The sequence below is a fragment of the Bacteroides sp. MSK.18.37 genome (genome assembly GCF_019129155.2).
GTDB lineage: Bacteria > Bacteroidota > Bacteroidia > Bacteroidales > Bacteroidaceae > Bacteroides > Bacteroides ovatus.
The window spans coordinates 6,802,247-6,917,589 of record NZ_JAHOIB020000001.1 but is presented as its reverse complement, the minus strand read 5'-3'; the positions used below and the strand labels follow the sequence as shown (position 1 = coordinate 6,917,589).

At 44.0% G+C, this 115,343-nt stretch carries 73 protein-coding genes and 3 pseudogenes (2 of these 76 running past the window's edge); 31 read left to right on the top strand and 45 right to left on the bottom strand.

All coding sequences use genetic code 11. The features are described from left to right. On the top strand, positions 1 to 1,132 hold the 3' portion of the coding sequence (locus tag KSX81_RS27350; RefSeq protein ID WP_004297376.1) for a hypothetical protein. 86 nt of this gene lie to the left of the window's left edge; the window shows 1,132 of its 1,218 coding nt (coding positions 87-1,218); its start codon lies beyond the left edge, outside the window; its stop codon occupies positions 1,130 to 1,132. 46 nt (positions 1,133 to 1,178) lie between these two features. Then, positions 1,179 to 2,642 (top strand): carboxypeptidase-like regulatory domain-containing protein, encoded by a 1,464-nt coding sequence (locus tag KSX81_RS27345; RefSeq protein ID WP_004297377.1) that lies wholly within the window; start codon positions 1,179 to 1,181, stop codon positions 2,640 to 2,642. A 354-nt stretch (positions 2,643 to 2,996) separates the two neighbouring features. Here the strand turns inward: KSX81_RS27345 and KSX81_RS27340 are convergent, their stop codons facing one another. Next, a complete protein-coding gene (locus KSX81_RS27340) occupies positions 2,997 to 5,213 on the bottom strand; it encodes a patatin-like phospholipase family protein (RefSeq protein WP_004297378.1) in 2,217 nt (738 codons plus the stop codon). A gap of 272 nt (positions 5,214 to 5,485) precedes the next feature. Between KSX81_RS27340 and KSX81_RS27335 the strand changes: the two genes are divergently transcribed. From KSX81_RS27335 to KSX81_RS27290, 10 genes are all read left to right on the top strand, one after another. Beyond that, entirely contained in the window at positions 5,486 to 6,742 is a 1,257-nt protein-coding gene (locus KSX81_RS27335) for an efflux RND transporter periplasmic adaptor subunit (protein ID WP_004297379.1), read from the top strand. Between the two features lie 3 nt (positions 6,743 to 6,745). Further along, entirely contained in the window at positions 6,746 to 9,850 is a 3,105-nt protein-coding gene (locus KSX81_RS27330) for an efflux RND transporter permease subunit (protein WP_004297380.1), read from the top strand. Next, positions 9,850 to 11,229: an efflux transporter outer membrane subunit gene (locus KSX81_RS27325; RefSeq protein WP_004297381.1), complete on the top strand. Its 1,380-nt coding sequence runs from the start codon at positions 9,850 to 9,852 to the stop codon at positions 11,227 to 11,229. The genes KSX81_RS27330 and KSX81_RS27325 overlap by 1 nt, the downstream gene beginning before the upstream one ends. A gap of 206 nt (positions 11,230 to 11,435) precedes the next feature. After that, a complete protein-coding gene (locus tag KSX81_RS27320; RefSeq protein ID WP_004297384.1) occupies positions 11,436 to 13,082 on the top strand; it encodes a diphosphate--fructose-6-phosphate 1-phosphotransferase in 1,647 nt (548 codons plus the stop codon). Positions 13,083 to 13,236: 154 nt separating this feature from the next. Next, positions 13,237 to 14,130, top strand: coding sequence for a glycoside hydrolase family 25 protein (locus KSX81_RS27315; protein ID WP_004297385.1), 894 nt, complete (start codon positions 13,237 to 13,239; stop codon positions 14,128 to 14,130). Between the two features lie 74 nt (positions 14,131 to 14,204). Beyond that, entirely contained in the window at positions 14,205 to 15,548 is a 1,344-nt protein-coding gene (gene lpdA, locus KSX81_RS27310; protein ID WP_004297388.1) for a dihydrolipoyl dehydrogenase, read from the top strand. 19 nt (positions 15,549 to 15,567) lie between these two features. Further along, entirely contained in the window at positions 15,568 to 16,290 is a 723-nt protein-coding gene (locus tag KSX81_RS27305) for a biotin/lipoate A/B protein ligase family protein (RefSeq protein WP_004297389.1), read from the top strand. 108 nt (positions 16,291 to 16,398) lie between these two features. Then, entirely contained in the window at positions 16,399 to 17,712 is a 1,314-nt protein-coding gene (locus KSX81_RS27300) for a dihydrolipoamide acetyltransferase family protein (protein WP_004297390.1), read from the top strand. 37 nt (positions 17,713 to 17,749) lie between these two features. Continuing rightward, positions 17,750 to 19,786 (top strand): thiamine pyrophosphate-dependent enzyme, encoded by a 2,037-nt coding sequence (locus KSX81_RS27295; protein WP_004319330.1) that lies wholly within the window; start codon positions 17,750 to 17,752, stop codon positions 19,784 to 19,786. Between the two features lie 12 nt (positions 19,787 to 19,798). Continuing rightward, entirely contained in the window at positions 19,799 to 20,305 is a 507-nt protein-coding gene (locus KSX81_RS27290; RefSeq protein ID WP_004297392.1) for a flavodoxin, read from the top strand. A gap of 136 nt (positions 20,306 to 20,441) precedes the next feature. Here KSX81_RS27290 and prmA read toward each other — a convergent pair whose 3' ends face one another. Beyond that, positions 20,442 to 21,290, bottom strand: coding sequence for a 50S ribosomal protein L11 methyltransferase (gene prmA, locus KSX81_RS27285; RefSeq protein WP_004297393.1), 849 nt, complete (start codon positions 21,288 to 21,290; stop codon positions 20,442 to 20,444). 152 nt (positions 21,291 to 21,442) lie between these two features. On the opposite strand from prmA, the gene KSX81_RS27280 reads away from it, so the two are divergent. Further along, entirely contained in the window at positions 21,443 to 22,789 is a 1,347-nt protein-coding gene (locus KSX81_RS27280) for a hypothetical protein (protein ID WP_004297394.1), read from the top strand. 25 nt (positions 22,790 to 22,814) lie between these two features. Beyond that, positions 22,815 to 24,410: a hypothetical protein gene (locus KSX81_RS27275; RefSeq protein WP_004319328.1), complete on the top strand. Its 1,596-nt coding sequence runs from the start codon at positions 22,815 to 22,817 to the stop codon at positions 24,408 to 24,410. Between the two features lie 120 nt (positions 24,411 to 24,530). Here the strand turns inward: KSX81_RS27275 and KSX81_RS27270 are convergent, their stop codons facing one another. The 21 genes and pseudogenes from KSX81_RS27270 to KSX81_RS27170 all read right to left on the bottom strand — a co-directional run bounded on the left by KSX81_RS27270 (position 24,531) and on the right by KSX81_RS27170 (position 53,164). Continuing rightward, the gene (locus tag KSX81_RS27270) at positions 24,531 to 25,337 is read right to left on the bottom strand and encodes a fimbrillin family protein (protein ID WP_004297397.1); all 807 of its coding nucleotides are present in this window, start codon (positions 25,335 to 25,337) and stop codon (positions 24,531 to 24,533) included. A 40-nt stretch (positions 25,338 to 25,377) separates the two neighbouring features. Further along, on the bottom strand, positions 25,378 to 25,848 hold the full coding sequence (locus KSX81_RS27265) for a nucleoside deaminase (RefSeq protein ID WP_217725652.1): 471 nt from the start codon (positions 25,846 to 25,848) through the stop codon (positions 25,378 to 25,380). Positions 25,849 to 26,003: 155 nt separating this feature from the next. Next, the gene (locus tag KSX81_RS27260) at positions 26,004 to 26,990 is read right to left on the bottom strand and encodes a Gfo/Idh/MocA family protein (protein ID WP_004297399.1); all 987 of its coding nucleotides are present in this window, start codon (positions 26,988 to 26,990) and stop codon (positions 26,004 to 26,006) included. A 457-nt stretch (positions 26,991 to 27,447) separates the two neighbouring features. Then, positions 27,448 to 28,671: an alginate lyase family protein gene (locus tag KSX81_RS27255; RefSeq protein ID WP_004297401.1), complete on the bottom strand. Its 1,224-nt coding sequence runs from the start codon at positions 28,669 to 28,671 to the stop codon at positions 27,448 to 27,450. Positions 28,672 to 28,712: 41 nt separating this feature from the next. Further along, complete coding sequence (locus tag KSX81_RS27250) at positions 28,713 to 30,137, bottom strand: hypothetical protein (protein WP_004297402.1); 1,425 nt, start codon at positions 30,135 to 30,137, stop codon at positions 28,713 to 28,715. Between the two features lie 15 nt (positions 30,138 to 30,152). After that, positions 30,153 to 31,667 carry an IPT/TIG domain-containing protein gene (locus KSX81_RS27245; protein ID WP_004297403.1) on the bottom strand — a complete coding sequence of 505 codons (1,515 nt, stop codon included), beginning with the start codon at positions 31,665 to 31,667 and terminating at the stop codon, positions 30,153 to 30,155. Between the two features lie 19 nt (positions 31,668 to 31,686). Next, entirely contained in the window at positions 31,687 to 33,168 is a 1,482-nt protein-coding gene (locus KSX81_RS27240) for a RagB/SusD family nutrient uptake outer membrane protein (protein ID WP_004297404.1), read from the bottom strand. Between the two features lie 20 nt (positions 33,169 to 33,188). Then, on the bottom strand, positions 33,189 to 36,305 hold the full coding sequence (locus tag KSX81_RS27235; protein WP_254884184.1) for a SusC/RagA family TonB-linked outer membrane protein: 3,117 nt from the start codon (positions 36,303 to 36,305) through the stop codon (positions 33,189 to 33,191). A gap of 23 nt (positions 36,306 to 36,328) precedes the next feature. After that, positions 36,329 to 37,531: an alginate lyase family protein gene (locus KSX81_RS27230; protein ID WP_004297406.1), complete on the bottom strand. Its 1,203-nt coding sequence runs from the start codon at positions 37,529 to 37,531 to the stop codon at positions 36,329 to 36,331. Between the two features lie 19 nt (positions 37,532 to 37,550). After that, positions 37,551 to 38,720 (bottom strand): annotated as a pseudogene (locus KSX81_RS27225) (alginate lyase family protein). Between the two features lie 34 nt (positions 38,721 to 38,754). Continuing rightward, positions 38,755 to 41,244, bottom strand: a complete 2,490-nt coding sequence (locus KSX81_RS27220; protein ID WP_004297410.1) for a glycoside hydrolase family 2 TIM barrel-domain containing protein — start codon at positions 41,242 to 41,244, stop codon at positions 38,755 to 38,757. A gap of 64 nt (positions 41,245 to 41,308) precedes the next feature. Next, positions 41,309 to 42,568, bottom strand: coding sequence for a glycoside hydrolase family 88 protein (locus KSX81_RS27215; protein ID WP_004297411.1), 1,260 nt, complete (start codon positions 42,566 to 42,568; stop codon positions 41,309 to 41,311). 166 nt (positions 42,569 to 42,734) lie between these two features. Beyond that, on the bottom strand, positions 42,735 to 46,970 hold the full coding sequence (locus KSX81_RS27210; protein WP_004297412.1) for a two-component regulator propeller domain-containing protein: 4,236 nt from the start codon (positions 46,968 to 46,970) through the stop codon (positions 42,735 to 42,737). Continuing rightward, positions 46,957 to 47,796 carry a transporter substrate-binding domain-containing protein gene (locus tag KSX81_RS27205; RefSeq protein ID WP_004297413.1) on the bottom strand — a complete coding sequence of 280 codons (840 nt, stop codon included), beginning with the start codon at positions 47,794 to 47,796 and terminating at the stop codon, positions 46,957 to 46,959. The genes KSX81_RS27210 and KSX81_RS27205 overlap by 14 nt, the downstream gene beginning before the upstream one ends. A gap of 17 nt (positions 47,797 to 47,813) precedes the next feature. Further along, positions 47,814 to 49,865: a putative porin gene (locus KSX81_RS27200; protein WP_004297414.1), complete on the bottom strand. Its 2,052-nt coding sequence runs from the start codon at positions 49,863 to 49,865 to the stop codon at positions 47,814 to 47,816. 120 nt (positions 49,866 to 49,985) lie between these two features. Further along, a complete protein-coding gene (locus KSX81_RS27195) occupies positions 49,986 to 50,528 on the bottom strand; it encodes a 2-oxoacid:acceptor oxidoreductase family protein (RefSeq protein WP_004297415.1) in 543 nt (180 codons plus the stop codon). A gap of 20 nt (positions 50,529 to 50,548) precedes the next feature. After that, positions 50,549 to 51,313 carry a thiamine pyrophosphate-dependent enzyme gene (locus tag KSX81_RS27190; protein ID WP_004297416.1) on the bottom strand — a complete coding sequence of 255 codons (765 nt, stop codon included), beginning with the start codon at positions 51,311 to 51,313 and terminating at the stop codon, positions 50,549 to 50,551. Between the two features lie 12 nt (positions 51,314 to 51,325). Beyond that, positions 51,326 to 51,499: a hypothetical protein gene (locus KSX81_RS27185; RefSeq protein ID WP_004297417.1), complete on the bottom strand. Its 174-nt coding sequence runs from the start codon at positions 51,497 to 51,499 to the stop codon at positions 51,326 to 51,328. A 7-nt stretch (positions 51,500 to 51,506) separates the two neighbouring features. Further along, on the bottom strand, positions 51,507 to 52,589 hold the full coding sequence (locus KSX81_RS27180) for a 3-methyl-2-oxobutanoate dehydrogenase subunit VorB (RefSeq protein ID WP_004297418.1): 1,083 nt from the start codon (positions 52,587 to 52,589) through the stop codon (positions 51,507 to 51,509). Between the two features lie 11 nt (positions 52,590 to 52,600). Beyond that, positions 52,601 to 52,828, bottom strand: coding sequence for a ferredoxin family protein (locus KSX81_RS27175; RefSeq protein ID WP_004297419.1), 228 nt, complete (start codon positions 52,826 to 52,828; stop codon positions 52,601 to 52,603). A gap of 54 nt (positions 52,829 to 52,882) precedes the next feature. Then, a complete protein-coding gene (locus tag KSX81_RS27170) occupies positions 52,883 to 53,164 on the bottom strand; it encodes a tetratricopeptide repeat protein (protein ID WP_004297420.1) in 282 nt (93 codons plus the stop codon). A 256-nt stretch (positions 53,165 to 53,420) separates the two neighbouring features. Here KSX81_RS27170 and KSX81_RS27165 point away from each other — a divergent pair, with 256 nt between their 5' ends. The 6 genes from KSX81_RS27165 (at position 53,421) to KSX81_RS27140 (ending at position 66,621) form a co-directional block, all read left to right on the top strand. Beyond that, a complete protein-coding gene (locus KSX81_RS27165; protein WP_004297421.1) occupies positions 53,421 to 53,969 on the top strand; it encodes an RNA polymerase sigma-70 factor in 549 nt (182 codons plus the stop codon). Positions 53,970 to 54,096: 127 nt separating this feature from the next. Further along, complete coding sequence (locus KSX81_RS27160) at positions 54,097 to 55,074, top strand: FecR family protein (RefSeq protein WP_004297423.1); 978 nt, start codon at positions 54,097 to 54,099, stop codon at positions 55,072 to 55,074. 158 nt (positions 55,075 to 55,232) lie between these two features. Continuing rightward, entirely contained in the window at positions 55,233 to 58,559 is a 3,327-nt protein-coding gene (locus KSX81_RS27155; protein WP_004297424.1) for a TonB-dependent receptor, read from the top strand. A gap of 12 nt (positions 58,560 to 58,571) precedes the next feature. Then, a complete protein-coding gene (locus KSX81_RS27150; RefSeq protein ID WP_195401977.1) occupies positions 58,572 to 60,389 on the top strand; it encodes a RagB/SusD family nutrient uptake outer membrane protein in 1,818 nt (605 codons plus the stop codon). A 31-nt stretch (positions 60,390 to 60,420) separates the two neighbouring features. Next, the gene (locus KSX81_RS27145; protein WP_052587880.1) at positions 60,421 to 62,127 is read left to right on the top strand and encodes a DUF4979 domain-containing protein; all 1,707 of its coding nucleotides are present in this window, start codon (positions 60,421 to 60,423) and stop codon (positions 62,125 to 62,127) included. A gap of 123 nt (positions 62,128 to 62,250) precedes the next feature. After that, positions 62,251 to 66,621, top strand: a complete 4,371-nt coding sequence (locus tag KSX81_RS27140; RefSeq protein ID WP_217725651.1) for a GH92 family glycosyl hydrolase — start codon at positions 62,251 to 62,253, stop codon at positions 66,619 to 66,621. A gap of 63 nt (positions 66,622 to 66,684) precedes the next feature. On the opposite strand, the gene KSX81_RS27135 is transcribed toward KSX81_RS27140, so the two are convergent. The 3 genes from KSX81_RS27135 to KSX81_RS27125 all read right to left on the bottom strand — a co-directional run bounded on the left by KSX81_RS27135 (position 66,685) and on the right by KSX81_RS27125 (position 67,606). Then, positions 66,685 to 66,906: a hypothetical protein gene (locus tag KSX81_RS27135; RefSeq protein WP_004297428.1), complete on the bottom strand. Its 222-nt coding sequence runs from the start codon at positions 66,904 to 66,906 to the stop codon at positions 66,685 to 66,687. 62 nt (positions 66,907 to 66,968) lie between these two features. Further along, positions 66,969 to 67,382, bottom strand: a complete 414-nt coding sequence (locus tag KSX81_RS27130; RefSeq protein ID WP_004297430.1) for a DUF3990 domain-containing protein — start codon at positions 67,380 to 67,382, stop codon at positions 66,969 to 66,971. Next, entirely contained in the window at positions 67,379 to 67,606 is a 228-nt protein-coding gene (locus KSX81_RS27125; RefSeq protein WP_004297431.1) for a DUF3791 domain-containing protein, read from the bottom strand. The genes KSX81_RS27130 and KSX81_RS27125 overlap by 4 nt, the downstream gene beginning before the upstream one ends. Positions 67,607 to 67,776: 170 nt before the next feature. Here KSX81_RS27125 and KSX81_RS27120 point away from each other — a divergent pair. Then, a pseudogene (locus tag KSX81_RS27120) lies at positions 67,777 to 67,950 on the top strand (DapH/DapD/GlmU-related protein); the annotation flags it as partial. Positions 67,951 to 68,341: 391 nt separating this feature from the next. Here the strand turns inward: KSX81_RS27120 and KSX81_RS27115 are convergent. Further along, the gene (locus tag KSX81_RS27115) at positions 68,342 to 68,779 is read right to left on the bottom strand and encodes a DUF6078 family protein (RefSeq protein ID WP_004319314.1); all 438 of its coding nucleotides are present in this window, start codon (positions 68,777 to 68,779) and stop codon (positions 68,342 to 68,344) included. A 152-nt stretch (positions 68,780 to 68,931) separates the two neighbouring features. Here KSX81_RS27115 and KSX81_RS27110 point away from each other — a divergent pair, with 152 nt between their 5' ends. From KSX81_RS27110 to tnpC, 3 genes are all read left to right on the top strand, one after another. Further along, positions 68,932 to 69,336 (top strand): hypothetical protein, encoded by a 405-nt coding sequence (locus KSX81_RS27110; RefSeq protein WP_004319308.1) that lies wholly within the window; start codon positions 68,932 to 68,934, stop codon positions 69,334 to 69,336. Then, a complete protein-coding gene (tnpB, locus tag KSX81_RS27105; RefSeq protein ID WP_004296723.1) occupies positions 69,324 to 69,674 on the top strand; it encodes an IS66 family insertion sequence element accessory protein TnpB in 351 nt (116 codons plus the stop codon). Before KSX81_RS27110 ends, tnpB begins: the two co-directional genes overlap by 13 nt. Positions 69,675 to 69,760: 86 nt before the next feature. After that, complete coding sequence (tnpC, locus tag KSX81_RS27100; RefSeq protein ID WP_004296722.1) at positions 69,761 to 71,326, top strand: IS66 family transposase; 1,566 nt, start codon at positions 69,761 to 69,763, stop codon at positions 71,324 to 71,326. 161 nt (positions 71,327 to 71,487) lie between these two features. Here the strand turns inward: tnpC and KSX81_RS27095 are convergent, their stop codons facing one another. Next, a complete protein-coding gene (locus KSX81_RS27095) occupies positions 71,488 to 73,245 on the bottom strand; it encodes an AAA family ATPase (protein WP_004319306.1) in 1,758 nt (585 codons plus the stop codon). Positions 73,246 to 73,497: 252 nt separating this feature from the next. On the opposite strand from KSX81_RS27095, the gene KSX81_RS27090 reads away from it, so the two are divergent. The 5 genes and pseudogenes from KSX81_RS27090 to KSX81_RS27070 all read left to right on the top strand — a co-directional run bounded on the left by KSX81_RS27090 (position 73,498) and on the right by KSX81_RS27070 (position 81,891). After that, complete coding sequence (locus tag KSX81_RS27090) at positions 73,498 to 73,977, top strand: DUF456 domain-containing protein (protein WP_004297440.1); 480 nt, start codon at positions 73,498 to 73,500, stop codon at positions 73,975 to 73,977. 111 nt (positions 73,978 to 74,088) lie between these two features. After that, positions 74,089 to 75,948: pseudogene (locus KSX81_RS27085) on the top strand (right-handed parallel beta-helix repeat-containing protein). 152 nt (positions 75,949 to 76,100) lie between these two features. Then, positions 76,101 to 78,380, top strand: a complete 2,280-nt coding sequence (locus tag KSX81_RS27080; protein ID WP_004297442.1) for an alpha-xylosidase — start codon at positions 76,101 to 76,103, stop codon at positions 78,378 to 78,380. Between the two features lies 1 nt (position 78,381). Beyond that, positions 78,382 to 80,187, top strand: a complete 1,806-nt coding sequence (locus KSX81_RS27075) for a corrinoid protein (RefSeq protein WP_118418630.1) — start codon at positions 78,382 to 78,384, stop codon at positions 80,185 to 80,187. A gap of 132 nt (positions 80,188 to 80,319) precedes the next feature. After that, entirely contained in the window at positions 80,320 to 81,891 is a 1,572-nt protein-coding gene (locus KSX81_RS27070) for a sodium:solute symporter (protein WP_118418629.1), read from the top strand. An 89-nt stretch (positions 81,892 to 81,980) separates the two neighbouring features. Here KSX81_RS27070 and KSX81_RS27065 read toward each other — a convergent pair whose 3' ends face one another. The 17 genes from KSX81_RS27065 to KSX81_RS26985 form a co-directional block, all read right to left on the bottom strand. Continuing rightward, positions 81,981 to 82,658, bottom strand: coding sequence for a vitamin B12 dependent-methionine synthase activation domain-containing protein (locus KSX81_RS27065; RefSeq protein ID WP_118418628.1), 678 nt, complete (start codon positions 82,656 to 82,658; stop codon positions 81,981 to 81,983). 50 nt (positions 82,659 to 82,708) lie between these two features. Then, positions 82,709 to 83,725, bottom strand: coding sequence for a uroporphyrinogen decarboxylase family protein (locus KSX81_RS27060; RefSeq protein WP_217725687.1), 1,017 nt, complete (start codon positions 83,723 to 83,725; stop codon positions 82,709 to 82,711). Between the two features lie 150 nt (positions 83,726 to 83,875). Further along, complete coding sequence (gene rpiB, locus KSX81_RS27055; RefSeq protein ID WP_004297448.1) at positions 83,876 to 84,310, bottom strand: ribose 5-phosphate isomerase B; 435 nt, start codon at positions 84,308 to 84,310, stop codon at positions 83,876 to 83,878. After that, entirely contained in the window at positions 84,310 to 86,319 is a 2,010-nt protein-coding gene (locus KSX81_RS27050; protein WP_008774882.1) for a transketolase family protein, read from the bottom strand. The genes rpiB and KSX81_RS27050 overlap by 1 nt, the downstream gene beginning before the upstream one ends. Before the next feature lie 142 nt (positions 86,320 to 86,461). Beyond that, positions 86,462 to 88,006 (bottom strand): alpha-N-arabinofuranosidase, encoded by a 1,545-nt coding sequence (locus KSX81_RS27045; protein ID WP_008644038.1) that lies wholly within the window; start codon positions 88,004 to 88,006, stop codon positions 86,462 to 86,464. A gap of 131 nt (positions 88,007 to 88,137) precedes the next feature. Beyond that, positions 88,138 to 90,540: a glycoside hydrolase family 127 protein gene (locus KSX81_RS27040; RefSeq protein ID WP_141409131.1), complete on the bottom strand. Its 2,403-nt coding sequence runs from the start codon at positions 90,538 to 90,540 to the stop codon at positions 88,138 to 88,140. A 141-nt stretch (positions 90,541 to 90,681) separates the two neighbouring features. Next, positions 90,682 to 92,277, bottom strand: coding sequence for a xylulokinase (locus KSX81_RS27035; RefSeq protein ID WP_151926756.1), 1,596 nt, complete (start codon positions 92,275 to 92,277; stop codon positions 90,682 to 90,684). Positions 92,278 to 92,380: 103 nt separating this feature from the next. After that, a complete protein-coding gene (gene araA / locus KSX81_RS27030) occupies positions 92,381 to 93,907 on the bottom strand; it encodes an L-arabinose isomerase (RefSeq protein WP_117514923.1) in 1,527 nt (508 codons plus the stop codon). 45 nt (positions 93,908 to 93,952) lie between these two features. After that, on the bottom strand, positions 93,953 to 94,639 hold the full coding sequence (locus KSX81_RS27025) for an L-ribulose-5-phosphate 4-epimerase (RefSeq protein WP_009041111.1): 687 nt from the start codon (positions 94,637 to 94,639) through the stop codon (positions 93,953 to 93,955). Positions 94,640 to 94,644: 5 nt separating this feature from the next. Next, on the bottom strand, positions 94,645 to 95,322 hold the full coding sequence (locus tag KSX81_RS27020) for an NUDIX hydrolase (RefSeq protein ID WP_008999164.1): 678 nt from the start codon (positions 95,320 to 95,322) through the stop codon (positions 94,645 to 94,647). Positions 95,323 to 95,331: 9 nt separating this feature from the next. Then, entirely contained in the window at positions 95,332 to 97,077 is a 1,746-nt protein-coding gene (locus tag KSX81_RS27015; RefSeq protein ID WP_008999165.1) for a sodium:solute symporter, read from the bottom strand. A 30-nt stretch (positions 97,078 to 97,107) separates the two neighbouring features. Further along, on the bottom strand, positions 97,108 to 98,247 hold the full coding sequence (locus KSX81_RS27010; RefSeq protein ID WP_008999166.1) for an aldose epimerase family protein: 1,140 nt from the start codon (positions 98,245 to 98,247) through the stop codon (positions 97,108 to 97,110). Positions 98,248 to 98,417: 170 nt separating this feature from the next. Beyond that, positions 98,418 to 100,346, bottom strand: a complete 1,929-nt coding sequence (locus KSX81_RS27005) for an arabinan endo-1,5-alpha-L-arabinosidase (RefSeq protein WP_008999167.1) — start codon at positions 100,344 to 100,346, stop codon at positions 98,418 to 98,420. Between the two features lie 34 nt (positions 100,347 to 100,380). After that, the gene (locus tag KSX81_RS27000) at positions 100,381 to 102,162 is read right to left on the bottom strand and encodes a hypothetical protein (protein ID WP_008999168.1); all 1,782 of its coding nucleotides are present in this window, start codon (positions 102,160 to 102,162) and stop codon (positions 100,381 to 100,383) included. 32 nt (positions 102,163 to 102,194) lie between these two features. Continuing rightward, positions 102,195 to 103,946: a RagB/SusD family nutrient uptake outer membrane protein gene (locus tag KSX81_RS26995; protein ID WP_008999169.1), complete on the bottom strand. Its 1,752-nt coding sequence runs from the start codon at positions 103,944 to 103,946 to the stop codon at positions 102,195 to 102,197. Between the two features lie 39 nt (positions 103,947 to 103,985). After that, positions 103,986 to 107,195: a SusC/RagA family TonB-linked outer membrane protein gene (locus KSX81_RS26990; RefSeq protein WP_149939482.1), complete on the bottom strand. Its 3,210-nt coding sequence runs from the start codon at positions 107,193 to 107,195 to the stop codon at positions 103,986 to 103,988. A gap of 300 nt (positions 107,196 to 107,495) precedes the next feature. Then, entirely contained in the window at positions 107,496 to 111,767 is a 4,272-nt protein-coding gene (locus tag KSX81_RS26985) for a two-component regulator propeller domain-containing protein (RefSeq protein WP_128131545.1), read from the bottom strand. Positions 111,768 to 111,916: 149 nt separating this feature from the next. Between KSX81_RS26985 and KSX81_RS26980 the strand changes: the two genes are divergently transcribed. Together KSX81_RS26980 and KSX81_RS26975 are read left to right on the top strand one after the other, a co-directional pair. Then, positions 111,917 to 113,464, top strand: coding sequence for an arabinan endo-1,5-alpha-L-arabinosidase (locus tag KSX81_RS26980; RefSeq protein ID WP_032853552.1), 1,548 nt, complete (start codon positions 111,917 to 111,919; stop codon positions 113,462 to 113,464). Positions 113,465 to 113,490: 26 nt separating this feature from the next. Beyond that, positions 113,491 to 115,343, top strand: the 5' portion of a protein-coding gene (locus KSX81_RS26975; RefSeq protein WP_149939484.1) for an alpha-L-arabinofuranosidase C-terminal domain-containing protein. 130 nt of this gene lie beyond the right edge of the window; 1,853 of the gene's 1,983 nt are visible here — the first part of the coding sequence; its start codon is at positions 113,491 to 113,493; its stop codon lies off the right edge, out of view.

Below are 115,343 nucleotides of genomic sequence, written 5' to 3'. Positions count from 1 at the left end.
GAAAGAATTGGAAATGGAGAATATTTCAGTTGTGGAGAAAAGGGACACGATAACTGCGGCTTTTGAGACCTCTGCCTATAGAGGTATTTATAATGGAATCGGTATTGCTATACGCCATTTGGTTGTTATACCGGAAATACCGACTTTGCAGCTACTTATATTAGATAATGCCCTACCACAATTATGTATAACTATCCCTGCAGATTTGATTCAAAAATGTCAGTCCGGTGAATGTACGTTGGATGAAGTGTATCGTAAGATGGGGATGACTACTTCTACCGGAACTGCTGTGCGTCAGCTGAAAGGTGTAAAACGAAAAGAAAGTTCTTTCGGTAAGGTAGATTTTGTGATATATCCCAACGTGATGTTAGTCAATAATGTAACTTATAAGTTGTATAAGGCGGCACTCGAGTTGCAACCTGCCCTGGAAATGCAATTATGGAAAGGAGCTTCGCTACGGATGCAGGTTTCTTTGCCTATTGTAAGTAATGAAGATGGTAAGTGGAACTGCGTTCGCTTGGGATTCATGGCTTTGCGTCAGGATTTTCGCTTGGCTAACCATTGGAAAGGATACCTCACTGGCGGTAGTTTCTCTAATGACCGTCAGGGACTTGCTGCAGGAATCGGCTATTTTTCAGCAAACGGCAGGTGGACGGTAGAAGGTGGAGGAGGAATTACCGGTTCTTCCCATTTCTATGGCAGTGACTGGAAAATGAGTAAGTGGAAAAGAGTCAATGGACAGATTAGCGTAGGATATTATGTGCCGGAAGTGAATACCTTGGTGAAAGTAGAAGGGGCCCGCTTTATTTATGGAGATTATGGAGTACGCGGAACTCTTTCACGCTATTTCGGCGAATATATTGTAGGTATATATGGTATGTACACAGATGGAGCAACGAATGCAGGGTTTAATTTCTCTATTCCATTACCGGGAAAGAAACGCAGGCGACATCTGCTACGGGTGATGCTTCCCGAATATTTTGCTTTTCAGTATGATATGCGTAGCGGGAATGAATACGCTCATCGTTCATTGGGCGAAAGTTATAGTGTTGAACCTAAGTCGGCAGAGAATTCACACTTCTGGCAGCCGGATTATATTCGATATTATTTGATTAGAACGAGTGAGAAGTGAAACATGATTGATATTTAAACTAGTATTTTTAACAAATTTGAACATTATGAAAAGTGTAAAATGGTTTTATGTGGGTGCCATGGCGATAGCCTTGGGTATGTTAACTTTTGCGACAGTAGCCTGTCACGATGATGATGACGATCCGAAACCGGCAGAAGGGGAAGTTGTTGAAACTCCGAAACCGGTTGTAGAGTATTACATTATGGGGACGGTGACTTCCGGAGGAGCAGCAATGGATGGGGCAAAGGTAAAAGTGGGTAGTAAAAATTACACAACCGACTCGAATGGTAAGTTCTCTGTTACAGAAAGTGCTACAGGTACTTATAGTATTGAAGCGTCTTCTAATGGATATCTTTCACAGAAAACGTCAGTTGTCATTGCAAATAATGCAGAGAATCGTAGTGTGGTAACGGTAGCTCTGGCTTTGACAAAGGAGAGTCCGAAAACTGCTGTGTCAATAGAGGCTACAGGAGAAACTAAAGTAGAGGATAATAGTGAATCGAATCAGGCAATTGAAAAGCCGGGAGAAGTTGCTCCGGAAGAAGTGGTAGAGGATAAACCGCTCGTGAAAGTCGAACTGACAATACCGGAAGATGCAATTGAGGCATCTCAACAACAAGCAGGAATTGTTGAAGATGGTAAAGTCAACATTAGTGTGACAACCTTTGTTCCTGCTCCTGAAGAAGTAACTACTGAAGTAAAGGCAGAGGACGTGAATAGAGATGTACCTAAAAGCATACCTTTAGCTGCTGCTAAATTTGAACCGTCTGGTTTGAAATTTAAGAAGTCTGTTACGATTTCTATTCCTAATCCTATCCCTGGAATAACATTCGCTGATGCTGATATGATACTTACTTATCAGAATCCAAATACAGGAGAATGGGGGGATGCAAAAGATAATAATGGAAATGTAATTAAAAATATATCTTCTACTACAGAAAGTGGAGCTGTCACTGCATATACAGCCGAAGTCGATCACTTCTCTGCTTATGCTATAGAGAATAAAGTATATAGCAAGATTAGTAATGAAACTGTGACAACTAATATTCTAGGACAAGCTAGTCGTGATAATAGCGAGAATGCTAAAGCGGTGGCTGGCATTGAACTGAAATATAAGGAAAAGTCTGGTTGGGACTATGATAAGAATGATGCTGGTCTTGTTGCTGAAGTTAAATCGCAATTAGGAGCTGGTGCTAGTGCTGAAGATACAAAAACGGTGAATGCAATGGTTGCTTTTATGAAAACTCGTATGTTCTCATTAATGGGATCGGTATCTGGCATTACGGAAACTGAACGTGTTTATAACACTGTAAATGTAAACGGATATACTACCATGAGTTATACTTGCTATGCAAAAGTCCGTACTACCACGTTGACGGCTAATGTAAAGTTTAAGGGTACTGCAAAGTCTGTTTCGATTACAGCAACTCGTTATACCGGTACGGACCATCAATATAAAACGGTTACTTATAATCCGACACATAGCGGTGGTAAGGGTGGTAGTATCTAAGATGTTTTATAGTAAGGGGCTTAGATTCATTTGTAGCATTGAATCCCTGCCTTAGTCGATTAGAAAAAAGTACAGAGGTACTTCTTTACCTAATTGGCCCCATGCATCAGATTTTATTTTGATGCACATTTCCCCAAATATCAACTGTCTGTGAAGATCGTTGATATGACTTTGATACCGTTTGTCAAGTTGATGGCAGTATAATAAGTTTTTAATTATTCATTTTAAGATAAAACCCTTTTGAATATGCTCCTTTTCCAATAAACCCTTTGGGGCATGTTCATATAGAGTATAGAAGGAGGAGGTCACTGTGAAGCGGTCTCCTCTTTTGCTTTTCGAAAATACTGTATTACATTAGAAGTAATACCCTAAATTCACAAAGCAACTTCCTTTGTCCGTCTGATTGGAATATCCCAATGATATTTCCAATGGCCCGAAGATACTGTCCATTCCATAGCCTGCACTGATACCGAATAATTGCTTGCCTTTCAATATATCGAAGAAATTACTATCTGTTAGTCCGTAGTTACCCGTCAGTGTAAGATAATGAATGGCTCCCATGCGTTGTCTGAACTTAATAGATGCAATCATAATGGTGTTATCCATCAATTCCAGATTGGTAACCCCGGCAAATGGTAATTGCTGTGGAATATAGAAACCAGGTACGTCACCGCCAATGGCATTTTGCAGCGGGTAGGGAAAATCTCTTCCGATCAGGATACGTCCATAAATGGAAGGAATGATAGAGAAACGGCGGGTTACAGGAATGACGCTTGCCCACGAAGCATTCAGTGCTGAAAATGGAGCGTGTTCGTTGTATTGTGCCATATTATCCGTATAGAGTGAATAGGCGGCTCTGAAGTCACTTCCTTTAGAAGGGAAACGTCCTTTATCATAGGTATTATATTGCACTTGGGCAAAATAACTTAGAAAGTGTTCGGATTCTACTTTCAGGTCGGAAATTTCAGGTTTCTTGAACAAGAAATCTTTGTATTTGTAATATTCAAAACGAAGACCGAGTCCGAAACGGAAATTCTTGTACCATACATCAGAGAAGCCGAATTCGGCCAGATGATATTTGTAAGTTGTATTATAGGCACGGTCGCCTTCCTCGTAAATATTGATATCATTGTATTGGAACATATACGAGAAGTTGAAATTACGCTGTTGCATTGGTTCCAGCGTATAGTCTATGCGGGCAGCATATCGTTTACCCAACCGACCGGTAAGAGCCAGGCGGGAAGGAATACGAGTTTTGAGGTCTGCTGTTGCATTGACCAACAAAGATGCGATCTCTTCCGAATCGAAACGGATGCCCAGGTTGATTCTTCTTTCATATTTTTCCTGTAACAGGAAGTTGAGGTGATAACCTTCAGGTGTCTCTTTCAACGTATAACTGGCACTGGAGTAGGACTGACTGCCACGTAACTGATACAGGGCCTGTTCTATTTGTTGAGTGGAAATATCGCTGTTTTCTTTCAGATTACATTTCTTCATCAACCATTTTTTATCATCCACCTCTACACCGGAAAATGAGATGTCCGTCACATAAACCGTACGCGCATTAGAAAGAGAAGAATAAGGACCATGTTGTTTCGGGGTATAATCTTCGGCTATTCCTATTTTCTTTTTCAAAGCAAGCAATGAACCCCATTGGGCTTTTGCTGCTTCTTCGCCTCTACGCATCAGGGTATCAATGGCGGCTGGAGTAAAACTGGCGGATGAATATCCATCTACATTGACACGGATATAGGTATCTGTGAGATCTACATTTTTTTCATGGTTAGACTGACAGGTGATATCTACAATTTGTCCCAGAATGTCGGGGACGCTATTGAGCTTGTCAGCCTTCTTCAGAGCATTCTGTACGTCTACTCCGATAATAATATCGGCCCCCATGGCTTTCACAACATCTGCCGGATAGTTGTTTACAATGCCACCGTCCACTAATACCATACTGTCTTGCCGTACCGGAGTAAATACACCGGGGATAGCCATACTGGCACGCATGGCAGTAGAGAGTATTCCGTCATGGAATACAATTTGTTCTCCATTAACAACATTGGCTGCTACACAGGCAAAAGGAATGGGAAGTTTATTAAAGTCGATAGAGTCATGATACCCTACGGTAAGGTCTGAAAATAGATTAGCCAGATTCTGTCCTTTCATGATTCCTCCGGTAGCGGCATCTTTGGGAGTTTTGGTGAAAGGAATAGAGACTGTATATTTTTCAGATCGCTCACGATCTGTTAATGACATGGCACTTCTTTTGATACGGTCACTCAATAGGAATGTCCAATCTTGTTTTCGTACCATGCTATCCAATTGTTCCGGAGTATAACCGATGGCATAAAGACCGCCTACGATAGCTCCCATGCTGGTGCCGGCTATATAATCAATAGGAATTCCGGCTTCTTCGATCACTTGCAGTGCTTTGATGTGTGCCATTCCTTTAGCACCGCCGCCGCTTAGAACGACACCTACCTTTTTTCTTTGTTCCTGAGAATGCAAAGAAAAAGGCAATAAGATGCCAATTGATAAAACTAATGTTGAAAAGATTTGTTTTTTCATTAGGACATGGTCTAGTATTGATGTTTAATATAATACAAATGTAGAGCATAATTTGTTTAGTTGTTGAAATGGGAATTAAAAAAAATGTTCCAAAAGTCGGAAATGTGGATAATTTCTACATTTTATCTGGTGGATTCTACATTTCTACATTTCTTAAGGCAAAATATAATAGACTGAATACCAGTAAATAATAGGTGTAATGAATTTTGGCATACTAATTGCAAGAAAGAGTATAGAACAAACATAAGTTAAATTAAATAATAAGATTCGATATGAGATTATTCTTTTCGAAACATGAGTTGAAACTGAGGAGAAAGAGAACCATTGCTGCTATTATATGTGTGGTACTTGTGTTGGGTGTGTATTGGATACTGACCCGACCTCAGAAGGCTGCGCCGGAAATGCCGACAGTCATTGTAGAACCGGTAGTGAAAGATGATGTAGAGATATACGGGGAGTATGTAGGGCGTATTCGTGCCCAACAGTTCGTCGAAGTCCGTGCCCGGGTGGAAGGCTATCTGGAAAATATGCTTTTTGCCGAAGGTACATATGTCAATAAGAATCAGGTTTTGTTTGTCATTAATCAGGACCAGTATCGTGCCAAAGCTGATAAGGCCAGAGCGCAGTTGAAAAAAGACGAAGCGCAGGCTTTGAAGGCGGAGCGTGATTTAAAACGTATCCGTCCGTTGTTTGAGCAGAATGCTGCAAGCCAGTTGGATTTGGATAATGCGGAAGCTGCTTATGAAAGTGCTGAGGCAACGGTAGCCATGAGTGAGGCGGATTTGGCACAGGCTGAATTGGAGCTGGGCTACACCATTGTCCGTTCGCCTTTGTCGGGACACATTAGTGAAAGAAATGTGGATTTGGGTACGTTAGTGGGACCCGGGGGAAAATCATTGCTTGCTACTATTGTGAAGAGTGATACGGTGTTGGTTGATTTTAGTATGACGGCACTCGATTATCTGAAGAGTAAAGAAAGAAATATTAATTTGGGACAGCAGGATTCTACCCGTTCCTGGCAGCCCAATATTACCATAACATTGGCAGATAACACAGTCTATCCATTCAAAGGATACGTGGATTTTGCCGAACCCCAGGTGGATCCTCAAACCGGCACTTTCTCTGTACGTGCAGAAATGCCTAATCCGAAACAAGTATTGTTGCCGGGACAGTTTACAAAGGTGAAATTGTTGCTGGATGTTCGTGAAGGAGCACTCGTTGTTCCAATGAAAGCCGTTACCATCGAAAAGGGTGGAGCATATATTTATACCATGCGCAGGGATAATGCAGTAGAGAAACGTTTTATCGAATTAGGACCGGAAGTCGGGAATAATGTGGTGGTAGAAAGAGGATTGGCAGAAGGAGAAATGGTAGTTGTAGAAGGGTTCCATAAGTTGACTCCGGGTATGAAAGTACGGGTGAGCCAACCGGATGCAGAAGCCCAGGATAGTATAACTGCGACAAAAAATGAAGTGGCCGGGGCGAAAGAAAATGTTACCGGAACGAAGGATAACGCGAAAGGAGAATAAACGATGAAAGTTACTTTTTTTATAGATAGGCCGGTCTTTTCGGCTGTAATCTCCATCGTGATTGTGATTGTCGGTATTATTGGTCTGACGATGCTTCCGGTGGATCAATACCCGCAGATTACTCCTCCGGTGGTGAAGATTAGTGCTTCTTATCCGGGTGCGAGTGCACTTACTGTATCACAGGCAGTAGCTACCCCGATTGAGCAGGAAATCAATGGTACTCCGGGGATGCTTTATATGGAATCAAATAGTTCTAACTCCGGAGGTTTTTCGGCAACAGTTACTTTTGATGTATCTGCTGATCCGGATTTGGCAGCTGTTGAGATTCAGAATCGTGTGAAACTGGCAGAATCCCGTTTGCCGGCGGAAGTGATTCAGAATGGTATTTCGGTAGAAAAACAGGCTCCCAGTCAGTTGATGACGCTTTGTTTGACTTCTACCGACCCAAAGTTCGATGAGATTTACTTGAGTAACTTTGCTACCATCAATGTGCTCGATGTGATTCGCCGTATTCCCGGAGTGGGACGTGTATCCAATATCGGTAGCCGTTATTATGCCATGCAGATATGGGCGCAGCCGGATAAGCTGGCAAACTTCGGACTGACCGTACAGGATTTGCAGAATGCATTGAAAGATCAGAATCGTGAATCAGCAGCGGGTGTGCTGGGACAACAGCCTGTACAAGGATTGGATATCACGATTCCTATCACGACACAGGGACGTCTTTCCACTGTAGGACAATTTGAAGATATCGTAGTACGTGCCAATGCGAATGGTTCTATCATTCGATTGAAAGATGTGGCACGTGTATCGCTGGAAGCTTCTTCGTATAATACAGAGAGTGGTATCAACGGTGAAAATGCTGCCGTGCTTGGTATTTATATGTTACCGGGTGCTAATGCGATGGAAGTGGCCGAGAGAGTAAAAGAGGCAATGGATGAGATTAGTAAGAACTTTCCGGAGGGATTGAGCTATGAGATTCCGTTCGATATGACGACTTATATTTCCGAATCTATCCATGAAGTATATAAGACGTTGTTTGAAGCGTTGGTATTGGTGGTTCTGGTAGTTTATTTATCCTTGCAGAGCTGGCGTGCAACGTTGATTCCGGTAGTGGCGGTGCCTATTTCATTGATCGGTACTTTCGGATTCATGTTGATTTTCGGTTTCTCATTGAATATCCTGACATTGCTCGGATTGATCCTTGCGATCGGTATTGTGGTGGATGATGCGATTGTGGTGGTGGAAGGTGTGGAACATATCATGGAAACGGAGCACCTAAGTCCTTATGAAGCTACGAAAAAAGCGATGAACGGACTTGCCAGTGCTTTGATTGCCACTTCGCTGGTATTGGCGGCTGTGTTCGTCCCGGTTAGCTTTTTAAGTGGGATTACAGGACAGTTGTATCGCCAGTTTACGGTGACAATTGTAGTATCCGTGCTTATTTCTACGGTCGTGGCTCTGACATTGAGTCCGGTGATGTGTTCGCTGATTCTGAAACCGGATAGCGGGAAGAAAAAGAATATCGTTTTCCGGAAGATTAATGAATGGCTGGGTATCGGTAGTAATAAGTATGTAGCTGCCGTAACTCGTACAATTAAGCATCCTCGTCGAGTTTTGAGTGCTTTTGGTATGGTGTTGATTGCTATCATGTTGATTCATCGCATTATTCCGACCAGTTTCTTACCTGTGGAAGATCAGGGATATTTCAAGATTGAATTGGAACTGCCGGAAGGGGCTACTCTGGAACGTACCCGTATCGTGACAGAGCGTGCCATTGCTTATCTGGAAAAGAACCCGTACATTGAGTATATACAGAATGTAACGGGAAGTAGTCCTCGTGTCGGAAGTAACCAGGGACGTGCAGAACTGACGGTGATCCTGAAACCTTGGGAGGAACGGAAGAGTACCACTATTGAGAAGATCATGCATACGGTAGAGAAACATCTTGAGGAATATCCGGAATGTAAAGTCTATCTGTCCACTCCTCCGGTTATTCCGGGGCTCGGTAGTTCGGGAGGTTTTGAGATGCAGCTGGAAGCTCGTGGAGAAGCCACTTTTGATAATTTGGTAGACGCGACAGATACATTAATGTACTACGCATCCAAACGCAAAGAGTTGGCGGGCTTGTCATCTTCTTTGCAGTCGGAAATCCCACAACTCTATTTTGATGTGGATCGAGACAAAGTGAAGATGCTGGGTGTACCTTTGGCTGATGTGTTTTCTACCATGAAGGCTTATACCGGTTCGGTTTATGTGAACGACTTTAATATGTTCAACCGTATATATAAGGTTTATATTCAGGCAGAAGCTCCTTATCGCGAACACAAAGACAATATTAATTTGTTTTTTGTGAAAGCCTCCAATGGAGCGATGGTACCATTGACTTCTCTGGGAAATGCATCATATACCACAGGACCGGGAAGTATCAAACGTTTCAATATGTTTACTACGGCCGTTATTCGTGGAGCAGCTGCGCAAGGATATAGTTCCGGACAGGCGATGGAGATCATGGAACAGATTGCCCGCGATCATCTTCCCGATAATATCGGACTGGAATGGAGCGGCCTTTCCTATCAGGAGAAGCAGGCGGGAGGTCAGACGGGTATGGTGATGGCACTGGTATTCTTGTTCGTTTTCCTCTTCCTTGCTGCACAATACGAAAGTTGGACAGTGCCTATTGCTGTGTTGCTTTCTTTACCTGTGGCTGCTTTGGGAGCCTATTTGGGAGTATGGGTTTGCGGATTGGAAAACGATGTCTATTTCCAGATTGGCTTGGTTATGTTGGTCGGACTTGCCGCTAAGAATGCAATTTTGATTGTAGAGTTCGCAAAGGTGCAGGTAGATAAAGGTGAAGACTTGGTGCAATCGGCCATATACGCAGCCAAATTGCGTTTCCGTCCGATTCTGATGACCTCTCTTGCCTTTGTGCTCGGTATGCTTCCGATGGTACTGGCAAGTGGTCCGGGTTCGGCAAGCCGGCAGGCAATCGGTACAGGTGTATTTTTCGGAATGATATTTGCCATCGTATTTGGTATCATTCTTGTGCCGTTCTTCTTTGTGATGGTGTATAAAACAAAGTCGAAAATCTTAAAACATAAGAAATAATGAAACGAAAGAAACTATATATTGCTATCCTGTTACTTGCCGGAGTACTGACTTCCTGCAAGGTAGGGAAAAGCTATGTCCGTCCTGATCTTCATTTACCCGACAGCTTGGAAAGATCACAGGATTCGGTTAGCTTCGGTGACCAGGACTGGAGGGATATTTATACAGATGCTACATTGAGAAGTCTGATAGAGCGTGCATTGGATCATAATAAAGATATGCTGATTGCTGCTGCCCGTGTGAAAGAAATGGCTGCGCAGAAACGAATTTCTACGGCTGCATTGCTTCCGGATATTAAAGGAAAAGTGACAGGGGAACGCGAACTCGAGAATCATGGAGGAGATGCTTTCAAGAGATCGGATACCTTTGAAGCACAATTCCTCGTTTCGTGGGAAGTCGATCTTTGGGGAAATCTGCGTTGGGCGCGTTCGGCCAGCATTGCCGAGTATCTGCAATCTATTGAAGCACAACGTGCATTGCAGATGACGATTGTGGCTGAAGTGGCACAGGCTTACTATGAACTGGTAGCTTTGGATACAGAGCTTGATATTGTCAAACAGACATTGAAAGCCCGTGAAGAAGGGGTGCGCCTGGCGCGTATCCGGTTTGCCGGTGGATTGACTTCCGAGACTTCCTATCGACAGGCACAAGTGGAGTTGGCACGTACGGCCACTTTGGTTCCTGACTTGGAACGTAAAATCTCCCTGAAAGAGAACGATATTGCTTATCTTGCGGGTGAATATCCTAATAAGATAGCCCGTTCCCGTTTGCTTCAGGAGTTTAATTCTCCGGAAACACTTCCTGTAGGGTTGCCGTCTACTTTGTTGGAACGCCGTCCCGACATTCGTCAGGCAGAGCAGAAATTGATTGCTGCCAATGCAAAAGTAGGAGTGGCCTATACGAATATGTTCCCGCGTCTTGCCCTGACAGGTGGTTTCGGTAGTGAAAGTACTTCTTTGTCGGAACTCTTGAAATCTCCCTATGCAGTTATGGAAGGAGCTTTATTAACTCCTATCTTTGGTTGGGGAAAGAACCGTGCGGCATTGAAAGCGAAAAAGGCTGCTTATGAGGCTGAAGTACATAGTTATGAGAAATCCGTACTGGAAGCTTTCAAGGAAACACGTAATGCGATTGTCAACTTCAACAAGATTAAGGAAGTGTACGAACTTCGTGCCAATCTGGAACGTTCGGCCAAGAGCTACATGGACTTGGCACAATTGCAGTACATCAATGGAGTCATCAACTATCTGGATGTGTTGGATGCCCAACGTGGATACTTTGATGCCCAAATCGGATTGAGTAATGCCATTCGTGACGAGTTGATTGCGGTGGTTCAACTTTATAAGGCTCTTGGCGGAGGCTGGGAGCAGAATCCCTAGAATTATATTATAAATTAGCTCGCTGAAGAAAACGTAAAGGCTATCTCCTACGTCGGGAGATAGCCTTAATTTTTCTTTCTTCTTTCTTTTGTCTTAAAAACAACAGAAGAAGAATTTTTATAATTCGGAAAAAAATGCGAAATTTGCAACGCTTTTCAAGTTTGACAAGAAACTTACTAACACCTTTAAATAAAAAATTAAAGAAAATGACTAAAAGTGCATTGCAAATCGCAAGGGCTGCTTACCAGCCCAAACTTCCGAAAGCATTGGCATCAGGAGCTGTTAAGGCTGTAGCAGGTGCTGCTACTCAATCTGTAGCCGATCAGGAAGCTATCAAAGCATTATTCCCGAACACGTATGGAATGCCGTTGATTACATTCGAAGCTGGTGAAGCTGTTGCTCTTCCTGCTATGAATGTAGGTGTAATTCTTTCCGGTGGTCAGGCTCCGGGCGGACACAATGTAATCTCCGGTTTGTTCGATGGTATCAAGAAATTGAACCCGGAAAACAAATTATATGGTTTTATTCTGGGTCCTGGTGGTCTGGTAGATCACAACTATATGGAGCTGACTGCTGATATCATCGACGAATACCGTAACACAGGTGGTTTCGATATCATCGGTTCCGGACGTACGAAGCTGGAAGCTGAAAGCCAGTTTGAAAAAGGACTTGAAATCATCAAACAACTGGGCATCAAGGCACTGGTTATTATTGGTGGGGACGACTCTAATACAAATGCTTGTGTATTGGCTGAATACTATGCTGCTAAGAAGTATGGTGTACAGGTAATCGGTTGCCCGAAAACAATCGACGGTGACTTGAAGAACGATATGATTGAAACTTCTTTCGGTTTCGATACAGCTTGTAAGACTTATGCTGAAGTAATCGGTAACATCCAACGTGACTGTAACTCTGCACGTAAATACTGGCACTTCATCAAATTGATGGGTCGTTCGGCTTCTCACATCGCACTGGAATGTGCTTTGCAAGTACAGCCTAACGTATGTATCATTTCAGAAGAAGTGGAAGCAAAAGATATGTCTTTGGACGATGTAGTAACATCTATCGCTAAAGTGGTAGCAGACCGTGCAGCACAAGGACACAACTTCGGTACAGTTTTGATTCCGGAAGGATTGGTAGAGTTCATTCCTGCCATGAAACGTCTGATTGCTGAATTGAATGACTTCCTGGCTGCTAATGCTGAAGAATTCGGTCAGATTAAGAAATCTCACCAACGTGATTATATCATCCGCAAACTTTCTCCGGAAAACTCTGCTATTTATGCTAGTCTGCCGGAAGGTGTTGCCCGTCAGTTGACTTTGGATCGTGACCCGCACGGAAACGTTCAGGTATCATTGATCGAAACTGAAAAACTGTTGTCTGAAATGGTAGCTACTAAGTTGGCTGCATGGAAAGAAGAAGGCAAGTATGTTGGTAAATTTGCTGCTCAACACCACTTCTTCGGTTATGAAGGACGTTGTGCTGCTCCGTCAAATTTTGACGCTGACTATTGCTACTCTTTGGGTTACACAGCTTCTATGTTGATTGCTAACGGTAAGACTGGTTATATGTCTTCTGTACGTAACACAACAGCTCCTGCTGCTGAATGGATTGCTGGTGGTGTGCCTATTACCATGATGATGAACATGGAACGTCGTCACGGTGAAATGAAGCCGGTTATCCAGAAAGCATTGGTAAAACTGGATGGTGCTCCTTTCAAAGCATTTGCTGCACAACGCGAACGTTGGGCTATCGAAACGGATTATGTATATCCGGGTCCGATCCAATACTTCGGTCCTACAGAAGTTTGCGACCAGGCAACTAAGACTTTGCAACTGGAACAAGCTAAATAAATACATTTCAAAGTAGTTGTTAATACAACAGCTGCAATGAAGGGTTCTTTCAGGCACGGATTACGCGGATTAATACGGTTTTTAGTTATTTCTTATAACCCTGTATTCCGTGTAATCCGTGCCTATCTCTAAAAACATTGATCGTTTAAAGTAAATGCCACAACGCAACAACCCGATGTCTGCCGTACAGAAGAAAAGAACTGTTTCCACCACTAAAAGAAAGGGAACGACCTCTTCTTCCAAGACTTCCCGTACTTCAAAAAAGGAACAGGTGAAGCATCGAACTGTGATGCCTACCTGGCTTCGTAATATTCTGGCAGTGATGATTGTCGGTTGTTTCTCCGTCGCTTTCTATTATTTCTTTATCCGCCCTTATGCTTATCGATGGAAACCTTGCCATGGCTTAAAGGAATATGGTGTCTGCATCCCTGACGGATATGATATTCATGGTATTGACATTTCTCACTATCAGGGAAAGATTGACTGGAAGAAGCTGTTGCAGAATAAGGAGACGGCTACTCCTTTACATTTCGTCTTTATGAAGGCCACAGAAGGAGGAGATCATAACGATACCACATTTGAGGCAAATTTTGCCAATGCCCGTAATCATGGATTTATCCGTGGCGCTTATCATTTTTATATTCCGAGCACGGATGCTTTGAAACAGGCGGACTTCTTTATTCGCACGGTAAAACTTGTTTCCGGTGATTTACCTCCCGTACTTGATGTGGAAGTGACCGGGCGGAAGGAAAAAAAGGAATTACAGCAAGGCATCAAACGCTGGCTGGACCGGGTGGAATCTCATTATGGAGTGAAGCCTATTCTATACACTTCTTATAAATTTAAAACCCGTTACCTGGACGACTCTATCTTCAATGCATACCCTTATTGGATTGCCCATTATTATGTGGACTCTGTGCGGTATCAGGGGAAATGGCACTTTTGGCAACATACGGATGTAGGAAGTGTTCCCGGCATTAAAGAAGACGTAGATTTGAATGTGTTTAATGGCTCGTTAGAGGAACTTAAAAAGTTGACAATTAAGTAACGGGTATTTCTTTTCCCTACAACTTATCTCTTCTCATATTTGTTATAATCGTATTATTACTAAAAAATACGATTATGAACTTTGATATAGCTATTATTGGTGGTGGTCCGGCCGGGTACACAGCTGCCGAACGGGCAGGGGCCAACGGATTAAAAACTGTTCTTTTTGAGAAAAAGGCAATGGGGGGAGTATGTCTCAATGAGGGGTGTATTCCTACTAAAACTTTGTTATATTCTGCTAAAATACTGGATAGCATCAAGAGTGCTTCCAAATACGGCGTTTCTGCCGAATCTCCTTCGTTCGATTTATCCAAGATTATGAGCCGTAAAGATAAAACAGTAAAAATGTTGACGGGCGGTGTGAAGATGACTGTGAGTTCTTACGGAGTGACTATTATAGAAAAGGAAGCTCTGATAGAAGGAGAGAAAGAGGGGAAAATACAAATCACTTGTGACGGAGAAACCTATTCCGTGAAATATTTGCTGGTATGTACCGGCTCTGATACAGTGATTCCTCCTATACCGGGACTGTCAGAAATCAGTTATTGGACTTCCAAGGAGGCCTTGGAGATAAAGGAACTCCCTAAGACACTGGTCATTATTGGTGGCGGGGTGATCGGGATGGAGTTTGCTTCTTTCTTCAACAGTATGGGCGTGAAAGTACATGTTGTAGAAATGATGCCGGAGATTCTGGGAGCGATGGATAAGGAAACCAGTGGTATGCTTCGTGCCGAATATGCCAAACGGGGAGTCACTTTCTATTTGAATACGAAAGTGGTGGAAGTAAATCCTCATGGAGTTGTGATAGAAAAAGAAGGCAAGATGTCTGCTATTGAAGCGGAGAAGATCTTGCTTAGTGTAGGACGTAAGGCAAATCTATCCAAGGTGGGACTGGACAAGCTGAATATAGAACTGCATCGGAATGGAGTGAAAGTAGACGAACATCTGTTGACTTCGCATCCTCGTGTATATGCGTGTGGTGATATTACAGGCTACTCTTTATTGGCGCATACTGCTATCCGTGAAGCGGAAGTCGCCATCAATCATATTTTAGGAGTGGAAGACCGGATGAATTACGATTGTGTTCCGGGAGTCGTTTATACCAACCCTGAAGTGGCGGGAGTGGGAAAGACGGAAGAAGAACTGGTAAAATCAGGAATTCCTTACCGTATTTCGAAATTACCGATGGCTTATTCCGGACGCTTCGTTGCGGAGAATGAACAGGGAAACGGGCTCTGTAAGCTGATTCAGGATGAAGATGGGAAGATTATCGGTTGTCACATGTTGGGAAATCCGGCATCAGAACTTATTGTGATAGCAGGTATTGCTATTCAGAGAGGGTACACGGTGGAGGAATTCCAGAAGACTGTGTTTCCACATCCTACGGTTGGAGAGATCTATCACGAAATTATGTTTTAACTCTTATTCCGCTTGATCTATGATTCGATGTATCTATAGTCCGTTTACTGATATTTACTTTCACTTGGCAGCAGAAGAGTATCTGTTGAAGCAGGGAAATGAAGATATTTTCATGCTTTGGCAGGATACTCCTTCTGTGGTAATAGGTAAGCATCAGCGGTTGCGGTCGGAAGTCGATAAGAAATGGGCGGAACAGGAACGAGTACATATTGCCCGTCGTTTTTCGGGTGGGGGAGCGGTGTACCATGATTTGGGCAATATCAATCTGACTTTTATAGAAACGGCTCCCCGATTGCCGGAATTTGTTACGTACTTGCAACGGACATTGGATTTCCTGAACTCTATAGGCCTGATGGCAAAAGGAGGCGAACGACTGGGGATTTATCTGAATGGATTGAAAATATCAGGGAGTGCGCAATGCGTACATAAGAATCGGGTGTTGTATCATTGCACTTTATTGTATGATACGGATCTGACAGCATTGCATAAAGCTTTGAATCCGGAACTGATGGTTGATGATGAAACTTTATCGTCAGTATATGCCGTTCCTTCCGTTCGGAGTGAGGTAACCAATATTCGGAGTTATTTACCGGAGGGAACTGTAACTGATTTTAAAGAGAAGGCTTTTCAGTATTTCAGTAAGTCCCAATCTGTCAGTGCTTTTACCGGGAAGGAAATAGAGGCTGTTAATCAGCTCCGGGAAGGGAAATATATTCAGAAAGAGTGGATATATAGTCGTTGATGTCCGGGCTGGCTTTGTCAGCATCCGGTTAAAATTTACTTAACTTAAAACTTTCTATTTCAGCCCGTTGTTGTAATATATCAAGGTTGAATAATAAATTTACTGTCTATGTCAAAATTCGAAATAAAAATGCCTAAGTTGGGCGAGAGTATAACCGAAGGGACAATCGTCTCTTGGTCTGTAAAGGTAGGTGATATGATTCAGGAAGACGATGTGCTTTTTGAAGTGAATACTGCCAAAGTAAGTGCGGAGATCCCTTCTCCCGTAGCGGGAAAAGTGGTGGAGATTTTATATAAGGAGGGCGATACGGTTGCTGTAGGAACAGTAGTCGCTATAATTGATTTGGATGGAGAAGAATCTTCAGGAACGGAGCCGATAAATGTTTCTGAAACATCACCATCGTTAGCGGAAACTGCTAGGAACGAATCAGCGAATACTGCATCGAAACCTGTTGTTGTAGAGGAAGAACGTTGGTACTCTCCTGTTGTGATTCAGTTGGCGCGGGAAGCTAAAATTCCGAAAGAAGAGCTGGATGCTATACAAGGAACTGGTTATGAAGGGCGATTGAGTAAGAAAGATATAAAAGATTATATTGAAAAGAAGAAAAGAGGAGGTAGTGTTGAACCGAAGCCGGCATCTGTTGTTGCTGCTCCGGCCGCAAGCAAACCATCAGTTGCTGTTTCTTCTGAACAGGCAAGTCCGAAGGTTGCTCCTGTAGCAATGCCTGGAGTCGAAGTAAAAGAGATGGATCGTGTCCGCCGGATTATTGCCGACCACATGGTTATGTCTAAGAAAGTATCTCCTCACGTGACCAATGTAGTAGAAGTAGACGTTACCAAATTGGTACGTTGGCGTGAAAAGAATAAAGACGCTTTCTTCCGTCGCGAAGGAGTGAAACTGACTTATATGCCTGTGATAACGGAAGCCGTGGCAAAAGCATTGGCTGCCTATCCACAGGTGAATGTATCGGTAGATGGATACAATATTCTTTTCAAAAAGCATATTAATGTCGGTATTGCCGTCTCTTTGAATGATGGAAATCTGATTGTTCCTGTGGTGCATGATGCCGATCATCTGAATCTGAACGGGTTGGCTGTTGCCATCGATTCTTTGGCCTTGAAAGCAAGGGATAACAAATTAATGCCGGAAGATATTGATGGGGGTACATTTACGATAACCAATTTTGGTACATTCAAGAGCCTGTTCGGTACGCCAATCATTAATCAGCCGCAAGTTGCTATCTTGGGAGTAGGGTATATTGAGAAGAAACCTGCTGTTGTAGAAACTCCGGAGGGTGATACGATTGCAATCCGGCATAAAATGTACTTGTCTTTGTCTTACGATCATCGGGTAGTAGACGGAATGTTGGGAGGTAACTTCCTGCATTTTATAGCCGACTATCTCGAAAATTGGAAAGGCTGATAACTGATTGTTTCATTCATTAAGAACTTCATTACTCATGAAAAAGAAATATGATATAAAGACTACAGATGTAGAAACCCTGAAAAAGTGGTATCATCTGATGACATTGGGGCGTGCCTTGGACGAAAAGGCACCGTCTTACCTGTTGCAATCTTTGGGTTGGTCTTATCATGCTCCCTATGCAGGGCATGATGGTATTCAACTTGCTGTCGGTCAGGTATTCACTCTCGGTGAAGATTTCCTGTTTCCATACTACCGGGATATGTTAACCGTGCTTTCCGCCGGAATGACCGCTGAAGAAGTTATCCTGAACGGTATTTCCAAAGCAACGGACCCAGGTAGCGGAGGACGTCACATGTCGAACCATTTCGCCAAACCGGAATGGCACATTGAAAACATCTCCTCTGCTACTGGTACACACGACCTTCACGCAGCAGGTGTGGCCAGAGCAATGGTATATTATGGACATAAAGGCGTAGCTATTACTTCTCACGGAGAGTCGGCTACTTCCGAAGGATTCGTTTATGAAGCTATCAATGGTGCCAGCCTCGAACGTCTTCCTGTGATTTTTGTAATACAAGATAATGGGTATGGTATTTCCGTACCCAAATCGGAACAGACTGCCAACCGTAAAGTAGCCGAGAACTTCTCGGGCTTCAAGAACCTGAAAATTATCTATTGTAACGGAAAGGATGTATTCGATTCGATGAATGCTATGACCGAAGCGCGAGAATATGCTATCAGTACCCGTAATCCGGTTATTGTGCAGGCGAATTGTGTCCGGATCGGTTCGCACTCCAATTCAGATAAGCACACCTTGTATCGGGATGAGAATGAATTGGAATATGTGAAAGATGCTGATCCCTTGATGAAGTTCCGCCGGATGCTGCTGCGTTATAAACGTCTGACCGAGGAAGAACTGCAACAAATAGAAACTGATGCAAAGAAAGAATTGTCTGCTGCCAACCGGAAGGCTTTGGCTGCTCCCGATCCCGATCCTAAAAGCATTTATGATTTTGTAATGCCCGAACCTTATCAGCCACAGAAATATAAAGATGGTACACATGAGGCGGAAGGGGAGAAGACTTTTCTAGTCAATGCCATTAATGAAACATTGAAAGCTGAATTCCGCTATAATCCCGATACCTTTATTTGGGGACAGGATGTGGCAAACAGGGAAAAAGGAGGCGTGTTTAATGTAACCAAAGGTATGCAGCAGGAATTCGGCGAAGCCCGTGTATTCAGTGCACCGATTGCGGAAGATTATATTGTAGGCACCGCCAATGGAATGAGTCGCTTTGATCCTAAAATTCATGTGGTGATTGAGGGAGCGGAGTTTGCCGATTATTTCTGGCCTGCCGTAGAACAATATGTGGAGTGTACACATGAGTACTGGCGTAGCAATGGGAAATTCGCTCCGAATATAACTCTGCGTCTGGCTTCCGGTGGCTATATCGGTGGAGGCTTGTATCATTCTCAAAACCTGGAGGGAGCTTTGACCACTTTACCGGGGGCACGTATTGTCTGCCCATCTTTTGCGGATGATGCTGCCGGATTACTTCGTACCAGTATGCGATCCAAAGGCTTCACGCTGTTCCTCGAACCGAAAGCATTGTATAATTCGGTAGAAGCAGCGGCAGTAGTGCCGGAAGATTTTGAAGTACCTTTCGGAAAAGCACGTATTCGTCGTGAGGGATCAGATTTAAGCATTATTACCTATGGCAATACCACCCATTTCTGTCTGCACGCAGCAGAACGATTGGAAAAAGAAGGTGGCTGGAAAGTGGAAGTCATTGATATTCGCTCCTTGATTCCGTTGGATAAAGAGGCGATATTCGAATCGGTCAAGAAAACGAGCAAGGCATTGGTGGTTCATGAAGATAAAGTATTCTCCGGTTTTGGTGCGGAGCTTGCTGCTATGATTAGTGGAGAGATGTTCCGCTATCTCGATGGACCGGTGCAGCGTGTCGGTTCTACTTTTACTCCTGTCGGTTTTAATCCGATTTTGGAAAAGGAAATTCTGCCGGATGAGGCCAAGATATACGAGGCTGCCCGGAGATTATTGGAATATTAAATAGTGTGGATTATGAAAAAGATAGGTTTATTTTATGCTACCAAAGCCGAAAGAACGAGTTGGGTGGCAGAGAAAATACAGAAAGAGTTTGGTGAAGACAAGATAGAAGTGGTGCCTATCGAGCAGGCTTGGCAAAATGATTTTGCTGCTTATGACTGCTTCATTGTGGGTGCTTCCACTTGGTTTGACGGGGAACTTCCTACTTATTGGGACGAACTGTTGCCGGAGCTCCGGACAATGAAATTAAAAGGTAAGAAGGTGGCTATCTTCGGTTTGGGAGATCAGATACGCTATCCAGAGAATTTTGCAGATGGAATCGGTCTGCTGGCAGAAGTCTTTGAAGGGGATGGGGCTACTTTGGTCGGTTTTACTTCTTCCGAAGGTTACACTTTCGAACGTTCAAAAGGCTTGCGTGGCGAGCAGTGGTGCGGGTTGGTTGTCGATTTGGATAATCAGTCCGAGCAGGCGGAAAAGAAAATCAAAGCATGGTGCCAACAGGTAAAGAAAGAGTTTGCGTAACAGTTTTGTTTCTCTTTATAAGATAGTGACGCTATCCGATACAAATAGTGACGGTATATGCTATGGATAGCGTCACTATCCCGCACGTATACCGTCACTATTTTTTCTGTATCAATCAGGAGTCTTCCGCCGACTCTTATCCTTTATAAACAAACTTCACCTCTGCCCAGCGATTCTTCTCTTTATAATGAACGAAAGTCAATCCGTTCTTTTCCGCTTCTTCGCGGATGGCGGCAATATCGTCTACATAAAATCCACTCATATAGAGTTCGGAATCCGTATGCATGCAGGCAACATATTGCTTCATATCATTCAGTAATATATTCCGGTTGATGTTGGCGATGATAACGTCGAAAGGTCCTTTTCCTGTAAGCGACGAGGCATCTCCTTGTGAAACGGCAATATCGTCTACGTGGTTCAATTCGATATTTTCGATGGAGTTTCGTACACACCATTCATCAATGTCGATGGCTGTACAGGGGCGTGCGCCCCGCATACGTGCGAGGATGGCAAGAATCGAAGTTCCGCAGCCCATATCGAGCAGAGATTTATCTTTCAGTTCACTGTCCAACAATTCTTCAATAATGAGGCTGGTAGTCTCGTGATGTCCTGTTCCGAAGGCCATTTGAGGATTGATGACAATGTCATATTCCGCTTTGGGAACATCTTGGTGGAAAGTGCTGTGAATCACACATCGGTTTCCGATAATGATGGGTTGAAAGAAATTCTTTTCCCATTCTTCATTCCAGTCCTTATCTTCTGCTTCGGTGTATGTATAAGTAATATCCGTATCGGGTAGGGGGAACTCGGTGATGGCAATCTTGATGGCGTTTTCATCACAGATTGTCTGTTGGATATATGCGGTCAGTCCGCCTTCACACTCAACAAAACTTTCAAACCCGACTTCACCCAGTACGGCAGCTAGTACGTCAGTGACGATTTCTGTGCAAGGGTGGGTGCGGAATGTGAACTCAAAATACTTCATAGTTGTTTTTAATTCTGGTGAATAATGGACAAAGATAGTTAGAAATAGGGATTTCCCTATTATCCTTTGGGGAAAATCTCCCTCGGACGAAAAATCTCTTCCTTATCTTTGTAACATGAATAAGTTTAAGTAATTACATAAACCGAGATGATATGAAAAAGATTGTTTATTTCTTGCTATTTGCCTTGTGCCTCCCGATAGGCTTGATGGCACAAAGCGTTGATGACGACCTTTACTTCATTCCTTCAAAAGACAAACAGGAGAAGAAAGAAACTCCGGTTAAGAAGGAAACGAAGAAACAGGTGACCAACATCTATACTTCACCGGGTACTACAGTAGTGGTTCAGGACCGTAAGGGAAGAACACGGGATGTGGATGAATATAACCGCCGTTACGATGCACGTGATAATGAATTCGTAATGGATAATGATACCTTATATATAAAAGAAAAATCTAATCCGGATTTGGACGGAGAATGGGTGACAGGCGAATTCAATGGTACGGAAGACGACTATGAATACGCTGAACGTATCATCCGTTTCCGCAATCCGCGTTTTGCTATCAGCATCAGCAGCCCGTTGTATTGGGATGTAGTTTACGGTCCGAATTCATGGGACTGGAACGTATATACCGACGGTATGTATGCTTATGCGTTCCCGACATTCAGTAATCCACTTTGGTGGGATTGGCGTTATGGCTCTTACGGCTGGGGATGGAACTATGGCTGGGGATGGAATCGTCCTTACTACGCTTGGGGATATTCTCCGGGTTATTGGGGCGGCTGGTATGGCGGCTACTGGGGTGGCTGGTATGGCGGCGGTTATTGGGGACATCACCACCACTGGCACGGTGGTCCTAGCTGGGGCTGGGGCGGAGGTGGAAGACCTTATTATGCCGGACGTAGTGTGATAAATGGAAATAACCGTTCCTATTATTCAGGTTCGAGAAATTATAATTCTACTTCTTATAGAAGAGGAACAGGTTCATCAACTACACGGCCTACTAATTCTTCAGTTGGACAAAGTGTTCGTCGTTCCGGTACCACTACAGGTGCAAATAGCAGAGTAGTAGGAACACGTGATTATACTCGTAGCAGTAGTAATGGTTCTGTTCGTTCGGGAAGTTCATATTCTCGTAGGAATACGGAAACATACACACGCCCAAGCAGTACACGTAGTTCCGGTACTAGCACACGTAATTCTGGTTCTTCCTATACTAGAAGTAACAGTTCAACGGGAAATTCCAGAACAAGTACTAGTCGCAGTAGCGGTAGTAGCTACTCACGCGGAAGTTCAACTTCTACATCACGAAGCTATACACCTGATAGATCATCATCCCGCTCTTCCAATTCAGGTAGCTATTCAAGAAGTAGTGGAAGTAGCTACTCATCAGGTAGCAGTGGTAGTTATTCTCGCAGTTCTGGTAGCAGTGGCAGTTCTTCACGTAGTAGTGGCGGTGGTGGCTCTTCACGTAGTTCTGGCGGTAGCTATAGAAGATAATTTATAATTTCAAAAGAGATTGATTATGAAAAGTAATAGAATATTAGCGATTTGTATTCTTTTGATAGGTGTAGGATTTCTAAATGCTCAAACAACTATCTATGATGCAAACCGATGGATGGGAAGTGATTTAAATGGAACTGCTCGTTTTGTAGGTATGGGTGGTGCTATGGGAGCCTTGGGTGGAGATATTACTACTATGGGAACCAATCCTGCCGGTATCGGAATTTATCGCAGCAATGATTTTATGGTGTCATTTGGTTTTGATAATACAGGAACAAAAGCTAATGGAGCGAGTCTTGACAAGTTTCATGGTTCATTCGATAATGCCGGATTTGTGTTCTCTACAAAAATAGGGAATACAACAGCGTTGAGATTTGCCAACTTTGGTTTCAATTATCGCAAAATGAAGTCATTCAATAGAAGTATGCTGATGAGTGGAGTATTCAATACCTCTCAAACAGTGCAGATGGCAAATATGGTGAACTTTGATTCATACGGAGGTTTTGATCCATTTACAGAAGCAGCTTTGAGGAGCGATGATGCTTTCCAAAATCCGGAATTGCCTTGGTTGGGTATTATGGGATATAATGCTCATTTAGTGAATCCTGTTTACGGGGAAGTTGATCCTGATAATCCAGATGCAGAACCTCCTTTTGAGGGATATGAACCCTATTTTCGAGCAGGAGATGCTGTGAGTCAGTCTTATCGTTCGAAAGAAAGTGGAGGTATTCATTCTTTTGATTTGAATGGTGCATTGAATTTTTATGATCGTTTTTATGTTGGAGCTACGTTAGGACTTTATAGTGTGAACTATGATAGAACCAGCGAATATAATGAAGACTTTACAGATAAGGATGGAAATGGCCATGGAGGATATACCTTAGGAAATGACTTTTGGGTAGATGGTAGTGGGGTTGATTTTAAACTAGGTTTTATTCTTCGTCCTTTTGAGTCATCCTCATTCCGTATTGGTGCAGCTGTACATACTCCGACTTTTTTTAGTTTGAAGGAGCGGAATACTGCTTATCTTCGTTTCGACTTGAGTGAAGAGTTAAATGATATTACTAGACCTTATGATGCTCGTGGAAATGATACTGAAGGAGAATATGAATATAAATTAGTTACTCCGTGGAAATTCAATGCAAGTATGGGATATACTATCGGTTCTTCCGTCGCATTGGGAGTTGAGTATGAATATTCAGACCGTACTAAAGCTAAAATGAAAGATCCGGACGGATATGAATTAGGTCAGACGGAAGACATTAAAGCGATGATGAAGCCTGTTCATACACTTCGTGTTGGAGCTGAATTTAAGCTAGCACCGGAATTTTCATTCCGTTTGGGATATAATCATATAACTGCTCCTTTGAAATCAGACGCTTTTAAGTATCTTCCTGTAAACTCAATGCGTACTGATACGGAGTTCTCTAATCCGGGTGCTACTAATAATTATACATTCGGTTGTGGTTATCGTGGTGAAAGTTTCTATGTGGATATGGCATATTTGTATAACACTTATAAAGAAACATTCTATGCTTTTGATAGTTTAGAATTACCAGGAACAAAGGTAACCAATAATAATCATAAGGTGGTTCTTACCGTAGGTATGCGCTTCTAATCTAATAAAGAGACAGTTTTCAATTTCAATAATAACTTTTGTGTGTAAAAAATCCCTGGAATGCTGAGTGTCTACAGCGGTTCCGGGGATTTTTATTAGTATCACTTTTATTCTTTTGTTTTATCTGCGTAACGGAGTCCGTTCATCAATAATTCCGCGGCCTCCGTAAAGTCTCATCGTAACAGGACTTCCGGCTTCTATGGTAATATCCTGATCTGCGATGATAGGTTCTTCCTTATCGTCTACAATTACAGAACCAATCTTCTCACCAGCCTTGATTATCTGTGGAATCAAGTTAGTCAGGATACCTTCGGAAATTTTCCGGATACTGATATATTCCGGGGTTGCATTCTTGTCAGCTTCGATTTTACCGTTGAAAAGATCCTGCACACCTTTGTTCTTCAAGAAAAGTTTAACGATTGCTTTACCTTCGTACGGGTTGCCTTTTTCATCAAGTAGAATAACGGGCGCAGTCATTCGCTTGAATGTAAGGGCTACATTGCTAGAACCTTTGCTGGCTTGGGCTGTGCCAAACAAATATTCTAAACCGCCTTTGATGTCACGGTAGCGACTAAAGAGGGATCTAGTCGTTACATCACCGGACAATTCGGGATAATGAGCATAGAAAGTTACAGCTTCCGAATCTGTAGCTGTCTCGCTCCAATTTTGGTTATCTACTCCCAAAGTAAAAGGCTGATATTCCTGCTCGGAAACGGACATTGAAATGACGTCTCCAGCTGAAAAACTACTTTTTAAAGGGAGTGACAGGTTACTGCTGCTACGAGTAACAGCGTCAGTGATACTTTCATTGTCGACAGTAGTAAGAAAGTTGATACCTTCTTTACTGGGATCTTGCAGTTCTTCTTGCTGTTGACAACTGAACAGGCATACTGATGCCATAACAAATAAAAGGCTTTTTCTTTTCATTTGAGGGGTAATTAATAGGTTAATAATAGTGAGAGGTTTTTTAATATTCTACTCTGTCTTCTTTGGCCGCCCAGGCTTTGAAGGCAGTAAGGGCTTCATTATGCAATAAGATTTCGGAAGGAAGCTTTCTGTCTTCAGGCTTCAGTTCCAGTTCGTCATAGATAAAAGAGTCGTCGAAGCCAATATTCTTGGCATCGGTCTTATTGTTTCCATAGTACATTTTATCCAATCGCGCCCAGTAAATCGCACCGAGACACATGGGACAAGGTTCGCAGGAAGTATAGATTTCGTATCCGCTAAGATTAAAAGTACCGAGTTTGGCAGCTGCGGCACGTATCGCATTCACTTCGGCATGAGCAGTTGGGTCACAAGATGCCGTAACACGATTTACTCCTGTTGCAACTATTTCCCCCTCTTTCGTGGCAATCACAGCACCGAAAGGGCCTCCACCATTTTCAACATTTTCTTTGGAGAGCTCGATTGCTTTCCGCATTAAGTCTTCTCTAGTCATGGCACAAAAAATATATTGTTAGTTTCATTTTCCCTTTGCTTCTTTTTACAAAGATAGAAAAAACTAACAATATACAATGGAATATTCCTATTAATTTTTTAACAGTATCAGTAAACTTCGCAAGAAAATGATACTTTTTTTTGCTTTTTTTCGGGTTATAGTTTACCTAATATCTTGTCCATTACCCAGTTAGTGAGCGTTGCACTTTCTCCGTCGCAGGAGCAAACGGACTTACCTAACAAGTGATCGACCACTGCCTGAATAAGAGGTTGTTGCACATGTTCCGGGTTACCGATACAGATTTCTTCCCGTCCTTTTTCGGTATGTAAGCCGATAGGCTCATAAGTAAAGACAGAGAAACAAATCATTCCCTTGTCACCGATAATTTCAATACGGTCTTCGCGGGCAGAGTCATGGGCTACGAAACACCAGGAACCGCTACCAACCAATCCGCTATCAAATTGGAAACAGGCGCTTAATGTATCTTCAGCAGGATAAAGTCCACCTCGATTGCTCTTATAACCGCTTGCTTCGAGGATACAACCGAACATATCCTGCAACAAATCAATTTGATGCGGAGCAAGGTCGTAGAAGTAGCCACCTCCGGCAATGTCAGCCTGCACACGCCAGGGAAGGTTGTCACGATTGTAATCCAGATCGCGTGGCGGCTGGGCAAAACGAATTTGCACATTGATAATATTACCGATAGTACCGTTCTCTACCAGTTCCTTTACTTTCTGGAAATAGGGGAGATAACGGCGATAGTAAGCAACGAAACAGGGAACTCCCGTTTCATTGGATATGCGGTTGATGCGCGTACATTCTTCGTACGTCACAGCCATTGGTTTCTCAATATAGGCAGGTTTGCCTGCTTTCATGGACATAATGGCATACGTAGCATGTGAGGAAGGAGGAGTGGCAATGTAGATGGCATTTACTTCCGGATCATCGATCAGTTCTTGTGCATCGTCATACCATTTTTTGATTCCTCTCTCTTTGGCATACGCTTTCGCTTTCGCACCGTCACGACTCATCACGGCTACGACTTCCGAATGTTCTACTTTCTGGAAAGCGGGACCGCTTTTGGTCTTGGTTACTTCTCCACAACCAATGAAGCCCCATTTGATAATCTTTTCACTCATAATATATACCTATTGTGTCTGCTTTAACAAACCCCAAAGATAAAGCTATTTTTTGTCAAGAGCAACTTTATTGATTATTAACTTGGCAGAGACAGTGGGAAAACAGACATTACGTTTTATTTCAATAGAGGCTCTGTTTTACCTGAACAGACGGTCTGTTAGGAGAGAACAGAGCCTCTAAAAGATGGCAACGCACACTCTAATTCCGGTAAGAAGCAAGGTGAAGATCGCTATGCACCGGGTTAAAGGAGAATGAACACCGGGCAAAATTGAAAGGAAAGCCGGGGTGGGGGAACTTTCCTCTCTATGAATATGATTTTTTCTTTGATATATAAAAAGAAAGAGGTTGTGCCAACGTTTTGACACAACCTCTTTACGTGCAGTTTAATTGAAACTACTTTATCATTAACTCTGTAAAGATACGACATTCGGAATCGAAAGTCAAGTCTTTGAGAGTTTATTTACTTTCCTCTTTCAGGAAAAGAAGATTAAAAAGATCTTTCGGATTGCTTTTCCGGAACTGCTGATATGCCTTTAAATAATCGGTACGAGTGGAATCTAGCAGATACAGTCGATACAGGTCTTTACATAATTCCTGTTGTTTACCGTTCCATTCGCTGATTTGCTTGTAAGGCCATTCTTTGACTCCTTTGCCGAGATATGGCTTCAGAAAATCGGCAGCTTTGTAAATGCTTCGTCCGTCAGCAGAACTGACAGAAAGAACAGGTACATGGGCTTTTTCTCCCATAGTCGCAATATCTATCAGATGTTGCAGATTAAATTCTGAATATCCGAAAGCCAATGTCCGGCGTAATTCTTCGGGCTGTTTGCCGTCCGGTTCAATCTGTTTGAATACCCGCTTCTTGGGAACTTCCCGAAGTATCCGTTCGGCTACTTTATGATTGCCTGTATAGAGTGCAAATGCAATGGCTTGTGCATCATAAGCAGTACTATGATTGTTGGGGCGGCTGGCTTCTTCTTTTCCTTGTTCACTAGTCAGAATCCAGTCCAGTAATTGCCCGAACCATTTTTTTAGCTGCTCTGAATCTTTCGAGGTGAACGAACGGGATTTTTCAAGAAGCTGAACGGCATCCAGCATTTCCACTAACGAATAAGTATCTATCACACCATAGCAACGGCCAAGATCATTATTATGTCCGGGCGCAACCTGCGCATATTTCAGATGTGGGTTCATGCAGGTTTTCTTATCCAGAAACCAGACACGAATCTGTTTGGTTGCTTTCAGTGCATACTGTTCTTTGCCACTGAAATACCACGCAAGTGCGAGTGTCGTGACATTATTTGCCATCTCTCCCAAGCGGTTACGGTCCAGTTTATCCAGTTCCGGATTGGATACACCATCGCGGCTGATATAAGGTTTACCGTCCGGCTTGGTCGGGTCCGGCCAGAAATAGCGTGCCTGGCTCAAGTAGTCGTGTTTGTCTCCGCTTGGTGGCGTTTTATCTTTCATCATAACAGAAAGATAGTGGGCGTTCAAAGCCTTGTCTGCCTGCTTTAGTAAGTTCAGATAAGTGGCGTTGTATGCGGGTTGATTGAGAGACTTTTTCACTTGTTCCAGATGTTCCGCATTCCAGATGCTCTGGGCGCAAACAGTCATTGCAACAATGCTGAAAGCCAGTGACAAACGGATTCTCTTGGAGTAGTTCGCTCGTAGATTCATGGGATAATATAACTTTTTGGGTACTCGTTTTATTGTATTGTCTATTTCTCGTAATATACATTCATAATGATGGTGTTCAGTTTTCTGTCTGTTTGAATATTCAGCTGTTTCACCCAAATCAATCCGAATTTCTCCTTATGATAGAAGTAATACACTTCTCCTGCTGCAACAGTCGGAGTATTTGTTTTGATATCAGACGCTTTCACATCTCCGATGTCATCCCGGATATTGGTGATTTCACCGTTTGTCACTTTGGTAATCAGTGCGTCATCTGTGACTTTCTTGAATGGAGTTGTCTGTGTGGATTCTTTCCAGATGGCATAATCATTCAGATTCAAAGCTGTACCATTGCAAAACTGACTGTTCAGAAGATTGGTTCCGATATTGGCCGGGTTCAACAGACGCGCTGTGGGTGCACCGCTAGTATTATCCATTGCGAAAGTAACCCATTCTTTATGTTCGACTACATCGCATGGAGTCATCGTCCGTCCATTCGTAACATCAAAGAAAGCATTCTCCGTTCCATGACTTCCCAGTTCGATATCCTCCCAAAGGACGTATGGCAGGGTAGGTGTCGGTTTCACAGTTACGCTTCCCGATACGGCTAGTTCCTGATTATCTCCCAACACGTTGTCATACACTAATACTACGTTGTCGATTACTAAATTTTCGGTAATGTCTTCGGGAGCATTGAAAGAAAGGCTGGTAGCGGTAGCTGTAAACTCGTAAGATTGACCGTTTACGATTAGTTTCTTGATAATATTCAGGTTGGTTCCGGCCAGCGTAATAATGGCTCCTGTGCCCACTTCTCCTTCCAGAACAGTGGTGACAGTAGGAATAACCGGTGGCACGATTACTTCAAAATCATTAGATACATTCACGGTATTGGTGGTATACGTAACGCTCAACTGGACTTTTTTAGTTACATCGAAAGTTGAGGGTACGGTTACCATAAGTGAAGTATGCGAACGGTCCGGATTGGGATCGAAAGATACCACTTGATCTCCGAAGTTTACCTTAGTAATCAGGTGCATATTCTTTCCTGTAAGTGTGATCTTATCTCCGATAGTAGCAGAACTTACATCAGTGGTGACACCCGGCACTACCACTTCGAATGCATCACTCAAAGTCAGTTTGTGTACCGAATTGTAAGTGGCAACGACAGAGATATGCTGTGTCACTTCAAAATTATCGGGCACCGCCACTATCAGCGTGGTTTGTGAACGGTTGGATGGCTCGGTGGTGATGTTGACCACCTGATTGTCAAAAGCCACTTTAGAGATCAGATGCATATTCTGCCCGGTAAAGGTAACCTCGTCACCGATTGCTACGGAATAATCCGTAGCCAGTGGATTGACAGACGTTTCCGGAATTATAATTTCATTGTCACGGGTACATCCGTACAACAAACCTATCAGACAGAACAAGACTGCCGATAATGCGGTAAATTTATATTGTCTTTTCATTGTCTTTCGTCTTTTTTAGTAACGTTGATAATACAGGTCGAAAGTAATCGTTGCATTGGCATCATTCGTCGCCTTAACAGCGTCAAAATCTACATTGACAGAACGGATAATCATGATACCGAATTTATTCTTCTTCAGATTCTTGAACACAACGACACTGCCTGCCTTGTATATATTCGATGCTTCTTTATCCTCTGCTTCCGTTTTCTGACGGCTGCGTACCGAGTTGGAACCTTCCGCATCCATATCAATATTGAATAATGCTTTGGTAATCTCGTCGGTAGGAGATATTTCTTCGATGTTTCCTTCTTTAATGTTTCTAATCAGTTCGCCATATCCTTTGCTTTCCTGAAGTACAAGAAGTTTGGTGACAGTAGAAGTAAACTCACCAAAGTTTTCGTTGACTTCGGCTTCGGTAGAAGAACTTTTCAATGGAGGCAATGGAGTACCGTTACACCAGTAGTTTCTCAAATTAGCTTTTATGTTCTGCGGACCGTTCAATGCAAAGTCATTATTACTGTTGTGTACCGCTGCAAAATCAATCAGGGCACGGGAATCCACATCTTTCAGGATACAAGTGGTGGAAACCTGTCCGGTAGTTCCGTTAATCATATTACCGAAATCTTCATTGCGGTGTGCGCCCATCTTCAGATTCGGATAGCTGAATACTCTCGGAATAAATACATAACAGTCATTCCGTAGTGTCAGACTGCCTGTTCCCTCATAATATTTGGCCAGAACATCCACAGTAGCACTCTCCGGCAATTCCGGAACACGGAATACAATGCTGTTGGCAGTCTTCTCAACGAAGTTAGTCACTTTCACTTCATCCCCGAAATGGATGCTTTCAATCAAATTCAGGAAAGTTCCGTTGAGGGTAATCAGACTTCCCTCGGTCACCCGTTCTGCCATTGCGTCAATGGTCGGAATATCTTTGATGATCTCAAAAGCAGGACCCTCCGGTTGAGTGAACTGCTCTCCTGTAGAGTCAAGATAATAGAGGGAGATAGGAGCGGCATCCGTGATGACGAAAGGAATGGTTGCTACAATTTCTCTTTCGGACTGATAGGAGATAGAAGCCTCTTTATCACCGAAACAAACTTTGGACACGATGTCCAGATTCTCACCCTGTATTTCAATCTGATCTCCCACGTGCGCTCCGGCAGGAACATTCTTCACTTGGGGAACCGGATATACAATCGTAAATGACTGCTCGCTTTCCGTCTTTTTTTCTTTCGTACTAAGAACGATTTTCCCGTTTCCGGCATTGGCGGGAACTACAATAACAATCTCCTGTTGAGAGAGCTTATAGCGTATCGTAGCTTCTACGCCACCAATCGTTGCCTTTTGTATATCGCGCAGGAATTCTCCTTTGATAGTGATTTCCTGTCCGAACTTACCGCTTGTCGGGGTGAACTCTATAATTTGAGGATCACCCTGCTCGATGACATCAGTCGATTCTTTTTCGTTGCAGCCTGCCAGCGCAGTGAGAACGAAGAAGATGAATAGGTTATAGAATTTATTTTTCATGATTCAGTGTCGTTTAGTATTAATAGTTAGGGTTCTGTGTGATGACGCCCGGATTATTGTCGATTACGCTTTGTGGAATCGGAAGTATCAACTGATAATCCTTTAACTTGTTGATCTGTTGGGTGTAGCCTGCATAGAAATCCCATTCGGTTTCCTGAATATGCTTGTTGATTACCTCTATGGCCTTGCCCCAACGCAAGAGGTCGAACCAGCGTTGATTTTCGAAAGCCAGTTCCAGACGACGTTCTTTCTCAAGATAGGTGCGGAATACGTTACGGGTAGTCACTGCATCACTCTCGATTTTGCTTAGTCCGGCACGTTCACGTACCAGATTCAGGTATTTCAACCCGGCAGAGGGACCGTCTACTTCGTTCAATACTTCCGCATACATCAGTAGTACATCTGCATAACGAATGACAGGCCAGTCATTTTCAGCATCGTATCGTATGGATACTTCCGAAAGGAATTTCTTTACATAAGCCACTTGTGCTTCCACGTCTTTACTCTTATCATAATAACTGTCTGCCATGCTGACGTCCTTTCTCAAATCCTCTTTGCTGTAAGCGGCGGATATTTCTTTCGTAGGATAATTCTTACCGTCACCGCTACCCGTGATTACGTTCGCGCCACTGTTTTGCGGTGCAAATGTATTGGCAAACGGAGAACCGATTCCCAGACTACCACTTTTATAGCGTACAGTGAAGATAATATCATCGTTCATCTCTTTGGTTGTATCAAACACGTCGGCATATTTGACATTCAGTGTCTCGCCTTTGGCAGTCACTACATCGCTTAATAACGGTTTGGCATCTTCATACCGTCCGAGGGTAAGATACACTTTAGCCAGTAGAGATTTGGCTGCCAGTACTGTGGCACGTCCCAGATCATTAGAGCTGTATGTGATGTCCTGTAAATCCGTAACGGAACGTTTCAGATCGTCGATGATTTGCGCATAAGTGGCCTGCACCGAACTGCGGTCTTTCTTTAGTGATTCTGCGATACTGATCTCTTCTGTCACCAGAAAGGTAGGGCCGAAGAGACGTACCAGATTGAAATAATGATAGGCACGGATAAAGAGAGCTTCACCCTCGAATTGTGCACGTTTCTTTTCGTTCTCCACTACGGCCAGCACTTCGGGTTTCAGTATTGAGTTGCAGTTATTGATATTCTGATAGGTAGCTTCCCAGTAGGTGCGGATATTCGGGTTGCTGGCGTCCATTGTTCCAAGGTCCAGTGCCAGCAGTTGCATGAATGCGTCGTTGCTGGAACGGGTGCCGTTCATGCGAGTGTTGTCCGAGCGAAGTTCCGTCAACGCCCATTCTATATTCAGTGGAGCGTGTATGCCTCCGTAACAACCGATGACGGCTGTGTTCACTTCCGCTTCATTTTGGTAGAAGTTGATATCGGCTATGTAAGAGTCCGGCGTGATGTTCAGGTCGCAGGAGGCGAGTCCCAACGCACAGGTTGAGAGAATACCGATGAATGTATGTTTTAGTTTCATTGTTATTTGTCTTTAAGGAGTTAGAAATTAAGTTCGAATCCGAAAGTGACTGTCGATTGCAGGGGGAACCCACCTGACTGGTAACCGTTGATAAGAGGAGAACTGTAAGAACCACTCGTCTTACGTGCTTCCGGATTAATACCACGGTAGTCCTTGGACCAGATATAGAACAGGTTCTGTCCTGAAGCATAAAGACGGAGTGAACTGATACCGATCTTCTTCAACTGCTTCTTATTGAACTTATAGCCTAAAGTCACATTGCGCAATGCTACATACGAGCCGTCTTCAATCAGGTAATCCGTAAATTCCCGGGCGACACCGCCATTTGCTGCGAAAGAGGGAGTTTTTCCGTCGCCCGGATAGTCTGCACTGATCCAGCGGTTTTTCACGTAGTTGCGGTTGAACTTCTTGGTTTCGGTAAAGTAACCGTCACCGTTGAATACATCCAGTCCGTGAACTCCCTGAATCATAACGTAGAGGTCGAAGCCTTTCCAGGTCAGTGTATTGGTGAATCCCCATGTTGCTGTCGGGAATGGGTTGCCGATTTCTGTACGGTCTTTGTCATTAATCACTCCGTCGTCGTTGATATCTACAATCCGGAGACTGCCTGGTACGGCACTGGCCAAGTGGGGAACAGCGTCCACTTCTTCCTGACTTTTGTAAATACCGTCTGTCTTGTAGCCGAAGAAAGAAATGGCTCTCTTGCCTACCTGTGCCAGATATGTTTCGTTACGTTCACCCGTAGAGATCAGTCGTTCTTCTCCCGAAAGTTCCAGTAACTTGTTGAAGTTGGAAGAGATATTGAATGAGCTTTCCCATTCAAAATTCTTGGTGCGGATATTATGGGTATTCAGTTCCACCTCAATACCACTGTTGCGGATACGTCCGATATTATTCCAGTAATTATTGAATCCGGTGAAAGAAAGAACCGGCTGTTTGAATAATAACTGTTTGGTGATGGAGTAGTATCCGTCCACTGTCAGGTTGATACGGTTGTTCAGGATGCTCAAGTCGAATCCGGCATTGTATTCGTAAGTCTGTTCCCAAGTGATGCGGTTGTTACCTTTGGTTTCGCTGGTCTTGGCGAGTCCGGAGATCAGATTGCCATTTCCCTCTCCCAATGCGTAATTGTTGGGATAGAGCAGGTCATAGTATGAATTGGCAGGAATGCTGTTATTACCTGTCACACCGAAACTGGCACGGACTTTCAGCAGGTTCAGCCAACCGAATTGTTTCAGGAAAGATTCTTCCGAAGCACGCCATCCCACAGATACCGAGGGGAAGTAACCCCATTGATGACCGTCGGCAAACAGAGAACTTCCATCTGTACGGATGCTGGCAGAAAGCAGGTATTTCTCATCATAACTGTATGTGGCACGTGCCAATAGGGACATCATTGCCGTACGGTATTTCTGGGTATAAGTTCCGTCGAGGTCGAAAGAAGTTGCAGCGTTCAGCGTATGGATATAGTCGGTGGGGAAGCCCAGTCCGACGATACCGGCAGTTCTTTCAGAAGTAGTCTGCGCTGTATAGCCGGCCAGTACGGAGTAGTCATGCTTCCCTGTCTTTCCGGTATAGTTTAACGTGTTCTCGCTCAATAAGTCGATATACAGACGGTTGGTATAAGTACCCATAGCTGATTCTTCATCTTTCTTGGCAGCATAATCACGATATTGATTGTTCTGGCGATACTTGATAAAGAAACCGTTGGAAGTGGTGAATACCAGTCCTTTCATCAGTTGGACATTGAAAGAGGCATTTGCCTGCAGGTTGTAGTCCTCGCGGAAACGTTCTTCCGTATCCATCAGTGAACGCGGATTGTTATTGCTCGAACCGAAAGGACTGCTGGACGGGGTGAAAGTTGTTCCGTCCTCACGGGTATAGGTAACATTGCTGAAGTCACTGCCTCGTGCATACGAACCGATAGGTTTGCCGGTCAGCGCAGAAGTGGCAGCAGTATGGCGTACAGGCATGAAAGAGGGCGTACGATAGAAATCCATGAAGTTGGTGGCAGGAGTTTCTGTCTTGGTGTACGACGGTGCCAGATTCAAACTGAAGTCTACCCGTTTGGATAGTTTTGCATTGATGCGTGAACGCAGGTTCAGGCGGGTATAGTTGCTGTTGAGCATGATACCGTCTTCCTGTGCATAGTTGCCCGAAATATAATAAGTGATGTCATTCTTGCCACCTGATACGGAGAGCTGCACCTGGTGAATCTGCGGACTGCTGTTCAATCCTTCTTTCTGCCAGTCGGTGTAGTTATCAATGAGACCGAAAGCCTCCTCTGTCTGTGACATTGTTTTATTTTTCAATACCGATTCGTATCCGATCATGCTGCAATAATCTTGTGAACTCATGATGGGATGTAACTTATAAGCCCATTTCAAACCGGTGGAAGCTTTCACGCTGTATTTCGGTTTACTGGCTTTTCCTGTCTTGGTAGTAACCAGGATAACGCCATTGGCTGCACGTGAACCGTAGATGGCTGCCGAAGCGGCATCTTTCAATACTTCGATGGAAGAAATATCCGCCATATCGAGTGTGGAAAGACCGTCCGGTGTGGGATAACCGTCGATGACGATCAGCGGAGAACTGTCGGCACTGATAGAACCCATACCACGCACACGGATTTGCGGGGCGGCTCCCGCTTCGGAAGTAGAGTTCTGTATATTGACACCGGCAATTTTACCTTGTAATAACTGGTCTACCTGGGTCACGGGAATATCTGTCAGGTTGTTGATATCCATCTTGGACACAGATCCCGTCAGGTGAGACTTTTTCTGCACACCATAACCTACGACTACCACTTCATCTAGTGTCTTTGTATCTTCCAGCAGGTGAATATCCAATTTGTTTTTACCGTTGATGGCAACTTCCTGTGGGGTGTATCCGATGTATGAAACCACCAGGATAGACTTGGAAGAGGGGACACTCAACGTAAACTGACCGTCCATGTTGGTGATTGTACCTGCGGTACCACCTTTTACTTTCACATTCGCTCCGGGGATTCCACCCTGACTGTCGGTCACTGTTCCGGTGACGGTAAACGACTGTGCATAAGTGACGGTAACGCACGGAACACAGAATAACAGCATCCATGCCATTACCAAAGAGTAATGAATAAATTTGTTCCTCATCTGATTAGTATTTTAAGTGTTTCTTATTCTAAACTATAGATTAAATGAATTCTTTTGTTAGCGGGTGTCTCGCGGAATTGAGCGCCGATGGCTTCATATCCGGCTTTCGGATCAAAGAACGATGCACGGCGAAGAATCCAGCAGGCTTCTTCCTGTTTCTTGTCCCATTCCTTGATTTGTTGGTAAGGCCATTCGCTCTGTGGTTTGCCGATATATGGAATCAGAAATTTCAGTGCTGCCGTGATGGAACGTCCGTCCTGGCTGGTAGCGTTGTAAATATCTTGTCCCAGCGTGGAGGCGATTGAACACATATCGAGCATGTGTCCCAGATTGAAGATCGTATATCCCAGGGCAGTAGTGCGTGCAAGTTCCAACGGTTGTTTGCCGTCTGGTTCTATCTGTGCGAACAAACGCTTTTCGGGAAACTCCTGAATGGTTTTCATGGCAAGGTCTTGATTGCCTGTATATAGAGCATAAGCTGTCAGTTGCACGTCATAAGCCAGACCGTGATTGTTCTTTGCTCTCTGTTCTTCGGCAGCTACGGGACTGGTCTGCATCCATTCCACTAGTTGCGTGAACCATTCTTTCATCCCTTTCTTTACTTTGGGAGTAAATGCTTTCGAGTTCTCCATTAATGTCATGGCGTCAATCATTTCCGTGAACGAGTAAATATCGATCATACCTGCACCACGTCCCATGCCTTTATTCTTTCCGGGAATGGTTTGTCCGTAAGTGAGGTGCGGATTCATCTTCGTCTTGGCGTCCAGAAACCAGACATTCAGGAAGTCTACGGCTTTTTGCGCATATTTCTCATCACCGGAGAAGTAATAGGCAAGTCCCAGTGTGGTGACTGCTTTCGACATATCTCCCAGTTTGTTGCGGTCGAGCTTATCCAATTCCGGATTTCTTTGTCCGTCTTTACGGATATAGGGCAAACCGTCCGGTTTGGATGGATCCGGCCACCAGTAAGGGCCCATGCTCATATAATCGTGTTTGTCTCCGCTATCTGCTGTCATTGTTTTGTCCATTACGGACGGCGGAGTCATCTTCAAAGCCTTGTCGGCATCTCTTAAAAGAGTTTTGACGGCAGGGGCATATAGAGGTGAATCGGCTTTTTCTTTTACTTTGGCTAATTTTTCCGCAGCATAGATGCGGGTGTTGGCTACCTGTGCGTTCAGTGTGAAAGCATAGGCGAACAATAATGTGCATACTAATAAGTTTTTCATATTCTATTGATTTTATAGTTTATTGAATCCATAATAACGGGTGACGGATGGGAAGATTACGTACCACCTCTTCGTTGGTGGGGAAATGTTCCAGTTGCATCCATGTGTTGAAAAATTCTTTATTGAAATGATGTAATGTGCCGAATAACAGGAACGGTTGCGCCACCGGCCATTCTTCCCAAAACATAATGTCGGGTTGTCTCTTCCAGCTACTTTTGTCTTTTACGTATGGATAAAGCTAGGCGATACCCTTATCGATGTTTTTGCCGTCCGGTGTAGTGTAATTCCATATATCTTCTTCTCCAGTAGTGAGCAGTTGGCAGATAGTGGCCATTGCGTCAAGGTTGAAAAGAGAATAACCGTAGGGCTTGGTGCGTTCCAGTTCTAAAGGGAAACTGCCGTCTGCAGCCATTTGATTGGGTAAAAGTACTGTTTTATAACGTTCCGTGCAAAAACGAATCATTTCCCGGTTGTCCGTGAACAAGGCAAAGGCAGCGGCTTGCATGACCCAGCAGGTGCCATGATTGTTTTTCGCTTCCATTTCTTTGATTCCGTAACGGTGCGTGGACATCCAGGTTAGATAATCGGAGAACCATTGTTTGATAGTCCCCAGTTCTTCCTTGTCAATCATCCTTTTCGCTTCCATAAGGCGGAGCGACTGCACCACTTCGATCAGGTGAATCGTATCGATGATTCCTATCCCTCGTCCTGTTACTACTCCCTTGATGGCCTGTGCATACAGCAGATTGGGATTCATCTGTGTGTCCGGGTTGACAAACCATGCCCGGATATGTTGCATGGCTGCATCGGAATATACTTGTTTACCCGTAAGTATCCAGGCGGAAGTAAGGTCGCCTACCAGTTGGCTCATGCGAATCATGGCCTGCCGATGTGCTGTGAAATTCTCCGGATTGGTTTCTCCGTCCCGGCGGATATAAGGACCGTCGGGAGCTTCCGGATTCGGCCACCAGTAATCACCCTCCGAATAGAAGTCATGAATACCTCCGGCACTTCTTGTCGCACGGGTAGCGGTCACAGTGACCGGTTCCTCATGAAGTGCGGCATCTGCCCGTTGTATCGTTTCTTTTTCTAAAAGGTGACGAATCTGTTCGGCTGTGTCTTCTCCGGCAACTGCCGTAGCAGTGCCAAAGAATATAATGAAACCTATTGAAATTATTGTCTTTCTCATGGTGCTTTTCTCCTTTCTTATTCAGCTTTCACTTCTATTCGGCTTTCACTTCGATGAAAGCAGTTTGAATGCCCGGTGATTTTACAGCTACCTGGCATGTGCCGTTCAAGTCAATGCGAATTGCAGCTCTGCCATTATAAGCCTGTACTCTCCGGGAGCCGGTGGATGTTCCTAAGTTCTGAATCAGTTTTCCGTCTCCCGCAGCTTCAAATGAGATTACATTTGCCGCGTCCAGGCAGGGGATCCCTTTGTTGTCTGTCAGCTGGGCTTCCACCCATACGATAGAACCTTTATCGGGGTATGTCTTCAACTTCAGCTGTTTCGGATTGCTCCATTCTTCTGTCTGGTAGTTGAAACTTATTTCATCCGTAATGGCTGCTTTCATGTTACCTTTACCGAGTCCTTTCACTGCAACCGCTTTTATGTTATTTTCTCCTGCTTTCAGTATGCAGTTCCAGTGAAGTCCCGCTGCCGGAAAATCCTGGCTGTTGCGTTGCTTGACTCCCTGACTGACGCCGTTCACGAACAGCTCTACTGCTGCACAGTTGGAATATACCAGAATCTCTTTTTCTTCGTTCACTTTGCCCCATCGGGTCCGCCAGTTATGACCGTAAATATGAATCATAGGCTGTTTAGTCCAGTAAGACTGGAAGACGTAGTAGGCTTCTTTTTTAGTAAGATCCCGTTCTACCACTCCTTTCTGATTGACGTATGGCACCGGATTATCGGGGCGGAGAGGGGTGGAGAAATCTTTGAATACCCAAAAGGCGGTTCCTGTCAGCCAAGGCATTGTTTCTTGCTCTTTCAGGTGCCAGTCGAATAGTTTTACGATATACGTTTCCGACCAGTCTCCATCTCTGGAAGCACGGGGATCTCCGCCTTGCAGGGCGAAGTCGCCTGCCCGTTCGTCGGCACTGTTTCCACCCATAATTGCTTGTAGCGGGTTGAAAGGATATTCGGAATGACGTCCGGCATGTGAGTCACCTCCCCATTCTACATGCAGGAAATGTTTCACCCGTTTCATCTCTTTCTCCGAAATACTCTTGTAGTCTGTAAATTGTCCGCGATACCAGCCTGCCCAAATGGAGGGAGAATAGACATCTACAATATCATTGCAGAAATCACATCTGCGGATGGAAGTCATACGTGACGGATCGAGTTGGTGTGACAAGTCATTCAACTCTTTCATGAAAGCGCGGATGGCCGATTGCTCGAATGTTGAAAAATCATTGGGCCAGTCATTTTCATTTCCCAATCCCCAAAGGATGACGGAGGGATGATTGCGATGCTGGGTAATCATGTTGGTCAGCATCCGGCGCGCTTGTGCCTGATATTTCTCTCCTCCCAGTCCACCTCTGCACCAGGGTATTTCTTCCCATACCAAAATGCCTAACTGATCGCATAAACGGAGGATGATGTCCGATTGTTGGTAATGTCCCAAACGGATAAAGTTGACTCCCATCTCTTTAATCAGTTTCATTTCCGCTTCCATTTGTTCTTCTGTCATAGCGGCGCCTACTCCGGCATGGTCTTCATGCCGATGGGTTCCTCTTAACAGCAGACGTTCTCCATTCAACTGGAAAGGTCCGTTTTCAATGAATTCAAAGTGACGGAATCCGATGGATTCTGTAATAGTCTGTTTACTTTGAGGAGTAGTCAATGTCAGTTCGCAGGTATAGAGTTGAGGCTGGTCGGGACTCCACAGAATCGGATTCTTAATCGTTGTCTCGAACAGGGGATTTGTTCCCAACGGAAGAACCGTCGTTGTCTGTTCCCATACCTTTTCTCCATTAGGCGCCTTTAATAAAAGGTGAATGCTTGCCTGGCGAATATCATTCGGGTTATGGAATGTTCCTTGTATCTTTAGAGAAGCGTTTTTCATATCTTTCTCTACAGGGGTATTTATCTGTATATTGCTGAAAGACACTTCGGGCTGGTAAATCAGATTCACGTAGCGATAAAGGCCGCCGTATAAGTTGAAATCTGACAGGTCGGACGGAATCATCTCCGTATCTCTGGTATTATCGCAACGAACGGACAATGGAATTCTGCCATTGAAGCGTTTAGCGCAATCCGGGTTGGCAAGGGCTTGTTGAACGGCTTCGGTGATATCGACACTCCAACCGTCGTAGCCTCCTGTGTGACTGGCTACTTTATACGTATAGACATACACTTCCGTTTTTTGTCCTGCTCCCTCAAACTCCAGTATGACGCGTCCATTGAGATATGGATTCTTGATAGAAAGCTGCGTGCGATACCATCCTGCGCCCTGATAATAATTGATATCCGGGTCTACTGCATCTTCTGCATTGAAACAGTGGGGTAGGGTAACCTGTTGCCAGATAGGCACTGCTTCGGAAGAACCGGGAGCGGCGGGACGTACTGCTTCCCAAATGCTTCCAAGGTCACCTTTCAGGTATTCCCATGAGTCTGTCAGCCGGATTCTTTGTTGAGTCGGAATCGTGGCATTCAACGGGAGTATCAGCAGAATGAACAGGATGAATATAGAAGATAATCTTTTCATAATTAGTAATGTACTAATAAGGATAAATAGTAAAGTGATGTTATCGTGAGAGTTGCCGGAAGATTTAGAAAAGACTTTCTTCCTTTTCTAATTTTGCTTTGCGGAGCAAGGCTTCCAGGAAATAATAGTCGGCGTATGAAAGCGGGACATCTATTTCGCTGTCGTGTGGTTTGGAACCTGTGCTGTGCAGCAACAAGAATCCTTTATCTCCGTTTAGTTGCGCACGATAGCTATGCGTCAGATTCTGGAGAATCTTATCGGCTTCCTGCTTGTATTGTTCTTTCTTTTCTGGAACGTATGTGCTTAGTTCATAAAGGGCGGATGCCATACAGGATGCAGCGGATGCATCACGGGGTTCGTTTGGTATTCCGGGTGCGTTAAAGTCCCAATAAGGAATCAGGTCTGCCGGCAGGGTCGGATTGTTGAAGATGTATTTCTCCACTTTCTCCGCCTGTTGCAGGAATTCGGGTCTGCCGGTTTCACGATAGCACATGGTGTATCCGTATAAGGCCCATGCTTGTCCGCGTGCCCATGCTGATTCGTCGGAATATCCTTGATGCGTCATTTTGCTGCGTACCGTTCCGTTAATGGTATCGTATTCTACTACATGATAACAGCTGTTGTCTTCACGGAAGTGATTCTTCATGGTAGTGAGTGCATGGTTGACTGCTATATTATAATAGGTGGAGTCGTTCGTTTCGCGGAATGCCCAGAACAGAAGTTCAAGATTCAGCATATTATCGATGATAACGGGGAATTGCCATTTGTCTGCATGGTGGTCCCAGGAACGGATACAGCCGATTACCGGTTTGTAACGGGTAATCAGGGTGCGTGCGGATTGCAACAGAATATCTTTATAAGTGGAATCTCCGGTCAGACGATAACCGTTTCCATAGCTGCAATACATCTTGAAGCCCATGTCGTGTGTCTTTCCGTTATTTTTTTCGCGTTCCAGAATTTCTGTATGTTTCTGCGCCTGCTCTTTCCAATATGGATTGTGCGTGTACTCATATAGATACCAAAGCTCACCGGGGAAGAATCCACTGGTCCAGTCTTTAGAAACAACCAGTTCCAGTGAACCGTCCGGTTTGATACTGCGGGGATTGGTTAATTCCCCCCAGCCCTTACTTTCTCTCTTTTCTCTACTCTCTTGTGATTCATTGGCACGTGCCTCGTCTATTTGAGTCAGTGCGTATTTTAATTGCTGTTCGGCAAATGCGAAGTTAGAAGCAACGATATCTTGCTCTTTAGAGTGATTACAACTGGTAAGTGTGATAATTCCAAGTCCGAAGACTAACAAGTAGTTTTTAATCTTTGTTTCCATATGATTATATTAAGTAGAACAACATTGCAAATGTATGGAAACAGAGTAGAATCGGTTTGTCTAATGATGCCAGATGTTTGCATTTTCATCCCAAACAAATAAAAAAATCCGCACTGTAAGCCTTGTTGGGACATTTTTTATTGTTTGGGACGATTTTGTAAATCGGCTATTCCCGGATGGTATCAATATCTGTATGGCCTGAATATGACTTTTGATATTCCGATGGAGAAACACCGTAAGCTGATTTGAAACATTTCGTGAAGTAGGCGAGAGTACTGAATCCCGTGGCCGTTGCAATTTCGGTAATGTTCATTTCTGTTTGCTTCAGCATTTGTGTAGCTATCTCCAAACGTTTATGACGGATAAGGTCATTCAACGGCAGGTCGGTGATAGCTTTCAGTTTCCGGTAAAGATTGCTCCGGCTGAATCCCATCTCTTCACAGATTTTGTCTACTTTCAAATCGGGGTCGGTGAGATACTTTTCAATGATTTTAAATAGTTTCTGCATGAATTTCTCATCGGCGGAGGTCGTTTCCACTTCAATTCCCATGGATTGCAGGGAGAAGTTTTTGCTATATACGGATTTTAGCTTTTCCCGCTGTGCCAGAAGATTGTAGATACGTACCAGCAGAACATCAATATTAAATGGTTTAACCACATAATCGTCTGCTCCCGACAAGAATCCCTCTTTGACGTGCATCACCATCGTGCGGGCAGTGAGTAGAATAACGGGAATGTGTCCCGTCTGCAGATTGTTCTTGATAAGTGCGCAAAGTTCCAGTCCGTCGATACCGGGCATCATAATGTCCGTCACTACCAGGTCGGGAAATTCTTTCAGGACAATTTCAAAAGCATCCGAACCGTTGTCGGCTTCCAATACGTTGTAATATTGTTCCAGGTGTCCTTTTACGTAACTTCGTATCTCTTCATTGTCTTCTACTAATAGAACCGTTTTGCCGGGTAGGGATGGAGTGGTTCCGGAAATGGTGTTTTCGGAATCAATGGTTCCGGACATACCCTTTTCTACTTGTTCATTGTTTTTTCCCGAGAGAACGGCAGTATTCGCCACCTCTTCTTCTGTCATGGTGTGGTTCGGTAATAGGATAGTGAATACGCTTCCCTTGGGAGTATTGGCTGTGACTCCAATTTCTCCGTGATGCAGATGAACGACAGATTGAGTCAGGCTTAATCCGATACCTGTGCCATTCATATTCTCGCTACCTGTCGTGTGACCGACCTGGTAGAAAGGAGTGAAGATTTGGGTACGTTCATCTTCTGGAATTCCTTTTCCCGTATCTGCTACCTGAATCACTAAATAACTTCCCTGATGGGTGGTGATAAGCGGAGAATGTTCCGATAGCCAGTCGCTATGTTCCTGGCGGAGAGTGTCTATATCTGTAATCAGCAGTAAACGCAGCGTGATTGTATCTCCCGGTACTGTGAATTTAAAAGCATTCGACAATAAATTGAAAACGGCTTTTTCGAGTAAGCCCTGATCGAAGCAGGCTGTCACCTCGCCTTGAGGAGCCTGATATTCGAAACGAATCTGTTTGCTTTCGGCAATCTGCCTGAATGTGTAGAATATTTCGAGCAGGAAAGCATTCAGGTCGCTTTGAGACAGTTGGAGGGTGAGATTACCACTCTGGTTCTTCTGTAAATCCATCAATTGATTGACGAGAAGTAATAATCGGCGGGCATTTTTCAGAATCATGTCCAGTTGTGTTCTGATAAACTGGGGAACTTCTGCCCGTTTCATCAACTCTTCCAGCGGGCTGATAATAAGTGTCAGCGGAGTACGTAGCTCATGCGAGAAGTTGGTGAACAGGTGTAGCTTTGTCTGATGGAATTCTTCCATGCGTTGTTTCTCCATTTGCTTCATGCGCAGGTCTAGTTCCAGTTTATGCTTACTGTACATATAATAGCCGATAGTAAACATGATTCCCAATGCGGATAGGACATAAAGGATATAGGCCAGCGGCGTTCCCCACCACGGAGAACGAATGATGATTTCCATTTTCTTTCCGGTTTCATTCCATACGCCGTCATTGTTGGATGCTATGACCTGGAATGTATATTTTCCTGGAGCGATGTTGGTATAGAATGCTTCTTTACGACTACCTACGTAATTCCAGTCTTCGTCGTGACCGGAGAGTTTATAGGCATATTGGTTCTGTTCGTGCAGAATATAGTTCAAGGCACTGTACGCAATGGAAAAATTATTCTGATTGTAGGCAAGAACCAATGTTTGCGTATCGTCCGGGGCACTATCCAGCAAATGAGTATCATCATTCGGTGTGATTACCTTATTGTTTACGGTCAGTTGGGTAAGTACTACCGGTGGCATGGTATTATTCTTTAGAAGAGAGCCGGGAGTAAAAGAAAGGAAACCATTACTTCCACTAAAGTAGACCTCACCGTGGGGCAGACTAATGACTCCCTGCGGTGTAAACTCCAACGTTTCGGAACCGACAAAACAGTCATAACTGCGTATCTGCCCGGTCTTGGTATTAAGTTCGGCTATTTCCTTATCGACACTAATCCATAAGTTGTTGTTGTGCTCCACCATGGCATATACCTCATTATTGGGTAGTCCCTCTTTCTTGCCAATATGTTTGACGACACCTGTTCCTTGTTTATACAGGTATATTCCTCCTCCGAAAGTGCTGAACCAGATTTCTCCGTTCGCTTTGCGCACCATGGAAGTGATGTAGTTATTTTCGAGTTTCTGATTGGGATTTGTCTCTGACATGTTGCAACGGAGCACCGTTCCCTTTTGCATATCATATTCGTAAAGTCCGAACGAGCGGGTTCCTATCAGAAAGGTGTGAGCATTCAGTGCCAGGAAGCTCCGTAGGCTGGTGAAGTTGACGAATTCCTTTTTCTCTTTGCCATACGGGAACTGATTGGTGATTTTTCCGTCCGGAGACAGTTTAACCAGTCCTTTGTCGGCTGTCGTCCCTATCCATAGATTATTCTCTGCATCTTTATAAAAAGTATAGATGGCAAAGTTTTTTTCCCGGCCGAATGAATATACTAATGTGAATTTTTTGGAAGGAATATGGAATTTATAGACTCCTCCGGTACTTGTGCCACACCAGATATAGTCTCCGTCCAGTAAAAGGGATTTGATGATGTTCTTGTTGAACAATCCTTTGGATGTCTGCTCAATCAGGAAGTTGGTATATTCCTTGGTGATAGGATTGAACTGCATCAGTCCTCCTCCCTCTGTTGCAATCCACAATGAAGTGGAATCATACACCATTGTACCAAAGATATTATATAACTTCTGGTTGTTATTTTCTACCGGATGGTAGAAGATGAACCGGTTATTGAGCGGGTTATAGTAGTTCACACCACCGGAATAAGTACCTACCCAGAGCGTTTTCTCCCGGTCGATGTAGATACTGCGGACGGAAAAATGACTTAGACTGTTCTGATTAGCATCGAACCGGTTGTACTTGGATATATCATCGTTTCTTAAATCCAGAATACTAAGTCCGTCGAACGTCCCGATAATCAATTTCTGGTCCTGCTCGGTGATGCAACGGATATAGTCATTTGTCAGTCCGCTGTTTTTCTGATTGTAGATAGATAAGTCTTTGGTCTTCGGGTTCCATTTATTCAGTCCCCTGGTTTCTGTTCCTATCCATACCTGATGTTGGGAGTCTTCGAAAATACAACTGATTGCATCGTCCGACAGGGCAGGCTGTGTGCTTTTATTGAGTTGCTGAATCAACTCCATTTCAGGTGTACAGATAAATAATCCGTGACGATGAGTACCAATATAAAGCCGTTTTTCTGCATCAATATAAAGCTGCATGATTGCTTCATTCTCCGGGACATGGTCGGAATATTTCTTCTTGAATTCCCCGGAACGAGGTTGCCATATACATAACCCTGTTCGGGTACCAACCCATAGATTACCGGACTGGTCAAATTGAAGAACGGCAATGTTGTTTCCTGGCATGTTTGGATAATCGTCCGTCTGATATTTGGTAATCTGATTGGTTTTGAGATTGATATAGTTAAGCCCGTTATTAGTACCTACCCACAATCCCTCGTTTGCATCGTCCGGCAACAGGCAAGTGATATGATTGTCCGACAATGAATGAGGATCATCGTTATCATGCTTATATATAGTAAATTTCTCTCCGTCGTATTTGTTTAATCCATTGCGGGTTGCAAACCAGATATAACCTTTGGAGTCTTGTGCAATGGCAAGGACTGATAGTTGCGACAAGCCATTCTTGAGATTGATATTCGAGAAATTGAATATTCCGCTTTCTGTGGCATAAGCCCGTGGAAAGCAGATAGACAGGAAAATCAAGAAAGCAATAAAAGAAAATGAACGTGTATGGAATAGAAGTTTTAGTGTAATAGAAATAAGGTTATTCTTTATCATAGTATTTCTTATAAATCTTTTGGTATTCCTTTTCCTTTTGGAATTTATCCAGCCATGTATTCAAACTATCGAGTAAGGCGGGGGATTGTTTACTGACTGCCCATGAGTAGAACTGCGTGAAGCTGATAGCTGTATTAATATCTATTTGCGGCAACGAATCTGCTGCTGCCAGTGCAATGCTTTCGTCGCAAACGGCATAGTCGATGTCTCCATGCGCTACCATTGATATCAATTGTTCGGAACCGTATTTATCAATCTCCTTGATGTAGATAGTATCTCCGATCTCATTGCCTAGATTCTGAATACGCAAAATAGAGGGGGAGCCTTTTACGACATGAAGTGTTCGCTGGGCTAAATCCAGTTGGGTGCGGATATAGAGTGAATCATTCTCTCCAATTTCTTTGCGTTGCACCAGCACTTGCTTGTTGAGGAAAATGGGAGAGGTGAGAAGCAGAGAGTCTTTTAACTTGCTGGTGGCTAATATGCCATAAGCAATCACGTCATAACGTCCCTCGCTTAATCCTTCCAACCGCTCTTCGAAACTCATAATAGGTGTTATTTCGGTTTTGAGTCCTTTGTCCCGGGCGAATGCCTGTATCAGTTCGTAATGAAAACCGGAAACGGTGTCACTGTCTACATAAAAACTGATGGAATTATATTCGGTAGCTACACGTATGATACCCTCCTTGGCAATGGCAGCATAATCACGCGGATGTCCCGCAGGTTTTTCTTGCTTACCGCATTGACGGAAAGAGAAGATAAATGCCAATACAATAATCACTGGCACTAAATATCTGAACAGTCTCAATTTGGGGCGTGATACCATAAGTCGTATAGTTTTTGTTAATCATAGAAATTCCATGAAAGACCGAATTTCAGCACACGTGGGTTGATGGGGTAGTGAGGAGACAGAAAGTAATTCGGACTGCTCATGCCCTGGTTCACGTGATACATCATTACATAGAAACGTGTACGCTTTAAATGTAAGTTTGCATATACATTCACAATCGGATAACCTCCTATCTGTACCTGATCGTCTGTCGGTTGCAGGTGGAAATTCTGAATGGCCGGCATATAGGCAGGTGCATTGTATTTGCTGAAATAACGCACGTCGGCTCCCAATTGCACACTAAGTACTTTCTTCGCCAGTTTGAACTGCATATAGAAGTTATGATATAGCGAGAGATCAGGTAAAGGAAGTACAATCTGGTCACTGGATTTCTGCCAGGTCACCTCATTGTCCAGATGGAAGATTCCTAGCTTGAAGTCCTGATTAAGGCTAGCAGATAATACCTGTATACTTCCGCTGTTCTGTTCCGGTTTTGCTTCCTGGTTGAAGTAAGTATAGTTCTTGATATTTTCAACTCCTGCTTTCAGACGTGTTCTCCAACGTGCAATGCTCAATTCCCCTTCAATACGGGTACGGAATTCCTTGTCCATATCGTCGTCCCACATGAAATGCTTGGAATGATAATGGCGCATATAGAAAGGAGCAAGTTTATTGCTGACTTCACCACGGGCTATAAGACTGACGGTGTCTTTCCACAACGGGAAGTTCAGGTCAATATCTCCTTTTACATTGAATTGTCCGATTGCTTTTCCTGCCAATCCCACTTCACCGATAGCGTGGTAATGAAGCACATTCCCTTCACGTTTGGATAATTCGCCTCCAACAAATATTTCATTTTCGTTGTATTTATCAGGCAACGGATTTCCTTCCATATTCATCAGTGTATACTTGCTGATTTTATAGGAAGCAAATGCAGTCAATCCGGCTTTGGCATATTTATTGAATCCCTCAAGTAACGCAATACCTATGGTGTTTTTGATTCCGACGTAGGTGGTACTGTCTCTGACATTAGGATTATCCGTATCAAAGTAAGTATTCTGATAATAATTTTTTTCACGCATGTCGTCATTAGAATTAAAGCTATGCCGTGCCCGTTCCACTTGGATGGTGTGTATAAAACTGGTAACGGGGACAAACTCCTGTTTGACGGGAGTGGTGTCATTTTCAGCCTGTGGTATGTCACGACTGAATCCGAGATTATATCGTTGGGTCAGGAAGACATAAAAGTCATGGTTGCGGTTGGTCGTTGCACTTAGTACGGTAGGAATATTGGTTGATTCATATTCTCTTTGACCTTGCGCCATTTCTTCCGGTGCAGTGATATAGCGGTCGTCCTCAATACCTCCGTTTTCATTTGTTTTCAGGTAATTATTGCTGTATATAGCCTGCATCTGATATTTGTCGCCGATATAGCTACCGAAAACTGCTGCATTAAAGTACGCCGTATTCTGATTATTGTAATATCCTCGTCCGTATAGGTAGTCTACATTAAATCCGAAAGCCAGTTTCTTGTTTACATTGACAGAGAAGTAAGATTTGAAACGCTCTTCCCCATTCACTTTATTACCGGCTTTGTGATACGTCAGATTCGTATAAGGTACGTTACTGTTAGTGAAATTAAATTCCGTAGGACGAATGAAGAAACTGGAGAAAGGCTCCATGAAAATAGTCGGCTCTGGGTCACGGCGGTCAAAGAAGATGCGTGACATACGGGGAGAACCCATATTGGCCAGATAATTATAATGTCCGGTAAGTCCTTCAGTCAGGTTTGAATTCTGGAAATGATGAAAGGCTGTATCTGCCGGGATGATAGTCCGGTCGCCCAACTGGTTCTTGATACGCCACATATACAACTTTGGAGGCAAGCCCTGTACTTCGACATTTGCACTATCCAATCTGTCCGGAATCATGGCAGGGTCTACCTGATTTCCGTATTGGTCGTATCCGTTTTCGTCTACTCTCTGGCGACCATTATCGAACTGTGCGTGAACAGTCGTCAAACCTATAACGGAAAGTAATATATATAATAGTAAGATTCGTCTCATAATTGGAGGCAAAGATACTTACTTTAATTGAGAATTGAGAATTGAGAATTGAAAAATATGTTGCATCCTTTACTTGGCGAGCAATTATTTCTTAATTCTCAATTCTCAATTTTTAATTTATTAAACCTCACGGATTAACTCCATCCCTTTCTTGATAGCTTCCTCGTTCATAGGAATCAAGTGATGGTGACGTTCCGGCAGGGTTTTCTTAAGTCCTTTGATAACATTCTCCAACGTTACGATGGGGCGAAGCTTCAATAATCCGCCAAGTACGATCATGTTGAATGCTTTGGCATTATTCATTTCGTTGGCTGCATCCATTGCGTCGATACGATATACCTTAATATCCTTACGGGTAGGAGGGTTGATAATTCCGTAACCGTCATAAATCAGGATACCGCCGGGTTTCACTTTGCTTTCAAACTTTTCGAGTGAAGGCTGATTCAGAATGATGGCAGCGTCGTATTTACTAAGAATCGGTGAGGATATTTTGTCATCACTTACAATAACTGTAACGTTGGCTGTTCCACCTCGTTGTTCGGGGCCATAAGCGGGCATCCAGGTCACTTCTTTGCCTTCCATCAAACCGGAATATGCCAGAATCTTACCCATAGACAATACGCCTTGTCCACCGAATCCTGCTATAATTATTTCTTCTTTCATTGTTCTGTTGACTTTTAGCGTTATTCTTTATCTTTTAAATCACCCAGTGGATAGAATGGGAACATGTGTTCTTCCATCCATTTGTTCGCCTTCTCCGGAGTCATCTTCCAGCCTGAACTACAAGTGGAAACGATTTCTACCAAATTGGAACCTTTACCGTTCATGGAGTTCTCAAAAGCCTTGCGGATTGCCTTCTTAGCCTTGCGGATAGCCGGTACGGATTGTACGGACTGACGGGTTACGTAAGCAGTTCCTTCCAGTTGGGCTGCGATTTCAGTAATCTTCAATGGGTAACCGTGAAGTTCAACGTCACGTCCGTAAGGACAAGTCGAACTCTTCATGCCTACTAGTGTAGTCGGAGCCATCTGGCCGCCTGTCATACCATAGATCGCATTATTGATAAAGATAATCGTGATATTCTCACCACGGTTCAAAGCGTGGATTGTTTCGGCTGTACCGATACAAGCCAAGTCACCGTCGCCCTGATAAGTGAAAACAAGGCGGTCCGGCCACAGGCGTTTCACAGCAGTCGCCACAGCAGGAGCACGTCCGTGTGCTGCTTCCTGCCAGTCAATATCGAGATAGTTGTAGGCAAACACTGCACATCCCACCGGAGAGATTCCCACAGTTTTATCTTCCATACCCATTTCCTCAATGACTTCGGCAATGAGTTTGTGTACCACACCGTGACTGCAACCCGGGCAGTAGTGCATGGCGTTATCGTTCATCAGAGTCGGTTTTTTGTAAACCAGATTCTCGGGTTTGATTATTTCTTCTTTAGTCATAACTTCATCTCCTTATCTGTTGGTGAACCGTATAAAAAACTCCATCAGCTTGACAAAGATTGCCGCGCCGCATACGTAGATAAACATTTTGAAATCATCTTTTGCTACAAAGTAGGTGATGATGGCTGCAACAGCCAATATCATAAATAGGATGTTCAGTACGTTTCTTATTTTATCGGGATTCATTGTTTCGTTATTTGATTATTTTTTCTTTCAAGGCAGTTACAATTTCATCCGGATCGGGAACGATGCCACCTAGACGTCCGAAATGTTCTACCTTTACTTTACCGTTAACAGCGAGACGGACATCTTCAATCATCTGTCCGGCATTTAGTTCCGTAACGAGCATACCTTTTACTTTATCAGCGTATGCAGCAATCGCTTTGGTTGGGAACGGCCACAGTGTAATCGGGCGAAGGATACCTACTTTAATTCCTTTTTCACGGGCTAGTTCCATTGCTTTCTGGCCAATGCGTGCCATTGAACCGAAAGCGATAATCAAATACTCTGCATCTTCGCAGTTGATCTCTTCGAAGCGTACTTCATTTTCTTCAATTTCACGATATTTAGCTTGAAAACGGAGGTTGTTGATTTCCATGGCTTCCGGTTTCAATTCGAGGGAAGTGATAATATTCGGTTTGCGGTCTTTTGCTTTTCCGGTAGCAGCCCATGGACATTGTTCAATTACTTCTGCTTCCGTGCGGCGTGGCTTTTGTGCAGGAAGAACAACCTTTTCCATCATCTGACCGATCACACCGTCGGCAAGGATAATAGCCGGATTACGGTATTTGAAGGCCAGTTCGAATCCTAATGCTACGAAATCCGCCATTTCTTGTACGGATGCCGGAGCGAGGGCAATCAGTTTGTAGTCTCCATGACCACCACCTTTTACTGTCTGGAAGTAGTCAGCCTGGCTGGGTTGGATAGTTCCCAATCCGGGACCGCCACGCATTACATTCACAATCAGACAAGGAAGTTCGGCACCGGCCAAATAAGAGATTCCCTCTTGTTTCAAGCTCACGCCCGGACTTGAAGAGGAGGTCATTACCTTCTTTCCGCTACCTGCACCTCCATATACCATATTGATAGCTGCCACTTCACTTTCCGCCTGGAGTACTACCATGCCGGTTGTTTCCCACGGTTTCAGTTCGGCAAGCGTTTCCAACACTTCCGATTGGGGAGTAATAGGATAACCGAAGTAACCGTCGGCACCGCAACGGATAGCTGCGTGGGCGATGGCTTCGTTTCCTTTCATTAATACAACTTCTTCTGCCATATTCTTTTCTTTTATTCTACTTTTACTTTATACACTGAAATACATCCGTCCGGACAAACCGTTGCACACGAGCTGCATCCGTTACAGGTATCTTCCTTCACTTGCCAGGCATAGTTATAGCCTTTCATGTTTACCTCTTTATTGAGGGCGATTACATCGAGCGGACACGCCACTACACACAGGTTGCATCCTTTGCAACGCTCCGTGTCGACTACGATTGCTCCTTTGATTTTTGCCATAATCTTTATTTTATTACGTTATCTTTGAGTACGGTTATTGATTATACATCTCTTTTATTGATTGAACATATCCTTGTGGTAGAAGTTGAGGATATCTATTACCATCTTCCTGGCCTGAACGGCAGGACTGTCCGGATTGATCTCGATGGCATACTGGTAGTTGTCCAGTGCCTGCTTCCAATCTCCTTTCTTTCGGTAGGCATTTCCCCGTAAATAGTAAAGAGTATCTTTCTCTTTTTCGACAGAACTGTCCTGGAGAAGCTGGTCCAATTGCTTAATCGCTGTGTCCACATCCCCCTGATTGATAAGCTCTTTTAGGTTGTCTATTTGCTCCATTTCTTTTCGTCTTTCGGGATTCTGAAACGCAAAGATAGTTTTTATTTATGTAAACAGGGCAAATGAGGACGGAAATTTGCAACGTTTTGAGTTTATTGCATATTCTATGAATATATAGTCAGGGGAAAAGAAAAACGATTCTCATCTTTTTTTGTTTATAACAAGAATATATCTATTTTTGTCGCCAACAATAAGATGAATCCTATTTTCTCTGATAATGGATTATTAATAGACTTTGGCCTTGTAGAATACTAAAATGAAAGATGAACATGTGAATGATATAAATAATTATCAGAAACTGTATATGCAATATGCACCTATGTTGTTGCGTTTTGCCGGAAAGTTTATTTCTCCTTTCTTTGCGGAAGATATTGTCCATGATGTATTTCTTAAAATATGGGACAAACAAGTGTTTCTGTTATCAGAATCAGAGGTTAAAAATATATTGTTTGTTGCTGTCCGAAATGCTTGTATAGATCATTTGCGTCGTATTAGTTTGGAACAGGAATTTGCCGATAAGCGTGCTATCCAGCTCAAATTAGATGAGTTGAGTTTTTATGACGGTGCTGATGAATTGTTTATGAGGAAAGACTTAATGGCACATGTGATGGCAAAAATAAATGAACTGCCCGAAAAGAGACGTGAAATCTTCCTGTTATCTTATATGGAAGGGCTTAAAGCGGCGGAAATTGCCGAGAGATTAAACTTATCCACCCGGACAGTGGAAAACCAATTATACAGAACCTTACTTTTCTTACGGAAAGAGCTTCAGACTGCTTTCGTTTATTTATTCATGTTCGTTTAGTGCTGATTTATTTCTATTCCTCACAGTCTCGGAAAATAAAATTCAAAAAAAATAAAGAAGTCGGTGAGTAATTCCTGCTGATTGCTCGTTACATATATAAAAACAGGAAAATAGTATCTATTTATATATGGAAAGCATGACTTCAGATTTAATAATAGGATTTTTGAAAGGCTCGTTGAATGAGAAAGAGATCAATCAGTTTTATGATTGGGTGAATGAAACGCCTGAAAATAAACAGATCTTTTTTGAGGCAAAGATGGTCTATGACGCTTGCTTGTCTAAAGGAAGTAATATTGATATGGATAAGAGCTGGCAGCGGTTACTGGAAAAGAAACAGAAACAGGCGCCGAGGAAAATATACACTCTCTTCCGAAAAGTTCAGGCTTATGCAGCGGTGGCGGTGATAGCTGTTGCTTTTACTTCCGTTCTCTTTTGGTGGTTGGGTGATACTTCTTCCGTACCTGTTGCCCGATATGTTGGTGGCGATGGAATCGTAGCCGATAAAGTTGTTTTGCCCGACGGCACAGAAATCAGCATGGGTAGTCAGACTAATTTCCGCTATGATCCGCAATATGGAAAAGATAAGCGTGTTGTTTATCTGGAAGGAGAAGCCTTCTTTAATGTAGCCAAGCAGAAAGACAAGCCTTTTATCGTAGTTGTGAACGGGCAGGAAATAGAAGCTTTAGGGACGAAATTTAATGTTGACGCTTATCCGTCTGATTCCGTGGTAACCACCACATTATTGGAAGGTTCCATTCGTTTGGTTAGTGAGAGGGTCAGTTCTTCAACCGTTTTAACTCCGAATCAACAATATATATATCACAAAAACAAAGGTACTTATAAAGTGGCTCAAGTAGATGCGGCTCTTTACACCTCATGGATTTCCGGTTATTACTATTTCCATGAAGAGAATTTAGAGGGTATATTAGCCCGATTGGGAAATATATACGGTGTCAGTTTCCGGATACAGTCTGATAAGTTGAAAGAACGCCGATTTACCGGAACTTTCTATCGGGGGCAAAGCATCAAAGACATTTTGGACATAATTAATATTTCAATCCCTATTCGATACAGTATTAATAATCGGCAAGTGACAATTAATTGAGCCGTATAATCTAATAAAACATTATTATGAACAGTAGTTAGCCTTAAAAAAAGAGAAGAAGATTTTGGCGAATCCTCTTCTCTCCGAGAGATGCATGCATCTCCTAAATTAAACTTCCTTCGAACGGAATAGTATTTAATCTTAAAACTTACAAATGTATGAATAAACAGCCTATTGTCTATGGGTTTGCCCTAAAAAGAAGCATAAAAAATACAAAAATAACCTTTGCTGTTTTGTTGTTATTTATTCTGCAGGGCATAGTTGGTAACGTGTATGCGCAGGAAAAGAAAATATCGATATCAGTAAAAAATGAGAAACTCGAGACTGTGTTACGAATGGTAGAAAAGCAGACCAACTATTTGTTTTTCTATGATTCGGACGAAATCAACAAGCAACAACGAATCACAATTAATCAAACGAACAGTTCCTTGAAAGATGTCCTGGATGCGGTTGCTAGTAAGACCAACTTGTCATATACCATTAAAGGACGTCATATCATTTTGGCTAAAAAGCCTAACGTCTCTTCTGCAAACAAAGACGGACGCGCAAGCGGTTCGGAGAAGAAGATAACAGGTATCGTGAAAGATGAAGCAGACCTTCCTGTGGTGGGTGCTAATGTGATTGTTCCCCAAACAAAAAAGGGAGTGATAACGGATATGAACGGTAATTTTTCTTTGGAAGTAGTAGCAGGCGATGAAGTTGAAATCTCTTATCTTGGTTACACGACACAAAAAATAAAAATATCCGCTCAAAGCTTTCTGAATGTTGTATTGCGTGAAGATGCGAAGTCATTGAACGAAGTAGTGGTGGTAGGTTACGGCTCTGTGAAGAAGTCCGACCTGACTGGTTCTGTCGCTTCTGTCTCCAATACAACTCTGCTTAGAGGTGGAAAAACGAACTCTGCAGGTGCGTTGCAAGGAGAGTTGTCCGGTGTGACCATCACACGTTCGAATAACAAACCGGGTGGAGGGTATGATATAAAGATTCGTGGTATCAACTCTATCACTGCCTCTTCGTCTCCTTTGATTGTCATTGACGGAGTTCCCGGCGGTAATCTGGATTTTGTCAATCCGGACGATATTGAAAAGATTGACGTCCTGAAGGATGCTTCGGCAACAGCTATTTATGGTTCCAGTGGTGCAAACGGTGTAATCATTGTAACGACCAAAAGAGGACAGACTGGTAAGCCGAAAATTTCCTATAACGGTTATGTTGGTGTGAGATCTTATACAAACTTGCCCGACATGATGTCCGGTGACGAATATGTGCAGTTGGCAAGAGAGGCTACCCGTGGCGGATCGCCCAACTATATTTATAAGAGAGACGAGCAAATTTTTACCGACCCGTCCGAATTGCAGGCAGTGAAAGAAGGTAAGTATTTCGATTGGTTGGATGCTGTGTCCAGTCCTGCCTTTATGACAAACCATAGCTTGTCGGCGATTGGTGGCACGGAAGCTGTGAAATACGGTTTCTCTGGCGGCTATTATTTCGAAGATGGTATGATTCAGCCGCAAGAATATACACGCTACAACTTGCGTTCGGTAATAGATATCACTATTAATAAGCATGTTTCTTTCGGAGGAAGTATGTATGCGGTTCACAGTATTCGTGAAAAAGGTAACTGGGACTTGTTGCGTGATGTGTTCCGTATGCGTCCTACTCAACATCCCAATAGCCTGGTGACAGGTGAGGAGATATGGAAATATTCCGGCAATAATCTTTTCAATCCGTTGGTTACTTCCAAAAATCAGCGCTCGCAAGTGAAGAGCCTCAACCTGCAAAGCAATATTTATCTTAAAATAACACCTATTGAAAATTTAGAGCTTACTTCTTCATTTTCTCCCTACTTTACACAGACTTCCATGGGGGATTATATCGGAGTGTGGACAAAGGCACAGCAGGGAACTGCCAAAGGTGCTAAGGCGAATGCGACAAAAGATAATTCATTGAGTTGGATTTGGGATAACATTGTAAACTATACTTGGAAGAAGTCCGTTCATTCTATTACTGCGACCGGAGTGTTCTCCGCTCAAAAATATCAGTACGACAGATTGTATGGTGCAAGCAAAGATTTGTCTTTCAATTCACTTTGGTATAACCTGAATGGGGGAGCTATCGAGAGCTTGAGCTCCAATTTCAGCCAGTGGACGATGATGTCTTATGTAGGTAGAATCAACTATGGGCTGATGGATAGATATTTGCTTACGGCTAGCTTACGTTATGATGGTTCTTCACGTTTGTCCGAAGGAAATAAATGGGCGCTTTTCCCTTCCGCAGCTATTGCGTGGAGAATCACTGAAGAAGACTTTGCCAAGAATCTGGATTGGTTGTCTAACCTGAAACTGCGTTTCAGTTATGGTCAGGCGGGTAATACCAACTCTGTGTCCCCTTATGCATCCGAAGGTACCATTTCGGGGTCTGTATATTATCCGTTCGGAACGTCTACTTCCGTGGGAAATCTTCCTGCCAACATTGCCAATCCGATGCTGACTTGGGAGCGTACTTCAGAATATAACGTAGGTCTTGATTTCGGTTTCTTAAACCAACGAATTTCGGGTAACATTGAGTACTACAATCGTACTACCAATGACCTGTTGATGAAACGTAATATTCCTGTTCATTTGGGTTATTCGTCGGTTACTTCGAATGTAGGTTCCGTAAGAAACAGCGGATTTGAGTTGCAGTTGAATACCGCGAATATCATGACCAAGAACTTTGCCTGGAATACGACCATCAACCTGGCTTACAACAAAAACGAAATCGTAAGTCTGGCTGACGAAGAAGATCTTAGCAATTATTCCATTCATCTGCAAGGCATGAGAGGACGCTATTCTGACAAGCGTTTTATTGGTAAACCGGTAGATACGAACTGGACTCAAAATACAATTGGCGTATGGCAGTTGGGAGAAGAAGAAGAGGCTGCAAAATATGGTTGTGTACCGGGAAACTTCAAGATTAAAGACTATAACAATGACGGCAAGCTGACGGACGATGACTATATCATTGACGGCAAGAGAACACCGGACTGGACAGGAGGTATGACAAATATGTTCAAAATCTATGATTTCGACTTTTCATTCCACATGTATTTCCAGGCGGGAGCCACACAGTACGACCGTTTCTTTGAGAACTTCGCATTAGAATGGAACAGCCAGAACTTCAACAATCTGCGGACTAATTATTGGACGCCGGAGAATCCTTCGAATACCATGGGACGTCCCTCACAAATGGGTTCCAGAGGTAATATCGCCTATGAAAGAACAGACTTCCTGAAAGTTTCCTATATCACGTTGGGATATACTTTAAACAAGAGACTGATGTCAAAATGGGGACTGGATAACGCCCGCATCTATGTGACTGTACAGAATCCTTTCATTCTTACGAAGTTCAGAGGTCTTGATCCCGAACAGCCTGATCTTACTAACATTGGAGATACGGACGGTATGACTATGAATGCTTTACTTGGTGTTAATATTTCATTTTAAAAAAACAGATCTATGATAAACAAAAGATATTTGAAGTATACGCTTCTGTTATTTACTTTTGGAATGACTGCTTGTTCTGATTTTCTGGACGAAGTGAACCATTCCAGCCAGTCAGCGGACAAATACTATCAGACAAAGGGTGGATATGAGAGTCTGATTGTAGGTTGCTACTCAAACTTGAAAAATATCTATAATACGACTACTTATCAGATATTTACACAACAAGGTACGGATGTCTTCACACAGAATTATCCGACGGAAGTAGCGGCAATGAATCAGTATACCACTACTTATCAGTCAAATAACGGTACGATTTATGCGATGTGGAGTTCTTATTTCAATGCGTTGAACAATGTAAATGCTGCTATCGATCGTTCGAAGAGTGTCATTTTGAAGACAGACGACCCTGATGGAATAGAACCCAGTGCGTTGACGCAACTTGTGGCTGAAGCCAAAGCGTTGAGAGCCTGGTATTTGTTTGAGATTGTGAGGAACTGGGGACAGGGACCGTTGAAAATCAACGAGTCTAAAGAGCCGAGCTATACTGTCGAGTATTCGAATGGCGCCGCTTTCTACCAGCAGATTTTTACAGATTTGGAAGAAGCCATTCGTGTTCTTCCCTGGCGTCAAACGGGTTCCAACTACGGACGCATGTCCAAAGCTGCTGCGAAACATATCCGTGCGTTGGCTTATCTGACACGTGGTTATGAAGAGTATGCCGATCCGAAGGATTTTGAAAACGCATTCAAGGATGCGGAAGATGTGTATCTTAATTCCGGACATAAGCTGTTGGACGACTATGCGATGGTTCATCGTCAGTCGAATGAGATAAACGATGAAATTATTTTCCCTATCGGTTTTGCTGACGGAGCTAACTACAACACCAATATCTGGAATCAGTGGTATATGATGCCTTATGCTATTGGCGGATGGCTGGGATTGGGCAAAGACAGTTATTATGGTAATGCGAGTATGCATGTGGAGGCGATTCCTACTAAATTTGCTTATATGATGTATGACTGGCAGAAAGACAGACGTCCTTCTGTGACCTTTATGAGTCCTTTGAATGGTAATGCGAGCAGTTCCACAGACGGAAAGGATGCAGGCAAGAACTGGTTCCAGTGTACTACTCCTGTAGATGGAGTGTTCGCCAAAGGCGATAAGATTATCTATTTCCCGGTACCTACCGATCCTGAATATAAGTATTGGGCTGAAACGGACAAGAATGGAGTAAGATACAAAGTGTTCAACTATCCGATGGGAGATGACACAAATTGGGCGAATGATGATTACTACAAACGCGCTTATCAGACAACGAACTCAACTTCTCGTACCTGTCTTCCTATCTGGAAATTCAAAGATGGAAACGCGGAGTATAGGGAAGACGAATCCGGTTCGGGAACGCGTGATATCTATCTCTTCCGTTTGGCGGAAACTTGTCTGATTGCGGCGGAAGCGGCAGTGATGAATAACAACGATCAGGCTAATGCCGAAAAATATATTAACTACGTTGTTTCCCGTGCAGAAAAACATTCTCCGCAGGGTGGGCTTTCTCGTTATTCCAATGTCACGATAGATAATATTTTGGACGAAAGAGCCAAAGAACTCCTTGGTGAAGGATCACGCTGGAACGACTTGCAACGCACCGGCAAACTGGCTGAACGTGTATTGAAGTACAACTGGGATGTATCCAACATCTATGGTGGGACAATCAAGACTACCTTGACGCAAGAGTCGTTTGAGAATAAGTTTAAATTGCGTCCGATTCCTTTGCAGTGGCTGAACTCTTTGTCCAATGGTCACGAATTGGGTAACAATCCGGGTTGGTAATCGAATTTTGAACCTTTAAAATGATATTCATATGAAAATGAAATATATACTACCGATATTATGCTTGTTGTTTACGTTTGTTTCGTGTCAGGAAGATAATACGCCTCCGCCGCCCAATCCGAACCCCAACTATACGGAAGTGGGACCTTCTATGGAGTTTGTTCATCCCGGTATTCTACACACGACAGCTTCCATTACCCGAATGCAGAACTTTGTGAATGGGAATGTTTCTCCAGCGGTGGACTGTTACAGACTGTTGCAGCAGAATTCTTTGGCCTCTGCTTCATATATAATTCAAGGTCCTTTCACAACTATTGCTCGTTTTAATCCAGATATGACTCCTCATCCTACCAAAACTAAGAGCGAGGAGGATCACAAAGCTGCCTATCTGAATGCTCTTATGTGGAATATCACCAAAAATGAAGCGCATGCTCAAAAGTCGATTGAGATATTGAATGCTTATGCCGGCACATTGCGTGAGATAGACATGAGTGATAATGACGCTCCCTTGTGCGCTGCTTTGCAGGGATTTCTTCTTGCCAATGCCGCTGAACTGATGAGACATACTTATCCTTCGGTATCAGATACGGATGTCAAATCTTGGGAGAATATGTTCCGTAACGTATTTATTCCGGTATTGAGAAACTTCTTTGCCAAATCTCCTTATGCAAACGGCAACTGGGGAACCGCTGCTATCAAGGCCTTTATGGCGTTCGGTATCTTTTTGGATGACGAAAGTTTCTATAACGAAGCGGTGACGTTTTTCTATGAGGGGCACGACAACGGAAGTTTGACGAACTATATTATGGAGAGCGGACAGTGTCAGGAAAGCGGACGTGACCAAAACCACACGATGCTGGGGATAGGACATCTGGCAGAAGCCTGCGAAATTGCTTATAATCAGGGTAACGAAACGCTTTGGAGCGCATCGGAAAACAGACTTATGAAAGGGTATGAATATACAGCTAAGTATAATCTCGGGTACGATGTGCCTTTTGAACCTTTCACGGATGTGACAGGAGTGAGATGGAATAATATCTCTGATGACGATAGAGGAAAATTCCGACCGGTATTTGAGATTGCTTACAATCATTACGTAACTCGCAAAGGTCTGGAAATGCCGTATACGCAACAGGTTATCTCAAGAATCTCTCCGGAAGGGGACGCAATGTGGTGTGACCATCCGGGATATGGGACACTACTGTTCCGTACGGAATCGGGTATGCCGCCGAGCGAAGGAGCTATTGATGCGAAAGGAACCGAATGGAAGGTCGCTACGGCCAATGCAACGACTGCAGCAGACGGAGATAATTTGGTGGTGACACCTGCTTTGCAAAGCAATGGAAAATATAGAGGTGATATAGAAAGAAAGTCAACCTTCCACGTAGGTAATTATCCTATTGTAGCGGTAGTTATAGAAGGTCTTCCAGCGAAGAAAGCGATAACATTTGACTCTCCCGAATATGGATCTTTAATAAATGATAAAGGTAACCAGCACGGACATGGCACTTATTCTACCGTTGAGAAGGAGTATGGTACTGTTTATTACTGGGATTTGGTGACGGGAGCAAGTTACACGTTAGGTAAGCCGATACCTACGGATCAATCATTCAATATGTCTCTCAAGTTGAAGATTGCTGATCTTGAATATCCGGACGGCGTATCGCCTTATACCGTTAAATGGATGAAATCCTTTAGAAACGAAGCGGAACTGATTAAATATTTGGAAGAAAACTAATCACCTTCCAATTATAAGGTAAAAAAATAGGTAAAAAGAGGATAAAGGGAGGGTGTGTCTTGAGTTACTGTAGACTTTCGATACACCCTCTTGTTATTATATACACCATTAAAATATAGGTAAATGATAAAGAAAAGAATACTCTCTTTGTGGATAAGTTTATGCGTTATCTGTATAGCCGGTGCCCAAGAAAAAGAACTGGCTTACTGTAATCGGCAAATACATAAAACATTGAAAGCAATAGGAACTTCTTCGAAACTTCCGAGAGCTATTGAAGCCGGCAAGTCATCGTGGAATATGGTGAGTCCCCACGACTGGACAAGCGGATTTTTTCCGGGAGTCCTGTGGTATGATTACGAATACAGCCATGAACCGGAGATAAAGGAAAAAGCTGTTCATTTTACAAAATTGCTGGAGTCTCTGTCGAGTAAAGTTACCAGTCACGATATGGGATTTCAAATGTTTTGTAGCTACGGTCATGCCTATCGCCTTACGAAAGAGAACTATTACAAAGATATCCTGCTGAAAAGTGCGGACGAACTGGCAAAACTTTACAACCCCCGTGTAGGCACCCTCTTATCATGGCCTTGGAAAGTGAAAGAAAGCAATTGGCCTCATAACACGATTATCGACAACATGATGAATCTGGAACTTCTTTTCTGGGCTGCCAAGCATGGAGGAGGGAAGAGGCTCTATGATATCGCTTTGTCTCATGCTCGTGTGACGAAAGCTAACCATTTCCGTACAGACGGTTCTTGCTATCATGTAGCTGTCTACGATACTATTACAGGAAAACTCATCAAAGGAATCACTCATCAAGGATATAACGACGCCTCGATGTGGGCGCGCGGACAGGCGTGGGCTGTCTACGGATATACGATGGTCTATCGTGAAACACGTGACAAAGAATATCTTCGCTTTGCCGAAAAAGTGGCAGATCTCTACATCCGTCGTCTGCCTGCCGACTTGATTCCTTATTGGGACTTCGATGCTCCCGATATCCCAACCGCTCCCAGAGATGCTTCGGCAGCAGCGGTTGTCGCTTCAGCTTTGTTGGAACTGTCGACGCTGGAAGACGATAAGGAGCGGGCAGATAAATATTATAAATTGGCGGAGAAGATGCTCCGCAACCTTTCTACGAAGAAGTATCAAAGCCGTGATAAGAATCCTGCTCTTCTGCTGCACTCTACCGGACACTATCCAGCCGACGATGAGATAGATGCCTCTATTATCTATGCTGATTATTATTACATTGAAGCGCTCATGAGATGGAAGAAGATACGTGCCGGACAATCTTTGTCCGAAGCGAACAAGTTCATGCATCCGGGTATTCTCCATACGAAGGAGAGTTTGGAGAGGATGAAATATTACGTAGATCATCGGATAGAGCCGGCTTACAGTTCTTACCGTTTGCTCGAAGCTGATTCTTGTGCCTTGTCCACTTATCAGATGCAAGGTCCTTTTGAGGTGATAGCCCGCTTGGGAGTGAACAAACACACCAAACGCCCTAGCGAAGACGATCATAAGGCGGCTTATCTCAACGCCTTGATGTGGACCCTCACCGGAGATGAAGCTCACGCCCGCAAGTCGATAGAGATATTGAATGCTTACAGCACCACGCTGAAACTGATAGGTCCGAACGACAATGACGACCCACTGTGCGCCTCTCTACAAGGCAGTATGTTGGCGAACGCGGCAGAACTAATTAAACATACTTATTCCAAAGTCACTCCGGCGGAGATTGCCGGCTGGGAGAAGATGTTGCGAACGGTATTCATTCCTGTATTGGACACCTTCTTCAAGGCGAAACCATATACAAACGGCAACTGGGGGGCTGCTGCTACCAAAGCATATATGGCCTTTGGTATTTTCCTGGAAGATGAGGCTCTCTACAATCAGGCAGTTCACTTCTATTACAACGGGCACGACAACGGAACGATTAAAAATTATATCGGCGAGAACGGACAGTGTCAGGAGAGCGGTCGCGACCAAGACCACGTAATGTTCGGCTTGGGTAATTTGGCAGAAGCCTGCGAAACCGCTTACAACCAGGGGGATGAGAAGATGTACGCCGCTCTTGATAACCGTCTGTTGACCGGTTACGAATATACAGCGAAATATAACTTGGGAGAATCCGTTCCCTTTACTACGTGGACTGATATTTCGGGCCGATATTGCAACTGGCAAATAATTTCGGACAAATTACGGGGAGTGTTTCGACCTATCTATGAGATCGTATACAATCATTACGTCACCCGCAAGGGATTGGATATGCCCTATACTCGCCGGGTTCTCTCCAAGATGTCAGTAGAGGGCGCTTCCAAATGGTGTGATGGCCCCGGCTATGGAACATTATTCTTCCGGACCGACATGGATGATGATTATATTCGATATGCTGATCCATTCGTTGGTACTTCCGACAACGGACATACCTTTCCCGGAGCCTGCGTACCTTTCGGTTTCATTCAAGCAAGCCCCGAAACGGGTAATGACGAATGGAAGTATTGTAGCGGATATAACTTTGCGGATGATTCCCTTATCGGTTTCGCCCAAACGCATTTGAGTGGGACGGGGTGTCCCGATCTGGGAGACGTTCTTCTATTGCCTTTCAGTGGGGAAGTGAAAGACGGAGTCTATAGAAGCAAGTTTGATAAAAAATCCGAAAAGGCGTCTCCCGGATACTATGCCGTCCGGCTGACGGATGCTGCTGTTGACGTGGAATTGACCTCCACGCAGCGTACCTCTTTTCATCGTTACGTTTATCATTCCACTGCTCCTGCCCACTTACTGGTAGACCTCCAGAACGGGATCGTTTGGGATAAAGAACGGCTGAAAACACATGTCTTGTCTGCTGAAATGGATATGCCCGACAATCATACCATCACAGGTCATCAAGTGGTAGAAAATTGGGTAAAGCGACAATACTATTATGTGATCTCTTTTGACAAACCGTATGTTGTACGTGAAGTGCTTTCATCGGCAGGAGGGGAGAAGGCGAAACGACTTATTCTTGATTTCGACCTTGCTGAAGGTGATACGTTGCAAGTGAAAATAGCGCTCTCTTCCGTTTGCCTGGAAGGCGCGAAAGCGGCGTTAGCGAAAGAGAATCCGGGATGGGACTTCGACAAGATTCGTATGGAGGCCTGCCGGCAATGGAACAATTTGTTTGATCGGGTAAAGCTGACTGGTAGTGACGAACAGAAGAAGAATTTCTATACTTCGCTCTATCACCTGTTTATCCAGCCCAACGACATGGCGGACACGGACGGACGTTATCGGGGTGCTGACGATAAAGTGTATACCTCGAAGACGGGCTCTTATTATTCCACGCTTTCTCTTTGGGACACCTATCGTGCAACTCATCCCTTGTACACCATTCTCTCCCCGGAGCGGGTGGACGGAATGATACAGAGTATGCTCGAACACTATCGCACGATGGGGTATCTTCCTATCTGGGCATTGTGGGGAAAAGAGGCACATTGCATGATAGGCAATCATGCTATCCCTGTCATCGTGGACGCCTATCTGAAAGGATTCCGAGGATTTGACGTGGAAGAGGCGTATGCCGCTATTCGTGGAAGTTCTACCGTAAGCCATCAACATTCGGACTGGGAGGTTTATGATCGTTATGGATATTATCCTTTCGACATCATCCCCAAAGAGTCGGTTTCCCGTACATTGGAGTCCACCTATGATGATTATTGTGTAGCCCGCATGGCGAAATCTTTAGGAAAAGAGAAAGATTATGCTTATTTCTCCCGCCGGGCTTCCTACTATAAGAATCTGTTGGATCCCTCAACGACTATGATGCGGGGAAAGGATTCGAAAGGAAAATGGCGTACACCTTTTAATACATTCTTATTGTCTCATGCCGCTACTTCCGGCGGAGATTATACAGAAGGAAATGCCTGGCAATATACTTGGCACGTGCAACACGACGTGGAAGGATTAATCGATTTATTCGGGGGCAAAGAGAAGTTCGCTAACAAACTGGATTCTTTATTCTTTTTAGAATCATCCGCGGAAAATACAGGGTTTACGCAAGACGTGACCGGACTTATCGGACAATATGCACATGGCAATGAACCTAGTCATCATGTAGCTTATTTGTATAACTATGCCGGACAACCTTATAAAACCCAACAACTCATTCGTGAAATTTTTGACCGTTTTTACCTCCCCAAACCGGATGGATTATGCGGAAATGATGATTGCGGACAAATGTCAGCATGGTATATATTCTCTGCAATGGGATTCTATCCGGTAAATCCGATTGGGGGAGAATATATATTGGGAGCACCACAGGTGGAAGAAGTTACTATTTCATTACCGAATGATAAAACGTTCACGATGCAAGCAAAAGGATTGTCGCATGAGAATAAGTATGTGAAGTCGGTAACGTGGAATGGCAAACCCGTTGAGAATTTCAGGATACATCATTCGGAAATTATGAAGGGAGGGGAGTTGGTATTTGTAATGACCGATAAATATTGAGTGTTTTCGATTAGCTCTCATGCACACATATCGGCTGTCTGTATTATGGGGGAGTATTTGATTTTAATCAATAGTCCCCTTTTCTATTTCCTGTTTTAAAAAACTGTAGACATATATGGCTCCTTGATAATATAAGCCGGAACGTTCGTCTTCTAATTTTGCGAAAGTTTCAGAAGAATACAGTACATCCATAGATTTTTGCAAATCCCATCCGTAGTCGCTCATAAGCATTTCTATCAGTTCTTTTCCTAAAGATTCAACTAAAAATTGTTTTTCCTTATTCATAACTTTTTAGTAAATTAATTGCAGCGGGAGTTCCAAAGAAATATTGTATAGTAGGGCGGATATTATGATAATTCATTCACTAATTGTGATATGTTTATATATCCCTGAATAAATCGTCTTAATTGGAGACCTACAGTATCATCAGCAATGGGACCTATTACAATATCATAATCATGGGCTTGAATATTGGTATTATTGTTTCTATTTAATAGAATAAATTCAGCCCATTCTATGGTATATCCGCCAAACTGTTTGATTTTAATATCACTTTTACCATTTAGAATAGATTCATCAAACATAAACTTAGAAACAACAGGAACCCCTTTTCCTTGTCTGAATGTCGTTAAACTTGCCATCTTTTCGGCTTGTTTAATATCTTCACTCAGATAAAACCCTTTTCCGAAGTCTTTGCCTTTTCTTCCTTTATCAATATCTATTTGGGATATTTCTATATTTGAACCGTGGTAAAGAATCATGCTAAAGCTCCTCCATTTCGTTGACAGATTTTCGTTAAATCATCCACAGCTTCCTCTATGGAGAATGTATGTTCGATATCATAGAATTCTTCTAAGAAATCCAAGCCGGAAAAACGCTTCAGGTATTTGTATGCCTGACTGTTACTTAAGGAATATTTTTCAGCGAAAGCTCCTATACATCCCACAAAATATTCAATTCTGTTAGATAGTTCTCTGTTACTCATAATTCTTTCATTATAGGTGATGAATAAATTTGTTAGCCTTATATGAGGCTTTATTCAATCCTTAAAGACAAAGAAACAAATTAATGAGAGAACTTGCAAGTGTAGTAGATAAATTTTAACTATAACACTAAAAATAATCACTTGACCTCTACGACCGTATGATTCCTTTTGTGATTGAGGACAATGTTTGGATTGGCATAAATTCGACCATACTTCCAGGTGTAAGGATTGGCTATGGAGCGATAGTGGGAGCCGGTAGCGTGGTAACTAAAGATGTTCCGGCGATGACAATCGTAGCCGGCAATCCGGCACGAATCATCAAAAAGATAGAAACAAGCGAATAATATAATGGCTGTTTCCTGATGAGATAGGAATTATACCTGAAGAAACTGTAATTAATAAAGGTGCGTTCTAACTCTAATGAAGGTAAGGTAGTTGAAATAAATATCTTATCTTTTTCTCTTCAAATTCCTCTCACCTCTTCAACATCTTCTGCATCGCTTTGTTCATCGGTGATAGCGGGTGAAGGCCTAAGCTTCACCTGCCTTTTCATCAGGGTTTCTTTTGTTTTCAACTAGTTCCATTTTTTGTTTCATACTTTGAAACGAATGGTTTCCCATAGTGAAACAGTTTGTTTCTCGGTGAGAAACGAATCGTTTCACCGTATGAAACTTTTAGTTTCTAGCGCTGGAAACAAAAAGTTTCAGCAGGCTGGAAACTAGTTAGAACGCAGCTTTACCAATTATACTCATCCGTGTAACTGTCAAAGACTGGTTCTTCGGTGATACCTTTCCGGCGAAAAAGTTGGCGGATATAGTTTTGGTCCGCGGGGCTTAGGAAGCGTTCTTCGCGATAAAAGCGATAGTAAAGAGTTTTTCCGAAATGCCCGATCAGTTGTTGCTTGATGTTTGTTCCGTCCTTATAAGGTACGTTGTCCAGCAGGTGGCTGATACCCCATGCCACATGTATCTTTTCTGCGTTTTGGAAGTGAGGACAGTCAATGCCGGTGGCCGGAATACACATTGGGTTTACGATGCTGATGTAGGACGTGTCAGCGGTAGTGAGAAGTGCAGCCACCCGACGCAGGCAGTTACAAGCTTTCGGACATTGCTCGTTGTAGCAGCGGGCGTAGTTGAAAGGGACTGTTTTGTTTTTTAATTTATTGTCGTTCATTTTATATTGTATATTACATACATGATTGACAAAGGTAGTGCTTTTATTGTGGAAAGGTACAATTTGAAAAAGAAAAGTAAGCGTCTCCGCGATTCTATCTTGTCGCCCTTTTTTCATTCTTATATTTTTGCTATGTATAAAAATGAAGCATTATGGATTTAGCAGAAAATCGATTTGGAAAAACTTGGAAACATTTCCTTGAAGCATTGAAAGTAGACTACAATTGTTCTTTAGCCGATGTTTGCCGCGATCAGCATACCACTTTTGGTGGTATGAGTTCCTGGATGTCCAGACGGGGCTATAGCGTTAAACAAGCCAAGGCAGATGTGGTCCGTGATTATTATGGCGGCGTTGAACCCTCCCAACCGACAACTTCCTCTCCTTCATTCACTCAAATAGCACCCGCCATGTTGTCGGAAGAAGAGTTTAGTCTTGCCGGGATCACAATCACCTTTAACAGTGGAACCACCATTTCGGTCAAACGGGCCACACCCGGTGGTGTTATTAAAATGTTGCGCGATTACGAAAGAACGGAGGGAGATCCATGTATTCTCTAACATCAGCCAATCGATACTATCTGTACCAGGGCTTTGTTCGTATGAACCTTGGCATTGACGGTTTATTCAAAATTATACGATCGGAAATGAAGGACTTGTCTCCCGTTTCCGGAGATATCTTTTTATTCTTTGGTAAAAACCGACAAAGTGTAAAAATACTGCGTTGGGATGGCGATGGCTTTCTTCTGTACTACAAGCGCCTCGAAGGTGGAAGTTTTGAGTTACCGACATTTAACCCCAATACAGGTAATTACGAGATTTCTTATCAGGTTTTGTCTTTTATCTTAAATGGAGTGTCATTAAAGTCTGTACGGTTGAGAAAGCGTTTTAGGATCTAATTCAACATTCTGATTATTAGATATTTGCGCTAAAGATATCATCCGGTTTATTTGGCCAATTCGTTGATTTTTTATATCTTTATGCCATGAAAAAGGATGAGATCATAGAGTTATTGAAGGAACAAATCAAGGGATTACGAGATGACAACAACAGACTCTTGGACCAAATAGATGCTTTGATAAAGGAGGTTTCTTCCCTTAAAGAGGCACTCCTTCAAAAAGGCGAATCTCTTAGCAAGCAACAGCGCCTTACTAAGGGACTCGCCAAACTTGTATCCAACACATCCGAACAGCAACAGGCTCCCCAATCTGCCATATCCGAAGAGGAGCGACAGAAGATAGAAGCGGAAAAAGCAGATAAGCGTAAAGCAAGAAAGAACAATGGGGCCAAACGTGACATGCATTATGAGATGGAGGAAGAAGAACATGTCGTTTATCCCGATGATCCCGATTTTGACATCAATAAGGCCCGGTTGTTTACCACTGTTCCCAGAATATGCGTCCGCTATGAATGTGTACCCATGCGCTTCATCAAGCATGTCTACAAGATACACACCTATACGCAAGAAGGTCGCCTGTTTGAGGGAAAAACACCGGCTTCGGCCTTCTTGAATTCCAGCTATGACGGTTCATTTATTGCCGGATTGATGGAATTACGTTATATACAATCGCTACCTGTTGAAAGAATCATCAACTACTTCGAGAGTCATGGCTTTACGCTGAAGAAACCTACGGCTCATAAGTTGATAGAGAAAGCCTCAAACCTCTTCGAAAATCTTTATAAGTGCATCCGGCAGACAGCTTTGAGTGATCCTTATAAGGCAGCCGATGAAACCTATTACAAAATACTCGTCCCAGAAAAGAACAGCAAGGGAAAAGGAGTCAGGAAGGGATACCTTTGGGTGGTTGTCGGCATAAACACCAGGATGATATACTTGCTCTATGATGACGGCTCCCGGTCTGAAAGAGTTATTCTTAACGAATTAGGCAGTTGCAAAGGTATCATACAAAGCGATGGTTACTCACCTTACCGGAAGCTCGAAAGCGATGCTTATCCCAATATCACACGCATCCCGTGCTTGCAACATATAAAACGGAAATTTATAGATTGCGGTGAGAAGGAGCCGGATGCAAAAAGAATCGTGGAGCTGATAAACGCACTTTATCAAAACGAGCATAAGCATAAAGTTGGGGTTGAGGGATGGACGGTAGAACAGAATCTTATGCATCGAAAAAAGTATGCGCCGGACATACTCGGAGAAATAAAAGATGTGCTTGATGAAATAGAAGAACGGGGGGATTTATTACCTAAGAGCGAACTGCAGGAAGCCATTACCTATCTTCGCAATGAGTGGAATGCAGTGGTGGACATCTTTAATTATGGTGACACTTATCTGGACAACAATATGGTTGAACGGATGAACCGGTACATATCCTTATCTAGAAAAAACTCATTGTTCTTCGGCAGCCATAAGGGGGCCGAACGAGGCGCCATACTCTATACGATAGCACTCACTTGTAGGATGCATAAAGTGAATCTATTTGAGTATCTCACGGATGTGATAAACAGAACAGCCGAATGGCAACCGAACACACCAATTGAAAAATACAGGGAACTGCTTCCTGACAGATGGGAAAAGGCTAATGACTAAAAAGGGATCATTAGCCTTTTTATTTTAATACACTATATAGAATCGCGGAGACGCTTACAAAGAAAAAACGTGAAAGGATGGGTGAAGGGAACACCCTTCACCTATAAACTGCTTATAGATAGGATAATACAAGGAAAAGTGAAGGGTGAAGAGATTGTTCATTATAACTCTTCGCATACCCGCATTTCCATACCTTTATATACCACTACAATCTTGTGTAGTTGCGTGGAGCCAATAGCTTGTTTCACCGTGTCCGTGTCGGCATAGCGGTTGGCCTGGGCGATGGCTTCCTGACGCAATTCCTCCACACGGTTTTCAGAATCGCGATATTTGGCGTACTTCAACTCAACGATGTAGCTGTGCTTCATGTCAGAATATATGTCCAACATGGGACAGAGGAAAATATCGACGTAACCCGCTTGTGTATCTTGCTCGGAGATAGGACGGTAGAAGCGGTTTTGCGCAGTCATGGCCAAGGTGAAGCCGTGAACGAAGAATTCGCCCTTTTGCTTGTCACGCTGGGATGCATAACGTTTCAGGCAGTCGGCAATGTAACTGAAATAGGCTTGCCAATTGCCATCATAGGCGAGCTGACTTGAAAGTTCGCTCTTTTCGTAGCTGCTGAAATTTAAGTCTGCGTCGTTGTAGGTATTCAGCAAATAAGTGTAGAGCTGCTCTTGAACCACCAGGTTCGGAATGGTCAGTTTGGTCTTGCCTTTATCTATTCCGCTAATGGTTAACATTCCGAAATAGTAGAGCAGGCTTATAAAATTGTCCGGATTGGTGATGTTGAGGGCAGGGAAACCCTTCTTCAGTTCACCGGTGATATAACCTTGACTCACTAAAGTTTGAATGACGGAAGCATCGTGTGCAAACTCCTTATCCTTTCGAATGAGCATACGCAGCTTTTCATAGTCGATACGTATATTATCTTCTATCATTTCTCGTGGCGCTTTGCCGTTATCTATGTAATTCTTCACGAAGTAGAGCACCATGTTGGAGTTGTACATGGTAGTTTCACCGTAACAATCCTGCGCGAAGCAATAATTGTCGTACCATGGTTTCATTATTTCTATCAATTCGTCAACAGTATGGCGGAAAGGACTGTTCGTTGAATAGTAAGTCAGCATTTCGCGCACTTCTTCTTCGGTGAACCCCATCATTTGGTTAAATTGAGGGGTAAGTGAGTAGTTTGTGCCGATGTTGAAGCCACTCGTCAGGTCATCCATCGTTACGGGGCTTACGCCGGTGATGAAACAACGCTCTATGCTGGAATAAGTTCCTGCCTTCACCTTATTGAAGAAAGCACGCAGATAACCTTCGCCATGCGTTTCATCAGTGTAGCGGTGCAAACTTTCCGCATCGGAAAGGATGGCGTTGGTGAAGTGGTCGTATTCGTCGATGAAGAGATACATTTTCTGTCCGGCACGTTCGCACTCCGAAACCAAATAGTCCAGTTGGTTGACAGCCCCGTCCTTTTCGTCCAATCGTTCTCTGATACCTTGTGGCAGGAGGTCAGAATAGACTTCACAGAAGAAGTCGAAGCGGATTTGGCAATGTGCATCCAGTCCTTTTCGATAATCGTTCAGTTCGCCGGTGATACCTGAAAAGTTGAGGTAAAGCACCAGATAGCTGTTGCGGTTTGCTGTGGGATGCTTCCCAATGTAGAGGTCGCCGAATAAGTCGTTGAACTTATCGCGGGTACGCACATCGTAGTAGTGTTGCAGTACGTTCAGCGTGAGGCTTTTGCCGAAGCGGCGGGGACGGATGAAGAAAAAGAACCGGTCTGCCTGCTCTATCATAGGAATGAAGCGGGTTTTGTCTACATAATAATAGTCTTCGCGGCGGATGACTGCGAAGTTCATCATACCGTAAGGCAAACGCTTTCTGTTGGGTACTATATATTCCATTGGATCCATCTTCTGTCCTCCTGCTGATTTCTTATTTAACAACTTGCTTCTTTAGCGTTAACGACACAAAGATAGTAAAAGTTCTTGTTGGGTACGAGGCATCCTCAAAAAAGTATTGGAAAAACTCATTCACACAAAGAACTACAGCCCTGACAAAGCTATTCTGAAACAGCAGTGAAGTGGCGGAAATAATTCTCGAGGTTAGCTTGTATATATTGAAAGATACTGTATTTTTGTGCAGAACTAAAAAAAGAACAGACTATGTTGGACATTATTTTGATTGTAATTAGTGCCCTTTGTATGATAGCCGGGTTAGCAGGTTGTATTCTGCCGTTTCTTCCCGGTCCGCCTATTGCTTATGTGGGGTTGATCATTCTGCACTTCACGGATAAGGTACAATATTCTACGACACAATTAATCGTATGGTTATTGATTGTAGCTGTTTTGCAGGTATTGGATTATTTCACTCCGATGCTGGGAAGTAAATATAGTGGCGGTAGTAAATGGGGGAATTGGGGATGTATCATAGGAACTCTTGTCGGTCTTCTTTTCTTGCCTTGGGGGATTATTCTCGGTCCGTTTCTAGGAGCGGTGATTGGTGAACTATTAGGAAATAAAGAGTTCTCGCAGGCACTCAAATCAGGTGTGGGCTCTTTACTCGGATTTATATTCGGAACTTTACTGAAGTTCGTTGTCTGCGGTTATTTTTGCTATCAATTTATCATAGGTCTTATTCGGTAACCTATTTGATGTTGTAAAACATTCGTAAGAATAACCTATCTATTGCCTTTACATAGAGTACTAAATCGATGTGTGTTCGTCTTTATTGAAGTAGCACATTGAGGTAGTACCATGAAAAAGACTTTTACTTATCTTTCTTTTATCATTTTCTTGGGGTGGTTTCCCTCGCTTTTTGCGGGAGAAATTTATGTATCCCTGCAGGGGAATGATAAGAATCCCGGGACAAAGGAAGCCCCGTTTAATACATTAAACCGGGCAATCAAGCAGGCTCGTGAATGGCGTAGACTAAATTGGCCGGAAGTAGCCGGAGGAATTTATATTCGTTTGGAAGAGGGTGTTTATGCCCAGCGCAATTCTCTGTTTCTTCGTCCGGAAGATAGTGGGACACCCGATTCTCCAACAGTGATTTGTGCAGTAGATGGGGCTCATCCTGTGATTAGTGGTGGAGTTGCTGTTACGGGGTGGAAGCGTGGATGTAATCATCCGGCAGTTCCTGAAAAGCTAAAGCAGAAGATATGGTCGGCAGAGGCTCCCCTAATAGGAAATAGAAGAGTAGAAACCCGGCAAATGTGGGTGAACGGTCATAAAGTTCAAAGAGCTGCGCAATTTCCTGACGGAGGATTGGAACGAATGATTGACTTCAATCCGGAAGAGCAGACAATTACGATCCCCGTTTCTCAAAGTGTAAATCCGGAAAGACTTCAAAATGCCGGTCAACTGGAAATGATTGTCCATCAACGCTGGGCAATTGCTATTTTGCGTGTGAAAAGTATAGACGCGAAAGACGGACAGGCTGTAGTTCGCTTCCATGAACCTGAAAGTCACCTAGAGTTTGCGCATCCCTGGCCGCAACCCGTCATCGGAGGAGAGAAAGGAAATTCTTCCTTTTGCCTGACCAATGCACTGGAATTGCTGGACCAACCCGGTGAATGGTTTCAGGAATATCCTTCCGGCACGATTTACTATTATCCGCAGGCAGGCGAAAATATGGAAACAGCTGAAGTGATTATCCCTGCCTTGGAAACTTTAGTGACCATAGACGGTACATTGTCCCGTCCGGTAAAGCATATACAATTTAACGGAATTACTTTTGCGCATACCTCCTGGATGCGTCCTTCTTTTCAGGGACACGTCACCTTGCAAGGGGGATTTCCTTTATTGGATGCCTATAAACTACAAGAACCGGGGCTTCCGGAAAAAGCGGAACTGGAGAACCAAGCCTAGATCACCCGTCCCGAAACAGCGATACGTGTAAGAGGTGCCGAGCATATTGATTTCAAGCATTGCACCTTCCGTCATTTATCGTCCACCGGACTGGATTATGAATGGGCCGTTACAGCATCGAGCGTCGAAGATTGTCAATTTACGGATATTGGAGGAACGGCTTTACTGGTCGGTGCATTTCCGGACGGAGGATTTGAGACGCACATTCCTTTTATTCCTGCTGACGTACGGGAATTATGTTCCCATATTACTATCAGAAACAATTTCATCAGTAATGTGACTAATGAAGACTGGGGATGTGTAGGTATCGGCGCCGGATATGTCAGAAACATGGATATTTCTCATAATGAAGTCTGCCATCTGAACTATTCAGGGATTTGTGTAGGCTGGGGATGGACATCGCTGGAGAGCGGAATGTGCAACAACCGGATAGAAGCAAACTATGTACATCACTTTGCCCGTCGGCTATACGATGCAGGCGGTCTGTATACTCTTTCCAACCAGCCGGGTTCCGTCATGCGAAATAATCGGATCGAACATTTAATCGAAGCCCCCTACGCTACGAATGACCGTGCTTTTTATATCTATCTGGATGAAGCTACGGACGGATATACAATGGAAAACAACTGGTGTCCCGCTGAACGTTTTGATTCGAACCGCCCCGGGAAAAAGAACGTGTGGAAGAATAACGGGCCTCAAGTGGCGGACAGTATTAAATACAAAGCCGGAAGAATAAAGCAAGATTGAAACAAATCAATGGATTAACATAGTCATCAATGTACTAGTATAGCAATCAATAAACTAATGTAATAATCATTAGAGCTAAACTAGTATGGTAATCATTCAAACTAATCTGATAATTATAGTAATCAATAAACGATATTTAATCAATAAAATAGATGAAACCAACGAACTATCACTTATTTGATTTCCTTGATTTCGATACCGAGTTATCAAGGAATGAGTCGCTTTGGAAAGCATACAAGCCAACGGCTGTTTATGAAAAGGAAGGAGATATTTACGTAACAGTTCCCTTTCAGAAGCAAAAGCTGGCTAACGATATGATGGCGGATACCGATGTTCCCCAGGAGGAATATACGTTAATCATCCGTCAGTATAACATCGGTATCACCCGCCTGTTTCTTGGCTTCGGTGATTATGTACTGACAGATGAGTCGGAAATGCTGCAATTCAGTGACCGGATTCAGAAAGTGCCCCTGTTTATAAAAGAACAAAAAGGAAAATGGATTCTTTCGACGGAGGACGGAACGAAGCGTGCCGTTATCAATGTGGAAGAGCCTCTATTAGACCGATGGAGCGAATTGCTTCCCGACCCTCAAGAAACGCTTGATATCACTTTATACCCTGACGGAAAGCGTGAAATCCGCTTGTCAGCCTACGACCATTTTTCGCCTCCCCGCTACGATGCGTTACCTGTTGCTTTTTGCAAACGCGACGGTCGGAAAGAACGTGCAACGCTTTCTTTTGAATGTAAGCCCGATGAATGTTTTGCCGGAACCGGAGAACGTTTCTTTAAAATGGACTTAAGCGGACAGACTTTCTTCCTGAAAAACCAGGACGGGCAAGGAGTCAATAACCGGCGTACTTATAAGAATATCCCCTTCTATCTATCTAGCCGCATGTATGGAACATTCTACCATACATGTGCTCATAGCAAGCTCTCGCTGGCCGGACATTCCACCCGTTCCGTACAGTTTCTAAGCGACCAGGCATTGCTGGATGTATTTGTAATAGGCGGTGATACGATGGAAGATATTCTTCGCGGTTATCGTGACCTGACCGGCTATCCGTCTATGCCTCCTCTTTGGAGTTTTGGCGTTTGGATGAGCCGTATGACTTATTTCAGTGCCGATGAAGTAGACGAAATATGCGACCGTATGCGTGCCGAACACTATCCCTGTGATGTAATTCATCTGGATACGGGCTGGTTCCGTACCGATTGGCTCTGCGAATGGAAATTCAATGAAGAACGGTTCCCCGATCCGAAAGGATTCATCGGGCGGTTGAAAAAGAACGGCTATCGTGTCTCTTTATGGCAACTTCCATACGTTGCGGAAAATGCAGAGCAGATTGATGAAGCCAGAGCCAATGATTATATAGCCCCATTGACCAAACAACAAGCGACCGATGGTTCCAACTTCTCCGCCCTGGATTATGCCGGAACAATCGACTTTACTTATCCGAAAGCAACCGAATGGTACAAAGGACTATTGAAACAACTCCTGAATATGGGAGTAACCTGTATCAAAACCGATTTCGGTGAAAACATTCACATGGACGCCCTCTATAAAGGTATGAAGCCGGAATTGTTGAACAACCTGTATGCCCTGCTTTATCAAAAGGCTGCTTACGAAATTACGAAAGAAGTGACAGGTGACGGCATTGTCTGGGCACGTTCCGCATGGGCGGGATGCCAGCGTTATCCTTTGCATTGGGGAGGCGATTCCTGTAGTTCTTGGGATGGAATGGCAGGTTCTCTGAAAGGTGGTCTGCATTTCGGTCTGTCGGGATTTGCTTTTTGGAGCCATGATGTTCCCGGCTTCCATACATTGCCCAATTTTATGAACTCGGTAGTAGCAGATGATGTGTACATGCGTTGGACTCAATTCGGCGTATTCACATCGCATATCCGTTATCACGGAACCAATAAGCGTGAACCCTGGCACTATCCGGCCATAGCTCCGTTGGTGAAAAAGTGGTGGAAATTGCGTTATTCGCTCATTCCATACATCATAGAACAAAGTAAACTAGCCATAGAAAGCGGCTATCCGCTCTTGCAGGCACTCATTCTGCATCATCCGGAAGATAAACTTTGTTGGCATGTGGATGATGAATACTATTTCGGCAATGATTTCCTGGTAGCTCCGGTGATGAACAGCGAGAACCGTCGGGATATCTATCTTCCCGAAGGAAAATGGGTGAACTTCTTTACGGGAGAACGTCTGGAAGGAGCATGCTGGCTGAAAGACGTATACGTTCCATTGGAAGAAATGCCCGTATATGTGCGTGCAAATGCCGTGATACCCATCTATCCGGAAGACGTGGACTGTACGGATGAAATGGATTTAAGCAAGAGCATGGCTTTACGCATAGATAATGATTATAAAGGATTTTGGACTATGATAGATTGTGGTAGAAAATTAATTAATTTAGTATAGTATGAAAACATGGAAGAGTAATTTAGAAGAAACAAAACAACGTTATATAAATTGGTGGAACCATAAAGGAATCATTCTCAATATGTGGGAGCACTTCCAGGAAGGAGTGCAACCACATGCAGAGATAACACCTCCCGCACTGGCAAAAGATTTGTCGCAAAAGTGGTTCGACCCTCAATGGAGAGCTGAATATCTGGACTGGTACGTAGCGCACAGCAGCCTGAAAGCGGATATTCTTCCGGTTGCGAATACCCAACTGGGTCCCGGTTCTCTAGCTGCCATTTTAGGCGGAGTGTTTGAAGGCGGGGAAGACACCATTTGGATTCATCCCCACCCGGATTTCACCAATGAAATAGTCTTTAACCCCGAACACCCGAACTGGATTCTTCATAAAGAACTCCTGAAAGCCTGCAAAGCGAAAGCCAACGGACACTACTTTGTCGGTATGCCCGACCTGATGGAAGGACTGGATGTCCTAGCCGCACTGAAAGGAACGGATAGGGTATTATTGGACACAGTGATGCAGCCCGAAATCTTGGAACAACAGATGCAGCAAATCAACGACATCTACTTCAAAGTATTTGATGAACTATACGACATCATCCGTGAAGGCGACGAGATGGCATTCTGTTATTTCTCGTCCTGGGCTCCCGGAAAGATGAGTAAACTGCAAAGTGATATTTCGACCATGATTAGTCAGGATGATTATCGCCGGTTTGTGCAACCTTTTATTCGTGAACAATGTCAGAAGATTGATTATACCCTTTATCATCTGGATGGAGTGGGAGCTATGCATCACCTGCCTGCCTTGCTTGAAATTGAAGAATTGAATGCGATTCAATGGACTCCCGGAGTGGGCGAACCACAAGGAGGATCTCCCAAATGGTACGATCTGTATAAGAAGATTCTGGCATGCGGAAAGAGCGTAATGGCTTGCTGGGTGACATTAGACGAACTAAAACCTCTATTGGATCATATCGGTGCGGACGGTGTACACTTGGAAATGGATTTTCATAACGAAAAGGAAGTGGAACAGGCCATGCGGATTGTTGAAGAATATACCGGTTCTTCTACTTCTGTAAATACCAATGAACATCAACAGGATGCCGACTTGGCAGCTACCGGACAGGAACGTATTTGTATACGGGAAGAACAACATCGGGAAGAGGATAAACTGCAACCTCTGTATGAAGCCATTGTTGCCGGGAAACTGGAACCTGCGGTTGAAGTCACCCGGCAAGCCATTGCGGAAGGAGTAGCTCCCCAAATGATTATCAATAATTATATGATTAAAGCAATGGGCGAAGTGGGACAACGTTTCCAGGATGGAAAAGCTTTTGTTCCTCAACTGTTGATGGCAGGACGTGCCATGAAAGGGGCTTTGGAACTACTGAAACCTTTATTGGCAGGAAGTGCTTCCACTACAATCGGTAAGATTGTCATCGGTACAGTGAAGGGAGATCTCCATGATATTGGTAAAAACCTGGTGGCTTCCATGCTGGAGGGGTGCGGCTTTGAAGTCATAAATATTGGTATTGATGTGACTTGTGACAAGTTTGTGGAAGCTGTGAAGGAAAACCATGCTGACATCTTGTGCATGAGCGCATTGCTGACTACTACCATGACGTATATGAAAGAGGTTATCCAGGCATTGGAAGAGGCCGGTATTCGTAATCAAGTGAAAGTGATGATTGGCGGAGCACTCGTCAGTCAGGGGTTTGCTGACGAAATCGGTGCGGACGGATATAGTGATAATGCGAATACAGCCGTAGCAGTTGCCAAAGAACTGATTGGAAATAAAAAATAGAATAAAAAGGCACGGATTACACGGATCAACACGGCTCTTAATTACATAGCCTATTAAAACCGTGAAATCCATGTAATCTTTGCCTAAAGAAAATTAGATTTAAACTTACGTTACTTATTTAATACTTGAATTATGCATGTGAAATTCTTAGAGACATTAGATTGGAGTATTCTGATTGCCTACTTCCTGATTTTGATAGCTATTGGTATATGGGCAAGTTCTAAACGAAAAAAGGGGAGTAGTCTTTTCCTTGCGGAGAATTCGCTGAAGTGGTATCATATCGGCTTTTCCATGTGGGGGACGAATGTGGGACCTTCCATGTTGATAGCTTCCGCAAGTGCCGGATTTACTACTGGTATTGTTTCGGGGAATTATGCCTGGTATGCATTTGTCTTTATATGTCTGCTTGCTTTTGTCTTTGCTCCCCGATATTTGGGTAGTCGCATCACGACATTGCCCGAATTTATGGGAAAACGTTTCGGACAATCTACCCGTAACATCCTTGCTTGGTATACCATTATTACCATTCTTATTTCATGGCTTGCATTGACTTTATTTGCCGGTGGAGTCCTGATCCGTCAGGTCTTCGATATTCCTATGTGGCAATCGGCATTGCTGTTACTTGTCATCTCCGCTTTCTTCACGATGCTTGGCGGACTGAAAGCTGTGGCCTACACGAATGTATATCAAATGATACTGTTGATTGTAGTATCAGCCACACTGGCTATCATGGGAATCTATAAAGTGGGCGGTGTAGGCGCACTGGTGGACGCCGTTCCGGCGGATTACTGGAATCTTTTCCATCCAAATGATGACCCGGCTTTTCCTTGGCTACCTATTATCCTGGGTTATCCTATTATGGGAGTTTGGTTTTGGTGTACGGATCAGTCGATGGTGCAACCGGTTCTTGCTGCCAGGAATCTGAAAGAAGGACAGATGGGAACCAACTTTACCGGATGGTTGAAAATATTAGATGTACCTCTTTACATTCTTCCCGGCATTATCTGCCTCGCTTTATTCCCACAATTGGAGAATCCCGATGAGGCTTATATGACAATGGTGACTCATCTGTTCCCGACAGGAATGGTCGGCTTGGTATTGGCTGTATTGACAGCAGCATTGGTAAGTACTGTCGGCTCTGCATTGAATGCATTAAGTACGGTATTCACGATGGATATCTATGTGAAGAAAATCCGACCGCAGGCCAAGCAGAAAGAGATTATCAGGGTGGGACAAGTGGTTACGGTAGTCGGTGCACTGATTTCTGTGATAATAACCATAGCGATCGACAGCATCAAAGGACTGAATCTATTTAATGTTTTCCAGTCTGTACTGGGATTTATAGCTCCTCCGATGGCAGCTGTATTTCTCTTTGGCGTGTTCTGGAAACGCACCACTACTCTGGCAGCTAATATGGCTCTAACATTGGGAACAGTGTTCAGTATCGGAGTAGGAATCTTGTATTTATGGGTATTTCCGGCCGAACAATATAATGCGTGGCCTCATTTTATGCTGCTTTCCTTCTACTTATTCGTTATCATCGGAATAGGCATGATAGTAGTCAGCCTGTGGGATAAGTCTCCGCAATTGGGCATCTTGAATATGGAAAAGATAGAGGACAAACCTGCACGAATTGTTCTTATCCTATGGGGATTACTTATTGTGACTATGATCGGGCTTTACATCTTCTTCAATGGCCACTAGTTTTTATTCACCACAGAGGACGCAGAGGACACAGAGATTATTATCTAATAATAAAAGACTCTGTGTCCTCTGCGTCCTCTGTGGTGAAACTATTTTCTGCGAAAACAATTTTCGTACGTACACAGCCCGCAAGTATATTCCAGCTTACGGACATGAGAACCCACTCCAATAATACCACTTACAGATTTGATGGGAATCATCAGACTGGAATCAGTCAACTGAATACCACAAGGCGAAGCAACCGGAAATAAGGAGAATAGTTTTTGTTGTTCCGATACGTGCCATCCGCAATAACCGGGGCTGTACCTATTAGTGTGTTTCCAACCTCTTTTTTCGATAAATACAGCCAACTCCTCTTCCATGCAATCAGCAGCCTTTTCTGCAATGATGCTCCCCAATGAATCTGCTATATATATTTTCACCATGTCATCCTCTTGCTGGAGGAGATGTTGGAACTCCTCAAATTCAACTCCGGCAGTTGCGGTAAAAAAGGCAAAAGCTTCCGAACCCCGTAATTGGCGGGTAATGGTTTTACCGATTGAGAGAACCGTATCTTTTACTGTCAATGTTGCTTTTTCGGTGTCGAGCAGTCCATCGGCGATGAAAAAGAAAAAACGGGGACGAAGAAGGGGAGTGATACGGTCAAGTAACGTATTTATTTCTTCTATAACCATTCCATCCGGCATAGAATCTTTATATCCCATCGCCTCGTAGATATCGGACGATGGGATTTGCAGTTTCTGGTAAGTAAGTTCCTGTTCAACCATTGGTGGATGCATTGAAATATATAGGTTGTTGTAATCCTGCGGACACAGAATTAAACTTGTGTTTTATTGAATTCTTCCAATGCAGTATAAAATGCATCTATATTAGTAGAAGACGTATGTGGCGGAATATCACAACCACTTGACAATACGAAATTAGGATATGCACGGGTAGTCTCCAATAGTTGCAAAGTCGCTTCCTTCATAGTCTCCGGGCCTGCCATCTTGAAAAGGCTCACCGGGTCCAGATTTCCCATTGCCAGTGCATCGGTCGGAACCTCTTTCAACGCTTCCTCCATCTTAATTTTATTCCCGAAGTGGTAAGCGGCTGCACCGGTATAAACCATCGCTTGCGTGCAATTCCCTGTGTTTCCGCAATTATGAAGCACTACGGCAAAGTGCTCATCCTGTACCTTCTCTATTATTTCTTTCACAAATAAAGAAGAATATTGCAGGCAATCTTCGTTGGATAACAGTCCTGCAGCAGGTTCAGCCATGATTACACCGTTCACACCGGTTGCTTTCAATGCCATGCAATAGCGGGTGATGAAGTCACTGCATTTTCTTAATAACGTATTGGCTGCATCGGGATTAATATAAATCAGCATCATGATTTCCGACATATCATACAAACGTCCGGCCAGCGAATAAGGACCGATGCAACCGGCAAAAACCGGGCGGTCTGTAATATTTCTGGCTGTCAGCATATTCGCTTTAAGATATTCCGGGATTCTTCCTTTGTTTAATGCCGGAATCTCCAGTTTCTCAATAGCTGCCTCGTCTGCCAGTAAACGACCGGATACACTGGGCACCTCATTTTCCGGAAAGATAATCTCTGCCCCGAAAGCTTCCGCTTCTACCGTCAGATCCATGATGACGGTTGCGGCCGCCGCCGGGTACTTGCCACAAAGAGCCTTGATTGCCTCATAATGAACCTGCCCGTTTGTCACTGCATCATGCACCGTTTTCCCGATAAACTCGATACCCGGATGTGTCATGATCGGAATTGCAATCGTTTCCTTACGTTGGATCGTTTGGCTGATCCATTCTTTCATATTCAGTCTACCCATAATTTTAGTTTTTAATATCGTCTTGTAATAAAGACGAAGTTACCCCTCTTTTGTAATCTCGTATATGATAAAATCTGATACCGGTATAAAAATAAAGCTGCTCTTCTTTCTGAAGGGCAGCTTTACACCTATTTGATTTATCTTCGAGCTTTATTTTACCGGAATCTTATCAATACGATTCTGATGACGGCCACCGTCAAATTTGGTAGAGAAGAACTCTGTCAAAATCATGTCCGCTTCTTCAGTGCTGATGAAGCGTCCCGGCATAACCAGTACATTAGCGTCATTGTGCTGACGAGCTAGGTGTGCGATTTCTGCATTCCAGCAGAGAGCAGCACGAACCCCTTGGTGCTTGTTCAGCGTCATATTGATTCCGTTTCCACTGCCGCAGATAGCGATACCGGGATAACATTCTCCCGATTCCACTGCAAGAGCCAGCGGATGAGCATAATCCGGATAGTCTACGCTTGCGGTAGAGTTAGTTCCGAAATCCTTGTAAGCCCAGCCTTTTGCTTCCAGCCAGCCGCGAACATATTCTTTCAGTTCAAAACCGGCATGGTCGCATGCTAATCCGATTGTTTTCATTAGAGCATTGCTTTTACTTGGTTATATACGTTCTCGGCAGTAAATCCAAGTTTCTCATCCAATACTTTATAAGGAGCAGAGAAACCGAAAGATTCCAATCCCCAAACTTTACCGTGGCAACCTACCAGACCTTGAAGAGTGACAGGCAGGCCGGCAGTCATACCGAAAATCTTCGCATCTGCCGGAAGGATAGCTTCCTGATATTCTTTCGGTTGGTTGCGGAACAGACCTTCAGACGGAGCAGATACAATGCGTACCTTCACGCCATCTTTGCGAAGCAACTCTGTGCCGGCTACCAATGTAGACACTTCAGAACCTGAAGCTACCAGGATAACATCCGGATTTTCGTCGGAACCTGCTACGATATAAGCACCCTTAGCTGCTTGTTCGTAATCTGTTCCTGCCGGTAAGTTGGCAATATTTTGGCGAGAGAAGATCAATCCTGTCGGAGTAGACATATTTTCCATAGCAAGTTTCCAAGCAATGGTTGTCTCTTCTGCATCAGCCGGACGAAGTACCAACATAGAGTTGTGTCCCTTATGGTTTTTCAGTTTTTCCATCAGGCGGATTTGAGCTTCCTGTTCTACCGGTTCGTGAGTAGGACCGTCTTCACCTACGCGGAATGCGTCGTGTGTCCAGATGAATTTCACCGGTTGTTCCATCAAAGCAGCCATACGTACGGCAGGTTTCATGTAATCGGAGAATACGAAGAATGTACCGCAAGCAGCGATCACACCACCGTGGAGAGACATACCGATACAGATACAAGCCATTGACAATTCAGATACACCTGCTTGGAAGAATGCTCCGCTGAAATCACCTTTCTTGAAAGAATGAGTCTTTTTCAGGAAACCGTCAGTCTTGTCAGAGTTAGAAAGGTCGGCCGAAGCAACGATCATGTTTTCTACCTGTGTAGCAAGTGCGCCCAATACGGTTGCAGATGCAGCACGAGTAGCGCTACCTGCTTTCTGTTCGATAGCAGCCCAGTCCACTTTCGGAGCTTTGCCCGAGAAGAAGAGTTCCAGTTTTGCAGCCAGTTCCGGGTTTGCTTTCGCCCATGCAGCTTTCTTTGCATACTTTTCAGCAACGATCTTCTTCAGTTCTTCTGCACGTTTTGCATACAGTTCGGCTACTTCCGGGAATATAACAAACGGGTTAGTAGGATCACCACCCAGATTCTTGATTGTATTTACATAAGCGTCGCCACCGAGAGGAGCACCGTGTGTAGCGCAGTTAGCTTCATAGCTGCTGCCGTCTGCCTTGCGTGCACCTTTACCCATTACGGTTTTACCGATAATCAGTGTCGGACGTTCTTTTTCAGCTTGTGCTTCTTTGATTGCCGCACGGATTTCGTCAGGATCATTACCGTTGATACTAAGTACGTTCCATCCCCATGCTTCATATTTCATGGCAGTGTCTTCAACGGTTACGTCTTTCGTTTCTGTAGAAAGCTGAATATCGTTGGAGTCATAGAACATAATCAGGTTGTCCAGTCCCAGTGCACCGGCAATACGTCCGGAACCTTGAGAGATTTCTTCCTGAATACCACCGTCAGAGATGTAAGCGTAAATGGTCTGATTCATCACCTCGTCGAAACGGGCTTTCAAGAATTTGGCAGCGATAGCAGCACCTACTGCAAAAGTGTGTCCTTGTCCCAGCGGACCGGAAGTATTTTCGATGCCACGCATGATGTCCACTTCAGGGTGTCCCGGAGTAGGGCTTCCCCATTGGCGGAATTCTTTCAGCTCGTCCAGTGTGAATTTTCCTGTCAATGCCAACGTAGAATAAAGCATCGGAGACATGTGGCCCGGGTCGAGGAAGAAGCGGTCACGTCCTTCCCAACGGGGATTTTCAGGATCGTATACTAGAAACTCAGAGAAGAGTACATTTACAAAATCAGCACCACCCATGGCGCCACCCGGGTGACCGGAATTGGCTTTCTCAACCATTGAAGCAGCAAGAATACGGATGTTATCCGCTGCACGATTCATAAGTTTGTTATCGTTCATATCATTAAAATTTAATTGATTTCTGTCAGATTGTTCGCAAAGATAACTCTTTATGTGGATTTAACAATCCAAAAGAGCTATCTTTTTTATCGACAATTTTACGGTCTTCTTGTTTGTGATACAATAAGTAATTGCTCTAAAATTACTGTAACTCTAAAGTAACAATGGACTTAGCAGGAAGTTTTACCTTCATTGTACCTTTATTGATTTTTACCTCTTTGAAAGGTGCCGGTTTTACAATATTAGGTTTTTCAAAAGAATTGTAATCGGTCAGTTTGGAAGCGGTCAGAATCTCTCCGACAGCTTTCTTGGCTTTCGTATCACCCAGATTGATGGTGATTTCCTGCGCTTCATCAGCATCTACATTGGAAAGAGAAATATGGATCACCCCATCTTTATTTTTGGAAGCTGTGGCGCTCACCATCGGTACAGTGCGGTTATCACGTACACTTATCTTTTCGCAAGTCAGGTCGATAGGAAGATAAGTGGCATCCTGATGTACTTTATACATCTTGAAGACATAATAAGTAGGAGTGAGCACCATTTCTTTGTCTTTTGTCAGAATCATCGATTGAAGTACGTTGACAATCTGTGCGATATTTGCCATCTTCAAGCGGTCTGTATATTTGTGGAATACATCAAGACTTAAAGAAGCCACGAAAGCATCACGCAACGTGTTTTGCTGATACAGATGTCCTTTGATGGTTCCCGGTTCTTCATCCCACCAGGTTCCCCATTCGTCCAGTAAGAGGGCGATTTTCTTGTCCTTGTCATATTTGTCCATGATGGTACAATGTTTCTTGAGTACATCTTCCACTTCCAGACATTTGCCCATCGTCCAGTAATAATCATCCTTGTTGAATTGAGTGGCTGATCCTTTGCTGCCACTCCATCCGGTTACGGTATAATAGTGCAGAGAAAGACCGTCCATCCGGTGTCCTACACGATTCATCAATACATCTGTCCATTTGTAATCATAGTCACTTGCGCCACTGGCAATCTTGAACAGACGGTTGCCGTCATAATTACGGCAATAAGTAGAATAACGACGATATAAGTCTGCGTAATATTCCGGACGCATGCTGCCACCGCACCCCCAGCTTTCATTTCCTACGCCGAGATATTTCAATTTCCATGCTTTGTCGCGACCATTCTTACGGCGAAGGTTAGCCATAGGCGAGTCTCCGTCAGAAGTCATATATTCCACCCATTTAGCAAGCTCTTCCACTGTGCCGCTACCTACATTTCCACTCACGTATGGTTCGCAACCCAGCATTTCACAAAGATTCAAAAACTCGTGTGTTCCGAAACTGTTATCTTCAATGGTACCGCCCCAGTTGTTGTTCACCATCTTCGGACGGTTCTCTTTCGGACCAATGCCGTCCATCCAGTGGTATTCATCGGCAAAGCATCCGCCCGGCCAGCGAAGAACGGGAACGGACAAGTCTTTCAGTGCATTGAATACATCTGTGCGGTATCCCTTGATATTAGGAATATCCGAGTTTTCGCCTACCCAAAGACCACCGTAGATACATGAACCCAGGTGTTCGGCAAACTGGCCGTAAATTTCCTTCGGTATGATTTCTTTGCCTTGATCGGCATGTACGGTTATGGTAGCACTCTTTTGTGCAGAAAGAGATACGGATGCTGCCAGAAAAGCCGTGCTGACTAATAGTTTTGCTTTCATAAATGGTATTTGTTTAATGATTATTTTTTACCACAGATTACGTAGATTATCACAGATTGATTTTATTCTGATTACTATCATGTTATAACCCATAAATAATCTGTGTTAATCCGTGTAATCTGTGGTGACTTCTATTTTAGTAAACGAACTTCATAAACGGCAGAGGTCCATTCCGTCCCGTCAGGGATAAAACGTATCGGACAACTACCCGTATTCAGTTTTTGAGGCAGAACATAAGAAAGAGTAATGAAACCGTCTTTATCTGCTTCACTGATAGTCGGATGAACAGCCAACTTTTCGTTATTCAAAAGAATAGCCACTTTATTGCGGTCATCTTTCCGTACCGTAATCAGGAGGCGGCTTGCTTCCTCTTTTACCTTCAATTGATAGCCGAACCAACCTTTAGCACGTCGGAAATGTCGGTCTTTATTCGTCCCCGTTTCTGCCTGTTCATACTGGATGCCATGGTCAGACTCCGGCTGCTGTTCGCCGGGGAAGATCAGGTCAATGGTTTGATTAGCCAATTCTGTTGCTTTTCGTTCAGCCGTTGCCATCTCTTCCTGAATCGCTTTAAACTGCTCTTCGCTTGCCTGCCGGAAATAAACGGCATAACGGGAATTGTGCAGGCGGAAGAACGGAACGAGTTCCAATGCCTTGTCTTGTGCAGGATAAACCTCTCCGTTATAGCTGAAAGTAATCCGGCTATTCTGTTCTTTCTGAAGAGATTTGCAGATTGAATCAGGATTTCCTATCAGCATCGGAACTTCTTGTAAAGGAATTTGTTTGCCATGAGCGATATGGCCGCCACGACTGTCATCGGCATATAAACCATCAAGATATTCAGTGCCTGTGGAAGCTGCAAGAACGATTGGACCATATAAGAAAGCATAATAATCTTTCTTGTCGGGAATCTGTTCCACGCTGACTTTCATAGGCAAGTGGAAAGTAATGACATCCCCTTTTTTCCATTTGCGGGAGAGAGGAAGATACTGGTTACCTTTTGCCATAACGAACATTTTTCTTTTTCCATTGATGCTGACGCTATATCCTTTGGATTGGTTCGCCCATTCCGGAATACGTATCATTAAAGTACGTTTTTTCTTAGGCGCTTCATCTATTCGCAAAGTTACCTTGTCGTCATCAGGGAAACGGGTTTCCTGTGTCAAAATAATGCCTTGCTCTTTCCAGGTCAGTTGTGAAGGAATGAAGAGATTGACATAAAGTGTGTCTTTCCGATACGCATAGATAAATTCACCGTATTTGGTATGATTCTCCAAGCCTGAACCTACACAGCACCACATGGATGTTTCCGGTTGTGAGTATACACGATAGTGTCCTGGACGCATAGGAGTGAAGTAGACAAATCCACCTTTATCCGGCTCTTGTGACGCTAAGATATGATTGTAAAGCGCACGTTCGTAATAGTTTACGTAGTTTGGATCAGGTTCGTTTGTTTGATTCGGATTGTGAGAATTCTGATAAAGCATTTTGGTAAGACGGAGCATGTTGTAAGTATTACAGGTCTCCGGTCCTTGAACGTCGTTCAGCATGGACGTGAAGTTATCCGACGGATGGAAATGTTCGCGGACGCTATTTCCTCCGATGCAGACGGAACGGTGATTGACTACCGTGTTCCAGAAAAAACGGGCGGCATGATCCCATTCTGCAGCATGATTCCAATTTTTGTCGTCTTGTGAAAGTTCGGCTATTCGCTTGTAGCCGATCACTTTCGGAATCTGTGTGTTGGCGTGCATCCCCGTCAATTTGTCTTCCTCTTTGATAAGCGGGTCTAAGATAAGCTTGTGAGAGAAACGGCGTGCCAGTTCCAGATACTTCTTGTCGCCTGTGATTTCGGCCACGTCAGCGAACGTTTCGTTTAATCCGCCATGTTCGCTACGAAGCATATCCTGCATTTGTTCGTCACTCAAGCCGGAAGTGATATCGATCATCCAGTCTGTAAAAGCGATAAGCATTTGGCGTGCAAGGTCGCTTCCTGCATAGATATATGCATCCCGCAATCCGGCGTAAGTCTTATGTATATTGTATAAAGGTACCCATTTGCCGTTAAGGTCGAAACCTCCGGCACGGATCTTTCCTGCTTTTATATCTTTCCAAAGTTGAAGGCTTCCCGGAGTTCCTCCGATGAATCCTGTGCCGACAGTTTGCTGTGCCCGATTCAACTCATTCAGCATGTAGTTGAGGCGATTATAGACTGCGGTATCTCCGGTGGCGGCATACATCATGGAAAGTGCGGATAAATAATGTCCGCCGATATGTCCGTCCAATCCGGTATTTTCCCAATTGGTGTAGCTGGGGGCTTTAGGCTGTAACCCTGCTTCGCGGAGAAAAGGAGCGAGCAGATGGTCGGGGTCTAATGCAAGTATGTAATGTAGATCAGTCTGTTGAGCTTGCAGAAACGGACTATCCAATAGTTTCACATTTTGTAAAGGGAAGTAAGACACCTGTGGAGCGTTTTGAGCTTTGGCCAGTGAGGTGGACAGGACAAGTGCAAGTATGAACGAGGTGGTTTTCATGATAATAGTCTCCCCATCTCCCTCTCCAAAAGAGGAGAGGGGTGGAGATAATTAATGTTAATACTTAGTTAGAATTGGCTCTTGATAAACAGCGATTTATCGGCAATCTCTGATGAACAACAATGGATTGCCGACTGTCAATTATTTAAATTTGACTGCTGCCTCTTCGATAGGCAATCCTGCCTTGTAATTTTCGATGTATGCATTGAAGCCGGCTACATCTTCGGGCGTAGGTGATACCTCGATACCCGCGTCACCGACAAATACGCTTTCATCCAGAAAATCGGCAAGAGATTGTTTCTTTTCATTGTTCACGAGGTAAGAACCTAACAGGGCAATACCCCAGGCACCACCTTCACCGGCTGTTTCCATCACGGAAATAGGCGAGTTGATGGCTGCAGCAAGTATTCTTTGGCCTACTCCCTTTGTTCTGAATAATCCTCCGTGACCAGTAATTCTGTCCACTTTGATTTTTTCTTCGTTGAACAGGATGTCGTTACCAATCTTGAGTACTCCTACCGAAGCATACAAGTGAGTCCGCATAAAGTTTGCCAGGTTGAACTTGTCATTTGCCGAACGTACAAACAAAGGTCTTCCGTCAGCAAGTCCTGTTACAGGCTCGCCTGAAATATAATTGTATGAAAGCAAACCTCCACAATCAGTATCACCAGTGAGCGCAATATTGTAGAGTTTACTATAGATTTCATCCATATCTACAGGTATGCCCAGAAGCTCCTGGTATTCCTTGAACAAGTTAACCCATGCGTTGAGATCAGAAGTGCAGTTGTTGCAATGCACCATGGCTACCAGACTTCCGTCAGGAGTTGTCACCATGTCAATCATTTCGTATGGCTTCGACAGTTCTTTCTCCAATACAATCATTGAGAATGAAGAGGTACCTGCGGATACATTTCCGGTACGTTGTTTGACTGCGTTAGTCGCAACCATTCCGGTACCAGCGTCTCCTTCCGGCGGACAAACCGGTATTCCTGCCTTCAAATGACCCGATGCATCGAGCTTTTTACTTCCTTCCGGAGTGAGGACACCTGCATTTTCACCTGCCGATAATACTTTAGGCAGAATATCCTGTAGCTTCCAGCTATATTCTTTCGAAGCAATCAGCTTGTCGAACTTAGCCACCATTTCAGCAGAATAGTTGTTAGTAGTTGGATCTATAGGAAGCATACCTGATGCATCGCCTATTCCCAACACCTTTTCGCCTGTGATCTGCCAATGCACGTAACCTGCCAGAGTGGTCAGAAAGTCGATTTCATTAACGTGTGCTTCGTTGTCTAAAATAGCCTGATACAAGTGGGAAATGCTCCAACGCAGAGGGATATTATAGACAAATAGTTCGGATAAAGCAGCCGCTGCGCGACCTGTATTAGTGTTTCTCCAAGTGCGGAAAGGCACGAGGATTTCTTCTTTTTTGTTGAATGGCATATAACCATGCATCATAGCGCTGACACCGATGGCAGCCAGAGTCTCGATCTCTATGCCGTATGCATTCTTTACGTTAGTACGAAGATCGGCATAGCAATCTTGCAGCCCTGACCAGATGGCTTCAATGCTATACGTCCAAAGTCCGTCAACTAACTGGTTTTCCCAAGTGTGGCTACCTTGAGCAATAGGCTTGTTTTCCTGGTCGATCAAGACAGCTTTTATTCGTGTAGAACCGAGTTCTATACCAAGAATTGCTTTACCTGCCTCGATGGTTGATTTTGCATCTAATTTCATGTTGAAATCAATATTTTAAGGTATAACGATCATTATAAAAAAAATCAAGTTTCGCAAAAACTTAACGAAATAATTAAGCCATGCGAAACTTGAATAATTGTTTTTAGCAAAGTGCTTTATTCAACATGTAATAAACTTCGTTCATGCGCAGTTCTTTCTTGAAGCAGCTGATTGTAGTATCCTTGTTGATATGTACCATTTCGATACCTGCGATTTCAGCATAATCTTCCCAATATTCTGCTGTCAGGTCGTAAGAGAAGCAAGAGTGGTGAGTTCCACCAGCCAGAATCCATGCACCTGCACCTACTTCAAGGTTTGGCATCGGAATCCAGAGAGCAGAAGCAACCGGCAACTTAGGCAGCGGTTTCGGCTCGATACATTCTACGTCGTTCACGATCAGACGGAAGCGGTTACCCATATCTACAACAGTAGCAGTACAGCCTGTACCTACTTTTGAAGTGAAGACCAGACGTGCAGTCTGACTCTTGCGGATACCTATACCGAGGAAGTGTACTTCCAGGCGAGGTTTGTTGGCTGCGATAAGCGGACAGATTTCCAACATGTGTGACTGAAGGATAGAGCTGTTTGCACCATCGAAGTTCAGTGTGTAATCTTCCAGGAATGAACAGCCTTTAGGAAGACCCTGATTCATTACCCATACAGTGCGGTACAGAGCAGCCGATTTCCAGTCACCTTCAGCACCGAATCCATAACCTTCCGCCATCAGACGTTGTGAAGCAAGACCCGGGATTTGATCGAAACCATTGTATTCAATGTCGCCCAAATCGTCGAAGTTGGTAGTAAATCCTTTGGCACCTTTTGCTTTCAGGATAGCACGTATAGCCAGTTCAGCCTTGGCAGCATTCCATACTTTCTGGTAAGCTTCAGTTGATTTATCTTCCAGAGAAGCATCGTGATCGTATTCCTTGAAGTAAGTAGCTACCAATGCATCTACCTCTTCATTTTTGATATCCTTGTGATATTCCATCAATTCGCTTACCGGACAGTAATCTACGTGGTAACCCATACGTTGTTCAGCTTCCACTTTATCACCATCGGTTACAGCTACGTTGTTCATCTGGTCGCCGAAACGGATAATCAGCATATCCTGTGAATCTGCCCAACCGGCACAAACACGCATCCAAACGGCAATCTTATGCAAAGTCTCTTCCTCTTTCCAGTAACCTACCACTACTTTACGACGGATACGCATACGGGTACAGATATGTCCGAATTCGCGGTCACCGTGAGCAGACTGGTTCAGGTTCATGAAATCCATGTCCATTGTATCCCAAGGAATTTCCTTGTTGAATTGAGTATGCAGGTGCAACAAAGGCTTCTTCAACTGTTGCAAGCCGTGAATCCACATTTTAGCAGGAGAGAACGTATGCATCCAAGTGATAACACCGACACACTTTTCGTCATTATTGGCTGCTTTGAAAACAGCTTCCACTTCTTTAGAAGAATTAGCTGTTCCTTTGTATACCACCTTTACAGGGAGTTTACCGGATTCGTTCAATCCGTTAACCATTTCATTAGAGTGTGCGTCTACTGCGATTACTGCGTCACCTCCGTACAAAAGCTGTGCTCCTGTTACGAACCATACTTCATATTGATCAAATGCGTTCATAATGTTATTGCTTTAATTGTTATTGTTCTAATTTTTAATCTTTAATTATTTCTGTCCGTAATAAGCATTCGGACCATGCTTGCGGCTGAAATGTTTTTCTATCAGCAGCGGATTCATTGTTAAATTGGGATTCACCGCATAAGCGATACTTGCCATTTTAGCCACCTGTTCCATAACCACAGCATTGTGTACGGCATCATACGCGTCTTTTCCCCAAGAGAAAGGACCATGATTTTTCACCAATACTCCCGGTGTATGTACAGGGTTCAAGCCTTCAAAACGTTTCACTATCACATTACCGGTTTCCAGCTCGTAAGCACCTTTCACTTCCGCTTCTGTCATATCCGCTGTGCAGGGAATGGCATCATGGAAATAATCTGCATGAGTGGTTCCGATATTCGGAATGTCACATCCGGCTTGTGCCCAGGCTGTTGCATAGGTAGAGTGCGTATGTACCACTCCTCCGATCTCCGGAAATGCTTTGTAAAGTATTACGTGAGTAGGAGTATCCGAGGATGGCTTCAGCCGTCCTTCAACGACCTTGCCATCCAGATCCACTACTACCATATCTTCGGCTTTCATATCATCATAACTTACACCACTGGGTTTGATTACTACCAATCCGCTTTCACGGTCGATGGCAGAAACATTTCCCCAGGTAAAGATGACTAATCCATGCTTTACCAATTCGAGATTGGCATGAAATACTTTTTCTTTTAGTTCTTCCAGCATAATGATTATAATTTAAATTTCGGGTCCTTGCGGTAAGCCTTGCTATTGAACTTATACAAGGCAGCACCACGTTTCGAACCCAGTTTGTCAATTTTATCAGTCTTTTCTATATAATCCATTTCGGCCACTCTTTTACGGAAGTTCCGTTTATCCATCGGTTCGTCGTAAATAGCTTCATATAGACTTTGCAGTTGAGACAACGTAAAGAGTTTCGGAAGCAGATTGAATCCGATAGGTTCCACGGATGCTTTTTGCTTCATCAGTTCCCGTGCTTTTTCCACCATTTCAGGATGGTCGAAGATAAGTGGGGGAAGTTCGTTCATATTCACCCAGTAAGCGTTGTGCTTCTGAACAAGTTTCCGGTCGTATTCATTAATATTGATTAATGCATAGTAAGCTATGGAGATTACCCGTTCACCCGGATCACGTTCGACAGCTCCAAAAGCTCCTACCTGCTCCATATAAACGTTTTCCAGTCCGGTAAGCTCATGCAATACACGTTTGGCGGCATCGTCCACACTTTCATCTTTCTGCACGAATCCTCCCATCAGTGACCATTCACCCATTGCCGGCTCAAAGTTTCTCTTCAACAGGAGCAGGCTGATTTCCCCTTCGGAGAAACCAAAGATTATACAGTCGATGCCGACATAGAAAGTTGGATTGGTACTATAATACTTATTCATATCAGGGTATTACCAGAAGTATATATAAAATAATGCACAAAGAACTACTACACCGATAGAGGTGATAACATCCCACTTGTTCCAGCTTTGCTTGATGAGTGTCTTATAGTCATCAGTAAAGGTGATAGCTTCTATCTGCTTGGCAGTAGGTGCAGGAGTGAAGAATGAAACAACAACCATCAGTACGATCAGGAATACGAGCAGCCATATTTCGAAGATCAGCCAGTTTGTCTGCCAGAACCAGGCAGTACATTCCCAGTACCATCCAGACATCACATCTTTACCTGTATTCGTGAGGATATTGGTCAGCAAACGTACCATACCGATTATAAAACCTACTATCATAGCTGTTTCACCTGCCTTAGGCGTAATCTTCTTGGAGAATATACCGAGGGCGAATACAGCCACCATCGCAGGAGCAAGCAATGACTGGATGCCTTGCAGATAATCATAAAGACTACCCAAACTCTGCATGATAGGTATCCATACAATACCCAGAATTACTACAACAATAGTAGCGATACGACCTACCAACACATAAGTTGCTTCGCTCTTGTCCTTGAACATCGGTTTGTAGAAGTCTTCAGTAAACAAGGTAGCGCAAGAGTTGAAGAATGCTGCCAATGAAGCCACCAATGCCGAAATAAAGCCAATAGTAACAATACCTTTTACACCGGCAGGCAATACGAACTTAACCATTGAACCAAAAGCTGTATCAGGATTATCCAGTACGAAACCGCTTTCCGGACGTGCCGACAATGCAGCAGCTATCATACCCGGTATCAAGAACATGAACACAGGCAAAATCTTGAAATAACCGGCAGCGATAGTACCTCTACGTGCACGTCTCATAACCTCTTCGCTGGATTCACCTTTACGTTGTCCAAGCACACGTTGAACGATATGCTGGTCAGTACACCAGTACCAGAATCCGATAATGGATGCTCCGATAAATACCCAGAAACCTGGATAGTCATCATACATCGGGTCGCCTGTCTCAAAGTGGAACATGTGGTTTGTGCCGTGAGCAACTCCGTCTGTTCCTATATTAAGTGTTTTGGCATACTCTATCATGTGAGTCCAACCGTCGCTGATACTACCGGCTCCAAGTGCCGACAATCCTAAGAAAAGTACAAGGAACGAACCGATAATAAGTATCGGAGTCTGGATAGCAGACAATGTCATAACTCCTTTCATACCACCCAGAACCGTGAAGATTCCCGTAAGAACGATCAGGCCGATAGCACCAAACCAGAATGGCAATCCGAGAAGACTTTCCATGAAGATACCTCCGGTAAATGCTGTTACGCTGACTTTGGTTAATACGTATGCTATGAGGGTAATGATAGATAACCATGAACCTGTAGCAGGAGTATATCTATATTTCAGGAAGTCGGGCATCGTGATGATTTTTCCTAACTTCACGTTCATCAGCTGATAGAACGGTACGAAAAGCCAACCTAAAATAAGGATCATCCATCCCTGCATTTCCCAGTGTGCCATACCTACTCCAGATTTAGCTCCTGTGCCGGCAAGTCCTACAAGGTGTTCCGAACCGATATTGGCAGCGAAGATAGCTGCACCGATGATATACCAGGGTTCCCCTTTACCAAACAAATAATCTTCACTGTTAGCGCCTTGTTGCAAACGCTTGTCTTTCTGTATCGAACGCCATACCGCCCATGTGACTGCTAAAATACCGACTACGATGATTACCCAGTCGATCCATATAAACTCGTGTGAATTCCAGTTCATCTTATTCTGCTTTTGTTTTTTGATATTAAATTATTTCTCTATACCGAATTTGAAAATACATTCACTGTTGTAAGTCTGTCCCGGTTCCAGAACTACAGACGGCCAGTCTGCCTTGTTAGGACTGTCAGGATAGTGTTGTGTCTCCAGACAAACAGAAGCACGCTGGTTATAAACGAACCCTTTTTTGCCGGTTACCGTTCCATCGAGGAAGTTACCGGTATAAACCTGTATACCCGGTTCGTTGGTATATACTTCCAGAGTAATGCCGCTTTCGGGTGAAGTGAGTTTGGCTGCCACTTGGGAAAGATCTCCCTTAGTGTTCAATACCCAGTTATGGTCATATCCGTTTCCATTCTTTAATTGAACGAAATCGTAGTTATTGATTTCCTTACCTACAGCTTTCGGAGTAGTAAAGTCCATCGGAGTGTCTTTAACCGGAGCAATTTCGCCTGTAGTCATAAAGGTGCTGTCTACCGGAGTATAGTAGTCTGCATTCACATACATGATATGGTCGGTTGAAATTTTAGACGGATCACCGGAAAGATTGAAATAAGAGTGGTTGGTCATGTTGATGATCGTCTTTTTATCAGTAGTTGCGCTATATTTGATGTCGATAGCGTTGTCATCAGTCAGTTTGTAAGTCACTTTAGCTGTTACATTGCCCGGGAAATTAGCATCTCCATCCGGTGAAATACGAGTCAGCTCCAGTGTTGTCGGATCAATAAGGTTGGCTTCATAAACCTGGTATTGCCAGCCTTTCGGACCTCCGTGCAGGCAGTGTCCGTAATTGTTTTGTGGCAACTGGATCGTATCGCCATCCAATACAAAACGTCCCTGGTTGATACGGTTTGCATAGCGTCCGATAGAAGCGCCAAAGTCGCTCGGTACATTAATATAATCAGCAATGCTGTCAAAACCTAAAACTACATCCTGCATCTGACCGTTTTTGTCGGGTACCATGATAGACACGATACGTCCTCCGAAGTTAGTGATGCATACTTCCATGCCTGCCTTATTCTTTAACGTGTAAAGAGCTGTTTGGGCATTATTCACTTCTGTTTGAAATTTTACCGGGTCAAGACCGGACAAAGTCAGCTCGGAAGCCGGCTTGTTATTGCACGCAGCCAGCATCAGCGCGGCAATTCCTGCAAGTAGAAAATGTTTTTTCATGGTTTTATTTTTAATGTAAATGAGATGCTTATCTTATTTTGGGTGTAAAAGTAACACTTTAGTTTGGTGTATCAAATACACTCTTATATGTTATGCAGCATAAAAGAGAAAAAACTGCTTCCGGATATCAAGATTCCGGAAGCAGTTTCAATAAGCATATCAATGAGCGTTTATTGAACCTTCTTTCCCCAATAAGTCTTTTTATTTCCTTGTGCGGCGTAAACGATGGTATGAGTTCTGGGAGTAGCTTCCCAATCCACTTCTCTTTGTAGATAAAGCACTACTCCGGCACTAGTCGTAATCGTCTGTGAAGCCGCATCGAATGTCCACGATGCATCCTTCCAACTGCCGGAACTAATCTTATGCGTACCGGCATCAAAAGTCAGTGTTTCAGATGTCCTTTGAGTACTAGTGGAGGAAGTCAGAGACAGATGTTCCCAATTACCGGCAATTTCTTCTTCCGTGATAGGCACTTGTGGCACGGCTCCATATCTCTCCGGCATCACCAAAGGCCAGCCGTTGGCATCCCAGCGGATACTGCGAACGTGTCCCATCATGATAGCGTTGGAGTATTCATTCCCCCCGACATTCGCAGGGAAACGTCCCTGTGAAGTATAAAACCAGTTGCCCTCTCCATCTTCGAAAATACCGCAGTGGGAGATACCTACCCATCCATAGCTATTGTTAAACAGATAAGGTGCTGTCAGTATCGGATAGAGTTCTCCGCTTCCCATAGCAGGGGTACCGTCCATATCAACATACGGACCGTCGATGTTGACAGAGCGGCAGACGCGGGTGTTATATTCTACTGCTAGTGTACCATAAGCGAGGAACAGGTAATAATAACCATTGCGGTAAATTACTTCCGGACCTTCCGAAGCTTGCCAACGGCTATTGCCGCGGGTAGCGATAATTTTACCATAACCGGAGTTGTTTTCACCCGTGATGTCCCACGGATTGCCTAGGGTGTGGAGCGGCATACCATCTTCGGGATTCAGTTGCAGGGCAGCAATGCCACTGTGCCATGAGCCGTAGATCATCCAGTGTTCTCCGTTCTCAGTAATAATATAGGTTGGGTCAATAGCATTGATCTTGAAATAACCGTTCCAGTCGCTGGTGCTTACGCGTCCATAGTCCGTTTTGCCTTTATCGCTGGCAGAGCAGACAACAAACCCCTTATCTTCCCAGATATTGCTTGCCGGGTCGGCTGTTTCCATCAGTCCGATGAAAGCACGTTCGGTCCATGAACCGTCGAAGTTTCCGTTATTATCCACTTCCGGTTTGCCCGTTTTGATATAGTTAGTAATCACGATGGAGTAGTACATACGGTATTTGCCAGTGGCAACTTTGCGGGCAACCGGTGCCCAATAACCATAAGAAGGGCTATCGATAGGCTCCAGTCCCATTTCTGCACGGTAGGCGTTCAGCTTCTCTTTAATCCAAGTAGGAGGGGTTTCGGTCATGGTTGCTCCGAGGTATTCCCAGTTGACTAGGTCGCGTGAGCGCCGTGCATGGAAATGTCCGTTACCGGAGTGCGCATTTCCGTAAGAAGCATCTGTCTGATACATATAATAGTATCCGTCATCAGCTTTCATCACTGTGGGGTCGTGTACGTTTGCCAAGTTCCATTTACTGCGTTGATTCCAAGCGGCTATGCCTATGTAGTTGTCTTCATAGGCGGGTGCCACATAGTTTTTGAGCTGTTCGTCAAGGCTTTGGCTTCCTGTGGTTGCTGTGAGCACATCCGAGTAGGTATAACGGCTGTTACCGTAGACGTAAGAGCGGATATAGTAAGAGGTATTGCCCGTCAAGCCGGAAATCGTGGCGCTGAAATTTTCATCGGCATCCACTATGTTATCTTTGATAGTTGGGTTCTGGGCATTGATACTGTAGCAAAAGCCTTTCTTGACTACCTGATTGATATTGCCGGTGACCGATGAAGTGACAGTCAGCGAAGTGCCTGTGACTGTAGTTACTTCGGGAGTAACTATGACTATATCGCTGTTTCTATTGTATTCGATATTGTCCAGTCCATCGGAGCAAGCAGCAAAAGCAAAGACCGTCAGCAGGGATATTAAGAAAAATGTTAGTTTTTTCATTTGATATGGATGATAAAGAAATTAATAGTTATTCTTATTCATTGAAGACAAGATGAGCCTTCTCGACAGATAATGTAAAACACAGGTCATTGGGATCTATGGTATTGATGCCCAAATAATACTGGGTAGAGGTTTTGCCTTTAGTACCCACCATCACTGCTTGGATGTCAGCGGTGCTATTGCCGCAATTAGTTACGTAGACCGTGACTTTGGCTCCATTCATACCGGAAAGCCAAGTGCCCCAGTCGCCTTGTGTTCCGCCATTAACGCAGGCGGCATATCCATTGCCCAATCCGAAGTTGTCGGCGCGAACAAATGCGTATTCGTCAGTAGTTATGCTTTTATGGAGAAACACAAGGAAGTTATTCCAGTTGGCAGCCAAATCACTATAGTTGGTGAAGGTGATATACTTTGTCTTGCCCACAGGTACGTTGAATATGTCTGAAGAGGCTCCGTGGAAGCTCGTTGAGTTGTCTTCGGCTCCTACCATGCTAGTTGTGTTTCTCACTTCAGAAGCTATAGACTTGGAGACGTTAACCTCTACCGTTGCGGTGATTCCTTCTTCAGCAGTAATGGTAACGATCTGCGAACCGGTCTTCACCGGAACGGCAGAGAAGATGAGTCTCGCGTTGTCAATGATTCTTGTACTTTGGTCGGTGTAAGTTGCTGTAACCACCATACCTGTCGGGTCGAAGGCCATCGTCCGGTTCGCCAAACTCTCGGTAGCTGCCGAGGTGTAATAATAGTATTGTGTGTGCGAGGGTGGGGTAGTCACCTCGATGGATGCAATCTGTTCCACTACTTCAAAGGTAGTATTAGCCATAATCGGTTTATCACAATTCTCACCCTTTAAGGTCTTGTTGTAGATGACCACAAGAGTTTTCACACCAGGTTGCTCCATATCAGGGATGGCAGAGATAGAGAGTTCGGCAGCCGGTACAGTTTTGGTCACTCCCTCTTCAAAGGTAACGATGGCCGATACATCGATCATGGCCTCTTCGAGCGGAGTACCTACGTTGACTTGATCAGGTACGTCCTGCAGTACCATCGATACCGGATTCTTGTCTAGAGCAGATGTAAGGCCACCTATAGGGACGATGTTGGTTTGCAAGAAATCGATGTAAGAACCTTCGGGAACTAAGAAGCAGCGGATATTGGTGTTGTTCGCATCTGCATTCAGATTTCCTTCCTTGTATGGTTGCTTGTAAATCTTGGTGGCTACACCGTTGGTCATCTTTATGGTAAAAGCATTTTCATTGGTACGGTCAACGGTGAGTGTCACCTTGCCGCCCAAGCTCTGTACGTTAGGGTCTGCATTGCTGGCATCAGGAGATAGGAGCAATGTGCTTGTGGTGTACTTAAAATAGAGCTTGCCCCATTGCGAGTTGTAGGCTATAGAATCGCTTGTGGCATCAAAACGGATAGCTCCGTATTCAGTGTATCCTGTACCTCCACGATCCACATCGTTGGTGACTACAAGGGCATAGTTCTTGAAATACGTGTTATCGGTCGGGTTGATATGGAGATTGAACACCGCATTCCACTTCTCGCCATCAGGTACCACATAATACTTGGAGAAAGTAGACCACCAACCGGAGGTGAAATCCGTATTTCCGATGGTGTACACATCTTCCTGCATGCCCTCAAGCACTTCATCTTCCGGTTGTTTCTTCGAATCTTCAATTTCCTGTATCTTATCGGAAATCCAGTCGGGGGCGTTTACGTCATAAAGTTTGCCATCCGTGCAGCCTGTCAGTGTCAGTAATCCAAAGGTTACGGAACAGCAAGCGTATGCTATCTTTTTTAGTAATCTCATTGTCTTAAATTTTAATAGGTCTCTAAGTTTATTTACTTGCTTAAATTTACAACCGGACGCACTTTACATCCGCTTTCCCGGAAGTAAGTGGAATTATCTGTACTATAGTTGGCGGAGTTGCCTTTCAGATTGGGGTTGTTGTTCATCAACTGCTGCACAATGGGCAGGAATTCGTGTCCCGATATGTAGGTATCGAAAGTGCTCTTCAGTTCAGGATCGTTTGTTACATCGCTGTAGTTCACAGGATTCTTTACTCCCACTGTAGAGCGGCGTACCGTACCGTGTTCCTTGAGCTGTTTCAAGCGGCTGCTGTCGTAGAAGAAGCCCCAGCGGATGAGGTCGAAACCTCGACCGAATTCGCAGCCGAACTCTTTGGGACGCTCTATGTTGGCAATCTGCTCAAAGAGTTGGTCAGTCGTGTCGAAGTCGGAAAGGTCTAAGTCGGACAAATCAGCGCGATTGCGCACTTCGTTAATCCAGTCGATAGCCTGCTGTGTAGGACCATTGACTTCATTCTCGCACTCGGCAGCGCGGAGCAGCACATCTGAATAGCGCATCAGGCGCAGGTTGATGCCATCGTGCAAGCCTGTAACGATGGTGCTGTACAGACCGGTACGGAGATTCGTGAATTTGGCAATCGGCAGACCACCGTAAGTGTTGTTGGTTACAATATTGTCGGTGGCTGTAAGTTTGTGCGTATAAGCTACATTACCATACTCAAAATCCGCCCAGTCGTTTTCGTAGGTTCCGATGGTCCAATAGAGTCTGGGGTCGAGTTTGCCATTGATAGTACGTTCACTTTTGAAGAGTTGATAGAGCCAGGGCGAAGCCGAGATGTCGGCCCAACCGCCATAGTTACCGGGACCAAAGTTGCTCTCAATAGCCGATCCTTGTGTGGCATTGGGACTTGTATTTACCGGAGTCCACTCGTCGTCGGTGCCTTGCGCTCCATAGTCAAGATACTGCACTTCGAAGAGGCTTTCCGCATTGTTCTCGTATGCCGAACCTTCGCGGAAGTTATCGCCATAGTTGGACATTAGCCGATAGGTGCCGTATTTCTTGCCAATGATGTCTTTCAGCACCGTGAGTGCATCGCTGTATTTTTGGCGCATCATGAGTGCGCGGGCATAATAGCCTGCCGCAGCGCCGCAGGTGGCACGTCCACCAGCCCATTCGCCGCCTTCATCACGGGAAGGAAGCAATTCCATCGCCTCGTGGAAATCTTTTTCCACCTGATCGAGCACGTTATCGTAAGTGCTGTTGGTGGTATACAGTCCGTCTAACGAAGAATAGGTGGCATAATCTGTGATGAGGGGCGGATTCTGATAATAACCAACCAAGTTGTAGTACGACAGGCCGCGCAAGAAAAGCACTTGTCCTTTGATACGTTTCATTTTATTAGAAAGTTGGCTGTTGTCCTCACCGCAACGAGAAATGGCGAAGTTGCACACGTTGATGGTGTAGTACCATTCCCGCCAAGGCCACCACGTGATGTCCGAGGTAACTTCTGCGTTAAGGTCATCGAAAGGCATGTACCACACTTGTGAAGAGTTCCAGGCTTCATCGCCACGGCACACGTCGATGGTGTAGCCTACACGAGCATAGGAACCCTCCATACGGATATGGTTGTAGGCGGCAATCACGCTTTCCTCCAAATCATCGGCATTAAAGCCGAAAGTACTTGAGGTTTGCTGGTTGGGATTCAACAGATCCATTTTGTCACTGCAAGAAACCAGCGTGCTAAATCCCAAAATGAGAATAAGTGAATATTTATATAGTTTCATAAAATATGTTTTTAGTATTTAGGTACTAGATAGTAACGATTAAAATGTAAAATGAACGCCACACATGAAAGTGCGTGCAGTAGGATAAGAACAGAAGTTGTATCCCGGAGTGAAAGTTCCTCCCGCATAGTCTACATTATAACCGTGATACCCGGTGAATGTGTGGAGATTCTGTGCTGACACGTAGAAACGTACATCTGATACATATTTTCCGAACCACTCGTTAGGGAAATTGTAGCCCAATTCTACATTGGCAATCTTCCAGTAGGCTGCGTTCTGAATCTTGCGTGAACTGAAGAGGTCGTTCCAACCCAAGCTGGCGCTGTTGGTGACATAAGTGCGTGGCACGTTGGAAAGATAAGTGCTACCGTCTTCGCTAAAGCGGTTGGCATCAAGCATACCCACCTCTTTGTTTCCCCAGCCGTAGCAAGAGTTAAGCGAGTTGTAGATGTCGTCGCTGACGTGATAGTTCAGCGCACCGAAGGTAGCAATGCTTAGGTCGAAGCGCTTGTACTCAAAACGGGCATTGAGACCGAAATGAATCTTAGGCATACCGCTGCCTAGCACCACTTGGTCGTTGGCGTCTACTTTACCGTCGGGTTTACCGTCCGGTCCGCTTATGTCTTTATAGAGGCAGTCGCCAATCTGGGCACCCTCTTGAGTGGCGTGGTTGTCCAGGTCTTCCTGTGTGCGGGCAATACCCTCATAAGCCCAGCCGTAGAACTGACCTATTTCTTGACCTACATTGGTAATATATGCTCCGGAGATGTAAGAGTCGGTACCAAAGCCTAACGAAGTCACACGGTTGCGCAACGTGCTTAGGTTGGCCGAAAGTTCATACTTGAAGTCACGATCGCGGTTACGGTAGGTAGCCGAGAACTCAAAACCGGAGTTGTTCATCGAGGCAGCATTCATCGTAACGGTGGTATTGGACACACCGGCTTGTTCGGGAACAGGGACAGCATACAGCAGGTCTTCGCTGGTGTTCTTGTACCATTCGGCTGTGAACTCTAAGCGATTGTTGAACAAGGCGAGGTCGATACCCACGTTGTAGGTTTTCTTTTTCTCCCATGCCAAGTTATTGTCCACGAAAGTGGAAACGGCAGAACCGGTCACTACGTTACCGTTGAAATTGTAAGTCATATTGTTGCGCGACATGACAGCCTGATACATATACTCACCGATATTCTCGTTACCGAGTTCACCATAGCTGGCACGAACCTTGAACAGGTTTACGACATTCTGGTCGAAGGGGAAGAATTTTTCCTTGTCGAAGCGCCAACCCACAGAGACGGAGGGGAAAGTTCCCCAACGGATATTTCTGGTCAGGCGCGAGCTGCCATCCCGGCGCACTGTTGCCGAGAATAAGTATCTGTCATCGTAATTGTAATTAATACGACCGATGTAAGAAAGGATGGAATGTTTGTATTCGTAGCTTTCAGAATACGTGTCGGAAGCATTCTGGAGCTGTAGGAAATACGGTTCGGTGAAGTTGATTCCCCATCCGGTCAGCAGGTCGGTGTCTTCTTCTTCGTAAGTCTGGCCTGCCAATACGTTGATGTGGTGCTTGCCTATCGTGCCATCGTAAGTAATCACGTTCTCTATCAAAGCATCCGAATAGTCGCGCGACCCCTTGGTGAGTCGTTCGTTGCTTTTGGACAAGTACACACGGTTACTCTGCACCCATGCGGGAATCCAAGTAAAGTCCTTGCAATGGGTTTTGCTGTAAGAGAGGTTAACTTTATAGTTGAGCTTATGATTTTTGTTATCAACGCCAATCATCTTGAGGATATCCATGTCGGCAGATCCGGTTCCTACGAAACGATCTACGCGGGTGTTGCGTTGCAGCAGGTTATTTACCAGCAATGGGTTGGAAGCGGAGATGTCACCATGCACGGTATCGTAGTATACACCATAGCCGTAAGCGTCATAATTAAAGTTGTTGGCGATTCCCACTAAGTTATCAAGTACCCATGTAGAAGAATCGTATGCCTTGATGGTGGGCTGCATCATCAAGGTGCCGCGCAGCACGTTGGTTACGTCGCCATACAGACCTTGAACGTATTCGGAAGCATTCGACAAGCCCATATTGTCTTGGTCGGAGTGAGAGTAAACAAGACTGGTCTGGAACTTTATGAATTTGGTCTCCATGGTGTTGTTGACACGCGCCGTGTAACGTTCATAGTTAGGGCCGGCACCTTCGAGAGTTCCTTTTTGGTTGAAATAGTCTAATGATATATTATAGGTGTTATGGGCGCCACCTCCGGAGAGGTTTACATTGTGGTTTTGACGGATACCCGCTTTGAATACTTCGTCAAACCAGTTGGTGTTGGTGTCATCTTGGAAATGGTATTTTCCGGTTTCGCTGTCAAGTTTATATCCCGTTGGCAACGGAGTGTTGGAGTTTGCGGCCGTCTGACCGAGGTATTGGCTGTACTGGTCAGCATTCATTACATCATAGACACCTTTAGGAATATTATCCACACCGAAGTAACCATTGTAATCCACTTTCAGTGGTTGGTCTTTTTGTCCGCGTTTGGTGGTGATGATAATCACACCATTGGCAGCGCGCGAACCATAGATGGCAGCAGCCGAAGCATCCTTCAGCACTTGGATGGTTTCAATATCGTTTGAAGAGAAATCGCGGATGGAAGTTCCCATGGGAACGCCGTCGATAACGTAAAGAGGAGAGGTGTCTCCGAAAGACCCGACGCCACGGATGCGAACGGTAGGATCGGCTCCGGGTTGTCCGTCAGAGGTGATCTGTACACCGGAAACCTTACCTTCGAGCATGGTGGAGATGTTGGAGTTTGATGTCTGTTTCAAGGCTTCCGCATCTACCACGGCAACAGAACCGGTTAAGTCGGATTTCTTTTGTGTACCGTAGCCTACGACAACCACTTGCTCAAGCATCTTATTATCGGCTTGCAACTGGATGTCTTCAATAATGGCGCGGTTGCGAACAGCCACTTCACGTTCCTTGAAGCCCACATAGCTAATCAAAAGGGTAGCGTTTCCAGGAACCTCCAGTTGGAAGTTTCCGTCTAAGTCGGTAACGGTTCCGCCTTGTCCACCTTTAATCTTGATGGTAGCCCCTGGCATGGGTTCACCTTGTTCGTCGATAACTTGACCACGAACCTTGATAGTCGGAGATTGTGCCACGGTAGCCATTGCAGGTGTAGGATACACCGCCATGCCGCCAAAGGTACACATACTAAGCATTACGGAAAAAAATAAATGTTTCCTCATTTTTAAAAGTATTAAGGTTGTTAATTTGATAGATTAAATTGTTGTGCAATAGGGGGAAGGTTGGATTTAGCCGAAGCTATGCACGATACGACAGCCATTTTCTTGTCATTCTTCATAATATTAATATTAGATTAAACTTTAAATGCATGGTGCTCTCCCAAAGGATTGAGCACCGATTGCATGACAAAAGTATGGCATTGATTGTAAATGAGGGTGGACAAACGTGTTTTAGAGGTGGATAAAAGGTTTTAGGTGTAAAAAATACAACTTATTATGTGAGATTATTGTTTTTAGGTAAAACTATTCTTCCTTATTAAGCAGTGAACTCGGGGTCGTATTAAAATATTTGGTGAAGCACCTGGTGAAGTATTTAGGATCGTTGAATCCTACTTCATAAGCTATTTCTGCAATATTCATATTTTTCGTTTCCCGATTCTTCAGAATCAGTTCGCGTGCTATATTCAATCGGTAATTTCGGATAAACTGTCCGGCTGATTGTCCGATGAGGCTTTGCAGTTTCTTATTCAGCAAACTTTTGCTCACTCCTACAGCTTCACTGAAATCACTGACTTCAAAATAAGAATTCTTATAATTCTCTTTGATTACTTCCATTATCTGATTCATAAACTTCTTATCACCCGATTCTTCCTCCATATTCAGCACATCCACATCCATGTCGAGCGTGAATTTGCGCTGATAGCGTTTTCGGTTTTCCAAGATGTTCTGAATGCGTGTCAATAGCAATGTTTCATCAAAAGGTTTCAATAAATATTCATCTACTCCCATACGATAACTTTCCAAACGGGCCTCTTGTGAAGTCTTGGCAGTTAGCATCAGGAAAGGAATGTGTGAAATGGCGAAAGTATCTTTCACCCGACGGGAAAGTTCGACACCGTCCATCACCGGCATCATTAAGTCGCTGATGATAAAATCCACCGGATTGCTGTTTAGAATATGCAACGCCTCTTCTCCATCCGCCGCTTCCAGTACATTATATTGTTCACGGAGGATGGAACGGATATATCCCCGCATATCCACATTGTCTTCCACCACTAGAATCGTCAAAGCCTCTTTCTCTTTAGGAGTTTGGGAAGTTGGCGTAGCATTAATCGAAGAATCGTTAGAATTAATGATTATCAGCTTGTCATCCTTTTCTTCTTCCCGTTGCAAGGGGAGGAGAAGACGGAACGAACAGCCTGAAAGGCGGTTGTTGCGTACCTTGATTTCCCCACCGTGCATCTGCACGATTCGTTTGCAGAGGTAAAGACCTATACCGGTTCCCGCCTGTCCGTACACCGGATATTTTACCTGATTCTGCGACTGGTAAAAACGATTGAATATCCGGTTCAGATCCTCTTCCGGAATGCCCGGTCCGGTATCGCAGACACATATATACAAAGATTCTTTTCCACCCTCACCAGATGATAAGGAAGATATATACAGGGAAACAGTACCTCCATTCGGCGTAAATTTAATAGCATTACTCAATAGATTAGTCACCACTTTACGCATTGCTTCCTCATCATACAGAATCTCCGGTGTTTCCATCCTGTAATACCTTTTCAGTACGATATTCCTTTCTCCCGCAAACACCTCGAAAGGAGTGATTAGCGAATCAATGAATTTCAGAAAATTTCCCCGTGTTTTGACAATCTCCAGCTTGCCGGATTCTACTTTGCGGAAGTCCATCAACTGATTGACCAATGACAACAGATACTTCGAATTGCGCTCAACGAAATGAAGTTGTTCGATCACCTGCGGATTATAACTCAACTTCAATGCCCGCTCGATAGGCCCGATAATCAACGTAATCGGCGTACGGAATTCATGTGTGATATTGGTAAAAAACGAGATCTTATCAAGCGTAAGCTCCTGTACTTTATGCGACATTCGGATCAACTGCGCTTTTTGTTTCGTAATCTTCTCATTCTGCTGGGTCAGCATCTGGTTCTGGCGTGAAAGTTCTTCCGTCTGATTTTCCAGCAGATGCTTCTGCTGTTCCAGCTCGTGTGTGCGTTCTTCCACCGTGCGATGCAGATATTCCTTCTGTCGTTTCAGCGTGCGGATTCTCCATTGGTAGAATTGCCATACGCTTACTAGCGCGAGGATGATAATCAGTAGAATGAACCAAACTTTTTTGTAAAAGTATGGAACAATTGTAATTTTCAGTTCAGTCACATTTTCTCCTTCATTTTCTCTGTCGGGAGTATATTTCACTTGCAGTGTATAGTCGCCCGGAGGCAAATTGGTATAACTGGCAAAACGGCGGTTGCCGGACACTTGCATCCATTTATCATCAAATCCGAGCAACCGGTAACTGTAAATTGCCGTATTACTTGGCTTAAAATTGAGCGCTGAAAACTCCAGTGAAAACGATTTCTCCTTCTCGTGCAGACGTAGCTCCGTAGTGATAGCAATGTCTTCCGGCAAATATTCGCTTCCCGGCAATATCTCCTCATTGCCGATCCGTAGGCGTGTGAAACGTACCTTGGCGGCAGGAAGAGAAATGGTCGGACGATTATTCTCGATAGCTACCAGTCCGCCAACACTGCCGAAATAAAGTAAACCTTGTGTCGAACGGCAAGAAGCGTTCCAGTAAAACTGGGTGTTAATCAGTCCATCCTGCAAAGTATAATTGATAAACCGATTCTCTTCCGGATGATAGCAGGAAAGACCATTGTTTGTGCCAATCCACAGATACCCGTTGCCATCTTCTAATATTCCACGCACACTACTGTTAGGCAATCCTTGAGGAGTGCTGTAAGATACAAATATTTCCTTTCCCTGCTCGTTGGTAGTCCGTTTGTAAATGCCATATCCGCTACTTCCCAGCCAGAGTGTGCCGTCCTTTGTCTCAAAAAAACAGGTGATTTTTTCAATCAGACGAGAGTTGGGATCGTTCAGCTTGTAGTTTAAATGCCTGTATTCGAATTCTCCTGCGGCCGAACGGGAATGAAGGTCGATGATATATACCCCTTCCAGACATCCAATCCAAAGCTTCCCTTCTTTATCAATAATAGAACCGATGCAGCCATGAATATTCTCCGCCACTTTGTCTGCCAAAGGAGCACTGATTGTTCCGGTTTCCGGTTCGTAAAAGTAAAGCCCTTGATTGGCACCAATCCATATACCTTTATTAATAGGGTCGTATGTCAACGAACCGACAAAGTCAATTGGAAATCCGCTACTTGTCTGAGAAGAAATGACCTTCAGCACTTCTTGGGGAGCTTTCAGGTCGAGAAGGTTGATGCCTCCACCCCAGGTTCCTATCCAGAGATGATCGTCCGGATCGGCTGTTAACGCGCTGACGGAATTATGGCTTAGTCCACCATGGTCACGGGTGAAATGTGTAAACTTTTCACTTCCATGCTCTTTCTGGTTCAGCCCGCCTTCCACAGTTCCTACCCATAAAGTGCCGTACTTGTCTTCGTAAATGGCATTCACCGGATTGTAAGACAAACTCGACGGATTTTCCTTGTTGTGTAGATAATTCCGTATCGACAACCGTCGTGGACTTAGCATATTAATACCACCGGTTTCGGTTCCGAACCAGATATGATCTTCCTCAGACAGTATACAATTGATAAAATTACTGTTTAGCAGATTGGAACTTCCATTTTGAAAGTCACCGGATGCGATACACTCAAAGTCGTCCGTCATTGGATTATAGATGTTTACACCGCGCAAGGTGGCAATAATCAATTGTTTGTCATTGGTTATAGACAGGTCGGTCAAGTAATTTTGCGAAAGCGAACGTGGGTTGTTAGGGTCGTGTTCATACCGTTTGACGATGTTCCCGCTTTTATTATATCGGAACAGTCCCCGGTCGGTGGAAATCCATACCTCGTTTTCCTTCATAAGAAAATCGGAAATATAAGTTCCAGGCTCGAATTTTAGACATTCGGCGATTGGGGTAGTTGTCAGTTTTCCCTGTGAGTCCCAATCCACTTTAAGTATTTCACCATTGATTCCTGCCCAAATTTTACCGTCTTCGTCAATATCTTGAAGAGCAATATTCGGCCCGTTCAGGACAACGAGGTCGAGAGTGGAGACCGTTTCTACATCTCCTTTTTCATTAAAAACAATACGATTGAGTTTATTGGCACAATGTAGCCAGATACAACCTTTCGAATCTTTCATGACGTGTACAGCCGGTTGATTCAATATGTTTTTCAAGACCCCTTTGGCATCCCTCGGTACGGTCGGTTTCAAGGTAGTTAGGTCAATGATATCCGTTCCTCCTTCAGACACCATCCAAAGACGTTGAGCTGAATCTTCACATACATTGATAATAAAATTACTCTTTAATTTGCAATTGGGAGTGTTTGGATTGTAATTCACAAACTCATAACCATCGTAGCGTGACACTCCGCCGCCGGCAGTGGAAATCCACAAGAATCCACGGCTGTCTTTATATAAATCGTCGATGAAATTATGAGGCAATCCCTCGTTCATTGTCACGTAAGTGATGTTGTATCGATCTGCGAATCGTTCCTGTGCATGCACGCTCTTCCATCCGGCAAAAAACAAAACGCTATATATAATAAGGAGTGTGAGTAGGTGTCTTTTCATATTTGTACGTATTAATAGTAGCAAAGTTAAAAGATAATCTCAAATCGCAAAAGCGGAAGAGGGCTTCTTTTTAGCAGGTTAGCGGATTATCCACCAATCATGTTCGTATGTCCACCTTCAATGGGGGAAACGGGGCGTATTTTTGTGGCATGATTGACAAACTAATCACTAATGTTATGACAAACTTGTTTATGCCCCTTTTTTTTGTAGCTGGTAGCTTGTTGACAAGCTGTACTTCTGCCGTGTTTAGCCCGACCCCATCCGCGAATCCTTGGGATGATAATTATTTGTCAGTAGCCAAGATGGAAGATTACCGCCAATGGGGAACATACAACGTGCACGACCCGTCCTGCCGAAAGCTGGGCGACTATTACTATATGTATTCTACCGACGCCATCTTCGGCGAAAACCGAAAGGAAGCCGAAGAAAAGGGTGTGCCCTTGGGGTACATTCAGATGCGTCGCTCCAAAGACCTTGTACACTGGGAGTTTCTGGGATGGGCATTTCCCGAAATTCCGGAAGAAGCTGTGCAGTGGGTGCAGACACATGCCGATGGAAAAGGAGCAACCAATATCTGGGCCCCTTATATCATTCCCTACAAAGACAAATACCGTCTCTACTATTGTGTCTCCGCTTTCGGACGCAAGACTTCGTATATCGGACTTGCTGAATCCAACTCCCCCGAAGGTCCTTGGACACAAATAGGAAGTATCGTCAAAACCAATGATTCTATCGTCATGAATGCCATCGACCCCAGTGTGATAGCCGATGAAATCACCGGAAAATGGTGGATGCACTACGGTTCTTTCTTTGGTGGACTCTACTGCGTGGAACTGAATCCGGAAACAGGACTAGCTCTCAATGAAGGCGACTTGGGACATCTGGTAGCCCGCCGTGCCAACTATCGGAAAGACAATCTGGAAGCACCAGAAATCATCTATAACCCCAACTTGAAAAAGTATTATCTCTTCACTTCATACGACCCGTTGATGACTACTTATAATGTACGTGTCAGCCGTTCTGATGCTGCCCAGGGACCGTTTACCGACTATTTCGGCAAAGCCGAAAAGGACACCACGAACAACTTCCCGATACTGACTGCTCCCTATCGCTTTGAGAATCATCCCGGTTGGGCGGGCACTGCTCATTGCGGAGTATTCACCGACGGACAGGGAAACTATTTCATGGCACATCAGGGACGTCTTTCTCCGCAAAATCAACTGATGGTATTACACGTCCGCCAGTTGTTCTTTACACCGGACGGATGGCCGGTTGTTTCTCCCGAAAGATATACAGGAACTCCTTCGCGTAAATTCACCGAAGTCGATTTGGTAGGAGAGTGGGAGATGATTCGGGTGCAGGAGCCTAAGTATGAACGTCAGCTGGAGGCCGGTCAAATTCTGTGGGGAGAAGGCAAATTGAAAGACGGTGAGTGGAATCTTTCCACCCGAATCAAGTTGGCTAAGGACGGAACTTGTACGGGAGAGATCACAGATGACAGATGGAAAATTGTACCAATGAATGGAAATTGGTCTTTTTTGACTGAAAAGCATCTATTAATGATAAAATCAGATTCGGAGAAAATAGAGAATCTGATTATCTTTGCAGGACACGATTGGGAGAATGAAACGGAAACCATTCTCTTTACCGGACTCGATAGCCGGGGATGTTCTGTCTGGGGAAAAAGAATTAAATAATCATATATAATTTTATATTGAAAACCATGAGAAAATACACGAATTTATTGGCCGTATTGGCCTTATCTACAGGTATGGCACTTCATGCACAAACCAACGAGCTGGTGATTCAGACGAAGAAGTTGGGAGCAGAAATCCAACCTACCATGTACGGACTCTTTTTTGAGGACATCAATTATGCTGCCGATGGCGGATTATATGCAGAACTGGTAAAGAACCGCTCATTCGAGTTCCCCCAGCACCTGATGGGATGGAATACTTATGGCAAAGTGACACTGATGGACGACGGACCTTTTGAACGTAATCCGCATTATGTACGTCTTTCCGATCCGGGACACGGACACAAACATACCGGCCTGGATAACGAAGGCTTTTTCGGTATTGGCGTCAAGAAAGGAGAGGAGTATCGCTTTTCTGTCTGGGCACGTTTGCCACAAGGAAGCGCGAAAGAAACATTACGCATCGAATTGGTAGATACCAAGTCCATGGGCGAGCATCAGGCATTTGCCTCGGAGAATCTTACGATTGACTCCAAAGAATGGAAAAAGTATCAGGTCATCCTGAAGCCCGGCATTACCCAACCAAAATCCGTACTTCGTATTTTCCTTACTTCCAAAGGAACCGTAGACCTGGAACACGTATCCCTTTTCCCGGTTGATACCTGGAAAGGACATGAAAACGGTCTCCGCAAAGACCTGGCACAAGCATTGGCGGATATTCATCCCGGAGTCTTCCGCTTCCCCGGTGGTTGTATTGTAGAGGGCACTGATCTCGATACCCGTTACGACTGGAAAAAATCAGTAGGTCCCGTAGAAAACCGTCCTTTGAACGAGAATCGTTGGCAGTATACTTTTACCCACCGTTTCTTCCCCGATTACTACCAAAGCTACGGATTAGGATTCTACGAATACTTCCTGTTGTCCGAAGAAATGGGTGCCGAACCTCTTCCGATTCTGAACTGCGGTCTTTCCTGCCAATATCAGAACAACGATCCGAAAGCACATGTGGCAGTCTGTGATCTGGATAGCTATATTCAGGATGCACTCGACCTGATTGAATTTGCCAATGGAGACGTCAATACGACTTGGGGAAAAGTGCGTGCAGATATGGGACATCCGGCTCCGTTTAACCTGAAATTCATTGGTATCGGTAACGAACAATGGGGTAAAGAATACCCTGAACGTCTCGATCCATTCATCAAAGCGATTCGTAAGGCCTATCCCGATATGAAGATTGTAGGTAGCTCCGGTCCGAATTCCGAAGGTAAAGAATTTGATTATCTGTGGCCTGAAATGAAACGTCTGAAAGCCGATCTGGTTGACGAACATTTCTATCGTCCCGAAAGTTGGTTCTTGGCACAAGGTGCACGCTATGACAACTATGACCGTAAAGGCCCGAAAGTCTTTGCCGGAGAATATGCCTGCCACGGAAAAGGTAAAAAATGGAATCATTACCATGCCGCTCTGCTCGAAGCTGCCTTCATGACAGGGCTGGAACGCAATGCCGATGTCGTACACATGGCTACTTATGCTCCTCTTTTTGCTCACGTAGAGGGATGGCAATGGCGTCCGGATATGATTTGGTTTGATAACTTGAATTCCGTGCGTACTACAAGCTATTATGTACAGCAGTTGTTTGCACAAAACAAAGGAACCAACGTACTTCCGCTTACCATGAACAAGAAAAATGTAACGGGAGCTGAAGGGCAAAACGGACTCTTTGCCAGCGCAGTCTATGACAAGGATAAGAATGAACTGATTGTTAAGGTGGCTAATACTTCCGCCACAGCCCAACCGATTTCATTGAACTTTGAAGGTCTGAAAAAACAGGATGTACTTTCCGACGGCCGTTGCATCAAACTTCGTTCTCTTGAGCTTGA

Bases quoted from the DNA above. Each gene is read 5' to 3' on its own strand.
- KSX81_RS27345 (WP_004297377.1), top strand. From the start codon at position 1,179: ATGAAAAGTGTAAAATGGTTTTATGTGGGTGCCATGGCGATAGCCTTG.
- KSX81_RS27340 (WP_004297378.1), bottom strand. From the start codon at position 5,213: ATGAAAAAACAAATCTTTTCAACATTAGTTTTATCAATTGGCATCTTA.
- KSX81_RS27335 (WP_004297379.1), top strand. From the start codon at position 5,486: ATGAGATTATTCTTTTCGAAACATGAGTTGAAACTGAGGAGAAAGAGA.
- KSX81_RS27330 (WP_004297380.1), top strand. From the start codon at position 6,746: ATGAAAGTTACTTTTTTTATAGATAGGCCGGTCTTTTCGGCTGTAATC.
- KSX81_RS27325 (WP_004297381.1), top strand. From the start codon at position 9,850: ATGAAACGAAAGAAACTATATATTGCTATCCTGTTACTTGCCGGAGTA.
- KSX81_RS27320 (WP_004297384.1), top strand. From the start codon at position 11,436: ATGACTAAAAGTGCATTGCAAATCGCAAGGGCTGCTTACCAGCCCAAA.
- KSX81_RS27315 (WP_004297385.1), top strand. From the start codon at position 13,237: ATGCCACAACGCAACAACCCGATGTCTGCCGTACAGAAGAAAAGAACT.
- lpdA (WP_004297388.1), top strand. From the start codon at position 14,205: ATGAACTTTGATATAGCTATTATTGGTGGTGGTCCGGCCGGGTACACA.
- KSX81_RS27305 (WP_004297389.1), top strand. From the start codon at position 15,568: ATGATTCGATGTATCTATAGTCCGTTTACTGATATTTACTTTCACTTG.
- KSX81_RS27300 (WP_004297390.1), top strand. From the start codon at position 16,399: ATGTCAAAATTCGAAATAAAAATGCCTAAGTTGGGCGAGAGTATAACC.
- KSX81_RS27295 (WP_004319330.1), top strand. From the start codon at position 17,750: ATGAAAAAGAAATATGATATAAAGACTACAGATGTAGAAACCCTGAAA.
- KSX81_RS27290 (WP_004297392.1), top strand. From the start codon at position 19,799: ATGAAAAAGATAGGTTTATTTTATGCTACCAAAGCCGAAAGAACGAGT.
- prmA (WP_004297393.1), bottom strand. From the start codon at position 21,290: ATGAAGTATTTTGAGTTCACATTCCGCACCCACCCTTGCACAGAAATC.
- KSX81_RS27280 (WP_004297394.1), top strand. From the start codon at position 21,443: ATGAAAAAGATTGTTTATTTCTTGCTATTTGCCTTGTGCCTCCCGATA.
- KSX81_RS27275 (WP_004319328.1), top strand. From the start codon at position 22,815: ATGAAAAGTAATAGAATATTAGCGATTTGTATTCTTTTGATAGGTGTA.
- KSX81_RS27270 (WP_004297397.1), bottom strand. From the start codon at position 25,337: ATGAAAAGAAAAAGCCTTTTATTTGTTATGGCATCAGTATGCCTGTTC.
- KSX81_RS27265 (WP_217725652.1), bottom strand. From the start codon at position 25,848: ATGACTAGAGAAGACTTAATGCGGAAAGCAATCGAGCTCTCCAAAGAA.
- KSX81_RS27260 (WP_004297399.1), bottom strand. From the start codon at position 26,990: ATGAGTGAAAAGATTATCAAATGGGGCTTCATTGGTTGTGGAGAAGTA.
- KSX81_RS27255 (WP_004297401.1), bottom strand. From the start codon at position 28,671: ATGAATCTACGAGCGAACTACTCCAAGAGAATCCGTTTGTCACTGGCT.
- KSX81_RS27250 (WP_004297402.1), bottom strand. From the start codon at position 30,137: ATGAAAAGACAATATAAATTTACCGCATTATCGGCAGTCTTGTTCTGT.
- KSX81_RS27245 (WP_004297403.1), bottom strand. From the start codon at position 31,667: ATGAAAAATAAATTCTATAACCTATTCATCTTCTTCGTTCTCACTGCG.
- KSX81_RS27240 (WP_004297404.1), bottom strand. From the start codon at position 33,168: ATGAAACTAAAACATACATTCATCGGTATTCTCTCAACCTGTGCGTTG.
- KSX81_RS27235 (WP_254884184.1), bottom strand. From the start codon at position 36,305: ATGAGGAACAAATTTATTCATTACTCTTTGGTAATGGCATGGATGCTG.
- KSX81_RS27230 (WP_004297406.1), bottom strand. From the start codon at position 37,531: ATGAAAAACTTATTAGTATGCACATTATTGTTCGCCTATGCTTTCACA.
- KSX81_RS27220 (WP_004297410.1), bottom strand. From the start codon at position 41,244: ATGAAAAGATTATCTTCTATATTCATCCTGTTCATTCTGCTGATACTC.
- KSX81_RS27215 (WP_004297411.1), bottom strand. From the start codon at position 42,568: ATGGAAACAAAGATTAAAAACTACTTGTTAGTCTTCGGACTTGGAATT.
- KSX81_RS27210 (WP_004297412.1), bottom strand. From the start codon at position 46,970: ATGATAAAGAATAACCTTATTTCTATTACACTAAAACTTCTATTCCAT.
- KSX81_RS27205 (WP_004297413.1), bottom strand. From the start codon at position 47,796: ATGGTATCACGCCCCAAATTGAGACTGTTCAGATATTTAGTGCCAGTG.
- KSX81_RS27200 (WP_004297414.1), bottom strand. From the start codon at position 49,865: ATGAGACGAATCTTACTATTATATATATTACTTTCCGTTATAGGTTTG.
- KSX81_RS27195 (WP_004297415.1), bottom strand. From the start codon at position 50,528: ATGAAAGAAGAAATAATTATAGCAGGATTCGGTGGACAAGGCGTATTG.
- KSX81_RS27190 (WP_004297416.1), bottom strand. From the start codon at position 51,313: ATGACTAAAGAAGAAATAATCAAACCCGAGAATCTGGTTTACAAAAAA.
- KSX81_RS27185 (WP_004297417.1), bottom strand. From the start codon at position 51,499: ATGAATCCCGATAAAATAAGAAACGTACTGAACATCCTATTTATGATA.
- KSX81_RS27180 (WP_004297418.1), bottom strand. From the start codon at position 52,589: ATGGCAGAAGAAGTTGTATTAATGAAAGGAAACGAAGCCATCGCCCAC.
- KSX81_RS27175 (WP_004297419.1), bottom strand. From the start codon at position 52,828: ATGGCAAAAATCAAAGGAGCAATCGTAGTCGACACGGAGCGTTGCAAA.
- KSX81_RS27170 (WP_004297420.1), bottom strand. From the start codon at position 53,164: ATGGAGCAAATAGACAACCTAAAAGAGCTTATCAATCAGGGGGATGTG.
- KSX81_RS27165 (WP_004297421.1), top strand. From the start codon at position 53,421: ATGAAAGATGAACATGTGAATGATATAAATAATTATCAGAAACTGTAT.
- KSX81_RS27160 (WP_004297423.1), top strand. From the start codon at position 54,097: ATGGAAAGCATGACTTCAGATTTAATAATAGGATTTTTGAAAGGCTCG.
- KSX81_RS27155 (WP_004297424.1), top strand. From the start codon at position 55,233: ATGAATAAACAGCCTATTGTCTATGGGTTTGCCCTAAAAAGAAGCATA.
- KSX81_RS27150 (WP_195401977.1), top strand. From the start codon at position 58,572: ATGATAAACAAAAGATATTTGAAGTATACGCTTCTGTTATTTACTTTT.
- KSX81_RS27145 (WP_052587880.1), top strand. From the start codon at position 60,421: ATGAAAATGAAATATATACTACCGATATTATGCTTGTTGTTTACGTTT.
- KSX81_RS27140 (WP_217725651.1), top strand. From the start codon at position 62,251: ATGATAAAGAAAAGAATACTCTCTTTGTGGATAAGTTTATGCGTTATC.
- KSX81_RS27135 (WP_004297428.1), bottom strand. From the start codon at position 66,906: ATGAATAAGGAAAAACAATTTTTAGTTGAATCTTTAGGAAAAGAACTG.
- KSX81_RS27130 (WP_004297430.1), bottom strand. From the start codon at position 67,382: ATGATTCTTTACCACGGTTCAAATATAGAAATATCCCAAATAGATATT.
- KSX81_RS27125 (WP_004297431.1), bottom strand. From the start codon at position 67,606: ATGAGTAACAGAGAACTATCTAACAGAATTGAATATTTTGTGGGATGT.
- KSX81_RS27115 (WP_004319314.1), bottom strand. From the start codon at position 68,779: ATGAACGACAATAAATTAAAAAACAAAACAGTCCCTTTCAACTACGCC.
- KSX81_RS27110 (WP_004319308.1), top strand. From the start codon at position 68,932: ATGGATTTAGCAGAAAATCGATTTGGAAAAACTTGGAAACATTTCCTT.
- tnpB (WP_004296723.1), top strand. From the start codon at position 69,324: ATGTATTCTCTAACATCAGCCAATCGATACTATCTGTACCAGGGCTTT.
- tnpC (WP_004296722.1), top strand. From the start codon at position 69,761: ATGAAAAAGGATGAGATCATAGAGTTATTGAAGGAACAAATCAAGGGA.
- KSX81_RS27095 (WP_004319306.1), bottom strand. From the start codon at position 73,245: ATGGATCCAATGGAATATATAGTACCCAACAGAAAGCGTTTGCCTTAC.
- KSX81_RS27090 (WP_004297440.1), top strand. From the start codon at position 73,498: ATGTTGGACATTATTTTGATTGTAATTAGTGCCCTTTGTATGATAGCC.
- KSX81_RS27080 (WP_004297442.1), top strand. From the start codon at position 76,101: ATGAAACCAACGAACTATCACTTATTTGATTTCCTTGATTTCGATACC.
- KSX81_RS27075 (WP_118418630.1), top strand. From the start codon at position 78,382: ATGAAAACATGGAAGAGTAATTTAGAAGAAACAAAACAACGTTATATA.
- KSX81_RS27070 (WP_118418629.1), top strand. From the start codon at position 80,320: ATGCATGTGAAATTCTTAGAGACATTAGATTGGAGTATTCTGATTGCC.
- KSX81_RS27065 (WP_118418628.1), bottom strand. From the start codon at position 82,658: ATGGTTGAACAGGAACTTACTTACCAGAAACTGCAAATCCCATCGTCC.
- KSX81_RS27060 (WP_217725687.1), bottom strand. From the start codon at position 83,725: ATGGGTAGACTGAATATGAAAGAATGGATCAGCCAAACGATCCAACGT.
- rpiB (WP_004297448.1), bottom strand. From the start codon at position 84,310: ATGAAAACAATCGGATTAGCATGCGACCATGCCGGTTTTGAACTGAAA.
- KSX81_RS27050 (WP_008774882.1), bottom strand. From the start codon at position 86,319: ATGAACGATAACAAACTTATGAATCGTGCAGCGGATAACATCCGTATT.
- KSX81_RS27045 (WP_008644038.1), bottom strand. From the start codon at position 88,006: ATGAAAGCAAAACTATTAGTCAGCACGGCTTTTCTGGCAGCATCCGTA.
- KSX81_RS27040 (WP_141409131.1), bottom strand. From the start codon at position 90,540: ATGAAAACCACCTCGTTCATACTTGCACTTGTCCTGTCCACCTCACTG.
- KSX81_RS27035 (WP_151926756.1), bottom strand. From the start codon at position 92,277: ATGAAATTAGATGCAAAATCAACCATCGAGGCAGGTAAAGCAATTCTT.
- araA (WP_117514923.1), bottom strand. From the start codon at position 93,907: ATGAACGCATTTGATCAATATGAAGTATGGTTCGTAACAGGAGCACAG.
- KSX81_RS27025 (WP_009041111.1), bottom strand. From the start codon at position 94,639: ATGCTGGAAGAACTAAAAGAAAAAGTATTTCATGCCAATCTCGAATTG.
- KSX81_RS27020 (WP_008999164.1), bottom strand. From the start codon at position 95,322: ATGAATAAGTATTATAGTACCAATCCAACTTTCTATGTCGGCATCGAC.
- KSX81_RS27015 (WP_008999165.1), bottom strand. From the start codon at position 97,077: ATGAACTGGAATTCACACGAGTTTATATGGATCGACTGGGTAATCATC.
- KSX81_RS27010 (WP_008999166.1), bottom strand. From the start codon at position 98,247: ATGAAAAAACATTTTCTACTTGCAGGAATTGCCGCGCTGATGCTGGCT.
- KSX81_RS27005 (WP_008999167.1), bottom strand. From the start codon at position 100,346: ATGAAAAAACTAACATTTTTCTTAATATCCCTGCTGACGGTCTTTGCT.
- KSX81_RS27000 (WP_008999168.1), bottom strand. From the start codon at position 102,162: ATGAGATTACTAAAAAAGATAGCATACGCTTGCTGTTCCGTAACCTTT.
- KSX81_RS26995 (WP_008999169.1), bottom strand. From the start codon at position 103,946: ATGAAACTATATAAATATTCACTTATTCTCATTTTGGGATTTAGCACG.
- KSX81_RS26990 (WP_149939482.1), bottom strand. From the start codon at position 107,195: ATGAGGAAACATTTATTTTTTTCCGTAATGCTTAGTATGTGTACCTTT.
- KSX81_RS26985 (WP_128131545.1), bottom strand. From the start codon at position 111,767: ATGAAAAGACACCTACTCACACTCCTTATTATATATAGCGTTTTGTTT.
- KSX81_RS26980 (WP_032853552.1), top strand. From the start codon at position 111,917: ATGATTGACAAACTAATCACTAATGTTATGACAAACTTGTTTATGCCC.